96 protein-coding genes, 2 tRNA genes and 1 other RNA gene (1 of these 99 cut by a window edge) are annotated in these 96,050 nt (G+C 42.9%); 69 read left to right on the top strand and 30 right to left on the bottom strand.

The window, feature by feature from the left end; translation table 11 throughout:
• Positions 1-861: 861 nt before the first annotated feature.
• The 4 genes from MJ761_RS04110 to MJ761_RS04095 form a co-directional block, all read right to left on the bottom strand.
• Entirely contained in the window at positions 862-1,203 is a 342-nt protein-coding gene (locus MJ761_RS04110; protein ID WP_093090138.1) for a hypothetical protein, read from the bottom strand.
• 147 nt (positions 1,204-1,350) lie between these two features.
• Entirely contained in the window at positions 1,351-1,692 is a 342-nt protein-coding gene (locus MJ761_RS04105; RefSeq protein ID WP_093090140.1) for a hypothetical protein, read from the bottom strand.
• 97 nt (positions 1,693-1,789) lie between these two features.
• A complete protein-coding gene (locus MJ761_RS04100) occupies positions 1,790-2,128 on the bottom strand; it encodes a hypothetical protein (protein ID WP_093090142.1) in 339 nt (112 codons plus the stop codon).
• 213 nt (positions 2,129-2,341) lie between these two features.
• Positions 2,342-2,491 carry a hypothetical protein gene (locus MJ761_RS04095; protein ID WP_218060178.1) on the bottom strand — a complete coding sequence of 50 codons (150 nt, stop codon included), beginning with the start codon at positions 2,489-2,491 and terminating at the stop codon, positions 2,342-2,344.
• 233 nt (positions 2,492-2,724) lie between these two features.
• Here MJ761_RS04095 and MJ761_RS04090 point away from each other — a divergent pair, with 233 nt between their 5' ends.
• The 8 genes from MJ761_RS04090 (at position 2,725) to narI (ending at position 14,832) form a co-directional block, all read left to right on the top strand.
• Positions 2,725-4,656 (top strand): histidine kinase, encoded by a 1,932-nt coding sequence (locus MJ761_RS04090; RefSeq protein WP_176715008.1) that lies wholly within the window; start codon positions 2,725-2,727, stop codon positions 4,654-4,656.
• 18 nt (positions 4,657-4,674) lie between these two features.
• Entirely contained in the window at positions 4,675-5,328 is a 654-nt protein-coding gene (locus MJ761_RS04085) for a response regulator (RefSeq protein ID WP_093090806.1), read from the top strand.
• Positions 5,329-5,516: 188 nt separating this feature from the next.
• Entirely contained in the window at positions 5,517-6,740 is a 1,224-nt protein-coding gene (locus MJ761_RS04080) for an MFS transporter (protein WP_093090146.1), read from the top strand.
• A 12-nt stretch (positions 6,741-6,752) separates the two neighbouring features.
• Positions 6,753-8,123, top strand: a complete 1,371-nt coding sequence (locus MJ761_RS04075) for an MFS transporter (RefSeq protein ID WP_093090148.1) — start codon at positions 6,753-6,755, stop codon at positions 8,121-8,123.
• A 98-nt stretch (positions 8,124-8,221) separates the two neighbouring features.
• A complete protein-coding gene (locus MJ761_RS04070; RefSeq protein ID WP_093090150.1) occupies positions 8,222-11,917 on the top strand; it encodes a nitrate reductase subunit alpha in 3,696 nt (1,231 codons plus the stop codon).
• A gap of 15 nt (positions 11,918-11,932) precedes the next feature.
• Complete coding sequence (narH, locus tag MJ761_RS04065; RefSeq protein ID WP_093090152.1) at positions 11,933-13,483, top strand: nitrate reductase subunit beta; 1,551 nt, start codon at positions 11,933-11,935, stop codon at positions 13,481-13,483.
• 10 nt (positions 13,484-13,493) lie between these two features.
• The gene (gene narJ, locus MJ761_RS04060) at positions 13,494-14,129 is read left to right on the top strand and encodes a nitrate reductase molybdenum cofactor assembly chaperone (protein ID WP_093090154.1); all 636 of its coding nucleotides are present in this window, start codon (positions 13,494-13,496) and stop codon (positions 14,127-14,129) included.
• A 13-nt stretch (positions 14,130-14,142) separates the two neighbouring features.
• Positions 14,143-14,832, top strand: a complete 690-nt coding sequence (gene narI / locus MJ761_RS04055; protein WP_093090156.1) for a respiratory nitrate reductase subunit gamma — start codon at positions 14,143-14,145, stop codon at positions 14,830-14,832.
• A 257-nt stretch (positions 14,833-15,089) separates the two neighbouring features.
• On the opposite strand, the gene MJ761_RS04050 is transcribed toward narI, so the two are convergent.
• Entirely contained in the window at positions 15,090-15,707 is a 618-nt protein-coding gene (locus MJ761_RS04050) for a LexA family protein (RefSeq protein ID WP_176715009.1), read from the bottom strand.
• Between the two features lie 388 nt (positions 15,708-16,095).
• Here MJ761_RS04050 and MJ761_RS04045 point away from each other — a divergent pair, with 388 nt between their 5' ends.
• Complete coding sequence (locus MJ761_RS04045; protein WP_093090160.1) at positions 16,096-16,524, top strand: hypothetical protein; 429 nt, start codon at positions 16,096-16,098, stop codon at positions 16,522-16,524.
• A gap of 671 nt (positions 16,525-17,195) precedes the next feature.
• Here the strand turns inward: MJ761_RS04045 and MJ761_RS04040 are convergent.
• Positions 17,196-17,786 carry a helix-turn-helix domain-containing protein gene (locus tag MJ761_RS04040; protein ID WP_093090162.1) on the bottom strand — a complete coding sequence of 197 codons (591 nt, stop codon included), beginning with the start codon at positions 17,784-17,786 and terminating at the stop codon, positions 17,196-17,198.
• A gap of 364 nt (positions 17,787-18,150) precedes the next feature.
• Here MJ761_RS04040 and MJ761_RS04035 point away from each other — a divergent pair, with 364 nt between their 5' ends.
• The 4 genes from MJ761_RS04035 to MJ761_RS04020 all read left to right on the top strand — a co-directional run bounded on the left by MJ761_RS04035 (position 18,151) and on the right by MJ761_RS04020 (position 20,701).
• A complete protein-coding gene (locus MJ761_RS04035; RefSeq protein ID WP_093090164.1) occupies positions 18,151-19,056 on the top strand; it encodes a phage antirepressor N-terminal domain-containing protein in 906 nt (301 codons plus the stop codon).
• Between the two features lie 327 nt (positions 19,057-19,383).
• Positions 19,384-19,872: a hypothetical protein gene (locus tag MJ761_RS04030; RefSeq protein WP_093090166.1), complete on the top strand. Its 489-nt coding sequence runs from the start codon at positions 19,384-19,386 to the stop codon at positions 19,870-19,872.
• Between the two features lie 3 nt (positions 19,873-19,875).
• Positions 19,876-20,217, top strand: coding sequence for a hypothetical protein (locus MJ761_RS04025; RefSeq protein WP_093090167.1), 342 nt, complete (start codon positions 19,876-19,878; stop codon positions 20,215-20,217).
• A gap of 52 nt (positions 20,218-20,269) precedes the next feature.
• On the top strand, positions 20,270-20,701 hold the full coding sequence (locus MJ761_RS04020; RefSeq protein ID WP_093090169.1) for a M15 family metallopeptidase: 432 nt from the start codon (positions 20,270-20,272) through the stop codon (positions 20,699-20,701).
• Between the two features lie 675 nt (positions 20,702-21,376).
• On the opposite strand, the gene ssrA is transcribed toward MJ761_RS04020, so the two are convergent.
• Positions 21,377-21,737: a transfer-messenger RNA gene (gene ssrA, locus MJ761_RS04015) on the bottom strand.
• A gap of 217 nt (positions 21,738-21,954) precedes the next feature.
• Between ssrA and MJ761_RS04010 the strand changes: the two genes are divergently transcribed.
• The 17 genes from MJ761_RS04010 to MJ761_RS03930 all read left to right on the top strand — a co-directional run bounded on the left by MJ761_RS04010 (position 21,955) and on the right by MJ761_RS03930 (position 34,728).
• Entirely contained in the window at positions 21,955-22,452 is a 498-nt protein-coding gene (locus MJ761_RS04010; RefSeq protein WP_093090171.1) for a DUF1841 family protein, read from the top strand.
• Positions 22,453-22,569: 117 nt separating this feature from the next.
• Positions 22,570-23,019: a DUF441 domain-containing protein gene (locus tag MJ761_RS04005; RefSeq protein WP_037491105.1), complete on the top strand. Its 450-nt coding sequence runs from the start codon at positions 22,570-22,572 to the stop codon at positions 23,017-23,019.
• Positions 23,020-23,088: 69 nt separating this feature from the next.
• Positions 23,089-23,179 (top strand) — tRNA-Ser (locus MJ761_RS04000).
• Positions 23,180-23,479: 300 nt separating this feature from the next.
• A complete protein-coding gene (locus tag MJ761_RS03995) occupies positions 23,480-23,986 on the top strand; it encodes a Gp37 family protein (RefSeq protein ID WP_093090173.1) in 507 nt (168 codons plus the stop codon).
• Positions 23,987-23,994: 8 nt separating this feature from the next.
• Positions 23,995-25,398, top strand: a complete 1,404-nt coding sequence (locus MJ761_RS03990; RefSeq protein WP_093090176.1) for a phage tail sheath family protein — start codon at positions 23,995-23,997, stop codon at positions 25,396-25,398.
• A 9-nt stretch (positions 25,399-25,407) separates the two neighbouring features.
• Complete coding sequence (locus tag MJ761_RS03985; protein ID WP_093090178.1) at positions 25,408-25,923, top strand: phage major tail tube protein; 516 nt, start codon at positions 25,408-25,410, stop codon at positions 25,921-25,923.
• Positions 25,924-26,050: 127 nt separating this feature from the next.
• Positions 26,051-26,335, top strand: coding sequence for a phage tail assembly protein (locus tag MJ761_RS03980; protein ID WP_176715010.1), 285 nt, complete (start codon positions 26,051-26,053; stop codon positions 26,333-26,335).
• Positions 26,325-26,483 (top strand): GpE family phage tail protein, encoded by a 159-nt coding sequence (locus tag MJ761_RS03975; RefSeq protein ID WP_239349862.1) that lies wholly within the window; start codon positions 26,325-26,327, stop codon positions 26,481-26,483. The genes MJ761_RS03980 and MJ761_RS03975 overlap by 11 nt, the downstream gene beginning before the upstream one ends.
• 164 nt (positions 26,484-26,647) lie before the next feature.
• The gene (locus MJ761_RS03970; protein WP_218060179.1) at positions 26,648-29,173 is read left to right on the top strand and encodes a phage tail tape measure protein; all 2,526 of its coding nucleotides are present in this window, start codon (positions 26,648-26,650) and stop codon (positions 29,171-29,173) included.
• A complete protein-coding gene (locus tag MJ761_RS03965) occupies positions 29,173-30,069 on the top strand; it encodes a phage tail protein (RefSeq protein ID WP_093090188.1) in 897 nt (298 codons plus the stop codon). Before MJ761_RS03970 ends, MJ761_RS03965 begins: the two co-directional genes overlap by 1 nt.
• A 2-nt stretch (positions 30,070-30,071) precedes the next feature.
• On the top strand, positions 30,072-30,293 hold the full coding sequence (locus MJ761_RS03960; RefSeq protein ID WP_093090190.1) for a tail protein X: 222 nt from the start codon (positions 30,072-30,074) through the stop codon (positions 30,291-30,293).
• Positions 30,281-31,381, top strand: a complete 1,101-nt coding sequence (locus MJ761_RS03955) for a phage late control D family protein (RefSeq protein WP_093090193.1) — start codon at positions 30,281-30,283, stop codon at positions 31,379-31,381. Before MJ761_RS03960 ends, MJ761_RS03955 begins: the two co-directional genes overlap by 13 nt.
• Positions 31,365-31,994 carry a phage baseplate assembly protein V gene (locus tag MJ761_RS03950; protein WP_093090196.1) on the top strand — a complete coding sequence of 210 codons (630 nt, stop codon included), beginning with the start codon at positions 31,365-31,367 and terminating at the stop codon, positions 31,992-31,994. The genes MJ761_RS03955 and MJ761_RS03950 overlap by 17 nt, the downstream gene beginning before the upstream one ends.
• A 79-nt stretch (positions 31,995-32,073) precedes the next feature.
• A complete protein-coding gene (locus MJ761_RS03945; RefSeq protein WP_093090199.1) occupies positions 32,074-32,445 on the top strand; it encodes a GPW/gp25 family protein in 372 nt (123 codons plus the stop codon).
• Positions 32,442-33,587 (top strand): baseplate assembly protein, encoded by a 1,146-nt coding sequence (locus MJ761_RS03940; protein ID WP_093090201.1) that lies wholly within the window; start codon positions 32,442-32,444, stop codon positions 33,585-33,587. The genes MJ761_RS03945 and MJ761_RS03940 overlap by 4 nt, the downstream gene beginning before the upstream one ends.
• A complete protein-coding gene (locus tag MJ761_RS03935) occupies positions 33,580-34,158 on the top strand; it encodes a phage tail protein (RefSeq protein ID WP_093090203.1) in 579 nt (192 codons plus the stop codon). The genes MJ761_RS03940 and MJ761_RS03935 overlap by 8 nt, the downstream gene beginning before the upstream one ends.
• Before the next feature lie 195 nt (positions 34,159-34,353).
• Complete coding sequence (locus MJ761_RS03930) at positions 34,354-34,728, top strand: hypothetical protein (protein WP_093090205.1); 375 nt, start codon at positions 34,354-34,356, stop codon at positions 34,726-34,728.
• A 44-nt stretch (positions 34,729-34,772) separates the two neighbouring features.
• Here MJ761_RS03930 and MJ761_RS03925 read toward each other — a convergent pair whose 3' ends face one another.
• Positions 34,773-35,123, bottom strand: coding sequence for a hypothetical protein (locus MJ761_RS03925; protein WP_141683389.1), 351 nt, complete (start codon positions 35,121-35,123; stop codon positions 34,773-34,775).
• 162 nt (positions 35,124-35,285) lie between these two features.
• On the opposite strand from MJ761_RS03925, the gene MJ761_RS03920 reads away from it, so the two are divergent.
• The 17 genes from MJ761_RS03920 to MJ761_RS03840 all read left to right on the top strand — a co-directional run bounded on the left by MJ761_RS03920 (position 35,286) and on the right by MJ761_RS03840 (position 49,602).
• A complete protein-coding gene (locus MJ761_RS03920) occupies positions 35,286-36,143 on the top strand; it encodes a phage tail protein (RefSeq protein WP_093090208.1) in 858 nt (285 codons plus the stop codon).
• A 9-nt stretch (positions 36,144-36,152) separates the two neighbouring features.
• Positions 36,153-36,794: a hypothetical protein gene (locus MJ761_RS03915; RefSeq protein WP_093090209.1), complete on the top strand. Its 642-nt coding sequence runs from the start codon at positions 36,153-36,155 to the stop codon at positions 36,792-36,794.
• A gap of 328 nt (positions 36,795-37,122) precedes the next feature.
• A complete protein-coding gene (locus tag MJ761_RS03910; RefSeq protein ID WP_176715011.1) occupies positions 37,123-37,695 on the top strand; it encodes a phage protein Gp37 in 573 nt (190 codons plus the stop codon).
• Between the two features lie 31 nt (positions 37,696-37,726).
• Positions 37,727-37,915, top strand: a complete 189-nt coding sequence (locus tag MJ761_RS03905) for a DUF2635 domain-containing protein (protein ID WP_141683390.1) — start codon at positions 37,727-37,729, stop codon at positions 37,913-37,915.
• On the top strand, positions 37,915-39,345 hold the full coding sequence (locus MJ761_RS03900) for a phage tail sheath subtilisin-like domain-containing protein (RefSeq protein WP_176715027.1): 1,431 nt from the start codon (positions 37,915-37,917) through the stop codon (positions 39,343-39,345). Before MJ761_RS03905 ends, MJ761_RS03900 begins: the two co-directional genes overlap by 1 nt.
• Before the next feature lie 58 nt (positions 39,346-39,403).
• Positions 39,404-39,790 carry a phage tail protein gene (locus tag MJ761_RS03895; RefSeq protein WP_093090215.1) on the top strand — a complete coding sequence of 129 codons (387 nt, stop codon included), beginning with the start codon at positions 39,404-39,406 and terminating at the stop codon, positions 39,788-39,790.
• Positions 39,790-40,167, top strand: a complete 378-nt coding sequence (locus tag MJ761_RS03890) for a hypothetical protein (RefSeq protein WP_093090217.1) — start codon at positions 39,790-39,792, stop codon at positions 40,165-40,167. The genes MJ761_RS03895 and MJ761_RS03890 overlap by 1 nt, the downstream gene beginning before the upstream one ends.
• A 44-nt stretch (positions 40,168-40,211) precedes the next feature.
• Complete coding sequence (locus MJ761_RS03885) at positions 40,212-40,394, top strand: hypothetical protein (protein WP_093090219.1); 183 nt, start codon at positions 40,212-40,214, stop codon at positions 40,392-40,394.
• Between the two features lie 120 nt (positions 40,395-40,514).
• Positions 40,515-43,037: a phage tail tape measure protein gene (locus MJ761_RS03880; protein ID WP_141683391.1), complete on the top strand. Its 2,523-nt coding sequence runs from the start codon at positions 40,515-40,517 to the stop codon at positions 43,035-43,037.
• Positions 43,037-44,362, top strand: coding sequence for a DNA circularization protein (locus MJ761_RS03875; protein WP_093090223.1), 1,326 nt, complete (start codon positions 43,037-43,039; stop codon positions 44,360-44,362). The genes MJ761_RS03880 and MJ761_RS03875 overlap by 1 nt, the downstream gene beginning before the upstream one ends.
• The gene (locus MJ761_RS03870; protein ID WP_093090225.1) at positions 44,352-45,491 is read left to right on the top strand and encodes a phage baseplate assembly protein; all 1,140 of its coding nucleotides are present in this window, start codon (positions 44,352-44,354) and stop codon (positions 45,489-45,491) included. The genes MJ761_RS03875 and MJ761_RS03870 overlap by 11 nt, the downstream gene beginning before the upstream one ends.
• A 48-nt stretch (positions 45,492-45,539) precedes the next feature.
• Positions 45,540-46,220, top strand: a complete 681-nt coding sequence (locus MJ761_RS03865; RefSeq protein ID WP_093090227.1) for a phage baseplate assembly protein V — start codon at positions 45,540-45,542, stop codon at positions 46,218-46,220.
• A 77-nt stretch (positions 46,221-46,297) separates the two neighbouring features.
• Positions 46,298-46,648 carry a phage GP46 family protein gene (locus MJ761_RS03860; protein ID WP_093090228.1) on the top strand — a complete coding sequence of 117 codons (351 nt, stop codon included), beginning with the start codon at positions 46,298-46,300 and terminating at the stop codon, positions 46,646-46,648.
• A gap of 24 nt (positions 46,649-46,672) precedes the next feature.
• On the top strand, positions 46,673-47,725 hold the full coding sequence (locus tag MJ761_RS03855) for a baseplate J/gp47 family protein (RefSeq protein ID WP_093090230.1): 1,053 nt from the start codon (positions 46,673-46,675) through the stop codon (positions 47,723-47,725).
• The gene (locus tag MJ761_RS03850) at positions 47,722-48,288 is read left to right on the top strand and encodes a YmfQ family protein (protein ID WP_093090232.1); all 567 of its coding nucleotides are present in this window, start codon (positions 47,722-47,724) and stop codon (positions 48,286-48,288) included. Before MJ761_RS03855 ends, MJ761_RS03850 begins: the two co-directional genes overlap by 4 nt.
• Positions 48,289-48,290: 2 nt before the next feature.
• The gene (locus MJ761_RS03845) at positions 48,291-49,157 is read left to right on the top strand and encodes a hypothetical protein (RefSeq protein WP_093090234.1); all 867 of its coding nucleotides are present in this window, start codon (positions 48,291-48,293) and stop codon (positions 49,155-49,157) included.
• A 1-nt stretch (position 49,158) separates the two neighbouring features.
• Positions 49,159-49,602 (top strand): hypothetical protein, encoded by a 444-nt coding sequence (locus MJ761_RS03840; RefSeq protein ID WP_093090236.1) that lies wholly within the window; start codon positions 49,159-49,161, stop codon positions 49,600-49,602.
• 538 nt (positions 49,603-50,140) lie between these two features.
• Here the strand turns inward: MJ761_RS03840 and MJ761_RS03835 are convergent.
• Together MJ761_RS03835 and tsaE are read right to left on the bottom strand one after the other, a co-directional pair.
• Positions 50,141-51,460 (bottom strand): N-acetylmuramoyl-L-alanine amidase, encoded by a 1,320-nt coding sequence (locus tag MJ761_RS03835; protein ID WP_093090238.1) that lies wholly within the window; start codon positions 51,458-51,460, stop codon positions 50,141-50,143.
• 3 nt (positions 51,461-51,463) lie between these two features.
• Positions 51,464-51,934: a tRNA (adenosine(37)-N6)-threonylcarbamoyltransferase complex ATPase subunit type 1 TsaE gene (gene tsaE / locus MJ761_RS03830; protein ID WP_093090240.1), complete on the bottom strand. Its 471-nt coding sequence runs from the start codon at positions 51,932-51,934 to the stop codon at positions 51,464-51,466.
• 234 nt (positions 51,935-52,168) lie between these two features.
• Here tsaE and murI point away from each other — a divergent pair, with 234 nt between their 5' ends.
• The 6 genes from murI (at position 52,169) to upp (ending at position 56,644) form a co-directional block, all read left to right on the top strand.
• A complete protein-coding gene (murI, locus tag MJ761_RS03825) occupies positions 52,169-52,978 on the top strand; it encodes a glutamate racemase (RefSeq protein WP_093090244.1) in 810 nt (269 codons plus the stop codon).
• Positions 52,979-53,008: 30 nt separating this feature from the next.
• Positions 53,009-53,641: a phosphoribosylglycinamide formyltransferase gene (purN, locus tag MJ761_RS03820; RefSeq protein ID WP_093090246.1), complete on the top strand. Its 633-nt coding sequence runs from the start codon at positions 53,009-53,011 to the stop codon at positions 53,639-53,641.
• A 17-nt stretch (positions 53,642-53,658) separates the two neighbouring features.
• Positions 53,659-54,336, top strand: coding sequence for a hypothetical protein (locus tag MJ761_RS03815; protein ID WP_093090248.1), 678 nt, complete (start codon positions 53,659-53,661; stop codon positions 54,334-54,336).
• A 9-nt stretch (positions 54,337-54,345) separates the two neighbouring features.
• Positions 54,346-55,608 carry an RsmB/NOP family class I SAM-dependent RNA methyltransferase gene (locus MJ761_RS03810; protein WP_093090808.1) on the top strand — a complete coding sequence of 421 codons (1,263 nt, stop codon included), beginning with the start codon at positions 54,346-54,348 and terminating at the stop codon, positions 55,606-55,608.
• An 18-nt stretch (positions 55,609-55,626) separates the two neighbouring features.
• Positions 55,627-55,938, top strand: coding sequence for a Grx4 family monothiol glutaredoxin (gene grxD, locus MJ761_RS03805; RefSeq protein WP_093090251.1), 312 nt, complete (start codon positions 55,627-55,629; stop codon positions 55,936-55,938).
• Positions 55,939-56,011: 73 nt separating this feature from the next.
• A complete protein-coding gene (gene upp, locus MJ761_RS03800) occupies positions 56,012-56,644 on the top strand; it encodes a uracil phosphoribosyltransferase (protein ID WP_093090253.1) in 633 nt (210 codons plus the stop codon).
• 299 nt (positions 56,645-56,943) lie between these two features.
• On the opposite strand, the gene MJ761_RS03795 is transcribed toward upp, so the two are convergent.
• From MJ761_RS03795 to arsC, 6 genes are all read right to left on the bottom strand, one after another.
• Positions 56,944-58,335: an ATP-binding protein gene (locus MJ761_RS03795; RefSeq protein WP_093090255.1), complete on the bottom strand. Its 1,392-nt coding sequence runs from the start codon at positions 58,333-58,335 to the stop codon at positions 56,944-56,946.
• Positions 58,311-58,973: a response regulator gene (locus tag MJ761_RS03790; RefSeq protein ID WP_093090257.1), complete on the bottom strand. Its 663-nt coding sequence runs from the start codon at positions 58,971-58,973 to the stop codon at positions 58,311-58,313. Before MJ761_RS03790 ends, MJ761_RS03795 begins: the two co-directional genes overlap by 25 nt.
• Before the next feature lie 131 nt (positions 58,974-59,104).
• Positions 59,105-59,374 carry a hypothetical protein gene (locus MJ761_RS03785; RefSeq protein ID WP_037407623.1) on the bottom strand — a complete coding sequence of 90 codons (270 nt, stop codon included), beginning with the start codon at positions 59,372-59,374 and terminating at the stop codon, positions 59,105-59,107.
• A gap of 492 nt (positions 59,375-59,866) precedes the next feature.
• Entirely contained in the window at positions 59,867-61,156 is a 1,290-nt protein-coding gene (hemL, locus tag MJ761_RS03780; protein ID WP_093090259.1) for a glutamate-1-semialdehyde 2,1-aminomutase, read from the bottom strand.
• Between the two features lie 274 nt (positions 61,157-61,430).
• Positions 61,431-62,087: a YdcF family protein gene (locus tag MJ761_RS03775; protein ID WP_093090261.1), complete on the bottom strand. Its 657-nt coding sequence runs from the start codon at positions 62,085-62,087 to the stop codon at positions 61,431-61,433.
• Positions 62,088-62,444 (bottom strand): arsenate reductase (glutaredoxin), encoded by a 357-nt coding sequence (gene arsC / locus MJ761_RS03770; RefSeq protein ID WP_093090263.1) that lies wholly within the window; start codon positions 62,442-62,444, stop codon positions 62,088-62,090. It abuts the gene before it with no gap.
• 269 nt (positions 62,445-62,713) lie between these two features.
• On the opposite strand from arsC, the gene MJ761_RS03765 reads away from it, so the two are divergent.
• Complete coding sequence (locus MJ761_RS03765; protein WP_093090265.1) at positions 62,714-63,232, top strand: TlpA disulfide reductase family protein; 519 nt, start codon at positions 62,714-62,716, stop codon at positions 63,230-63,232.
• 1,438 nt (positions 63,233-64,670) lie between these two features.
• A complete protein-coding gene (locus tag MJ761_RS03760; protein WP_176715012.1) occupies positions 64,671-66,068 on the top strand; it encodes an FAD-binding oxidoreductase in 1,398 nt (465 codons plus the stop codon).
• A 140-nt stretch (positions 66,069-66,208) separates the two neighbouring features.
• Here the strand turns inward: MJ761_RS03760 and serC are convergent, their stop codons facing one another.
• Complete coding sequence (gene serC / locus MJ761_RS03755) at positions 66,209-67,312, bottom strand: phosphoserine transaminase (RefSeq protein WP_093090269.1); 1,104 nt, start codon at positions 67,310-67,312, stop codon at positions 66,209-66,211.
• Positions 67,313-67,616: 304 nt separating this feature from the next.
• Complete coding sequence (locus MJ761_RS03750; protein WP_093090271.1) at positions 67,617-68,432, bottom strand: competence/damage-inducible protein A; 816 nt, start codon at positions 68,430-68,432, stop codon at positions 67,617-67,619.
• Between the two features lie 132 nt (positions 68,433-68,564).
• Here MJ761_RS03750 and MJ761_RS03745 point away from each other — a divergent pair, with 132 nt between their 5' ends.
• Complete coding sequence (locus MJ761_RS03745) at positions 68,565-69,383, top strand: META domain-containing protein (RefSeq protein WP_093090273.1); 819 nt, start codon at positions 68,565-68,567, stop codon at positions 69,381-69,383.
• A gap of 103 nt (positions 69,384-69,486) precedes the next feature.
• Here the strand turns inward: MJ761_RS03745 and MJ761_RS03740 are convergent, their stop codons facing one another.
• The 5 genes from MJ761_RS03740 to trhA all read right to left on the bottom strand — a co-directional run bounded on the left by MJ761_RS03740 (position 69,487) and on the right by trhA (position 72,523).
• Positions 69,487-69,915: a hypothetical protein gene (locus tag MJ761_RS03740; protein ID WP_093090276.1), complete on the bottom strand. Its 429-nt coding sequence runs from the start codon at positions 69,913-69,915 to the stop codon at positions 69,487-69,489.
• A 197-nt stretch (positions 69,916-70,112) separates the two neighbouring features.
• On the bottom strand, positions 70,113-70,508 hold the full coding sequence (locus tag MJ761_RS03735; protein ID WP_093090278.1) for a type IV pilin protein: 396 nt from the start codon (positions 70,506-70,508) through the stop codon (positions 70,113-70,115).
• 45 nt (positions 70,509-70,553) lie between these two features.
• Positions 70,554-70,889, bottom strand: coding sequence for a DUF2288 domain-containing protein (locus MJ761_RS03725; RefSeq protein ID WP_093090280.1), 336 nt, complete (start codon positions 70,887-70,889; stop codon positions 70,554-70,556).
• Between the two features lie 80 nt (positions 70,890-70,969).
• Positions 70,970-71,842 (bottom strand): MetQ/NlpA family ABC transporter substrate-binding protein, encoded by an 873-nt coding sequence (locus tag MJ761_RS03720; protein WP_093090282.1) that lies wholly within the window; start codon positions 71,840-71,842, stop codon positions 70,970-70,972.
• Positions 71,843-71,899: 57 nt separating this feature from the next.
• The gene (gene trhA / locus MJ761_RS03715) at positions 71,900-72,523 is read right to left on the bottom strand and encodes a PAQR family membrane homeostasis protein TrhA (RefSeq protein WP_093090284.1); all 624 of its coding nucleotides are present in this window, start codon (positions 72,521-72,523) and stop codon (positions 71,900-71,902) included.
• 181 nt (positions 72,524-72,704) lie between these two features.
• Between trhA and glyQ the strand changes: the two genes are divergently transcribed.
• The 6 genes from glyQ to MJ761_RS03685 all read left to right on the top strand — a co-directional run bounded on the left by glyQ (position 72,705) and on the right by MJ761_RS03685 (position 78,488).
• Positions 72,705-73,622, top strand: a complete 918-nt coding sequence (gene glyQ / locus MJ761_RS03710; protein WP_093090810.1) for a glycine--tRNA ligase subunit alpha — start codon at positions 72,705-72,707, stop codon at positions 73,620-73,622.
• Between the two features lie 22 nt (positions 73,623-73,644).
• Positions 73,645-75,708 carry a glycine--tRNA ligase subunit beta gene (glyS, locus tag MJ761_RS03705; protein WP_093090286.1) on the top strand — a complete coding sequence of 688 codons (2,064 nt, stop codon included), beginning with the start codon at positions 73,645-73,647 and terminating at the stop codon, positions 75,706-75,708.
• Positions 75,709-75,752: 44 nt separating this feature from the next.
• Positions 75,753-76,202: a DUF7832 domain-containing protein gene (locus MJ761_RS03700; RefSeq protein WP_239364079.1), complete on the top strand. Its 450-nt coding sequence runs from the start codon at positions 75,753-75,755 to the stop codon at positions 76,200-76,202.
• 8 nt (positions 76,203-76,210) lie between these two features.
• Positions 76,211-76,786, top strand: coding sequence for a D-glycero-beta-D-manno-heptose 1,7-bisphosphate 7-phosphatase (gene gmhB / locus MJ761_RS03695; protein ID WP_037407802.1), 576 nt, complete (start codon positions 76,211-76,213; stop codon positions 76,784-76,786).
• A gap of 5 nt (positions 76,787-76,791) precedes the next feature.
• Positions 76,792-77,553 carry a lysophospholipid acyltransferase family protein gene (locus tag MJ761_RS03690; RefSeq protein ID WP_093090288.1) on the top strand — a complete coding sequence of 254 codons (762 nt, stop codon included), beginning with the start codon at positions 76,792-76,794 and terminating at the stop codon, positions 77,551-77,553.
• A 236-nt stretch (positions 77,554-77,789) separates the two neighbouring features.
• Positions 77,790-78,488 (top strand): M48 family metallopeptidase, encoded by a 699-nt coding sequence (locus tag MJ761_RS03685; RefSeq protein WP_093090290.1) that lies wholly within the window; start codon positions 77,790-77,792, stop codon positions 78,486-78,488.
• A 113-nt stretch (positions 78,489-78,601) separates the two neighbouring features.
• On the opposite strand, the gene mfd is transcribed toward MJ761_RS03685, so the two are convergent.
• From mfd to typA, 3 genes are all read right to left on the bottom strand, one after another.
• Positions 78,602-82,012 carry a transcription-repair coupling factor gene (gene mfd, locus MJ761_RS03680; RefSeq protein WP_093090293.1) on the bottom strand — a complete coding sequence of 1,137 codons (3,411 nt, stop codon included), beginning with the start codon at positions 82,010-82,012 and terminating at the stop codon, positions 78,602-78,604.
• Positions 82,013-82,201: 189 nt separating this feature from the next.
• On the bottom strand, positions 82,202-82,696 hold the full coding sequence (locus tag MJ761_RS03675) for a DUF456 domain-containing protein (RefSeq protein ID WP_037407588.1): 495 nt from the start codon (positions 82,694-82,696) through the stop codon (positions 82,202-82,204).
• Between the two features lie 299 nt (positions 82,697-82,995).
• Positions 82,996-84,810, bottom strand: coding sequence for a translational GTPase TypA (gene typA / locus MJ761_RS03670; protein WP_037407586.1), 1,815 nt, complete (start codon positions 84,808-84,810; stop codon positions 82,996-82,998).
• A gap of 236 nt (positions 84,811-85,046) precedes the next feature.
• On the opposite strand from typA, the gene MJ761_RS03665 reads away from it, so the two are divergent.
• Both MJ761_RS03665 and MJ761_RS03660 read left to right on the top strand, forming a co-directional pair.
• A complete protein-coding gene (locus MJ761_RS03665) occupies positions 85,047-85,316 on the top strand; it encodes a DUF1289 domain-containing protein (protein WP_093090295.1) in 270 nt (89 codons plus the stop codon).
• Between the two features lie 51 nt (positions 85,317-85,367).
• On the top strand, positions 85,368-86,252 hold the full coding sequence (locus MJ761_RS03660; RefSeq protein ID WP_093090297.1) for a hypothetical protein: 885 nt from the start codon (positions 85,368-85,370) through the stop codon (positions 86,250-86,252).
• A 45-nt stretch (positions 86,253-86,297) separates the two neighbouring features.
• Here MJ761_RS03660 and prfA read toward each other — a convergent pair whose 3' ends face one another.
• Together prfA and hemA are read right to left on the bottom strand one after the other, a co-directional pair.
• Positions 86,298-87,380: a peptide chain release factor 1 gene (prfA, locus tag MJ761_RS03655; protein ID WP_093090299.1), complete on the bottom strand. Its 1,083-nt coding sequence runs from the start codon at positions 87,378-87,380 to the stop codon at positions 86,298-86,300.
• 83 nt (positions 87,381-87,463) lie between these two features.
• Positions 87,464-88,726: a glutamyl-tRNA reductase gene (hemA, locus tag MJ761_RS03650; protein ID WP_093090301.1), complete on the bottom strand. Its 1,263-nt coding sequence runs from the start codon at positions 88,724-88,726 to the stop codon at positions 87,464-87,466.
• Positions 88,727-88,916: 190 nt separating this feature from the next.
• On the opposite strand from hemA, the gene pdxH reads away from it, so the two are divergent.
• Complete coding sequence (gene pdxH, locus MJ761_RS03645) at positions 88,917-89,549, top strand: pyridoxamine 5'-phosphate oxidase (RefSeq protein ID WP_093090814.1); 633 nt, start codon at positions 88,917-88,919, stop codon at positions 89,547-89,549.
• Positions 89,550-89,583: 34 nt separating this feature from the next.
• Here pdxH and MJ761_RS03640 read toward each other — a convergent pair whose 3' ends face one another.
• Together MJ761_RS03640 and mutM are read right to left on the bottom strand one after the other, a co-directional pair.
• On the bottom strand, positions 89,584-90,396 hold the full coding sequence (locus MJ761_RS03640; RefSeq protein ID WP_093090304.1) for a 1-acyl-sn-glycerol-3-phosphate acyltransferase: 813 nt from the start codon (positions 90,394-90,396) through the stop codon (positions 89,584-89,586).
• A gap of 13 nt (positions 90,397-90,409) precedes the next feature.
• Positions 90,410-91,231, bottom strand: a complete 822-nt coding sequence (gene mutM / locus MJ761_RS03635) for a bifunctional DNA-formamidopyrimidine glycosylase/DNA-(apurinic or apyrimidinic site) lyase (RefSeq protein WP_093090306.1) — start codon at positions 91,229-91,231, stop codon at positions 90,410-90,412.
• Positions 91,232-91,509: 278 nt separating this feature from the next.
• Here mutM and MJ761_RS03630 point away from each other — a divergent pair, with 278 nt between their 5' ends.
• The 4 genes from MJ761_RS03630 to MJ761_RS03615 form a co-directional block, all read left to right on the top strand.
• Positions 91,510-94,347, top strand: a complete 2,838-nt coding sequence (locus MJ761_RS03630) for a tetratricopeptide repeat protein (RefSeq protein ID WP_093090309.1) — start codon at positions 91,510-91,512, stop codon at positions 94,345-94,347.
• Positions 94,348-94,541: 194 nt separating this feature from the next.
• Positions 94,542-95,180 (top strand): lipoprotein insertase outer membrane protein LolB, encoded by a 639-nt coding sequence (lolB, locus tag MJ761_RS03625; RefSeq protein ID WP_093090312.1) that lies wholly within the window; start codon positions 94,542-94,544, stop codon positions 95,178-95,180.
• Between the two features lie 6 nt (positions 95,181-95,186).
• The gene (gene ispE, locus MJ761_RS03620) at positions 95,187-96,038 is read left to right on the top strand and encodes a 4-(cytidine 5'-diphospho)-2-C-methyl-D-erythritol kinase (protein WP_093090314.1); all 852 of its coding nucleotides are present in this window, start codon (positions 95,187-95,189) and stop codon (positions 96,036-96,038) included.
• Between the two features lie 10 nt (positions 96,039-96,048).
• Positions 96,049-96,050, top strand: a tRNA-Gln gene (locus tag MJ761_RS03615) (it continues 74 nt past the right edge of the window).

Genomic DNA, 96,050 nt, shown 5'->3' with positions numbered 1-96,050 from the left:
CTGATAAAGTTTAACCATTTGTGCTTTGAAATCAGCACTAAAAGAGCGTCGTGCGCGTTTTTGTTGATTCATCATTTTTTCCTTTTTAGAGTTAAGTTTACCTTACCCCCTAAAAAAGTTGTATGAATTAGTGTAGCCTATCCAGATGTACAGCTCACTGTAATGAAATGTATTGATGCTTCACAGAGTAATGAAATCGCAGCGATCAGAAAGCGTTATCTTCAGAAAAAATAATCATCATTTTCTTCTGTGGTACTGGATGTACTCTAATAATACATCTCTGTACGGCAAACCGAAATAGTACCAATATAGTGTAATTTTCAACCTTTCCGGTATCTTTGTTTAAGTAGTCTGATGCTATAACGCTATTTACCTCCGTTTAAAAAGTTAGCACGCTGGGGGTGATTATCCTAATTTATACCAATCTTTAGGGCGTAAGGTAAACTTAACTCTAAAAAGAGCAATAAGAGTCAAGAAAGACAAGTAAGACGAATATTAAGTGCTGATTTCAAATGATAAATGTTTAAGCTTAAGCTTTATCAGCAAGATAAGTTGTGTGGTTAATTGGTGCAAGAATATGATTTAGCATTGCAAAGCAACTAAGCAGATATTAGAGTTTTTTCTTGTTATATTGCCCGGATAATGAAGAATTTCAAAGTATACGGTTAAATGTTATTGGGTACATCAGATGGCAAGCAATAGTGCTGCAATAGCCAATCAATTATAGCATCAATATAGTTGAATGATACCTTAGATAATCCAATTGTCGGAAGCTTCCTATAACTTGCAATCAGATATAATAAGCTGATTTTCTACATAGGCGATTAAAGTTCAGCAATTACAAAAAGACGAATTTTTCTTTTAATTGCTGATATCAGTTTTGGAGATTAAATAGCTACTTACGCTACTCATGGGGCACTCCTCATATGATGAGTTATTTTTTGTAATTACTTCGTAAGTATTTCCTTTTTTGTCATAAAAGCCAAAATGATAAATTTGTGTATATAAACCTTTTTTCTTTTTCTCTGAGGCTAATAATGTTATTTTACTTTTAGGTTCATCTATATCTGCCATATCAACTATATTGGCATTTTTCATCCACATTGCGGCCATTGTCATTGGCCATGAGTGGCAGTCTGGTGCCTTTGCGTATGATAGAATAGAAAAGAATTCCAGTAATATTGTTAGGAGAAATTTTTTCATTTTATATTGCCATGCTTTTAATAAGGAAATCGTAAAAATTTTATTTAAATAGCTATTAAGATTATTTATTGGAATATTCTTGCTATGAAGCTTCCTAAAATACTTTTAAAAACTTATTCAACTCTATCAATATCGGTATCTATATTTTTAGTACAGGATACGACTATTGGATATTAAATAGCTATTGACACTACTCATCGAACATTCTTCATGTGAAGCTTCATTTTGAGTAATTACCTCATAAGTATTTCCTTGTTTATCAAAAAACACAAAATGATAAATTTGGGTATATAAATCTTTTTTCTTTTTTTCTGAAGCTAATAAAGTTATTTTTGTTCTAGATTCATCTAAATTATAGATATCAGTAATGTTGGCATTTTTTAACCAACCTTTGGTTATATTCATAGGCCAATTGTGGCAGTCTGGTGCTTTTGCAAAAGATAGAGTAGGGAATATGGCTAATATTATTATTAAAGGAAGATTTTTCATTTCACTATGCTCACCTCTTTAATCAAAGAAATCGAAAGCAACAAGTTTATGTTGCCGTCCAATAGATATCTTTCCTGAAAAAATCATGTCAAATTTATTAATGGATATGGCTTTTAGATATTAAATAGCTATCTACATCACTCATTGAGCACTCGTCATCTGAAGCTTCATTCTTTGTAATTACTTCGTATGAATTTCCTTTTCTATCAAAAAAAACAAAATGATAAATTTGTGTATATAATCCCTTTTTCTTTTTTCCTAAGGCTAATAATGTTATTTTAGTTTTTGATTCATCTAAACTCGGGATATCAACAATTTCAGCATTTTGCATCCAAGCTTCGGTCATATTCATAGGCCAAGAATGACAACCAGTTGCTTTTGCATGAGAAAGAGTAGGGAGCATCCCTAAAAATATTAGTGTTAATATTTTTTTCATTCTATTACCTCAATTTCTCTATCATTGCTTTCCCACATTTGTTGTCTATATAAGTTTTAGAATAATAAATCCACTAGAAGCTGTACCGGGTTTTTTTCTACTATCACCATGAATTAAAAAACCAGCTCTACCAAACATTTATTATTAGGAGTAGGTTACAATCTTATTGAATATTTACCTGTAGTAGGATGTGATTGAATTAATTCAATCATTCTATAATTTACCTTTGGGGATTAAACCGATATTTGGTATATTTTCCATCTTAGGAGTATTTTTTCCAATACCTTTACCTGCATATCCTTCAGCTATAAACTTTCCATTATGTTTTAATATACCCGTTCTTTGGCTATATACCAAAGTCATAAAATTACTCCCTTACTTAAAGTTAGAAATCTTACTTTTGAGCTTTTGAAGCTGGGCTACTTAATGATTCTTGACACTGAATTAAATATATTTTTGTTACTTTGAATCCAACATTAATATATCAGTTTTCTTAATGCATTTAAAACAAAATTTAGCTAAAAATTTAAAAAATTTATCAATACTGCATTCTAACTTTTCAGTTATATTGCTGTCAATAAATGAGAGTAGCTGTTATGAAGAATTTGTGGCAAAAATTTGACCGGTCATTTTTACGTGGGCAAAAGCTTTCTAAAGTGTTGGTGGTCATGATTACGATCTGGCTGTTTCTGGCTACCAGTCTGGTAGGGTTGTCGCTGAATACATCATGGCGTCTGGAGGAGCAGGGGATGGCGATTAATGAAGCCGGTAGCTTGCGCAAGCGGGTGTTTTATATGGTGCTGGTGACGAAAACTCCGGGTGTGGAGCAACAGTTTGTGCATGAACAGCATCAGTTTAAAGCAATTCTTGATCATTTGCGGCAGCTGCATGAAACAGGTTTTATTAATGGCTGGCGTCATCGGCAGTTACTGACGCAGGTGGGAAAGGTTGAGGCTCAGTTGCAGGATTTTTTCAGTGATCGTGAGGCATATTTGCAGGGCAGGTTGGACGATGCGGCATTTCTGGCTCAGGCGCAGAAGTTTACAGCGGTAATTGATCAGCTGGTGCTGCTGATTGAGCAGGATAATACGCATAATATTCAGTTATTGCGCTGGTTGCAGGCGTTGTTACTTGTGATGGCGGTGGTCTCGGCAATAGTGTCACTGATACTGTTACATCATTTGGTGATTGTGCCGTTGCTGCGTCTGAATCAAGGGATCAGTCAGATTGGGAAAGGTTATTTTGATACGCGTCTGCAACTTGGTACAGCCAATGAGTTCGGGCAGGTGGCACGGGGATTTAATCTGATGGCGGCAAAGTTATATGAGGTATATGACACGCTGGAAAATCGGGTGGCTGAGCAGACTCAGGCTGTGGTGAAACGCAATCGTGAGCTGGCGGTGCTGTATGCGATGACGTCTCTGTTTCAGGAGCAGCATGATCTGGCGGTACTGGTGCAGGTGTTCATGCATAAGATGAAAGCTTTTAGTGGTGCAGATGCGTGTGTGGTGCAGTTGAAAAATCGTCATTCGCAGATGCTGGAGGTAGCTGGTTCGGATGGGCTGACGGAGGAGCAGGTAGATAGGTTTCGTGATTACCGCTGTGATGGTGGACACTGTGCGCAGTTGCTGCAATCCGGTCAGGTGGTTACGAATCAGCAGTTGCTGATTCATGCTGCAAATAATGGATGTTGCCAGATGCGGCAGACTTTGCCGTTTTGCTTAACGTTTGCGGTGAAGTCGGTAGAAGATGAAATCGGTATGCTACATTTGTTTGCACAAATGCCTTTTACGCTGAGTGAGGAAAATCAGCGCCTGATTTCGACGGTATGCAGCCAGTTTGGGATTGCGATTGAGAGTATGCGTCTGAATGAGCTGGATAAGCAAATGGCTATTCTGGAGGAGCGCAATTTGATGGCGCAGGGTTTGCATGACAGTATTGCTCAGTCGTTGTCATTTTTGAATATGCAGGTGCAGGTTCTGGAAAAGGCACTCTCGGAGGAGAAAAACCAGCAGGCAGCTAAGACGCTGGATTTTATCCATGAGGGTATTCAGCAATGCTATGATGATGTGCGTGAGTTGCTGTCTAATTTCAGGGTACGGCTGGTGTCGGAAGGATTAATCAGTTCGCTGCAAGGGGTGATGAAGCGCTTTGAGCAGCAGACTGATATTGTGACAGACTGGTCGGTAGAAGGAGATGTGTATGAGGTGGAATCAGATGTGCAGTTGCAAGTGGTGTTTATTGTGCAGGAGGCTTTGTCGAATGTGCGTAAACATGCGCAGGCTGATACGGTACGGGTGCGGCTGGCATACATGGCGGATCGTTTGAATCTGTGGATTGAGGATAATGGTGTGGGTTTCGCTGAAGATGCGTTGGCGCAGAAGGAGCAACAGGGTCATGTGGGTATTCATATTATGAAAGAGCGTGCCGGCAAGATCAACGGGCAATTGAGGATTTTCGTACGAACAGAAGGTGGGGCATGTGTGGAGCTGATGGTGCCACGCCAGTATATTCATACGCAGGAATAATTATATTGGGAGTTTATGATGATAGATGAGAAGAAGTACCGGATTCTAATAGTAGATGATCATACGCTGTTTCGTCGTGGCTTGCGTGCGCTGATTGACAGCTGCGAGCGGTTTGAGGTGGTGGGTGAAGCCACAGACGGACTGGAGGGGGTAAAGATGCAGCAGCAGTTGCAGCCAGACGCGGTATTACTGGATCTGGATATGCCGGTGATGCGCGGGCTGGAAGCTTTACCGCAGATGATGAATCATAATCCGCAGCAGGTGGTGCTGATGCTGACTGTATCGGAGGATGGTGGTGATCTGGTGGAATGTATGCGACTGGGTGCGCGTGGCTATCTGCTGAAAAATATTGATACTGAGTTTTTGCTGGACAGTATTGAGAAAGCGATTAATGGGGATAGTGTGTTGTCGCCGGAGATGACTAGTAAGCTGGTTACGCAGTTGCGTCAGCAGGAACATGTGGCTGATGAAATAAAAGAACCTTTAACACCACGGGAACGGGAAATTCTGCGGTGGCTAGCGCGTGGCAATAGTAATAAGCTGATAGCTCGTAATTTGGAAGTGACAGAGAGTACGGTGAAAGTTCATGTGCAGAATATTTTGCGCAAGTTGAATGTGATTAGTCGGGTGCAGGCTGCTGTTTATGCTGTTGAACATGGTATGGATAAGTAGCTTTGGAATAAGTACTGTTTGAGAGTAATTGAATTTTTGAAATTGAAAATGGTCTATTGATTTTGTCAATAGACCATTTTGATTATGTTGTCTAGTTATTTAGAACTACTGTTTCTGCATCTGATGACTAATGGGATATAGGCGGGCGATTCCGTACACTACACTAAATTATATTTTGGAGGGGCAGGATGGATTCTGGTGTCAGGAAGTCTGTAACGGTGCTTACGTCCAGTACGATTGCATTTGTGACTTGTTTCATGATCTGGATGGTGTTTGCGGTGCTGGGAATACCTATTAAGGAGCAGCTGCATCTGAATGAAACGGAGTTTGGTTTGCTGACGGCAATGCCAGTATTGTCGGGTTCTCTAATTCGGGTACCGCTTGGTATCTGGGCTGACCGGTTTGGCGGTCGTATAGTGTTTTTCCTGCTGATGTTGGTGTGTGTGCCAGCTGTATGGCTGCTGGAATATGCGCATACTTACAGCCAGTTTTTGTGGATTGCATTGTGGCTGGGCTTGGTAGGCGGTTCGTTTTCAGTGGGTACGCCGTATGTCGCCAAATGGTTCCGCAAAGAGCGGCAGGGGCTGGCAATGGGAATCTTTGGTGCCGGTAATGCAGGTGCAGCACTGAATAAATTTCTGGCTCCGGTTCTGATTGCAGCTTACGGTTGGCAGGCTGTACCGCGGGTGTATGCAGTAATTCTGCTGGTGATTGCGGTGCTGTTCTGGTTTTTCAGCTATCCGGAGCCTAAGGCAGCTAATGTTAAACAGCCAAGCTTGAAAGCGCAGCTGCTGCTGATGAAAAATCCGCAGGTGTTGAAATACAGTCAATTGTATTCGGTGGTGTTTGGTGGCTATGTAGGTATTTCGCTATGGATGGTGAGCTATTACGTTAATGAATATCAGTTTGCATTAAAGCAGGCAGCCTTACTGGCGGCATGTTTTTCGTTGCCTGGAGGTGTACTGCGTGCTTTTGGTGGCTGGCTGTCTGATAAATACGGTGCTTATAAAGTGACTTGGGCGGTGATGTGGGTATGTTGGGTAGCATTTTTTCTATTGTCCTATCCGCAGACGCAGATGTCTATTCGCACGGTAAGTGGCCATCTGGATATGCATATTGGTTTAAATGCGATTGTATTTACAGTGCTGCTGTTTGTAGTAGGGGTGGCACTGGCAATTGGTAAGGCTTCAGTATTTAAGTTTATTTCCGATGAGTTTCCGGAGGACATGGGCACGGTATCGGGTGTGGTCGGTCTGGCCGGCGGTCTGGGTGGTTTTCTGTTGCCGATTATGTTTGGGGTATTGGTGGACTGGACAGGAATACGTTCCAGCTCGTTTATGCTGATGTTTGGTACGGTATGTATCAGTTTAATATGGATGCATTTTTCATTAAAAAGTCAGAAGCATCAATAATGTGAGGTTTGTATGGGTAAAGTTTTGAAAGACTGGCGGCCGGAGGATAAGCAGTTCTGGCAGGCTGGCGGTCATGCGGTGGCACGCAGGAATTTGTGGATTTCGGTTCCTGCTCTGCTGCTGGCATTTGCTATCTGGCAGGTGTGGAGTGTGACGGTAGTGAAGTTGCCGTTAGTTGGCTTTAAATACAGTAGTAATGAGCTGTTTTGGCTAGCGGCATTACCAGCACTGTCTGGAGCAACTCTGCGAATTTTCTATTCATTTGTGATTCCAATTTTTGGTGGTCGCAAGTGGACGACAATTTCTACGGCCAGTTTGCTGATTCCAGCGCTAGGATTGGGTTTTGCGGTACAGAATCCAAATACTGCTTATAGTACGATGTTTGTGCTGGCACTGTTGTGCGGCTTTGGTGGCGCGAATTTCAGTTCGTCTATGTCGAATATCAGTCTGTTTTTCCCGAAAGCCGAAAAAGGGCAGGCGATGGGAGTTAATGCTGGTTTGGGTAATCTGGGCGTTTCAGCAGTGCAGATTGCGGTGCCACTGGCAATTACTACCTGTTTATTTGGTGCGCTTGGCGGTGAAGCACAGACAATTACTACACCACAAGGCAGTACGCAGGTATGGCTGCAAAATGCTGGCTTTATCTGGGTGCCGTTTATTGTGCTGAGCACGCTGGCTGCGTGGTTTGGTATGGATGATATTGGCAGCCTGCATTCTTCACTGAAAGAGCAGTCAGTTATTTTTAAACGTATGCATAACTGGATTTTGTGCTGGTTGTATGTGGGTACGTTTGGTTCATTTATTGGTTTTTCTGCTGCTTTTCCTTTGCTGATTACGCGTTCTTTCCCGCATATTGATGCAATCAAGCTGGCATTTCTGGGGCCATTTGTAGGTGCTGTGCTGCGTGTGGTGGGTGGCTGGCTGTCTGATCGTATGTCGGCTGCGAAGTTAACGGAAATTAGCTATGTAATGATGATTGTTGGGGTGATCGGTGTATTGGTGTTCCAACCAATGGGCGGTAATGCTGGCAATTTTGTAGGCTTCTTCTGTAGTTTTATATTGCTGTTTGCGTTCAGTGGTATTGGTAATGGTTCGACTTATGCGCAGGCTCCGAGAATTTTCTCGCTCTATCATCGTGAACTGCATCAGGGTGATGCTAAGTCTGCTGAAATGCATGCAACCAAAGAATCCGCTACGGTGCTTGGCTTTATGGGTGCAATTGGTGCTTATGGTGGTTTTCTGATTCCAAAAAGTTTTGGTTCTTCAATTGAGGCGACCGGCAGTGCATCAATAGCGTTGTATGGTTTTATTATTTTCTATGTGAGCTGTTTGCTGATTAATTACTGGTTCTATGTACGTAAACAATCAGTAACTTGTTGCTAGCTTGCTGTGACTACGCCATTGTCACTGATGATGGCGCTAAAGAAATATAAATTAATAAGAAACTGTTTGAGGCTGCGGCCTCTATGGAGCACAAATTCATGAGCCATTTTTTAGACAGACTGAATTTTTTACGTAAAACCAAAGAAACCTTTTCTGCCGGTCATGGTGCGGTGGTGGCAGAAGGGCGTGAATGGGAAGATGCTTACCGGCAGCGTTGGCAGCATGACAAGATAGTACGTTCTACTCACGGTGTAAATTGTACCGGTTCGTGCAGCTGGCGTGTTTTTGTGAAAAACGGGCTGATTACGTGGGAAATGCAGCAAACTGATTATCCGCGTACTCGGGCTGATTTACCCAATCATGAGCCACGCGGTTGTCCACGCGGAGCCTCTTATAGCTGGTATGTTTATTCGGCTCAGCGGGTGAAATATCCGATGATTCGTGCATCTTTGCTGCGTATGTGGCGTGAAAAGCGCCAGAGTATGGGGGCAATTGAGGCATGGCAAAGTATCACTCAGAATCCGGAATCCGCCAAGAAATATAAGTCTCAGCGTGGTCTGGGTGGTTTTGTCCGTCTGGACTGGAACGAGGCTTATGAAATTATTGCTGCTGCCAATGCATTTACGATTAAAGAGTTTGGCCCTGATCGGGTGATGGGCTTCTCACCGATTCCGGCAATGTCGATGGTGAGTTATGCCGCTGGTTCGCGCTATCTGAGTTTGATTGGTGGTGTACCGCTGTCGTTTTATGATTGGTATTGTGATTTGCCGCCGTCTAGTCCACAAACTTGGGGTGAACAGACCGATGTGGCAGAATCTGCTGATTGGTATAACGCCAATTATCTGATGGTATGGGGTTCGAACGTACCGATGACGCGTACGCCTGATGCGCACTTTTATACTGAAGTACGCTATAAGGGGACAAAAACCGTAGCGGTGTCTTCCGATTATGGCGAAATGGTGAAATTCAGTGATATCTGGATGGCTCCGAAGCAAGGTACGGATGCGGCGCTGGCAATGGCGATGGGGCATGTGATTCTGAAAGAATTCCATCTGCAAAATCCATCGGCTTATTTTGTTGATTATTGTCGCCGTTTAACTGATATGCCTAATCTGGTGGTACTGAATCAGGATAATGGCCGTTTGTTGCCCGGTTATTTCCTGCGAGCCAGTCAGATTGCCGGTGAGCTGGATGAGAGCAATCATCCGGAATGGAAAACGCTGGTTATTGATGAAAATACTGGCGATATTGTGGCTCCGAAAGGCTCGATTGGTTTCCGCTGGGGAGAGCAGGGCAAATGGAATCTGCGTGCGGAAAAATCTGATAGTACAGAAATCAAAGCACTGATTTCACTGGAAAAGAATCACGATGCGATTATGGGCGTGTCTTTTGACTACTTTGGTGGTGAAGATGCGGCTGAAGTGCTGGTGAAAAACATTCCAGTTAAGCAGATAACCAATGCTGCTGGTGAACAGATGCTGGTGACAACAGTATTTGATTTGATGTGCGCCAATTATGGTATCGACCGCGGTTTTGGTGGTGATGGCGTTACTGATGATTATATGGCCGATGTGCCGTATACCCCGTTGTGGCAGCAGAAACATACGGGTGTGAAACCGGAACTGGTGATTCAGGTTGCACGCGAGTTTGCACAGAATGCGCATGAAACTCACGGTCGCAGTATGGTAATTGTGGGTGCCGGTCTAAATCACTGGTATCACATGGATATGGCTTACCGCGGCATTATCAATATGCTGATGATGTGTGGCTGTATCGGTCAGAGTGGTGGTGGCTGGTGTCACTATGTGGGACAGGAAAAACTGCGTCCGCAAACCGGCTGGGCACCACTGGCATTTGCAGCCGACTGGAACCGGCCATCACGGCAGATGAATGGTACATCATTTTTCTATGCGCACACCAGTCAGTGGCGACATGAAAAACTGAGTATGGCAGAAGTGATTGCGCCGACTCATGCTGGCCAGATGGCTAATATGAGCCAGTTGGACTTTAATGTTAAAGCTGAACGTATGGGCTGGTTACCGTCAGCACCACAGCTGGCACGCAATCCGTTGGATGTAACACGTGAAGCAGAGGCGCAAGGTAAAGATCCGATTGCTTTTGCTGTAGAGCAGATGAAGTCTGGCGTACTGGATATGGCGTGTAATGATCCGGACAATCCGCAGAATTTCCCGCGCAATCTGTTTGTATGGCGTTCAAATATTCTTGGTTCTTCCGGCAAGGGGCATGAGTATTTCCTTAAATATCTGCTGGGTACCCAAAATGCGTTGATGAGTGATGAAACCAACGCCATTAAGCCAATTGACGTAAAAGTACGTCCGGCTGCAGAAGGTAAGCTGGATTTGCTTACTGTGTTGGATTTCCGTATGTCCACGACCTGTTTGTATGCTGATATTGTGTTGCCAACAGCTACGTGGTATGAAAAAGATGATTTGAATACTTCGGATATGCATCCGTTTATTCATCCTTTGAGCGAAGCTGTGAAGCCATTATGGGAAAGCAGAACTGACTGGGATATCTACCGTGGTCTGGCCAAAGCTTTTTCGGAAACCGCTAAAGAGTATCTGGGTGTACGCAAGGATTTGGTTTTAACGCCATTGATGCACGATAGTCCGGAAGAACTGGCACAACCGTTTGACCCGAAAGACTGGAAACTGGGTGAGTGTGAACCTGTACCGGGTAAAACTATGCCCAAAATGACGGTAGTGGAACGTGACTATGGCGCAATTTACGATAAATTTACTTCTGTTGGTCCATTATTGGAAAAAATCGGCAATGGGGGTAAAGGCATTAGTTGGCAGACAGCTGCGGAAGTGGATTTGTTGCGCAAGCTTAACAACACTCAGCATGAGGGCGTAGCTAAAGGGCAGCCAAAATTGCACAGTGCCATTGATGCAGCAGAAATGATTCTGACGCTGGCACCGGAAACTAATGGCCATGTAGCAGTTAAAGCATGGGAGGCTTTATCCAAAAATACGGGTATCGACCATACTCATCTGGCGATTGCGCGCGAGGATGATGCTATCCGCTTCCGCGATGTGCAGGCGCAGCCACGTAAGATTATTTCTTCGCCTACATGGTCTGGTCTGGAAAGTGAAAAAGTAAGCTACAACGCTGGTTATACTAACGTGCATGAATTGATTCCGTGGCGTACGCTTACCGGCCGTCAGCAGTTTTATCAGGATCATCAATGGATGCGCCTGTTTGGTGAAGGATTGGTTTCCTATCGTCCAGCAGTTGATCTGAAAACAACGCTGAATGTGAAAGGCCATCACAGTAATGGCAATCCAGAAATTGTGCTCAATTTCATTACTCCGCACCAGAAATGGGGCATTCACAGTACCTATTCTGACAATCTGCGAATGCTAACTTTGTCTCGCGGTGGTCCGCATGTCTGGGTATCTGAAATTGATGCTAAACGTGCAGGTTTGCAGGACAACGACTGGGTAGAAGTATTCAATGTGAATGGTACTTTAACCGCTCGTGTGGTAGTGAGCCAGCGCGTACCGGAAACCATGATTCTGATGTATCACGCACAGGAAAAAATCGTTAATGTGCCTGGTTCGGAACTGTCTGGTAAACGTGGTGGTATTCATAATTCCGTTACTAAAGTAGTGATGAAGCCAACTCATATGATTGGTGGCTATGCGCAACTTTCATGGGGTTTTAACTATTACGGTACGGTAGGTACTAACCGAGACGAGCTGGTAGTGGTACGCAAAATGAACAAGGTGGACTGGCTGGATCAACCAGCTAAAACGCCGGTGGCAGAATAAGTAAGGAACACAAACATGAGAATACGTGCACAAATTGGAATGGTGTTGAATCTGGACAAGTGTATTGGCTGCCATACCTGTTCTGTTACCTGTAAAAATGTCTGGACCAGCCGCGATGGGGTGGAATATGCCTGGTTTAATAATGTGGAAACCAAGCCGGGTATAGGCTATCCGAAAAACTGGGAAGATCAAGAACAGTATAAGGGTGGCTGGGTACGCGAACGTTCTGGCAAGCTAAAACTGAAACAGGGTAATAGATTAAAAATACTGGCTAATATCTTTGCTAATCCGAATATGCCAGCTATTGATCAATATTACGAACCATTCACCTATGATTATGAACATCTGCAAAAAGCGCCATTGATGCAGACGCCGCCCACGGCGCGACCGGTTTCGGTATTAACTGGGCAGAAAATGGACAAAATCGAATGGGGACCAAACTGGGAAGATGATCTGGGTGGTGAGTTTGCGAAACGTTCGAAAGATAAGCTTTTCGATGGGATTCAAAAGGACATTTATGCCGCTTTTGAAAACACCTTTATGATGTATCTGCCACGTTTGTGTGAGCATTGTTTGAATCCGGCCTGCGTGGCAAGCTGTCCTTCCGGTTCGATTTATAAGCGTGAAGAAGATGGCATTGTGCTGATAGATCAGGACAAATGTCGTGGCTGGCGTATGTGTGTATCCGGTTGTCCGTATAAGAAGATATATTACAACTGGGTATCTGGCAAAGCAGAAAAATGTATTTTCTGTTATCCGCGCATTGAAGGCGGGCAGCCAACCATCTGCTCAGAAACCTGTGTTGGTCGAATCCGCTATCTTGGTGTACTGCTCTATGATGCTGATCGTATCAGTGAGAGCGCAGCAGTAGAAAATCCGCAGGATTTATATGAGCAGCAACTGAATATTTTCCTTGACCCGAATGACCCAGAAATTGCTAAAGAAGCACTGGCACAGGGTATTCCGGCCGACTGGATACAGGCTGCGCAAAATTCACCGGTTTACAAAATGGCGGTTGAATGGAAAGTAGCGTTTCCGCTACATCCTGAATACCGTACCTTGCCGATGGTATGGTATATCCCGCCCTTATCACCCATTCAATCAGCAGTTGAATCCGGTGTAATCGGACAAAATGGTTTGATTCCGGAAATCAAGGATATGCGTATTCCGCTTGAATATCTGGCTAATCTGTTGACTGCCGGTAAGACTGAACCGATTGTGAATGCGCTACAAACCATGATTGATATGCGTAAATACATGCGCAGTAAATCTATTTATTCAGATGAGCAGGCTTTACAGGAATTATCTGGCCATCGACTCAGTGCCACACAGATTGAAGAAATGTATCAAATTATGGCCATTGCCAATTATGAAGATCGTTTTGTCATTCCAAGTGCGCATAAAGAACTGGTGAGCAATACCTTCGAAGAAAAAGCCAGCTGCGGCTTCTCCTTTGGCGATGGCTGCCACAATGGCCATAGTAAAGAAAGTCTGTTTGGTACCCGCAAAGCTGCGCCGATTGTTTTTCATGGTCTGCGCAAGAAAAATGACCGCCAGTCAATTTAAGAGGATAGAAATGTATAAGATTTTATCCATTTTACTTAGCTATCCGCGGCAGGAATGGCTGAAGCATACTGAAGAGTTGTCTGATGCTGTTAATAGGCTCGCGACAGCTGAGCAGACTGCTGCTTTAAAACCATTCTTTGCTCATTTGCGTGCCCACGATGAAATCAGTCTGCAAGAAGTGTATGTCGATACCTTCGATCGCAGTCGCAGCCATGCTCTTCACCTGTTTGAACATCTGCATGGCGAAGATCGAGCCCGCGGACAGGCAATGGTGGATCTGCTAACTGAATATCAGTCACGCGGATTAGAGCCGGAAAATAACGAACTGCCGGATTATCTGCCCTTGTTTCTGGAGTTTTTGTCCAGTATTGATACGCAGGAGGCTGAGAATCTGCTAGCTGATGCTGTGCATGTAATCGGCTATATTGCAGAAAATCTGCATAAAAGCCAGTCTGTTTATGCACCGGTAATGGATGCCGTGGTGGCTTTGTCACCTGTGGCTCCAAAGCCGTTACAGGCAGCGCCGGTGCGTAATATGGATGAAGCACTGGAAAAATTTGGCCCTACCACAGAAGGACTGGAACCTCTATTAAACCAGCCATCCGTGCAGGAAGTGCAATTTTTCCGCAATAAAAAACTCAGTTAAGCCGGGAGACAGCATGTATTATCTCAATCAATTTATTTTCGGCATTTATCCGTATATTGCCGCCAGTATTTTTTTTCTGGGCAGCCTGATTCGTTTTGATACCAACCAGTATTCATGGAAATCCGAATCCAGCCAGCTGCTGTATCCGCGCTTATTGCGCATTGGTAACATTTTGTTTCACCTTGGAGTACTAGGACTGTTTTTCGGTCATCTGGTCGGATTGCTGACCCCGGTGATCGTCTGGGATACTCTTGGAATCAGCCATGAAACCAAACAACTTACAGCCATGATTGCCGGCGGTATTATGGGTACTTTGGCTTTGATTGGCCTGTTAATGCTTATATATCGCCGTTTCAGCTGTACGCGCTTGCTGGCTAATAGCACCTGGCGTGATAAGCTGGTTTTAATCTGGCTGCTGATAACACTTTGTCTGGGTTTAGGCACAATTCATGTATCCGCTCATCATCTGGATGGTGAAGAGATGATTAGCCTGATGCAGTGGGCGCAGCACATTGTTACTTTTAGAAGTGGTGCAGCAAATATCATTGCTCATGTTGACCCGATATTCAAATTACACCTGTTTATGGGGATGAGTGTATTTGTAATCTTTCCATTTACCCGTCTGGTGCATATTTGGAGTGGTTTTGGTGCTTTAGTATATCTGAAACGCAAAGCACAATTGGTTAGAAGCAGACGTTATTAATATACACTGCAAATGACCGCAAAGGCAGTACTGGTATCCAGTACTGCCTTTTAAAATATTCATAATCTTTATAAAGCAATCAAGTAACTAAACAAATATTATTTAATCACTATTGATTTTATACAACCTTATCAAGCATAATTAGGCTAATTTCATAGCATAATGATGCTAATACCTGCCAGATGGTTACTAAATCTAATCGGCGTTGTAATTTCTTTATATCGGTTCATCACTCAAATAAAACCGGATATTGCAGATTAAATATATATTTTAAATTTTTCTACCACCACACCGCATATCTGAAAGTGTTCGGACATTTTTATAATCGGATAGCGGTTATTCAACGGTTTTAAATAGTGGTAGCTGCCATCATTAATGTACTGCTTGAACATGGCCTCAGCGTTATTTTCACGTACTACAACAAAACAGCCATGCACTACAGGTTGTTGGGGTTCAACAATAATTCTGTCACCTGCCGTAAATTCAGGTTCCATACTATCGCCTTTAACTTCCAGTGCAAATGTCTGTACTCCTGGCTTCCGTAGAGTCGGTACCCAGATATTACTGATTGCAGCTAAAGTATCATTGTCTGACTGTTTTACTGCATCTATCCACGATAGCAAAGGCACCTTGTAGCCATTGAACAAAATTTCACTAGTTTCAAATGAACCAATACCAAAATGTTCTGGCGTTACCACGTCAGCGAAATATGAGACCAGCTTGTCAATATGTGCTTTATCTACACGACCAGTCTGAATCCAACTGGTTACAGACGGTGGTTTAATTGAGAAAGCACGAGCAACATCAGCTTTGCGTACGCCTTTGAGCTCAATTGCAGATTTGATTGCTTCACCTAATTTTTTGCCCGTATACATAATCTTCCTTAGTTTTTGCCTAATCATATTTAGTGTATATCTAATTAGGCAATGAATTGCATTATATTAGTTATTGGCTTATTATTACGCTTATTTCGATTAATGAACATAATTTTTAGTTAATTAATACCTATTTTATAAGGCAAATTGTAATAGATATAAAGCTGTAATATGATAACTGTTAAAAGATTTATTCAGAATAAATCATAGAAATCAAAGAATAGAGAAATTTATGAACTTATTAAATTTTTGTTAAATGGAAATCTGATTTCATTATGTGTCTAAGGCAGTAATGAACCGGAGATAAATCCACATTAGGTCAAATACTGCATTATGTGTTAAGTATAACTTAATTATTTTTAGTACATCACTTAGTTAAGGTGTATTTATGACAAATTATAAAATAGAAGTTGATCTGGCAGAAACTGTATTGCGTGCATATGAATACTGTATGAGAGATACCATTAAAAAAGGGCATTGTCGCAGTATTGAATGGAAATATCAGGCTACAAAGCCAGCCAGTAATACTCAACAGCCACTTTATCCGAGCTATCAGCCAGAGGTATATGATATGGTAAAAATCACACTGGGAAACCTGTTTCACAAAAATCGTGAAGCATTTTCTACATTATCAAGCAAATATTGCAAAATCAGTCCATTATATAAACGTCAGAATCAGAATACCGTTAAACGCAACCAGCGCAGGCGCTATTCCAGTAAAGACTGGAATCAGGCTATTGAACAAAGTCTGTGGCTTTTCTGGCAAGAAATGAAACTTCAGCCTCAGTTTGAAAAATATTTTCGTTATACCTCTTGACACATTATCTACACACTTTATAATGTGTAAAACATTATAGGTATGCTTAACCTTAAACAGCTGATAGATAAAGTTCCCGAAAGGGAGCTTTTTTGCGTCTTGGGTATTTTGAGCATGTTAATACTACCAATCATTTATACGTCTGAAGTAATTAACTATTTTTTTAACCGGTTTCTATTAAAGAAACCGGTTTTTTATTAGATTTCCACTCAACATTAAAACACCCAATAAGTGGGTTGTTAAATTAACTTTATTTTACACAAATTTAATGATATGATGTGTTTTGTAAGCAGGTGATTTGGTTCTGACCTGATTACAGGTTAATAATGAGGTAGGAGAACTTTCAACTGGCAATAGCATGAGACATGTAATCTATTTTTAATTGAAAATTTGAGATTAAGGTTTTTAAAGCATATATGTTTATTCATACATTGAATAGTGAAATTCACAAACAAACTTCAGTAGTAAATATCGTCGGAGGTTGGTTTAAATTTAGTTGCTTACCTGATTTAGGCATAAATTATCATAAAGGTATTATGAAATGTAGCGTGATTAATGATTGTTTATGATTGAATTCAAAGTAGGAATAAACTGGATACCTGATTCAGTATCCAGCTAATCATGGGCAATAAAGTAAAGACTGCTAAAATTATTGATTGGCATTAATGTACTTATAAAAATCCCGTTTTGTAAACGATTCGACCTATAAGCTCAATATCACTTATGGCTACTATTTCATCTGGATATTCGTAATTGTTATAGCTTTTTAATCGTATTTGCTGATTTGGTAAATTTTGCAGAATTTTGATTCTAAACAGTTCTCCTTGGTTGAATGCGTAGATTTTGCCATCAATCAGACTTTTCTGGGAAATATCAATGATGAATTTATCACCATCGTTTAATAGATTTTGCATGGAATTGCCACTCATGGTGGCACAAATTAGATTATCTATTTGCAAATTATGTAGCTTTAAATCTGTTTTAGAAATTGATAATTGTGTAGTTACTAGCGAGGTATTCTGATTAAACAGAGGAGGAATATTAATAAAAGCATCACCATTGCCATAGATATTGGATATGGAATCAGTTTGTTTAAAATTAAGTATTTTCATAATTTTATTAACTGTCTCTAATCTGGGGGTTACTTTGCCCAGCTCATATCTGGATATTAGGGATGGGGTGATACTGGTTTTCTGGGCTAGTTCTTTTTGAGAAAGTCCGGCTGCCAGTCTGGCTGCTTTGAGTTGATATGCGAATTTCATGATAAAAAAATATGATGTTAAGAAATAAAATTTAATACCTAAATGAAAAGAAAAAGGTCATAAATAGCCATAAAATACTTGTAATTATCTTTTATAAATTTTAATATAGCCAAATATGGCTATAGTGGATAACCACGTAGGAGTATATTACCTGAAATGATATAGGGTCAAAACTATCACTTATTTAACTGAAAGTATTTGTAAATAAACTCAACTTAAATTAACGATTAATTGATATAAGGTCAAAATAAAATTTGTAAATATATTTAACAATTTTAGTATCTGAAATGGTAATACCTCAAAGGCTGCCACCTTTGAGGTATTAGGTAAACAAAAATCCCAAGGTTAAAATTAGGAGTTTTGAATGAATAATAGTATCACATTTGTTTCTTTTTTAGGGAGTAGCCTCGCTACAGTTAAAGTTAAAAATACAATTTACGTATGCATGAAATCAGTTGTTAACGGTATTGGTCTGGACTGGTCAACTCAGCACCGCAAATTAAGGGGGTGCTATCAAAAATATGGATGTGGATTTTTGTCTATTCCAGTTAAAAACGGCACTAAAAAAATTTTGGTGATTCCTTTAAAGAAACTGACTAATTGGCTACAGAGTATCAATCCAAAAAAAGTCAAAGATAGCCTGAAAGAGCTGGTACTAGCTTATCAGAATGAATGTGCTGAGACTATTCAGGCTCACTGGCACAAGCCACGAACTATCAAAAAACCACATTGTGGTGCAGAAATTGCTGATAAAAAAGATTGTCCGAGTTTACTACCTAACCAGATTTCTATTATCAAGGCTTTACATAGACAGCTTGTTTTAGCTGTTGCTAAAGAAAAACAGGCTGAGCTGGCGATGACCTTATGGCAGGCTGTGCAAACACGCTTTGGTGTAAGTTATGAGAAAGTACCTTCATCTAAATTTGTAGATGTTATTTGTTTGTTAAGCCGCGTTGCAGTTAAAAAAGCCAGCATAAGCAGCTCGGAATCAGATAAAACGTGCAATGATGAGCTTAATGTTCCGTCTACCGCGCTGGTTAATCTGTATGAATCATTCGCTTGTTCCCAGAAGATGCGCCTGATGTATGAGCATTTATTTCCAGCTTTTCGTATTCTCGGTAGCAAATATGAAGCACAAATTCATGAATTTGCATATGAAATGGATCAGATATTTAATAAATGTCATAAGGCCTTTTTACCATTGTTTGAAAAAATGCCTGAATCTGAAGCCAAGGATTCGGCACGTACTTATCTGGCTAAGTTGATGTAAAGATCTGATTAACTCGGAAAATGGTTTTTTGAGTTCTAGCCATACTGTGAACGCATCTAAAATCAGGATGCTTGAGGGTATGGCTATTATGTTTCTGCAATTTAACTATGAATATACTAGAATTATTTATATATTAAATATAAAAGATTATGTTAATTGATAATGATTATTTAGTAAAAAAATAATTATTATCCAGACAAGAAATGAAAGGAAAATTCAGATAACAAGTTTGAAAAAGTGTACTAAAAATGAATATTCTAATATTTATAAATATTAAAACTGGTTTTTAGCCAGTTTTTTTGTTTTTGAGGGTTAAATGGTTGATTTATGAAAAATGTGGAATTGGTATTAAAGTTACTTCATTCACTTCTGGATTTAAGATTTTTGCCGGATAAATTGCAAAAATGGTTATTTTATACAGGTACACGTGTGATTACCGTTACAAGTGCACTGATTATGATAGGTTTTGCCGGCGTATTTTTATTGGGTGGCAGTGAGGTTTTTAATCTGAAACTATATAAAGGTTTTCTGTTATTACATCCGTATACTTTGGCGGTATTATTGATTGGGGTAGCATTGTTACAGTTAATTATAGCGATATTTAAATCAAATCGTTGTAGCGTACTTTCTGGCTATTTACTGATTTTATCTGCGCTGATATGGGCTGTAATATCCGCTACGTTCTGGGCATCATATCCACCTTTGACAACAGGCATGACTACTTATCCTGTGTTAACCGTGGTGTGTGCACTGGCGGGACGTAATCTGATCAACTATACAAAACGGGTTGAAGATTTGAAACATAAAGGACGATAAAGTATGGAGTTAGTAAAAGATGCTTTTTCGGTCTGTATTTTATTTGCGCTAATGGGTGGGCTGGCTGGTTCTTTACTGGTTACCGATTACAAACGCTATGGCTGGTTTATGACGATTTTGTTTGTCATATTGGGAATGATATTGGCTGCTGCAGTAACTGATTATTTTTTCCCGCAAAACCGTCCATGGCTTTTTGCTGGTGTCGGCGTATTTGCAGGCATGTCAACAACGTCATTTCTGGATGCGTTCAAGGCTGCTGCACCAACACTGGCACAGCGCATAATTAATATTGTAAGTAAAAAAGCAGAGCGGTTTGTTGATAGTAATGATTCAACAAAGGAATAATTATAAGTAAGTATCTTGCAGCCTGAGGGCTGCTTTTTTTTGGATAATAAAAATGTATAAATTGAGTAATCGATCATTGCAACGTTTATATGGGGTAGATGCTGGTCTGGTTAGTGTAGTGAAACGGGCAATTGAGCTGACTAATCAGGATTTTATGGTCACTGAAGGTGTGCGCACGCGTGAGCAGTGTTGTATTAATTATGGCAAAGGGCGCACAGCACAGCAATGTAGCGTGAAAGGAGTGCCTGTCAAATATGCACAGCCAAGCTTGAGTAAGGTAACATGGTTAAATAATCCATTTGCAAGTAAACATGTTACTGGTAAGGCGATAGATTTGATTCCTTATCCGGTTGATTGGAATGATTTAAAAAAATTCCACATGATTGCCGCAGCCATGAAACAAGCTGCTACTGAATTGGGTGTGAGAGTTAAGTGGGGTGGTGACTGGAAAAAAAGTAAGGATTACCCGCATTTTGAGATATAACAGGCCGGTTTGGGGTATATCTGTATACTGTTTGTATCGGTTGATATGTAAGTCTGTTAAATTTTCCGTTGCATAAATTTGTTATGGATCTGAATTTAGATATATCAGAATGATTTGCTTGATCCATCAGTAAAACTAAATTTTTACACAGGTTGATTTTGATAGAGTGAGAGGCTCAGTATGGAAAATATTCTGTCTGATACGTGATTCATTTAAGCAGATAATTTACCAATATGATAGTTGATTTACCAGATGATTCTGTAATTAGCTTTCCCTATTTATTTTTTATGCGAATATGTTGTATTTTGGTTTGTAAAGACTGATTTGCTATGATGTGTATCTGTTAAGTGAGCTGATAATAAGATTTTGAGTATGATAATATATTTAATATAGTATTAATTGATACTAATATAAATAATTTATTTTAATTTCAAAATGTTATAATTTGTTTATTGACTTAAGCTAAGAAATAAATTATGATTAGTTCAATTAATAGGTATGCTTCACCTTAAACAGCTGATTAAAAAGTTCCCTAATTGGGAGCTTTTTTGCGTTCTGGAAAAGATAAGTTGTTTATCGTGTCTTTTACTTTGCCGTATACGCAGACCAAATCGCTAGAGCAGTAAAGCGGTTAATGAATTTAGATATCGTGTCTAAAACAATAGACTGGATATATGGTGGAGGCGGGGGGAATCGAACCCCCGTCCGAAAGTCCTCTACAGAGCGATCTACATACTTAGTCTTGCCAACTTCGAATCTTATTCACAAACCGCCGACAGACAGGCTGTTTGTAAACCAGTTGCCATAAATCTTGTTCAATGCCAGACAACACGGCATTGAACCAGCCAATGTAAATGTCGTTGCGGTGAGTTACCTCACACGGCCCATTGGCCAACCGTTGCAACGTTTAGCCTTAAGCGGCTAAAGCGTAAGATTCGTCGTTTGCGACTATATAAATTCAGTGTTTTACGGGAATCTGAGACCCCGGTATGCACGCATCTGCTTTGCAACCCCCGTCGAAACCAAGGTCGCCCCCAGATGGTCTGCCAATTATACTTTATTTTTGGTGTATATGCATAGTTATATAAAAATGATTAAATCTTACTCTGGCAATTTGTTGATATATGAATTTGTCATTACGGATAAAGCAGATTCATGCTGATTTTATACTATCTGATTAGCTGATGGGATGTTATCGGTGTTGGCAGTATTGATTTATAATTTGCATTATTTTGTTTGGAATGAATGCTGTTATGTACGATGTCAATACGGATGATGTGCGCCTTTTTTTTGCGGATGTATGGCGTAAGCGTCAACAGCCACAGTTGCTGGATGCGTTGCAGCAGAAGGCTTTGCGGATTATTGCTGCGCATACTGAATATGCGCCCTATCTGGAAAATGTTGAACAGTTTCTCACTCGAACATGGCGGCCGGAAGAGGGAGAAACAAATCCTTTTTTGCATTTGTCGCTGCATTTATCGGTACAGGAACAGGTTGCGATTGATCAGCCGTTTGGGATTGCAGCTATTCATCAGCGCTTGTGTGAGCGATATGCGGGTGACTGGGTGAAAGCAGAACACGATATGATTGAGGCGCTGGCAGAAACGATCTGGCAGGTGCAACGCTATGGACAGGGACTGGATGTGAATGCTTATATGACGCGTTTGCGCAGTCTGGTGGGGTTGGGGCAGGAAGATGAGGCGCGTTTAAATCCTCATGAAGTGGGACAGGCTTCAAGCAAAGATGTTTGAGTTTGCTCATGCTTTGATTATGGTTTATTGTTTGACACCTTTGTGTCGGTCAGCTGTGATGTTGACTGGATACGCATGTGGGAACTATTTTCAATAATCTTTAAGCAGGGGATAGATATGTCTTTCTGGGCAAGTAATGCAAATGCTTTGTTGCTGTTGCTGTTTGTGGCTTTGGGTATTGTGGGAAATAATCCTTCAGTAACCATTTCGGCGTTAATTATTTTGCTGGTACAGCAAACGCCGTTACTTAAATATGCGCCGGTACTGGAAAAGTATGGGCTGCAACTGGGTATTATGCTGCTGATGATAGGTGTGCTGGCACCGTTGATTACGGGCAAGGTGCAGCCGGCACAGATTGCTGCGCTGGTAACTAGCTGGAAAACTATTGCTGCTGTGGTAGTGGGTACAGTTGTTGCCTGGCTTGGTGGACGTGGGGTGCAATTGATGCAGGTCAATCCGACAATTGTAACTGGTTTGATGATTGGTACCATTATCGGGGTGGCTTTTTTACGCGGTGTGCCGGTGGGGCCACTGATTGCGGCAGGATTGCTATCGCTGATTTTATAAGTGCTCTGTTGCTGAAGCTCTTGCCAGAAAGTTACGCTCTCGTTATAATGCGCGCAATTCCATTCTCACGGAGAGGTGGATGAGTGGTTGAAGTCGCACGCCTGGAAAGCGTGTATACGTGAATAGCGTATCGAGGGTTCGAATCCCTTCCTCTCCGCCAGATTGATTATTTAAAGCTGCCTAAAGCAGCTTTTTTTGTGAATGTTACATTTAATGCTTTTGGCATTAAATGTTTTGTATTTACTCCAGACTACTTTTTATTGATATTCTGGTATTTGGGTTGGCCGTATTGGTTTTATGTTTGGTTTGTCAGAGTCGATATTCTGATTTATTTGATTATTTTATTTATTTTTGCTGGCAGGCTTAAGTTGTAGTTAATTTTAGCCGCTAAAAATTTTGCCCTCACAATTTTGGTTGTGAGGGTTTTTTTGTGCCTGCGGTATTGTATGAGGAGTGGAGGATGAGTTTAACCCGTTCGGTTCTAGACAATGTGCTGGCGCATATTCAGCAGGCTCTGCCGGATTATTCAGTGCAGCTGATGCCAAATAATTTTAAGAATTATCAGTTTGTTCATCCGTTGGGTGCAGTGCTGATTGGTTATCAGCGCAGTAAATTCAGCAACCCATGTACTACTGACCTGATTACGCAGGAGCGGCGTTTGCAGTTACGGTTTACTGTTTTTACACGTGCTCTGGGTGGCGAACAGGGTGCGCTGGATTTACTTGATTCTTTACGCTTGGCTCTGGTGGGCTTTCAGCCTGACCATTGCCAGCAAATCCGGTTGTTGAGTGAGCGCTTTCTGGGGGAGGCCGATGGAGTTTGGCGCTATCGGTTATGCGCTCGCACTGAGACGCTTCAGGTGGAACGGCGTCCGGTGGTTAATCAGCAAAATCTGGTCAAATCGATACCAACTCGTGGTGAGATTAAGGCCAAAGCTATTTCACAATCTGTAACTTCGAAGGAGTAAAAATCATCATGGCAGCAGCTTATTTGCATGGTGTTGAAACAATCCGTATTGATGGCGGCAGTAGTCCGGTCTATACCGTGGACGGGGCGATTACGGCGATTGTCGGTACGGGTATGTCTGGTGCAGTAAATGAATTGACGGTGTGTCAGACAGTTAAGGATTTTAGTCAGTTTGGTTCGGTAACGGGAGCTGGTTTTACTTTGCCTGATGCGGCTAATATCTGGACGCGTTATCAGTCTGGTGTGGCCTATGTGGTCAATGTGCTGGATCCGGCCAAACATAAAACGGTTGTTGATTCTGAAGCTCTGGTTATCGACAGTGATACGTTGATGGCAAAAACAGCGCATCCGGCGATACAGGCTGGTTTTACGGTACAGGCAGGTAATCAGACTTTGTCTGAAGGCACTGATTACACGCTGAATCAGGAAACAGGTGAGTTTTCTTTTGCGCAGCCGCGTGCGGAAGTGTCGATTTCCTATACTTATCTTGATCCAAGCAAGGTAACGGTAGCGGATATTATCGGTGGCTATGAAGCGGCAACCGGTAAGCGCAAAGGCATGGAACTGCTTACTGAAGGTTTTACCCGTCTGGGTGCGGATGCGAAGATTGTGATCGTGCCGCAATATGATGCAGATGCGGCTGTTGCCGCAGCGATGGTAACGCTGGCTGATAAGCTGGAAGCAATTGCCTACATTGCGGCTCCGAAAGGCACTACACTGGCGCAGGCAATTCAGGGACGCGGTTCGCTTGGAAATATTAATTTCCAGACTTCTTCAGATCGCGCGCAGTTATTTTATCCATATGTTACTGGTTCCAGCGGCGAACTGGAAAGTTTGGCTACGCATGCTGCCGGTTTGCGTATGAAAACTGATGTGAATCAGGGCTACTGGTTCAGTATTTCCAACCGTGAGCTTTTGGGCGTAACCGGTATGGAAGTGTCGCTGACAGCACGGATTGATGACCCGCAGGCGGAAACCAATCGCTTGAATGAGAAGGGGATTACTACGGTATTTAACAGCTATGGTACGGGCTTTCGCTTATGGGGTAACCGTCTGGCCTGTTTTCCGACAGTAACGCACATTAAGAATTTTGAAACCGCTCAGCGTACTGGTGACTTGATTGATGAGTCAATTCGACGTGCGCAGTTGCAGTATATTGATTTGCCTATTGATGATGCGTTGATTGACAGTCTGCTAGGTACGGTACGTACTTATTTGGGTACGCTTAAGAGTATTGTTGGTTTTAGTGTGAGTCTGGATTATGACTATGATCTGGCTGATGCTTTCAGTAAAGGGCAGGTACCAATCAAGTATGACTATACACCTAAACTGCCAGCAGAACGTATCACTAATACTAGTGTGATGACCCGTACTTATCTGGCTAATTTGATTAGTAATCAGTCTGCCGCTTAGGAATCAGTTATGACAGAATTTAATGCAATTTATAATGCCAATGTTTATGTTAATGGTAATAGTCAGTTAGGCCGTGCCAGTCAGTTTAAATTACCGGATATTTCTGTTGGACAGACAGAAACTAAGGGTTTGGGGCTGGTAGGTTCGGTAAAGCTGCCCAGCGGTATTGAGGCGCTGGAAGGGGAAATTACTTGGAACAGTTTTTATCCGGATGTGTTCACTAAGGTTTATAACCCGTTTAAGGCGTGCCAGTTGATGGTACGTGCCAATGTACAGGCATTTAATGCCTCAGGTCTGGCCGCGGAAGTACCGATGGTGGTGATGGTGATGGCTACGTTCAGCAAGAATCCTTTAGGGACTTATAAACCAAAAGAAAAAGCTGAGTTTGCCAGTACTTTTCAGGCTACGGAAATTCATCAGACGGTTTCCGGCCGTGAAGTTTTGTATTACAACGCGTTTACTAATCAGTATCGGGTAAATGGTGTGGACATGCTGGCGCAGATGCGCGCAAATATCGGTATGTAGTTATTTGCAATTGGTGATGATGTTGTTAAATGCTCACTCTGTTGATCAGGGTGGGCGTTTTTTATGGTTGAAATGCTTTTTTTACGCTGAATGATTTCGGCATTTATTGATGATTCAAGGAATAGATATGGCACAAACTGAAGCGCAACAGCTGCAAGAACAATTAGGTACGGGTAAGGTTATTAAGCTGGCAGAACCGCTGCAAACGCCGAATGGTGTGGTAACGGAACTAACGCTGCGCCGGGTACGGGTTAAGGATTTTAAACGTGCTGCTGAGCAGTATCCGGATAATGCGGTATTGCAGGAAGCTCATTGTTTGGCTATGGCTTCAGGCCTGCAAAGTGAAGATTTTGATGAGCTGTCGTGGGAGGACTACACGCTGGTGCGTCAGTTTTGTCTGGGTGCTCACTGATTGGGATGGTTTTTATCAGGCTGCTGCGGATTTAGCGTGGTGGTTTGGTTTTTCTCCGGCAGATATTGATGAGATGTCTCTGGATGAAATTTTACAATGGCAGCAACAGGCTAACCGACAGATTAAGGCTAAATACAGTAAGTTGTAAGCGGTTGCTGCCCGTTGTGACAGTACCGTTAATTCAGTATTGGTTTGCAGCAGACGCTGTGAACTGGTGATGGGTTAACGGTTATGGTTTATATGAATAATAAATAATAAGTGGGTGAATTCCAGTATCTCTTGAGTTATTGGATGAAATACATTGGTGCCGTTATGGATAGTGGATTTGTTTCTGATTTTGGTGAGGTACAACGTTCTGTTAAGGCCTTTGGTTCTGCTATTGATGTGGCAACCAGAAAAATAGAGGAGATGGGGCGGTCTGTACAGGGTTTACTTGTGAAAATCCAATCTCTGGATAATTTGTCTGCAGCAACTGCGAAAGCAATTAGTGCTCAGAATAGGTTATCTGAGGCAGTAGACAGGCATAACAAAATTCTGGGGCAGCGCAAGAAAATTGGTGAGGAATTAGCGAAAACCAAAAGTACCCTTAAAACTTGGATGAAGCCGGTTGAGAAATCGGTGAAAATTCATATGGAACGGGAAACGGCGGAAACTGGGCTGAAACAGGCTATGATGCAGAAAGATGGCAGCATGGGCAGGTTTAATCAGATTAATGCCCACGCTATGCAACTGGGTCTTGAGCAGCAGGGTAATACAAATGATTATACTCGCCTTGCTACTAATATGAAGCTGGCCAATATGTCTGATGATGCGGTATTGCAGGGGGGGATGAGGACAATTGCCAGTTTTAATGTGTTATTTGGCAAGAAAATTGAGGATATTTCGGTAGCCAAGGGGTTGATGCAGACTTATAAGCTGAAAGATACGGAATTGTCCGCTGGTCTGGATGCTGTGCAGAAGGTTGCGCATTCTGTGGGTTTGAGTCTGGAAGATATTGAAAAATCTCAGGCTGCTATGGCTTCACCTTTACAAAGGTTGCATCTGACCGGTTTACAGAATCAGCAGAAAATATATGCTCTGGAGGGGATGGCAATACACGGCGGTGTCGGTAAGTCTGCGGCGGCTGACGGTATGGGGGAATTTCTGGACAGGCTGGCACAGGGGCCAAAAGCCATGCAGCAGGCTACTGCTGCAATGAGTATTGAAATGCGCCAGATGATGCAAAAATCTGGTGTGGTGTTTAATTTATTTGATAAAGACGGCTCACTTAAAGATATGCATGTGGTTGTAGGTGAGCTGGAAGCGAATTTTAATAAAGTTAAGGCTAAATATGGTGACCGTGCTGCATTGAATATGATGGATGCGGTATTCGGTAAGCAAGGTGGACAGATTGCCACTGCCGCAGCTCAGGGAGGAGGTGCCGGTTTTGTCACTATGCAAACCCGAATGGGTAATCAGCCTTCGCTGGATCAGCGAGCTCAGCTTCAGGTTAATACACTTGCTGTCAGTATGGATAATTTACACGATGCAGTGATTGAGGTAGGCAATGCTTTTGGTGCCACGCTGGCACCTGATATTAATACTTTTGCTCAGGTAGCCAAAGATGTGCTGCTCAATACGGTATTGCCTTTTATTCAGAAGCATCCCACGCTGATTAAATCTGTGGTGGCTTTCGGTGTAAGTTTGACTGGGTTACGGATGACGCTGCTGTTGGTTCGTTATGCTATTACCATGGTTACTGGTCCGCTGGCGCTATTGCGTACTATTTTTGCCCGTTTTCAGCTTGCGCGTGACCTGAAGCAGGGTGGTTCGGTATTTCAGCGTTTACGTTCTGCTATTACCTCTGTGGGAAAATCTGCCGGTTCATTGCGCCAGAAGCTGTTGTCTTTTGGCAGCAGGCTGGCTGGTGTGGGCAAGAATTTTAAGGTGTTCAATAAGGGGCGCTCTGCACTGGGTTTATTGCAAAAGGCATTTTCCACTATAGGGCGTACTGCCATTGCGCCAATTAAGAAAATTGTGCAGTCATTTGGCCTGATTACCAAGGTAGTAAAACCTTTGTTTAGGGTTTTTTCCAGTCTGGGCAGGGGTTTCAGTGCATTGGGTAAAGGCCGTATTGTGTTGAATCTGCTACGTCAGGGAATTATAGCTGTAGGACGGGCTTTTCTGATGACGCCTATAGGGCTGGTTGCACTGGCAATTGGTGCAGCTGCTTTTCTGATTTATAAGTACTGGAAACCAATTAAAAGTTTTTTTATTGGTTTATGGGATACCGTTAAAACTAAATTTGAAGCAGGAATGAAATTTTTTAAGGATTTACCTGCAAAATTCAGTGAGTTTGGACGCAATATTATTGATAGTCTGGTTAAAAGTTTTACTGAGGGTATCAGTAGGGCAGTTAATGCAGTAGGTGAGTTCGCCAGTAAGATTATTAATAAGGCTAAATCTGTATTGGGGATTAATTCACCTAGCCGTGTATTTAAAAGCATAGGCGGTTCGCTGATGGAAGGTATGCATCTGGGGCTTGATCTCGGGGCAGATAAACCGGTTACAGCAATCGGTCTGGTTGCTGAGCGCTTACAGCAGAAATTCAAAAGTCGTTCTGGTACGTTGACTGCTCAGCTTAATGAAAAAATGCAGCTAAATGCAGCAGAATTTGCCCAGAATCGCTATCCGGCAGGACATGATTCCAGTGCAGTAACCATTAATTTTAATCCGACTATTCAGGTTAACGGCAACGCAGACCGTTCGGTGATTCAGCAGGCTTTGGCATTGAGTCAGCGCGAATTTGAACAGATGTACCGGCGCATGATGCAGGCAAAAGAGTTAAGGAGTTACTGATGTATGCAATGCTAGGAGATATTCGCTTTGAAGTGTTGGATAGTTTCAACAGTTATGAAGAAACGCATGGTGCTGTTTTTGCTAAACATGATGTATTGGCCGGTCGTCCGCGCCTACAGGCTACCGGCAATGATTTGACTACCATCCGTTTTGGTATGTTGCTGCACTGGAAGCTGAGTAATCCGGATAGTGCCTATACTGCATTGATTCAGGCCAAGGAAGCACAGCAGGCTCTGGCGCTGGTGTTTGGCTCGGGTCGTTTTGTTGGCTGGTTTGTGATTCAGCAGTTGAGTAGTACTACTTTGATTCAGGATGCACAGGGACGTACTGCCGCGCGTGAAATCAGTGTTGAGCTGCTTGAGTTTGTAGGTGATCCGAATAATCCGTTACCAACGCCGGGCATCATGAAGGGTCAGAATCCGCTGCTTTCTTTTATGCCGGATTCGATTAAAGGGGTTGTTAACAAGGTTGCGGCGGCGGTACAGACAGGGGTACGTATTTATCATGCCGTAGAAGAAAATGTTACTGAGATTCAGAACCTGATCACGCGTGCGCGTACTGTGCAACATGATACTTCTGGCTGGCTGGGTATGATTGCCGATGCGCTGTCTGTTGGCGGACAAACGCTAAGTAAGCTGAATACTTTGCCCGAGGTTGGTGCATGGTTTGGTGATCTGTCCGGTGCGGCAGATTTTCTGTCATATACCGGTCAGGCTGCGCATCAGCTGACAGAATGTGTGAATTTGATACAAAGTGGCTATGACAGTGGTGAGTGGGGAGACTGGCTGGATAATAGTGAAAAACTGTTATCCATGGTAGAGGACAGTATTAGCAATGCAACTACCGGTGCTCAGTCGTTAACGGCATGGCTGGCTGCCAGAAAGGATGAGGCCTGATTATGGTTGATTCAGTTTTGCAATACCAGACCTGTGAAGGGGATCGCTGGGATTTGATTGCACAGAAATATTATGGTGATGCCACGATGCTTGACCGGCTGATTGCTGCTAATCCGCATTTACCACTGGCTGAACAGTTTGCTGCCAATCTGACGGTACTGATCCCCGTCATACAATCGGATACTCATACAGCGCAGGAGGATATGCCACCATGGATGCGTTGAGCCTACTGACAGGGGTGTCCAGTTTGGGGCGAACTCATCCAGTTACGATGCCGGATTTCACTATAGGTTATGAAAAGAAAGATATTACTCTGGCCATCAAGCCTTATTTGCTCAGTATTAATTATACGGATTATCTGGGCGAGCAGTCGGATGAACTGTCGGTATCGATTGAGGATACCGATGGCAAATGGCTACGAAGCTGGTATCCGGATCAGGGCGATATGCTGTCGTTTATGCTGGGAGATCAGTTTACCGGTATGGTAAATCTGGGCAATTTTGAGATTGCTGATATTGATTATGCGTTCAAACCTAATGTGATCACTTTGAAAGCCCTTTCCACGGGAATTACCCGTGCCAGCCGCACTTTACAGCCAAGAGCATATGAGAAAACAACTCTGGAAAAAGTTGTGCAGCAGGTGGCGGCAAGATTGCAGCTGGTGCTGAAAAATTCGATTGCCAATTTGGAGATTGAACGTATTACTCAGTATCAGGAAAGTGATGTGGAATTTCTGGCACGGTTGGCAAAGCAGTTTGGCTATACTTTTAAGATTGTTGACCAGACTTTAGCCTTTATTGCCAATACGGAATTAACGGCACAGGAACCTGTACTGGTATTGCTGCCGGAAGATGTGGAGTCTGCATGTTTTCGTGATCAGCTTAAAGGTGTTCCAGACGAGGTAATGGCTTGTGGTTATGATACTAAAGCCAAACAGGTACGTACGGTCAAGCGAAAGGGGCAGCCATTGCGGGCACAAAGTAAGCTGAGCGCAAGTGGTGATATGTTGAAAATTGTGGCCAATAAAGGGGAATCACAACAGCAGCTCACTGCACGTGCAGATGCTGCACTTACTGATGCGCGCCAGTGTCAGGTAACGGGTAGTCTGGAGTTGTTTGGCAATGTGAAGCTGGTGGCTGGCCAGATTATCCGCTTGAGCGGTTATGGCAAAATGTCGGGAAATTATCAGATTAAGCAGGCAGGCCACAACTTAAGCCGTAGTTCTGGTTATACCACGTCTCTGGAAATTAACATGATTGAATACATTGCTGATGATGCAGATACGGGGGAAAAATATGCAGAAACTGTATGAATTTGGGGCAACTTTACAGTTTGGTCTTGTGGAAGCCATTGATGCCGGCAGGCATATGCTTAAAGTGAATATTCCGGCACTGGAGAATATGCATACAGACTGGTTGCCGATGCTCACTGCTGCCGCTGGCGGGAATTGTTTTTATTCTTTGCCAGATGTGGGTGAACTGGTAGCGTGTATTCTGGATGCCCGCGGTGAGAGTGGGGTGGTACTGGGTGCTTTGTATAATCAGAGTGATACCGCACCGGCACAGAGCAATGATATGTGGGTGAAACAGTTTAGTAATGGTACGGTAATCAGTCATGATCGTAAAAGTGGCGAGGTTTGTGTTCAGACCAGCGGTACCGTGGTGGTTGAAGCAGATACGGTATTGGTTAAAGCCAGTGATATTACGCTGGATGCTCCATCTACTACAGCTACAGGCAGTTTACTGGTACAGGGAAAGTTAACCTATCAAGGTGGTATGGCTGGTTCTGGCGGAGGCAGTGCTGCCGCATCGATTGCTGGCACGATTAAGGTTAAAGGTGGCGATGTGGTGGCAGATGGTAAAAGTCTTAAGAGTCATACTCATCCTGACCTGACTTCGGGTGGTCATACTGGTACACCAGACTGATGTTCTGCTAACAGCTTATTCAAACCTATTTTTATCCCTGTCATTGATGGCAGGGATTTTTTATTACTGGAAAAGCGTTATGACAATTACACCGCGCACTCGCCACTGGCAGTTAGCACCACTGGAATGTGGCTGCGATATTGTGACTGGCATTGATGATATAAATCAATGTATTTTGAATATTCTGATGACACGTAAGGGAAGCGATGTAACCCGCCCGACTTTTGGTTCCAGCCATCTGGATTATCTGGATATGCCCGAAGATGTATTTATTCCCGGGGTGACGCGAGAGGTGATTCTGGCCATTCAAACATGGGAAAAGCGTGTGGTAGTGGAAAGAGTTGGCTTTGCGGGTCATGCACCTAATTTAACGATAACAGTCTACTGGCGTATAGCTGAGGAGGTAGCTGGTGAAATTTATCAAACAGATATTGGATTGGTACGTAAATGACAGATTTAACTAAGCTCGCGCGGGCGGATGTAAAAATAGTTGAAGATGATCTGGCAACCATTCTGGCCGATACGATAACAGATTATCAAAATCGTACTGGCAAGGTATTACAGCCGGCGCATATTGAGCGTTTGCTGATTAATACCTATGCCTATCGTGAGGCACTCACCCGGCAGCAGGTCAATGAAGCTTACCGGCAGCAGCATGTGCGCTTCGCTACTGGGCTGATGCTGGATTTATGCGGAGATGATGTTCATACCCCGCGTTTGCAGGCACAGCCGGCACAAACAACGTTGCGTTTTCAGGCCAAACTGGCCGGCAAAGAACAGGTGGTGATTCCAAAAGGAACCAGAGTCACTGTAGATTCACTGATATTTGCCACTGTTGAAGCAGGTTTGCTTACTGCTACCAATAGCAGCATTGAGCTGGTTGCTGTCTGTCAGTCAACTGGGGTGGTGGGAAATGGCTGGTCAGCTGGGCAGATTAATACTTTAGCAGACCATCTGTCTGATATTGCTGAGGTCAAAGTTAGCAATATCACCACTTCAAGTGGTGGTGTGGATGTTGAAAGTGATGATGCCTATCGGATACGCATTCTACTGGCACCAGAATCGTTTTCAGTGGCCGGTCCGGTTGGTGCTTATGAGTATTTTACCCGTCAGGTCAGTCAGGACATTATTGATGTTTATGTGACTAACGATACGGATAAAGAGGGCAAGCCCTTAGGTGGTGTAGTGGCAGTAACCATACTTACTAAAACCGGGCTGCCTTCAATGGAGCTGATTCATCAGGTACAGACAGCACTATCGAATGAGCGTGTACGCCCGTTATGTGATCAGGTAGTTGTACGTGCACCAAAAATTTTCAATTATCAGGTTGCGGCAACATTAACTTTGTTTGTTGGTGCTGATGCTCAGGCGGTACTGGCTGCGGCTAAAGCTGCATGGCAGCAATATCAAAGCAGTCGGGAGCAGCGGTTAGGGGTAGATGTAGTACCACTGGTAATTCAGTCTTTATTGAAGGTTGATGGTGTCTATAACGTGTCGACGCCAGGACTTGAACTGACTACGGTTGCAGCCGGTACATGGGCGCACTGCACTAACTTAGACCTCACCATAGCAGAGGAGGCTGTGGATGGCTAAGCTGACTTATGCCACAGTAATTGAGCGAGACCAGCGCATGCAGGCATTGGCTGCTCTGGGCTTGCGTCTGGAACTGATCAGTACGCCACAGCTGATGCCACGGCTGGTAAATTTAGTGCTAGCAGATCATCTTGAGCTGCAGGCTGAAAGCCACTGTATTCTTGGTGTAAATGGTTACTGGTTGGCAGAAAGCGATCAGGCCAAACGCAAACTGATAAAAGGGGCATACGAACTGCATCGCAGCAAGGGCACGCCTTGGTCACTCAGAGAAATTGTTCGCCGTCTCGGCTTTGGTGAAATCACCATTATTGAAGGACTCAATCATCAACAGCACAACGGTAATATTCTGCGCTCCGGTTTATATGTGCATGGACATAATACTTACTGGGCACATTACCGTATTTTGCTGAATAGACCGATTACCAATCAACAGGCCGCTTTATTGCGGCATACGCTGGCTGCTTTTGCGCCGGCGCGCTGCGTGCTGGCTAGTCTGGACTATACCGCCGTACCGCTGCAACACAATGGACTGGCACAGCGCGATGGCTCGTTTAACAAAGGAACTGCTTAATGGCAAGTTTAAAAGAAACTTTGTTCTGTGACAAAGGCGTTTATCAATGGGAAAGCAGTACAGTGTTTTGCAATGACTTCTACTTCGGTAGGCAGCTTAAAAACCAATAGTACACACAAATCCTGTACGTTAAATTCTTTTTTGAAAACAATGTTTTTCGCTCAATTCTACAAGACAATGAAAAGGAGTTAAATTATGATTAATAATCAATTGAAATCCGAATATGTCATGATAATTAATACGCTGTGGAGTGGTTCGATGCAGTGTAACAGTATCGAGAATATAAGCGATGATGTAATTCGCCTGATGGATGAGGTGCTCACCAAAATCCGAGATGGTTCTACAGCTATGATCGGCGTTCATGCAGTTTTTGAGATTTTTTATAGTAAAATTTATAGTTCATGGGCTGAGCTTATAAAAGTCGCATTAGATACGGCTGATGCACATGCCTCAGACTGGATTGGCGTTCTGCGTGGCAATAGACAGTACAGTGCTGTAGTTAATAGTGCAGCCGTAGGTTATAAGTCTCCTGTACAAATTGCGCTTTATGAAGCAGCAGGATTTATGTGATAAATTTGAGCACTCAATAAAGATTAGATTGAGTGCTTTTAAATTTATTCATATTTACGGTTATACATTATTTCCATTTTTTTAATATGCTCGTTAAGACCATCAGGACCCGAAGCTAATGCCTGCAATTTTTCATCAACAGCACGTCTGGCAAACTCGCAAATTCCTGCTTGTTTTTGGGTTTCAATTTTTCGAGCTAACTTCAGCATACGTAAGCGTTCCTCTTTTTCCTGCTGCACATAGGAAGAGGGAATATTACTGTTAGCTTCAAGCTTAACAATTAATTCATCCCAGCGCTTAAATACATCCTGACAGTTTTGTGGAAGACCACTTGTACTGCTTCCACAAGCAGATAAAGACATACAGCAACATAAAATAAATAGAACTTGTTTCATATTTTACTATCTTTCTTTGTTGTTGATAGTGAAAGCATATCATCAAATCCAGCTAGGTGCTATTGCAGCACAATGAAGTGGTGGAGTGTGATGACTCATTTACTAAAGGAACTGCTTAATGGCAGATTTAAAAGAAACTTTGTTTAACAAAGGAATGATTTAATGGCAAATTTAAAAGAAACTTCGTTCTGGGAAGAGGGCATTTATCAATGGGAAACATCCGATCCGGTATTGGGGGGTGAAAATGGTATCGATAATGTACCCACTCGCCAGCTGGCCAACCGAACTAAATGGTTAAAGGACAATAAACTGGATAAATCAGCTACGGCTGCAAATGCGGAGCTGGCTAAAAGAGCAAACACTGCTGATAGACTAAGCGATGCCAGAAAAGTGGGTGGTGTAGAATTCGATGGTTCGGCAGATATTGATTTACCTGGAGTGAACAAGCGCGGGAATCAGGATACGTCCGGCAATGCTGAAACAGCATCGAGATTGAAAACAGTACGTACAATCAATGGTGTGCCATTTGATGGTAGTACGGATATTAACGCTACTCCTGCTGGTGCAGTACAGTATTTTGCCATGACTTCTGCTCCGGTCGGCTGGTTAAAAGCCAATGGTGCAGCTGTATCCCGTACACTATATGCCAATCTATTTGCAAGCATTGGCACTAGATTTGGTGCAGGAGATGGTAAAACCACATTTAATTTACCAGATTTAAGAGGTTATTTTCTTAGGGCTTGGGATGACGGAAAAAATATAGATTCTGGAAGAATATTTGGTAGTGAACAAGGAGATGCGATTAGAAATATTAAAGGTTATTGTAGTGGTGGGCAAGTGTATTTTGATAGCTTTAGTGGTCCATTTTTTGATAATGGTACGCGGGATGCAGTGGACGCTAGGGCGGATGGTAAAATAAATATGACGGATGACTTTGGTTTTGATGCCAGTAGGGTTGTACCTACGGCAAACGAAAATCGTCCACGCAATATTGCATTATTAGCCTGTATTAAAATTTAAGGATTAAAAATGAAAAAATACGCTCCCTCTATCCCTGTATGCCAACTAGATGAAAACAACTACTTTGTTGGTATGACTACAGCAGATTTGGATCCTCTGGAAAATAACGGCCATTATCTGATTCCCAGACTGTGTATTCAGGCTGAAGAACCGGTGTCTAAAAAAGGCTTTATTGCACAGTGGGCTGGCGATAACTGGCAGTATATCGAAGACCATCGAGGCGAAACGGTATACAGCAAGGAAACAGGCGAAGTAGTAACAATCGATGAACCGGGCGTATTACCTGCTACTGTGACCACCATGCCTTGCCCTGATATTTATCATCAATGGTCAGAGAAAGCGAATAGCTGGGTAGAAAAAGCTGATGCTGCACAGTTACGCTTACAGAATAAACGCAGTACTACCGGTACTTTGTCTCGCATGCAAATGCTTTCTCAGCTGGAAATCAGCTTGGGTACAAAGAAAGACGCCTTGATTGAAGCTGTTGAAAAGGCCATGACAGGTATAGAATCAATCAAAATTCGTAATTACATTCTGGAAACGCAAGCTTTTTCATTGGCAAATGAATTATGGTGGAATTTTCTGACCGGCATTTTACAAATTCAACCAGATCATGTATTTGAAATATGGGAAGAAGCACGCACAATTTAATATTTAAATAATAAATCATCATTTACAGGCAAGCACCTATTGCTTGCCTTAGTGTATTAAAGTCTCAGGAAGGCAGGTTCCTGTTATTGAGAATCTGTTATTACAGTGCAGTTTACATCCGAATTTAAGTATTTAAATAGATATCTGGGCAGCCAGAGAAATTTATTTTTCGTTAAAGTGAAATTGTATAACTACGTAACTTATTATAAGCAATTACTCAGATTAGTCTGTATTAAAACAATATAAATCAGGGTAAAACAAAAATAAATTACATTTATACAAATTATATTAAATAAATAATTTAAAGAAAGGAGTAAATAAATTAGCTGTGCTAAACAAAATCCAAAGTGAAATCATCACACGCCTGAAACAAGGGCTGGGCTCGATGGTTAATGAGGTTAGTTTGTATTTCGGTGGGCTGGAAAATAAAGAGGTCTTAACCAAAATAAGAAAAAAACCGGCTATTTTATTAACCTTTAATCAGGCACAGGTAAAAGCCAAAGGTTCTGAACGGCTACGATTCGAACTGAGTGCCGGACTCTATGTGGTTTGTATATGTAATCGTCTTACAGATGTGCCGTCTAATCCAAATGCGGATATAAATAATCTGGTTTATGCGGTTTTACGTCTGCTTGCTGGTCAGAGGTTACATGAAGAATTAAACAGTTTTGGTTTACAGCCTAAGACAGTACGTCCTCTGTTTATCTCTCCACCAGATAATTTAGATATAGTCGTGGTTGAATTTGAAGCCGCGTGTGATATTTATGGGCTTGAAAGTGATCATTATCCAGAATACACCACTGATGTAGATAATCCAGATTATTTATTCAGTCTGTTTAAAGGCAAGCAATCTGAAGTGCCAGCACAATTTGATTCTTTGAGTATTGAATATAAAAAATAAAATATACAAGACTGATTCGTAACCATCGAATATGAAAGAGAAAATGCTAGTTCAAGTAGCAGATGGTTTACGCGTGCCAAAGGAAAATCGCGCTAATTCTTATATAACTAATAACACGGTTAAGGTTCCAGACAGTCTTTATTACCACTGTTCGGTAACTGATGGTGACTTAACCATGGTCGCAGAAAATTTAAATAATGAAACAGGAGTAAAGGAATGATTGATAATATTCAGTTTGATACTGTGCGCAATGATATTCGTGTACCAGGCCGGTATATTGAATTCAATACGCGTACTGCCGTAAGAGGCTTGCCAGCTAATCCCCAAAAAATGTTGCTGATTGCACCTATGTTGCCTGAGGGTAAGCAGCCAGCACTGACACCAGTACAATTATTCAGTGATGCTGATGCCGCTACTTTGTTTGGGCATGGTTCTTGGGCTTATCATTGTGTCAAACAGGCATTTGTGAATAATCCCTATCTGGATTTAACCATAATTGGTGTTAATGATGTAGGACAAAGTACTGCTGCCACCGCAAGTGTATCTGTAGTCTTTGCAAATTCGCTTAATAATTCTGGTATTCTAACCATAACTATTGGTGGAATTGACTGCCAAATTACAGTAAGCAGTAATGATGATACTTTAAATATTATCGATAGAATGGTTGATATTATCAATAGCGCAAATACGCTGGCAGTAGCTGAGGCTGATGGTTATACAATCAAACTCACAGCCAGAAATTCTGGATCGATTGGTAATGAAATTGCCTTATTGGCATCTTTTAGTGCAGAAAATGTTAGTCTGGCCGACGTTTCTCTGGATATCAAGCCATTTCAAGGTGGTTATGGGGATCAGGATATCGGTCCTGCTCTTGAGCAGGTAGCTGGCAAACATTACCATATTATCTGTAATGCTTTTACCGATAGTTTAAATGCCAGAAAATTGTCTGATCATATTGATCTGGTATCTAATGCAATTGAAAAACGTGGTTGTATCGGTGTAATGGGCTGGCGCGGTACGCTCAGTACAGGCACTGCCTTTGCTAAAGATATCAATAGTGGCCGCATTACCATAGCCTGGTATAAAAATGCTATGGAAGGCAATGCCATTATTGCAGCAGGCTATGCGGCAGTAATTGCTGGTGAAACTGACCCGGCTCGTCCACTCAATACACTGGAAATCAAAGGGCTGAGAAAAACAACTGATGCCAATTGGCCGTTGTTTGCTGAGTTTAATAGTGCGCTATATAACGGGCTAACGCCTTTGCAGATTGTAAACAATCGTGTGCAGATTATGCGTGCTGTATCTACCTATGTGAAAAATGCTACGGGTACAGATGATCCGGCTTTACTGGATATCACAACAATTCGCACACTTGACTATGTACGCGATGCTGTTAATCAGCGCATTGCCCTGCGTTTTCCGCGTGAGAAGCTCTCAGAACGTACTCCGCTAAAAGTACGCTCAGAAATTCTGGATGTATTGTATCAGTGTGAAAATGCTGAGATTCTTGAAGCAGTTCTGGAAAATAAAGACAAACTGATTGTACAGCGAAATCCAAATGATCCAAACCGCTTGGATGCGGTTATTCCTGCTGATGTAGTCAACGGATTGCATGTGTTGGCTGCGCGTGTGGATCTGTATTTATAAATTAATCATATAAGGTGTTAGTTTAAGGTTAACACCTTGTCTATTGAAAGGAAAAAATATGGCAAATAAAACAGGCGCTAAATATGCCGGTGCGGTAATAATGGAAGTAAATGGTCGTGAGGTTGAAATCATCAGCTTCAAACCGGAAGTAACTACCGGACGTAAGGTGGTTAAAACCATGAATAAATCCGGCAAGGTACGTGGTTATGCAGATGGCGTAACCGAATATACGATGAGTGTGAGTGCAGCCATTCCACTGGATGAAAGTGGCATTGACTGGGACAATATTACTAATGCAAAAATTACTATTTATCCCCGTAATGCCGATGAAGCACGCATCAGCTATATAGGTTGCACCAGCACTAAATGCTCGGAAGAATACAGTGTAGAAAATGAAGCACGTCGTGATATTGAAATGTTTGCACTGGATAAAGTGGTAGAATAATGTTAAAAGAGACTGGAAAACTGGTTTATGGTCTGGCGTACAATGGCCAGATGTATTTTGATTATACTGTTAAGCCATTGACTTTGGCAGATGAACTCAAAGCACTGGAAGTACTGGAAGAAACTGGTTTGATTGAAGAGGTATCAGGGGCTAAAAAAGCCATTTTAACCACACTGGCTTATTGGGCACAACAATTAGAAGTTTCTGGTATTGATGCCGAAAACCTGAGTGTTGAATTTCTGTTGCACAACCTTGCCTCAGAAGATTATCAGTCAATTTTAACCAGTATGGAAGCTCTACGTTCAAAATCGATTGCCGCTGGCCAGTCAGACCCAGCGGCATCAGAGGAAGCGGACAGCACCGTAATTATGCAATAGCACATAAAAATTATCGACAGGCGTGTATTCTGCTGGCTAAATCGATGATCACGCCAGCTATGGTTAGCACAATGTGCCATGCTGAAGTATCTGTCTGGATTGAGACTGTTCTGGAGAGTATGGGCATAAAAAATGATGATGAGAATGTTATTATTTCTTTACGCCAAAGAAAGCCAAAACCATTCCAGCCGGTTAAAGATAGTTTGGTAGCTAATCAGCCTGACTGATAAAAGCCCTGCTCTACAGCAGGGCTTTTTGCATGGGGGCTGCTAGGGCATATTCATTGCTTGCAATTATTTTTAATCAGTCAGAATAAATATAATCAACAATTAGACGAGAGTATTGACATGTCTTCAAATCAGGAGTCGCTAGCAAAACAGGAGGCCTCTATTACCAGAATGACTGAGGAGGTAAAAAAATTAGAACAGCAAATCAAGCGTACAGCTGCCGTTGCAGTCAGGGAAAGTGAGAAAGCCGGTAAATCCCAAATCCGAATTATTCAGCAGATTCAGCGAGAGCAACAGCGTGCCGCGGATATGCGATTACGGAAGGAAATACGGTCTGAGCGGGAAATACAACGGGAAATTGGTAAGAGCAAGAATGCATATAAGAATTTTACTGCTACTGCTACTGCGGCTCAAAAACAGATTCAGCATGCAACCAAGGCTTCTCGTAACAGTATTCGTGAGTTAAATAAGGAATTAGAAAAAAGTTCTAAAATACAAAAAAATTTTGCTGAACAACAAAAAAATTCATCTAAATGGGGCGTAGCCAAAACTGTTGGCAGTGAACTTATCAGGGGCGGAAAGGCGGCTTACGGCGCAGTTAAACCCGCAATAGATGATGAAAAAAAATTACGTTCAGGTGTGATTCAAGCGGCTGCAAAGGCATTTGGTACAGATAAGAGTAAATCTGCGGATTGGATTAAAACTCAGGGTGTTAAAGAAATTCAGGGTTTGGTTCAGGGGTTAGTTGCTAAAAATGGCGGTACATCACAGGCTGCTCTGAATCTGTTTACTGATATGTTACAGCAGAACATGACTCTGGATCAGGTGAAGGCAACAATTCCTTATGCTCATCGCACCATGGTCGGATCCTCTGCCAATGCTGGTGAATATGACCATGAAAATACAGCCAGATTGTACAAATCATTGGCAGACTATGGTCTGCAGGCTAAAGATTATAATTCGGTTTCTGATCATATTATTGGATCAAGCAGTCAGGGTAAATTTACTATTGCCCAATTGCAGGGTGAATTACCGGATTTACTGTCTTCTGCCAAAAAGGCGGGGCTAACGGATACTGGAGGTATCGATTATTTAATTTCAGCCTTACAGACCACATCAAAAAATTCAGAATCCAATGATGAGGCAAGTAAAAGCATTAAAGCTTTTCTGGAAACATTGGCTAATCCGGAATTGGGCAGTAATCTGCGTAAAATTAAAGATCCTAATGCTTCTGGCAAATATCTTGATTGGGATAAAATCAGGGAACAGGGCAATAAGCAGGGATTAAATGATGCTCAATCTCTGATTAAAGTTTGTAGTGATATTCTGGCCAAAGATAAGAGTTACCAGAACTTAAAGCAAAAAGCTGATGCAGGCGATGTACAGGCACAGCAACAGATGGAGGCTCGTCAGGATAAGCTGTTATCTTTTATTCCTGTAGATGCTAGAGATGCTATTAATGCTAATTTGAATAATAATCTGCTGCTGCCACAAATAAACGCGTTGCAGAAAGATGCTGGTGGTTTGGCTGCCAAACAGTTGGCCGTATTATCCTCGGATCCGGAGCGGCAGCAGGAAAAAAATCGTGCTTTGACTACTTTGGGCAGAAGTGATGTAGTAGAACCATTAGTTAATTTTCAAACGAAGTTGACCGAGTTATCAGCGGAATTTCCTGCTCTTACGCTTGCTGTAACCGCTTTGGCCGCAGCTGCTGGCAGTGCTGCAACTGCACTGAAGGTATTGGGGGCTTTGTCTGGTCAAGGAGGTGATATTGATTCAGCAGGTGATTTTGATAGAGAAAGAAGAAAATCACGCAGAAGCAACGGTAAAAAAACGTCAGTCGGTGGTAAAACTGGCATAAAAAGTAGAAAAATTCCAGCTAGAGTGTCTGGTAAAATGTTAGGACGGGGTAATTCGGCATTGGCTGTCCTTGGTGGTGCCTATAATGTATATGCAATTCAGAATGATGACAGTTTAACCTATGAAGAAAAGAAGACGGCTCAGATAAAAAATGCAACCAGTACCGCTGGTGGTCTGGCAGGTGCCTGGGCAGGAGGTCAGGTTGGCGCTGCAATCGGAACATTAATATTACCTGGTATAGGTACTGCGCTGGGCGGGCTGGTTGGCGGTTTACTTGGCGGAATCGGCGGCAGCTTTATGGGCGATAAGGTAGGCGATGCTGTTACGCAAAATAAGGATACTGAGGAAATAACAGCTACAACTGATGTAGAGGGGAACCAGCCAATCACATCAGATTTTCGCAATGCCTACGGACTCAATCCTGCATTATATGGGCAATCAATGTTTGCCTGTGAAAGGGATGAGCTGATAACGGGTGCGAATATGACACCGTCTGCTGTAATGATGCTTTCATACAGAAATGCTCTGGCTGATTTACCTGCTATAGAAAGCCAGTCTGGTGCTGGGCAGTCTATGCTTGTGCAGCAAAGTGCTGAATTTCAAAATGCTTTTCAGTCTATTGTACAGGAGTTGGGTATACGTTTAGACAAAATAGCTACTATTCTGTCGAACCAGCAGCAGGTTATTCAGAATAATCTTACGGTAACGCTTGATGGCAGAGTGATTAGTAATCTGGTTTCACGCAATCAAATGGAAATGTATAACCGTGGAGGTGCACAATAATGACTATGTGGAAGAATAATCTGCAAAAGGCCAGTTATAAAAATGTTGCCTTTGATGTCATTTCTATTAGTGATAAAAATGAGAAAGCGCTAGTTAGGCATGGTCGTCCGTTTGCAAATGGAACTGATATTGAGGATTTGGGTACGCAGGGACGGCAATGTCAGATTGCTGCTGTCTATTTTGGTGCTGGATTTGATACAAAGTTATCACAGTTATTGGCGGTGCTGGAGGAACCAGGTGCTGGCACATTAGTTCATCCGGTTTTAGGTCTATTACAAAATATGATTGCTGCAAGCTGGTCGTTTCGTACTGAAGCTGATTCAGTTAATTATGTTGCACTGGATATAACCTTTTTTGAGGCGAAAGAGTCTGCCCCGATATTTTTATTTGAAAATCAATGGTTAGCTAAATTAGAGCAGATACACAATACTCTTGAAAAGTATACACAGCAATTACTGGGTTATTCTGAAACGCTGTTAAGTGTTCGGGAGGGTATTTCATCTTTATGGGGCAGTACAAATGGTGTATTTGCTGCATTATGTGGTGTAGCTGGCAGTGTTCGCCGCTTTTTCGATCTTGATCCCATAAAATATTTGACCAGTAAAGCTTTTTCTTCTGCATCTTACAATCAGGACGTCAGTAAGCTGATTCATTCTGTGGCCACAATGGTGACAACAGGCCTGACGAATGATGCACAGTTTGCTACTGGTAGTTTAAGTAGCAGACAGACTTTTGATTCTATCAGTAACCGTGTAGATAGTTTGAATAATTTGCCTGATTATGTTTTGCATAGTCAGGATATTCAGGAATCTGAAGAAGCCATTAATCATGTGCAAAAGATTGCGGGTATTCAGATGCAACCCATTGCCCAGATTCTGCAAATTATAAGTATTGGTGCTTTGATTCAGAATACAGTGACTATAATTGAGGTGAATAGTGACATAGTTACGGCAAATGAATTGTTGTATATCAATAATAATCTGCGTCTGCGTATTCAGAAATTAATAGATATTTTACGTGAAACTTATGATTATGCTGATAATGTTAAAAGCATAAATGCTGCCAATATATATACGCAAACGACGATAATGGTTCAGTTGCTGGCTAATATCGCTGCACAATTTAATAATTATATTCTGGCTGTCATTAATCAGAAACCGCCAATACGAACCAGAAAAGCAGATATTAGCGGCACTATTCACCAACTGGCATATTTGCTTTATCAGGATATTAAACGGGCGAATGAATTAATGCGTCTGAATCCTCATTTATGCCATCCATCATTTATTCAGCGTAATGAGTGGATTAATTATTATGTTAAATGAGACTGAAGTATTACCGTATCCTTATGCTAATGAAGTGGTGGTACGTATAGGCGGAAAAGAGCATAAAGACTGGCTTAGCTATGATATTGACAGTGATTTTTTGATTCCTGCTGATGCTTTCAGTTTTGAAACTAATGTTTCCCGAAATCAGGGTGTTTTGGCTGATTATAGCTCTTTACAATGTGAGGTTTTAATTAATAATCAGTTGGTTATGACGGGGATTGTTGGGCACCAGAATGAAATGGTTGATAAAAATAACCATAGTATCAGTTTTAATGGTCGTGACCTTGCCGGTTTGCTGGTAGATTGCAGTGTGAAGCAAATTAATGTTAAAGGAATGAATGTTTTAGCCGCGGCTCAGAAGATAGTTGAACCATGGCCACAAATTAAAAAGGTGATATTAAAGGCGGAAAAAAATCCAGTTCTGGACAAAGTAGACATTGAACCTGGGGAAACTGCATGGCAGGCATTGAGCAAAGTTGCCTATAAGGCAGGCCTGCATGTGTGGCTGGAGCCAGATGGTACGTTGGTAATTGGCGGTGCTGATTATGCCAGCCCGCCTGTGGCAACTCTTTGTCATAGTAAGTATGATCGCAGACGTAATATTCAAAGTATTCATATCGAATATAGTACTGAGAATCGTTACTCGGAAGTTACCTTTCTTGGCCAGAGCCACACCCGTTATGCCAATTCATCAAAGCATGATTTGAAATGGGTATATAAAGACGAAACAATGCTTTTGTACAAACCGAAAACAGTCGTAATCGGTGATGCAGAAAATCTGGAACAATTGAAGGTGCAGGCAAAAAAAATGCTTTCGGACTGGCGTCTGGAAGGTTTCACTTTAACCATTACGGTTGCAGATCATAAAACTCAGGATGGTGTCTTATGGCAACCTGGTCAACGAGTGCATGTCATTGATGAAGATCAGCAAATTGATGCCATTTTTTTTCTGATGGGACGCCGGTTCTTACTGAGTCGAAGTGGTGGCACGCTGACTGAACTGCGCTTGAAGGAGGATGGAATATGGACGCCGGATGCTTATGTTAAAAAATCGGCAGCAGCACGATCCCGCAAAGGTAAACGGAAAGGTGTGACTAACCGGCAGAATAAACAGGCAAAAATTTAACAAGGTATATATTTAATTACAATATATTTTAATTAATTGGAGAGTCAGATGAGTTATGTTGCGAAGTTGGTAAATAAAACCAGAACGACAATTAATAATACTACCAGCTCAGTCCGGCAGGCTTTCCGTGGCAGGTTGACACGGGTAAACGCCTCTCAGCCGATTCAATCTGCTCAGATAGCCGCTCTGGCCGATGAATTTCTACAGGATGTTGAGCAGATACAGCAATTTGGTTTCACCAGCAATCCGCCCGTAGGTTCGGAAGCTATTGTTTTGCCATTAAGTGGTCAGACTAGTCATGGAATTATTATTGCCACTGAACACGGTGAATATCGTATTAAAGCACTGGCAGCCGGTGAAGTAGCTGTTTATAACCAATCTGGTGCTTCGATTACCTTAAAAAATGGCAAACTGATTGAAATTGATTGTGAAACTTTAAATATAAAAGCACCGTCAGGAGTAAAAATCGAGGCTGCAGCTGGTATTAATATCGATGCTCAGTCTGGCGTAAATATCAGTGCTCAAAATGTTAATTGTTCACAGGAAATCACAGCTGCAGGCCAAATTAATGGTAATGGCGGCATGAATATTAAAGGCGGGCAGGGGGCGATATTTTCAGGCAATATTGTTCAGACTAATGGCAGCTATACCACTGTTGGCGATGTTAAAGCCAAAGGCATCAGTCTGGCAGACCATGATCACAGTGTCAGCGTAGGCAAGCCTGTTTGATAGCTGTTGAAGTACTTCAGTTTCAGATAAATATTGTTATTTTTATAAACTACAGAAATAACACAACGGGATAGTTTATGGACAGAGAAATTGATACCAGAACAGGTGATTATACCGGACAAATCATAAATCATTTACAAAACGCAGTTTATTTGCGTCTGATAACACCGCTGGGTAGCTATTGGGCGGATAAAAAGCTGGGTTCACTGTTGTATACGCTTGAGCGGGAAAAAGATTTGCAATCAGTTAGTTTGCTAGCCAAACAGTATGCGCAACAAGCGTTACAGCCAATTATTGATGATGGGCGTGCGGCAGATATTTCTGTTGCCACCATGCAAGCACATAATGGCATGCTGAATCTGAATATACAGGTAACGCAATTAACTGGAGAAAAATTTATATTTGAATGTCCGGTTAAAGTAATTTAAAAAATAATTAAATGGATTTTGAAAATGCATAATATTCCAACATTTGAGGAAATACGTCAGGCTATTTTGCGTGATATGGTTTCATTAAATCCCGAAGCTGATATTTCTTCAGATAGTGATAATTTTATCCGGGCGAGCAGTCTGGCCAGTTGTGCCACAGGACAATATGCCCATCAGGCATGGATATTAAGACAATTTTTTCCAGATACTGCAGATACAGAATTTTTAGAAAGGCATTGTAATCTGCGTGGCATACGCCGCAAGAATGCTACTTCAGCCAATGGAACAGCCATTGCGCATGGTATTGAAGGATCATTAATAAAAGCAAAACTACAAATTAAATGTGGTGAGTATTTATATGCGGTTCAGCAAGAGGCTGTAATCGGTAAGGAGGGTACTGCTGTTTTATCCATACAGGCGGATGAAGCTGGTTCTGCATCAAATCAGCATAATAAAGCAGCACAATTTATGGCTGCACCGATAGGCGTATCCAGTGATGTCGAAATCGTACATACAACCGGTGGCACTGATGTTGAAAGCGATACTTCGTTATTGAACCGTTTGCTGGATTTATTGCGTCGCCCACCTGCCGGAGGCAATAAATATGATTATCGGGCTTGGGCATTGAGTGTGGACGGTGTTACCAGCGCATATGTATACCCATTACGCCGTGGGCTTGGAACGGTAGATATTGTTATTACCAGCAATAATAATTTACCCAGTGATGAGATAGTCAGCAAAGTACAGGCTTACATTGATTCAGTGCGTCCGGTAACTGCTAAAAACAGCTTTGTTATTAAACCAGATGTCACCAGAGTTGATATTAAAGTAAAGGTGCGTTTGTCCGATGGGAACCTTGAAAGGGCGACAGCGGACATCAGACAGGCCTTGCAGGAGCATTTCAGTGCCTTAAAGCCTGGTGATAGCGTGATTGCATCTCAATTGGAAGCCGTAATCAGTGACGTATCTGGCGTTATTGACCGCAAAATGATTCAGCCGGCAGCTAATCTGACGGCTGAGATAAAAGAGAAAATTGAATGGTTTATGCTGGGTACGGTGGATGTGAGTATGCTATGAGTTATGTTAATACCTTATTGGGATTATTACCAGCCGTTGCATACAACCGCACGGCACCGGCAGTAAGAAATGCCGCCATAATTGATGGCAACTGTCTGGATGAAATACAGAATGCAGCCCGTCGTAAACTGGGCGTTATTGACCCACGCGCTTCGGGAAATTATATCGCCCGCTGGGAGGAGCTACTCAATCTGGATAGCTCCGGTAAAAATGGCCAGCAAAGAATACTGGCAGTGATCACTAAAATTAATGAAACCGGTGGCTTGAGTATTCCTTATTTTATGCAGATGGCTGCCTCAATTGGCTACGACATCACCATAACAGAACCACAGCCATTCCGCGCTGGTGTTAACCGCGCAGGTGATAGGTTAGCGCGTGAAGATATTATGTGGGTGTGGTGGGTAAACATCAGGAATGCTGATAGTCGCGCAACCCGCTTTCGTTCCGGAATGTCAACAGCCGGCGACAGATTGACAGCATATGGTGATGTAATTATTGAAAGTGTATTAAAAGAGCTGAAACCAGCATTTACTGATATACGATTTACTTATAAGGACAAATAAAAATGTATCCAATTGATACGCAAGATGGACTGTTCCATGATGGTAACGGTATAAATGAACTGGGCACTGTATTGCCAGCCAGCTGGCTGAATCAGGTACAGGCTGAATTAATTGCCATTCTGGCCGCAGCTGGCATCAAGCCGGAAAAGGCCACACAGAATCAGGTAATAACAGCAATCAAAATGTTAATAGCATCAAGTACGCCAGCAGCCGCAACTGCCGATGTTGCCGGCGTAACCAAGATAATTGATACGCTGAATTCTAATGACAAACTTTCAGCATTATCTGCACGACAGGGTAAAGCACTGAATGACAGCAAGTTGGATAAGGGTGGTAATGCGGTTACTGCATCTAAATTATACAAGCCATGCAAAATTGGTGGGATGAGTTTTGATGGGACTAGCGATATCGATTTACCAGGGGTGAACAGACCTGGGAATCAGAATACAACAGGCAATGCGAATTCTGCAAATTATGCAAACGTATTAAGACATTCTCGTCAATTTGTTTTAAACGGCGATGTAACAGGTAATTGCTGGTTTAACGGAGATGGGAATGCAGTTATTCATGTACGTCAAGTTCATTCATTAGGCTTCAATCAGGATTGGGTGAATGTAACACCATGGCGGGCATATGGCACTGTCTACACCAATCAGACAGCTTCACCTATTGCAGTGGCCATTAGTTTTTATCAAACAAACGAAAGAAGAGCTGAGCTTGCTGTTAATGGTGTACTGTTGGGTGAAGTCAATACAAGTAATCAAGACTCACAGCGTAAAGCTTTATATGGCATCATACCGCCCGGTCATGGGTATTATCTAAATGGCAATATGGATATTAGAGCGTGGTCAGAACTAAGAAGAGGTTAAGATGAAATATTATTTTAATAACAAAGATGGTCGAGTATATGCATTTGATACGGTTGAGCTGGCCAATGAATGGATTAAGCAATCATCAGGTGGGCAAGAAGCATTCAGGGTAATGACAGATGATGAAATAGACCGGCATCTTCATCCTGAAAATTATATGACGGATACAGAAAAGCTAGCATTGAGGCGTAAAGATGCTGCTTACCTAGAGCGCCATCAATTTTTAACAATGACAGAGCTTTCACTGGAAAAAAATAAAGATGCATTGATCGAAGCTGTTACAGTAAATTTTAAAGGTAAATCATTAGTCAAGCTACGCAATTACATACTCGAAAGCCCATCATTCAGTTTAGATTTTGAAGAGTTATGGCTGCTTTTAACTACTATCTTAAAAATTGAGCATGACAAATTGTTCCGCATGTGGGAAGAAGCGCGGGAATATTAGCAGTAGTTTGAGTGTAAAAAAAAGCGCCAGTAATTTTACTGGCGCGGTATCGCGGTATAAAGGAATGAACCAAATGGGACATAATTTTTGATAAAGGAAATAAGTCTAGCAGCCTTTTGTTAGTCTTAATTTCTGAGTAGCAATTAATCTTTATATTTTTATCTGCGAATTACCGATTGCAGGCTGAGATACATTCTGCAATCGGTATTCAATATTTCTGTCTTGAGTTCAATGTTAGATTATTTTCAATCTACTTCAATTATTAAGCTGTAATTTGTGTTGCAGCTTAAATCAATAATATTTAATTTCTCGGAGCACCAAAGTGCGATAAATTAAATTATCATTTAATAAAAACGCCATTTTGTACTGTAATAAAAATACTAACGATTTTCAGTCAGTCCTGTTATTGAATATCGAAAAGGAAGTTTAATAGTTATCGCAAAATTGATTTTCTGGCTGTAAAAGTGTCATTTCATTTGCCATTTATACCAGAACTGCTGTATTGATTAATGGATAAGGAATAAATGATTCATTGCTATCAACGACGTGCAAGTACTGCCGTCGATAAATAATCTTTAATACCGCTGGCAATGGAAGTGGCCATTTTCTGGCGGAAATCACTACTTGATAATAATCGTTCTTCAATCGGATTGGAAATAAAAGCGGTTTCAACCAGTATGGATGGGACATCCGGTGCTTTCAGAACGGCGAAATTAGCCTGATCGACACTGCCTTTATGCAGATTATTAATTTTACTTAATTGATTTAAAACATCTCTGCCTAGTTTCAGGCTATCGTTAATGGTTGCTGTCTGGGTAAGGTCAAACAGAGTGTTGTTGACATTTTTATCGGTAGAGTAACTTACGCCGCCAATTGAATCGGCCGCGTTCTGGGTCTGTGCCAGATATTTGGCTGCTGCACTGGTGGCACCTTTGGGATTAAGGGCATATACGCCTGTACCTTTGGCCGATGGATTGGTAAATGCATCAGCATGGATGGAAACGAATACATCGGCTCTGAGTTTACGTGCTTTGGCTACCCGAACGCCAAGCGGTATAAATATATCTTCGTTCCGAGTCATGTAAGTTTTGTAGCCATAGGAGTCCAGTATTTTTTTTACTTCACGTCCAATAGCCAGTACTACATCTTTTTCATGCAGGCCGGATGGACCTGTGGCACCGGGGTCTTCACCGCCATGTCCCGGATCAATCATGATAACTGGCTGGCGGCTGAGTTTATTTGGCATACCTGATATCGGTGGCCGGTTAGTGACAGGTGGTTTGTTTTCAGGTGTTTTTTGTACAGGAGGCGTGGATGCGGTGGCCTGTGGGCGGGTGGTGCCGTCGCTGTTGACTTTGCCGTGGCTATAGTCTTGTAAGAGTGCCATTAATGGGTCGTTTTTTTCCTCTTCCATGGCTACTGTGGCGGTGGGGTATAAGTCCACTACCAGACGGTTTTTGAAATTGGCTACCGGAGCAAGTGAAAATACCTGCGGATTAACGGTAGTTTTTAAATCCATCACGATACGTATGGTTTCAGGATTGAATTGCCCGATGCGGATACTGGCAATATACGGATCCATTGGGATGACTTTGCTGCTCAGTTGGCGCAAAGCTTGATTGGTGACTGAGCCTTGAATGTCAATAACTAATCTGTCGGGATTTTTTAGCTGAAAATATTTAAACTGAATTGGTGTTGTGGATTCTAAAGTCATTCTGGTATAGGCTGTGGCCGGCCAGATACGCGAAGCCACGATGTCTGCGCCAGCATTGGCGGCGCGCGCAAACGGGGTAAGGCTGATTAATAGTGTGCCGGTAGAAGCAATTAATAATTTTCGGCGGCTGATATGGTTAGGCATGGTTTATTCTGTAATCTTATCTAGTATGTGTGTGCCATTGGCTGTAGTGGCACTGATCTGGATTGTGCGGCTACTGCCATGAAAAGTGATATTCAGTATTATGTCAGCCGGCGGCGCTAGGTCTCCACCCAGTTGCGGCCATTCAATCAGGATAATGCTATCTGAGTTGATGAGTTCATCCAGTCCTGCATCCAGCCATTCTTCAGGGCTTTGAAAGCGGTATAAGTCAAAATGATGTAGCTGAAATCCGTTAAAAGGATAGGTTTCAACTATATTGTATGTGGGACTTTTAACTGCACCATGATAGCCTAGGGCATTTAGTAAGCCACGGGTAAAGGTTGTTTTCCCCGCGCCTAAATCACCTACTAACCAGATGATTAAAGGCGGGCTGATATACTGGGCAAAAAGAGCACCCAGATTCAGGGTATCATTTTCGCTGGCCAGAACTAGTTCACGGATTTGAGATGCAGACATGGTATGTTTAATTAACAAAACGGGTTTATTATGCGATAAAGTTTGTAAGAGTGAAAGTAGTAAAGTTGTGCCGGCAGGCCAATTGATCTGGCAAAAGCCGCTTTTAAGCCTGTACGGCCGGATTTGTACTATGAGTATAATTTTGGGTCAATGTTATAATTGCGATGATGACTGGCCTGTTATTGATTCGGTGCGCGGTGTGCTGAATTGTCATGGCTACAGATGAAGAGACAAATGACTGCAATACAACAACGCCCAATAGGTGTATTTGATTCCGGAGTTGGTGGCCTGACTGTAGTAAGGGCTTTGATGGAACGGCTGCCTAATGAAAATATTATTTATTTTGGAGATACGGCACGGGTTCCGTATGGGGTGAAGTCCAGACATACGATTGAGGTTTATACTGAGCAGATTGTGTCGTTTCTGCTGGAACATGATGTTAAGGCTCTGGTTGTGGCCTGTAATACCATAGCAGCGGTGGCACGGGATAAGATACGGCAGCTGGCAGGCGGTATGCCGGTATTAGATGTGATTTCTGCTGGAGCTAAGGCTGCACTGGAAACAACACGAAATAATCACATTGGTGTGATTGCTACCAGTACTACGGTCAATAGCAATGCTTATGCGCGGGCGATTCACAAACAGAATGCACAAACCCGCGTATTTTCACAAGCCTGTCCATTGCTGGTGCCGCTGGTAGAAGAAGGCTGGCTGGATCATGAGGTGACACGATTAACAGCTAGAGAATATTTAAAGCCTATTCTGGCGGAAGATGTGGATACTCTGGTCTTGGGCTGTACTCATTACCCGTTACTCAAATCTTTAATTCGGCAGGAAGCACCACAATTGAAACTTGTTGATTCGGCTATTACGACGGCAGAAGTAACGGCACTGGCATTGAAACAGCAGCAGCTTGTTAATCCGGATCATTCGGGGGCGCAATATCGTTTCTATGTGAGTGATATTCCTCTGCGCTTTCAGACAATCGGGGAGCGGTTTCTGGGACGTAGTCTTGAGCAGTTGGAAATGGTGTCTTTGGGCTAGGCTTTTGTTGACTGATGGAAGATAAGCAGTATGAAAAGAATTGTGATTCTGATTTCAGGGCGTGGCAGTAATATGCAGGCTGTGGTGCAGGCAAATATTGCGCAGGCAGAAGTGGTGGCGGTAATCAGTAATCGGGCTGATGCAGCCGGTTTACAATGGGCGGCACAGCGTGGTCTGGCAACTGAGGCAATCTGCCATCAGGATTACGTTGGTCGTGAAGCGTTTGATGCTGCTCTTATGGCGCGAATTGATGCCTATCAGCCGGATCTGGTGTTGCTTGCAGGTTTTATGCGTATTTTAACCCCTGAATTCTGCGAACATTATGCCGGCAGGCTGATTAATATTCATCCGTCTTTATTGCCGGCATTCCCCGGACTGCATACGCATCAGCGGGCACTGGACAGTGGCTGTAGGGTGGCTGGATGTACTATTCATTTTGTGACGGCTCAATTGGATTGCGGCCCGATTATTGCTCAGGGGGTTGTACCTGTTGTGAATGGTGATACAGCCGATACTCTGGCACAACGGGTTTTGTGCGTTGAGCATGAATTATTGCCTCAGGTAGTGGCTGATTTTGTTGCTGGCAATCTGGTTGTAGAGGGTAATCGAGTAAATAATCTGTCTTTAGTCAATGAGAATGGTTCGGTCTGTCTGAAAAATTAGTATGCTATGAGAGAAGTATGAAAATAAAATTTTCGCCGGGTGTGTTGCTGACATGGATAAGTTTACTGTTATTACCGGTAGTAGTACGGGCAGCCGATTTGCCACAACAGGCACAATTACAGTTTGTAGACAGTTATGGTTTGCCGGTAAGTATGGATTTTGTACAGAAAGGTAACCAGTACCGGATTAATACTCAAATTAATGTGATTTTTTACCAAATGCAGTTTGTTTCTGCGGGCACGGTAAACGGTTCTGGTCTGAATCCGCTTTCCTATGTGGATAGCCGCTTTGGTAAGCCTTATGCACAGGCGCACTTTACTGAGCAGGGGGTTGATTATGGCAAGATTTCTGAGGCTGGTAAGCATATGGTGGTAAACGGGCCGGTATACGATATGTTTGCACTGGGCTGGCAATTGGGCTTTAATCACGGAAATTTGCCCGCAAATACCTATTTGACTAATGGTAAAAAAGTTTATCCGCTGGATACGGTTCGTAGCCTCGGCAATACTCAGCTGGTGATTAATGGCCAGCAAATCGATATCAGCCAGTACAGTATCAGTCGTGGTGATTATGTGGTGGAATATGCTTTTGCACCGCAGTTTGGGAATGTTCCGGTACGGATTAGCTATATGGATAATGGTAAGGTTTATACCTTGCAGCTGAAAGGCGGCCAGATTGATGGGAAGGCTATTTAAGTAATTATGATAAATGCACAACAACTTGATTTGACAGCTGCTGCTCTGGCTCAGGTGTTAACGTTCAGACAGCCGGCAGATGTTGTGTTGTCGGCTTTCTTCCGGCGCCAGCGCAAGCTGGGTGTGCGTGACCGGCAGGAAATTGCAGAAACCGTATTTGCGACCATTCGTCACTTGCAGAAAATCCAGAAGATGTTGCAAAGACCGCATAACAAACCGCGTCGTGCAGCTTTGGCGGCACTGGTTTTAGGACGCGGTTTAAGTATTCATGCTGTAGAAAGTCTGTGTGATGCTGAAGAGAAGCAGTGGCTGGTTGAATTAAAGGAGCATAAATCTGATTTTGCTGCTACGCTGGCAACTGCTGCCGAGCTGCCTGAATGGATGACTGACTGTTTGCAGCAGCAGGGCTGGGATGAGAATCAGATTATTGCTTTTGGTCGCAGTGTGATGCAGGCAGCACCGCTGGATGTGCGGGTCAATACTTTGAAAGGTAAGCGTGATAAGATTCTGGCTGTGTTGCAGGCAGAAGGCTTGCGCGCAGAAGCTACTCCTTATTCACCTTGGGGAATCCGGTTGTATGATAAGCCGGCATTAAACCGACATCCGCTGTTTCTGGACGGTGTGCTGGAAGTACAAGATGAGGGCAGTCAGTTGCTGGCACTGTTAACAGGTGTAAAACGCGGGCAGATTGCTGTTGACTTCTGTGCGGGTGCAGGCGGTAAAACGCTGGCAATGGGCGCGATGATGGCTGGCTGTGGACGCCTGTATGCGTTGGATGTGGCGGAAAAACGTCTGGCTAATCTGAAGCCGCGGATGGTACGTGCAGGTTTGACTAATATTCATCCGCAGCGCATAGATAATGAGCACGATGCCCGTATTGCTCGTTTAAAAGGTAAAGCGGATTGTGTGCTGGTAGATGCGCCTTGTTCCGGGCTAGGTACTTTGCGCCGCAATCCTGATTTAAAATATCGCCAGAGTGGTGACAATGTTGAGGCATTGCAGCAGCAACAGCGGTCGATTTTGCAGGCAGCTTCTGCGTTGGTACGCTCGGGTGGCAGACTGATATATGCCACATGTAGTATTCTGGAGGCTGAAAATCAGCAGCAATTAAATGATTTTCTGGCCGCCAACACAGGCTGGCATATTGAACCGGTACATACTTTGCTAAAGAGTCATGCTTTGCCAGCTATGCAGGGTGATTATTTGCAGTTGAATACCAGTGAACATCATACAGACGGCTTTTTTGCTGCTGTGCTAACACGCATTAAGTAAATGAAATAAGGAATGTACATGAGTACTCAGGAAAGAATTAAAGCGCTTGTAACCGATCATCCGGTTGTATTGTTCATGAAAGGGACAAAACAGTTTCCACAGTGTGGTTTTTCATCTCGTGCTGTGCAGATTTTACAGGCAGCTGGCTTGAAAGATTTTTATACTGTTAATGTGCTTGAAGATGATGATATCCGTCAGGGTATCAAGGAATATGCAAACTGGCCAACCATTCCGCAGTTGTATGTAAAAGGTGAATTTGTCGGCGGTTCTGATATTATGCTGGAAATGTATGAAGCAGGTGAATTGCAGACTTTGCTGGCTTCTGTTTGACTAAATTTTATTCGGGACGTTTCCCGGTGGCTGTTTGGATTTAGGTGTTAAAGGAATTTTTTTGGAACAGGCGATGAATATTAATGTGATTGACCATCCGTTGGTGAAGCACAAACTGTCATTGATGCGGGAAGAGGATTGCAGTACTTATCGTTTCCGCACGTTGACAAAAGAGCTGGCGCGCTTAATGGCTTATGAGGCTAGTCGTGATTTTGATGTTGAGATTGTCAAAATGCAGGGCTGGTGTGGTGAGATTGATGCATTCCAGATTAAGGGCAAGACTGTTACTGTTGTGCCTATTCTGCGTGCCGGGCTTGGTATGTTGGATGGGGTGCTGGATTTAATTCCTACAGCTAAAATCAGCGTGGTAGGTTTACAGCGTGATGAAGAGACGCTGGAACCGGTACCTTATTTTGAAAAATTTGTCAGTCAGATGGATAAGCGTCCGGCGCTGATTATTGATCCTATGCTGGCAACCGGCGGTTCAATGATTGCCACCATTGACCTGCTTAAGAAAAAAGGCTGCAAAGATATTAAGGCACTGGTATTGGTTGCGGCTCCGGAAGGCGTCAAAGCTGTTAATGAAGCTCATCCCGATGTGACTATATATGCTGCAGCTTTAGATGACCATCTGGACGATAATGGTTATATTATCCCCGGGCTGGGTGATGCCGGTGACAAAATTTTCGGTACTAAACACTGGTAAGCTACAGACAGGTCTTTAAATTAATCTGTTGGTGAGCTGTAAGAAATATACCAATTTTAAAAACAGAATGCTCTGGGTGAGCGTTCTGTTTTTTTTATTTATCTTAAATGCGATCAATCAGGCATGTGTTATGTTGTGAACAAATCTTGTCTCAAATCTGATTGCCATTAGCGTTGTATATAACGACTTTGTATATTGTTTTGGCCACTTAATATTTATTTCTAAAGTGATGGTTATTATTGATACTATCGGCTTTTAATGTCTGTACACGTACATCAGCGGCAATGTGCTGGCTAAGTTTATTGATTATTAATACTGAATGTTAAACCAACGGCTAGTCCCGGCTGGTGCTCATTATTTTGCAGGCTCGAATCGGTGAGCTGAATGGTGATATGCCATTGTTCGCACAGGGTTTTAACGATGGCCAGTCCCAATCCGCTACCGCATTCGTTATTACCTAGAATGCGGTAAAACGGTTCGAATACGAGCTTTCGCTCAGCTTCCGAAATACCATGGCCATTGTCTTCTATCCATAGTGCTAACTGGTTATCTGTGGGTTGCTTGGTCTGAATACAGATCTGTCCGTGAGCGGGGGTGTATTTGATGGCATTGGCCAGAATATTCTTGAGAATGGTTTGTAAGTCATTACTGCTGATAGGCAGGTTGATATCTTCGTTAATGTCAACACTCAGAATTTGCTGTTTCTGTTCTGCCAGAGGTAATAATTCTGCAATCAGGTCGCGTAACAGCGGCATCAAGGCGGTACTGACATTATTTGGCATAAGGTGCTGCTGGAGCTGATGTTGCGCTCTGGCCATCGATAACAACTGGGTAAGCAGTTGCTTGGTGCGAGCTATACCGGCTTTGATTTGTCCGATAAGTTTGCGTTGCTCCTGAATGCTTAAATCTGGTTCGTCAAATCGGGCTATCTGTATGGTTAGTGCAGTGATAGGCGTACGTAATTCGTGTGCTGCATGACTGATAAATTTTTTGTCATGCTCTATGGCAGCCTGTAACTGGCTGAAAAGGCGGTTTAGTGCGGTGATAAAAGGACGGATTTCAGTGGGTACGTGTCTGGTATCCAGTGGAGATAGATCGTTGGCACTGCGGGCAGTTAATTCTGTACTCATTTCCTGTGTTGCCCGGAACAAACGGCGAATCCAGATGGCGGTAAACAGCCATAAGATGGGCATGAGGATAAGAAATGGCCAGACCACACTCAGCGCGCTATCTTTGGCGATATGATTACGGTAGGCTGTGCGTTGGGCTACAATTATGCGTTCGCGTTCACGGGTGAGAATGTAGACGCGCCAATGACGGGCTACGGTTGTAAAATTGTGAAAGCCATCATGTAATTGTTGCAAGTTCTTTACTGCGTTGTCATCACCCATCAGTATATTGAGATAGGGCGAGTCAAGAGTTTGTGCCAGTATGCGTGGTTTGGGCAGTGTTCTGGCGCTTTCGGGAAAGTTGAGGTCTTCCTGTGTATCTCTGCGCAGTATGGCACTGCGCGGGTCAAGTAAATGCGCAATCTGCTCTAATTGGGCATCCTGTAAATCCTGAGTTTCCCGAAAAGCAGTCTGGTAGGCAAGAATGTCGCCAATAATGGCGATAAAGGTTACCACAATGGTTAATACCAGTAATAAACGCCACTGTAGCGATGAGACTATCCGCGTCGATCCACTAGCCATCCCAGTCCTCGAACATTTTTAATGACGTTACTGCCGAGCTTTTTGCGAATTCCATGAATTACCACTTCAACGGCGTTGCTTTCCACTTCTTCATTCCAGCCATAAATTTTTTCTTCTAATTCCTGCCGTGACAATATGGTGCCCGGCTGTAGCAATAAACTGTAAAGCAGAGCATATTCCCGGGCGGACAGGCGGGTAACTAAACCATTGGCGCTCACTTCTCTGGTAGCCGGATTCAATGTGATAATACCATTGCTCAGTACTGGGCAGGCATGTCCGCTACGCCGGCGCAATAAAGCCCGAATACGAGCCAGTAATTCAGATGGTGCAAATGGTTTGATTACGTAGTCGTCGGCGCCACTGTCCAGACCATTAATGCGTTCTTCCACAGTATCTCGGGCAGTAATCAGGATAACAGGTAAATCACTGTTTTTGGCACGCAGGTGACGTAGTACACTCAGGCCGTCCTGTTTGGGTACGCCGATATCCAGCAGGGCGATATCGTAGATATCTGGCTGTAATGCACTTTCTGCTGCCAGACCGTCTGAAACACAATCGACAGCAAAACCGGCAACATGCAGCATATCGCTTAATGCCTCTGCAATCATTTTGTCGTCTTCAAGAAGTAGAATTCGCATGGGTTAACATTTTCCACATAGACTACCAATGAGCAGCCTGTCAGTAATCAGGCTGAGAGTTATCTATGATAACAAAAACCGCTTCAGGATTCCTGAAACGGTTTTTATTCAAACGTTAACCAGCTGGCTGATTAATTGGTTTCAGTAGTGGTAGTGGTTTGTTTGGTAGTGGTGCTGCTGGCAGCTGCTTTGTTAGCATGAGCTTTTTTAGCATGTACTTTTCTTACCTGTTTAACCTGAGTTTTCTTAGCAGCTGGTTTAACAACTTTAGCAGCAGGTTTAACAGAGGTGGTAGCAGTAGTAGTGTTGGTTGTAGTTGTTGCGGCAACAGGAGCGGCAAAAGAAGCAGCAGCAGTTAAACCGAAAATAGCGCTTACAACAGCAGTAGTGATTTTTTTCATGACAGATCTCCATTAAAAATTGGTTTAAGACAATAACCTTCTTGGTTCTTGTTAATGCACAGTATGGCGTTGAATACTTAGGCCAGACTTAGTAAATTATTTTTTATTGTTAAATAGTTGTAATTATATGTTAATAAAAAATTTATACGGTTAGGCTTCAATTAATTTTTATTGTTATCTTTTAGGATTTTGCTAGTAGCGGACTTTATGCTACTAAGTAAAAGATACTAAAAACACGGATACTAATTGGACAAAATAAAGACAAGCGCGCTACATAGCAAATATGTTGTAGATTACAATTTTTAAAAAGACAGGCAATAAAACATGGCTTTATCGTTTATAAATTCAACAATATAAAAAAATTTATTTGATATGCCTGAGCAGCAAAGGGTTAATTTGGATACAGGCCAAGTGGTAAAAGTAGGTTTGCTGAGCGGATAATAAAACCGGCGTATGCCTCAGATGGCGTATTCGCCGGTAATAATTTTAATGTCAGATGGTGCGTGCAATTTCGGTAAATGCTTCTGTAGCCAAACCAAGAGTATCGGCAATGATTTCGCTGTTATGTGCGGCAGAAACAAAACAGGCTTCATATGCAGATGGTGCAAATGCTACGCCACGTGAGAGCATGGCATGGAAAAACGCTTTAAACAATATTAGATTGCTGTTCTGCATATCTGTAAAACAATTTGGCAGATCTGGGGTAAAGTAAAAGCCAAACATGCCACCGATACTGCGACTACAGAATGGAATATTAGCCTGACGGGCGATGGCAGTCAGGCCATTACTGAGTTCTTGAGTATGTGTGTTGAGATTGGTGTAGAAGTCGGGGCGCTGTATGATTTCCAGTGTTTTCATTCCGGCAGCTACGCATACTGGATTGCCGGATAATGTACCAGCCTGATAAACTGCGCCTAATGGTGAAATACAAGCCATAATATCTGCGCGGCCACCGAAAGCAGCTACGGGCATGCCACCGCCAATGACTTTGCCAATTGTGGTCAAATCTGGCTTAATGCCATGAATAGACTGTGCACCGCCTAATGCAACGCGGAAACCGGTCATCACTTCATCGTAAATCAGAACACTGCCATGCTTTTCAGTCAGGGCACGCAAAGCCTGAACAAATTCTGTTGTAGCCGGAATCATGTTCATATTGCCAGCAATTGGTTCAACAATCACGCAGGCAATACTGTCGCCTTTGCTGGCAAAAGTCTGTTGCAAAGCCTCAACATCGTTATAAGGTAAAACCAGTGTATGACGGCTGAAATCTTCAGGTACACCGGCGGAACTGGGATGGCCAAAGGTTAGCAAGCCGGAACCGGCTTTAACTAGCAGGCTATCGGAATGACCATGATAACAGCCTTCGAATTTGATGATATTGTCGCGTCCGGTAAAACCTCTGGCCAGACGAATTGCGCTCATTGTGGCTTCAGTACCGGAGCTGACCAGACGGATTTGCTCTATGCTTGGCATAATATGGCGAATTTCTTCAGCTATGCGGATTTCATTTTCTGTAGGAGCACCGAAGGACAGGCCATTTTCGGTGGCATGGCAGACTGCTTCAACTACTTCTGGATGTGCATGCCCGACAATAGCCGGTCCCCATGAACCAACATAATCGATATAGCGGTTACAGTTTTCATCCCATACATACGCACCCTGTGCCTTGTTAATGAAGCGAGGAGTGCCACCTACGCTGCCAAAAGCGCGTACTGGAGAATTCACTCCGCCCGGAATGATGGTTTTTGCTTGTTCGAAAAGTTGCTGGTTTCGATCCATGATTTGATCCTATGCTATCGCGAATGATTGGATTTAAAAGTTTAATCATACTATCGATTGCCCGATAGGGTTAATGGTCTTGAGATTTTTTTAGCCGGAAAAATGAATATCGAAGGTCATTAGCAGACTATGCCTACCGTTATTTTTATAATATGTCATAAAAATAATAGTGAATAGATTCAGTATTGTGAAAGCTGCTATAACAGGCTTGAGTGTTTGGATGCTGTCGATAAGAATAATCAAATGCTATTAGCTGGTAAATTGGCAATAATTACTAAAATTTGCTGCGTAGCATATGAATAAATTGAGGGAAAAGCGCAAGATGTTTTATCCATTGATATACCATAAGGGTATAGCTTTCTTGTGCCAGAAAACGCAATTTGGACTGGGTGGCGCTATAACGGGTGGTAGGGGTAGGAGAAACCTGAGCATTCAAACCCAAATCATGTGCCATCAAGCTAGCGCGAGCCAGATGGTAGGGATCGCTGACAATGATAAAACTATCTAAATCATTATCATCGGCAACAGCTTTCGCATTAACTAAATTCTGCCAAGTATCGCGCGAATGGTTTTCATAAATAATATCATTGGCATCAACGCCATTGCGAATTGCATAACGCCGCCCGACTGCTGCTTCAGTCATAAAACCACTTTTGGGGCTGCCACCAGTGAACAGGATTTTTTTTACAATGCCTGTACGGTAAAGATGGATGGCATGATTGATGCGTTCACGAAAAACCGGAGAAGGGCGTTTATCCCATGCAGCTGCGCCAAGTACGATCGCAGCATCAGCCTCGCAAAGTACGCGCGGATGGCTGTACTGATAAACCGTAGCAACACTAATGATATAATTGGTGCCGACAAACAGACTGCCAGCAATAATAACGCTTCGCAAACAGCGCCAGAAACCAAGATGGGTATCAGCGGTCATTTACTTTTCAAGTAGTGCTTCAATATTGGTTAAAGGGCGACCTATCGCGGCGTGTTCGCCAATTACAGCTATTGGTCGTTCAATCAGTATCGGATGTGCTGCCATGGCAGCTATCAATGTATCTTCATCAGCTTCACACAAATTCAGTTGTGTAAATAGATTATCCTTGCTGCGCATCATTTCCCGTGCTGAACTAATTGCCAGTTTTTGTTTCAGTACGCGTATTTGCGACTCAGTTAATGGCTCCGTTAAGTAAGGAATGACTTTGGTATTAACATTGCGTACCTGAAGTAAAGACAATGCAGCTCGTGATTTGGAGCAGTTTGGATTGTGATAGAGTATGACGGTATTGGCCATGATTATCTCTGAACTTCTTTCTAAAGAAATGAAAAATCTGAATTGGAAGTGTGGACGAAACTTCAAATTTTGACAAGTATTATTAATTATTCTAAATGTTAAGCGGATTTTATATTTGATGATTGTTAATTATTTGATTTCAGTTACATATTTAAGCAGTTTGATACAGAAAAGATAGGGAAACGGCACCACGTATGACTGGCGCCCAGAAATTATATATCAAATGTTTTATAATTAAGGCTATTAGAATGTAATATTCGGGTAAGGAAATGTTTCAGTCTGCTGAGCTTTTAAAAAAAATATATTTATTTAGTTTGTTGTTTTTCGGTTGCATTCGCTTACAGGCAGCAGAGTTACAGAGCTGGCCTCAAGGTAAAGCTACAGTTTTACCAACGAATAATCCGATACTTGTTATCAATGTCTGGGCAACATGGTGTGCACCTTGCCGCAAAGAAATGCCCATGTTGTCGCGCTGGTATCAGCAGCAACTGCGTTCTGGTAAAGGAACGGTTGCTGTGGTGGGGGTAGCGCTGGATAGTGAAGCTAATTTACAACGCTTTACCCGTCAGGTATCTGTACGCTATCCACTGTTTCGGTATACCGGTACGGATAGCCGTGCCTGGATGAGGCGGTTAGGCAATGAGATTGGTGGTATACCATATACACAGGTGCAGGCATCTAAGTGCGGGTTTCGGCAATCGTTACTAGGTACACTTACCGAGGCTAAACTTAATCAGGCAATTGCAGCTGCGAAGCGACGATGTGCTGAACGTAAAGTGCGCTTATAAATTCTCTTGCAGATTTGGGTTATAAACGGTTGTTTGTTTAGCTGCTGAATCGATTAGCTTGGAAAAGTTTTTTTGTTATTCCTAACACTAAAACGTAATGATCATATTATTCAGATCTTTGGGTGTTTTAACTATTATTTTGAAATATTCTAAATTGTTTCAAATTTTATGAACTAGTCAATTATTCAGATAGACATCTGAAGTAGCTTTCTTCATCACAATTATTTGTAGAGTCAGCTTGATAGAAATATTCATAATAGATTGAACATGAATTTCGGTTGGTGAGTTTATAAACCGGTTATTGTGGAAACGATAAATATTTTGTATGGTCGTTATTTTATGGCTAGTATCTGAGCCTAGATATTCAATGCAATTTTTTGATTGCTAGCAGTACGTGTTTGTGGATTGAAAGTAATATCAGCACCGGACAATGGCAAGTTTATAAATTTATTCTTTTTGTTATCATATATATAATAAGCATATGTATTGTTTGAAAATAGCCAATCGGGTGATCCGCTTTTAAGTCTAGAAAAATCTTCTATATCATCAAAATTATAATCACCAGCGGAAATACTATTAAATAATTAAGTAAATTACCAGATAAGTTCATTTCTGAATTCAGCTTTATTGTCAAAAAGCTTGAGTTCTTTTATTTTATTTAAATGCTGATGATGTTTGTTATTTGTTCTGTCATTAGTCAAATAAGCTGTAAGGACTTTGTTGTTTATTTTTCATCATCTGAATCCAGCTTTATATTATTAGTTTTTAAATAATTGCACGAACCTGTTTTAGAGCAGTTGCTTTCACGGAAAAACCACTCGTTTTCTCTGTTAAAAAAGATCAAGTGCAACAGGTGGTGTATTATCACCGGATAGATAAAACGTTGCTATATTGAGATCTAAAGTATCATCTATATAAAGTTGTATTTTTTTATTATTAAATATTCCTTGATAAATATGAATGTTTGCTAATGAATAAAATGATATAGATATAAATATTAACAGCTGCAAGAATTTCATAATTATTGGTTTTATGTAAGTAATATATCTATTGAGCAATGGTATGCGCGATAATTCAATGCGAGCCACTTGAGTGCATTTATCATATTACAATATAAATCGTTTTTCTTCTGGTTGCACATTTAAGCGCTTTTCTATGTGGTACGGATTGTTGAAGATAGCTAATATTCGCAACCAGTGTTGCCAGACATGGCTTGCAGTTTACTGCTATCCTGCTGATTACCCACCTTTACTATTTAAATAGTGGTCTGGATTAGGCGGTAATCCGTTTATTGAGTCAAACGAAAGTAATCAAGGTTTTTGGATTGAATAAGGTATTTGATGCTCGTTAAATATTAATAATGTATATCTTTTATTGATTTGTTTGTACCAATAAAATTGCTAATTGCTGTTGGTTATAACAAATATATAACATGATAATGAAAAAAATAAATTTTTTGTTCTGCTGTCTGTGCCTGTTGCTATCGATAGAAACACAGGCGGTGATTGTCAATGATGTGACAGGTATGACGCCGGTACAGGTAGCTGCTGTTGTGCAACCGGAATCTACCCAACAGGTCGCCGAACTAATTAAACAAACTTCTGGTTCAATCAGTATCGCTGGAGGTAAGTACAGTATGGGTGGGCAAACAGCTATACAGGGTGCGCTCCAGATTGATACGCAAAAACTTAATCATGTGATTGCTTTTAATCCTGAACAAAAGCTTCTAACCATTGAAGCCGGTGCAAGCTGGCGTCAAGTACAAGAATTGATTGATCCTTATGGCTTATCAGTAAAAATCATGCAAAGCTATGCTGATTTCAGTATTGGTGGTTCATTAAGCGTTAATGTGCATGGCCGCTATTTTGGTGAAGGACCAATTATTCTGTCTGTGGAAGAGTTTAAAATTGTGCTTGCTGATGGCTCAGTAGTAGTAGCTAGTCCGAAAGAAAATCAGGATATATTTTATGGTGCTATTGGCGGTTATGGAGGCTTGGGTGTGATTACAGAAGTGATTTTGTGTCTTGCTGATAATGTTAAAGTTAAACGTGTTAATGAGGTTATGCCAATTTCAGAATACTACCGGTACTTTTCTCAGCATATTCGTTCGGATAAGACCGCAATATTTCACAATGCAATAATATACCCCCCTGATTTCAAAAAAGTCCGTTCGATTACATTTGAACAGACACAAGAACCAGTGACTATTGCCAGCAGATTACGACCGCTGGTTAAACCCACTCTCTGGCAAAAACAAAAACCGAAAATTATAGCTTCATCTGCTTTCGGCAAACAGTTGCGCAAATTGCATGATTATGTCAATTATGCCCGCCGACCAGTGATGTGGCGTAATTATGAAGCCAGTTTTAATGTAGCCAACTTAAAACCTATTGCTTATAAAAATAAAAGTTTTGTTCTGGAAGAGTTTTTTATACCGGTAGAGCGGTTTGATAATTTTTATCCGGAATTGATTGCTATTTTGAAAAAACATCGGGTTAATGTTATGAATATTTCTGTTCGTCATGCGAATCGGGACAGTGGTTCACTGCTGGCTTGGGCGAGAACTGAGGTATTTGCTTTTGTTATTTATTATCAGCAGTCTACTGATGAGCGCAGTAAAGAGCAAGTGGGAGTCTGGACTCGAGAATTAATCGATGCAGTACTAGCAAACGGTGGCAGTTATTTCTTGCCTTATCAATTACATGCAACTTCTGAGCAATTTCAGCAGGCATATCCGCAAGCAGCACAGTTTTTTAAGCTTAAGGCACGAATAGACCCGGAGAATAAATTCAGTAATATGTTGCTGGAGCGATATCGACCTGAAACAGTACAGTAGTTAAGGCCGAAATTTCATCTTATATTGAAAAAATAATTTGTTAATGGCTTTGTCGTAGACAATACGATTTTTTTTAAGGCTGAACAGAAAACCGGTATAACAGATTGCTGCTATACCGGTAGAAAGGCAAATCAGATAAATCAGCCGTAACGGCGTTGAAATTCACGCATGAAATTTACCAGTGCTTCGACACCCTGAATAGGCATGGCATTGTAAATGCTAGCACGCATTCCACCAATCGATTTATAGCCTTGGAGTGCACATAATCCATGAGCATTAGCCTGCTGCACAAACATTTTGTCCAGTTCTTTTTCTGGGGTATGGAAAATGACATTCATATGTGAACGGGCTTGCTGTTTCACATGATTGATATAAAAGCCATTGCTGCTATCTATAGCAGAATACAGGGTTTCTGCTTTCATGGTATTGAGTGCCTGCATCTGTTCCACTCCGCCATGAGCCTGTAGCCAGCGGAAAACCAGACCGGAAATATAAATCGGATAGGTAGCGGGAGTGTTATACATTCCTTGACGGCTGATATGACTTTGATAATTCCATACATCAGGTATTCGGTCGGAGCAGCGTTCCAGTAAATCTTCGCGAATTATAACGATGGTTGCTCCGGAGGGGCCGATATTTTTCTGAGCACCGGCATAGATAACACCAAAATCGGCAACATTAATCGGCCGTGAAAGAATTTCACTCGACATATCACATACTATCGGTGGCATTCCGTCCGGTTTAGGAATATTGCGGTATTGCAGACCATGTACAGTTTCATTAATGCAATAGTGGACAAAGGCTGAATTTGGGTCAACGTCCCAGTTTTCGGGAGCGGGCACGTCGGTGTAGTTATATAAATCACCACCATGTGCTGCTAAATGTATCTGCGCATTGGAAAGTTTGCCCATCTGGCTGTGTGCAATCCGACTCCAGTTGCCGGAAACCACTGAATCAACTCGTTTAAAGCCATTGGCCAGATTCATGACTACCATGTTAAATTGAGCGCTTGCTCCGCCCTGCATAAACAATATTTTATAATTGTCCGGAATATGCAGCAGCTGACGCAAATCCTGTTCGGCATGGTACAGAATACTGATGAAAGCATCTGAGCGGTGGCTCATGGTCATGACTGAGCTACCGATACCGTTATAATCCAGCATTTCAGCCTGAGCTGTTTGTAATACGGCCTCTGGCAATATTGCAGGACCGGCAGAAAAATTGTATTTGTTCAGTGTTATCATGAATAAATTTATACCTGTTGCTAAGGTGCGCGGTTAATGGAATCGGTATGCTATCGGCCGGTTATATACTGGTATCCCTCTAACCGCAAAATCAGATACTGCTTTAAGGTGCTGAAATTCTAGTTGTTTGCCAAATGAAACGCAAATAAAAAACCATTTTGCATGTAAAGAGGTAAAAGTATGGTTTTTTCAGCCTGTCAGCGCGATAGACATAGTTTTAAACCCTTTTTTTTAGCATTTGAACAGGTAATTTTTCTATAAATTACAGGATTTATCCCGATGCAGAGTCTATGTGTTGTCTACTTTAGCCTTCACTGCTTTTATTCAGTAAGATAATATTTGTGGCTCCAAGCTGTTTTAGTTTCTGTACTGCGTCTTCCCAGACTTCTGGTAGCATAGCGCAGTCTTTACCCCAGGCTTTCAAACCAAATTCCAGCCGGTATTGATGTATTTGTTCATTAGCTGGTAAATCCTCACGGATGGTGGGTAAGCTGAAAGTTTTGATACCCGGCCAGTATTGTTCAATCTGTTCCATCAGTGGCACAATTCGCGATTCAGGTATGCCGTCAACTAATGCGGCTTTAGTCTCCAGTTTATGCTGAAAAAAGTTCTGCCGGTAATATTGGTCTAATACCCACTGAGCCATTGGATGTGCCATTTTGGGGAAGCCGGGTAAAAAGTAATGTTCTTGAATTGAAAAACCGGCGATGTTGTTAAATGGATTCGGAATCAGTGCTGCTCCTAGAGGAAAATCGGCCATTTTTGCCCGTTGTAAATGAGCAGGACTGTCTAGTTTGTCGCCATGTTCTGCTGAGATAACTTCAATCGTTTTCAAGGCTTCGAGGTGAGGTACTAATGGGAGGTTTAAAGCATCAGCACACGCCTGACGAGTGTGATCGTCTGGTGTGGCTCCTATCCCGCCAGTGACAAAAACAGGTATTTTTTCTTTAAATGACTGCACTAACTGCCGGCTGATGATCGCGCGGTCATCAGGTAAATACTGTGCCCAGGCCATGTATAGACCATGCTGCTGAAGTAATTGTCTGAAAAAAACAAAATGACTGTCCTGACGCGAACCATTTACAATTTCATCGCCGACAATGATGATGCCGATTTGCATACTGATTCTCCTAAATTTGCGGTGGTTGTTGCATAATAGCTAATCTTCCATTTATATAAAACATGATAGTTGTTTTATGCGTAGATTTATTTTAATGTGCAAGTGTTGCGTCGTTAAAGCAAGGATATAATTATGAGTATTAAAAAAATGGTGGTAACTGCCCTGATTGCCGGTGGTCTTGCTGCCTGTGCACATACATCTAACCATAAAGTTAATATGCGTACTGCCAGTGTGCAGCAATTAGGTGCTTATGACTGGCAGCTGGTAGAAGCTGCTGACCGGCATGGCCGGCCATTAGCCAATTTTAAGTCGAATTCAGCCTTAAAGCTGAGTTTTACTGGCCAGCAACTGAATGTTTCCGGTGGTTGTAATAATATTGGTTCTGCTTACCAGTTAAGCGGACAGGATATGCAGATTCGGGCACCAATGAGTACTATGAAAGCCTGTGCTCCTGATGTAATGGCACAGGATACTGCACTGATTGCTTTTATGAATGGCCAGCAATTGCATGCCGGATTGCTTAATACAGAAAATGCCCAGAATGCACAGCCACAGTTGTGGATAGAAAACCGGCGCGGTGAACATCTGCTCTGGCGTGGTGTGCCTACTGCTACTGCTCAGTATGGTCAACCTACGGTGGTATTCTGGGAAATAAATCCGAAAACACAGACCTGTCAGACGGATAATGGCGCAGTTCAATGCCTTAAAGTTCGTGAAGTTTCTTACAATGATCAGGGTGTGAAGGTTAAAACCGGTGTATGGCGTAATTTCTCCGGTACGATTGACGGCTGGCAGTTCAATCCGGCAGAAAGTCAGGTATTACGTTTGAACGTGTATGAGGTAAAACCGGCTGGTGCTACAGATGATACCACTGCCACTGAGTATGTTTATAAATTAGATCAGATAATTGAACGCTCAGATGTGAATTCGTCCAAACATAAGCATAAATAAAATTTACCTGATAAGGACTTAAATAAAAAGGCAATGATGTTTTCATTGCCTTTTTATTTAATCAGCTATTTATTGATAAATGTCATGCTGAGTTTCTGGGAATTTAATGATACAGATACAGTTCTGGCTGGCCATCTGCATTATTCAGTATTAGTGTCTGTTTGCCTTTATGCTGGTTAAATTTGCCACTACGGCTGATAGATTTACTCAGACCATCTCTGCTAACCTGATTCTGATATGTAAAATTTTGATTCGGGTCAAGACGGAAAGATGTAGTTTCACTGTATTGATGACAATCTGGCAGTTTACAGCTGTTAAACCGCCCAATCTGATTATTATCCTGAAAAAACGAAGCAGTTAATTTGTCGATTTCTTTTTCAATTTGTTGTTGCTGATTGTACAGCCGAACAATGATTCTTTCGGCATCATCAAACCCATCATTGTCTGCCGAATGCTGATTGCTGGCCGCCATTGCGGAATTGGTCAGTGTTAATGTAGTTGATATTAACAAGATAAATTTCAGCATATCCATATGTCTGCTCTTTATTTTCTGGTGAGAAATTTAATTGCTTTCTTGAAACAACACGTTTGAATATAGCTTTTTTCATAAGGCTGCACCAACTGTTATAACTTGAAGAGTAGTTGCAAATTCATCAAGGTAAATGCTTTGCTGAAATGATGCACTTTCTTCTAGCTATATGTTCTCAGGTAGAATGCATGTGTGCAGATTTAATAGGGATTGCATTCTGTTTGCTGATTATCATCGCATAAAAACATACCCTCTATACTGTCATAAACAACCAGTCTAGTTGCACCACTATTGGCTGCTGTAGGTGTGGCCACCAGACGATAGCTGCTGGAATTGTAGGTACCAGAGAGGGTAAAATATGTTGTACTTTTACTTTGCTCAAGCATCTGATCCGTATAACCATTAAATGTTTTGTTTTTAGCGTAAAATCGCTCCAGCTTGCTGCCGTTTTGTACTAGATCAGCACGAGCACCTTGCTCCCGAGCTTTAATGATAAAGTGATTGTAGGTTGGATAGGCAATGGCGGCTAATATGGCAATAATGGTGACGGTAATCATCATATCTATGAGCGTAAAGCCCTGATTGTGACGTGGCATAATGTTCTCTTTCAATTATAAATGCTTGTGTTAAGTGCTTTTGGCTTATTTGCTTCTGACAATAGCATTGTCTGGCTGGATCAGCACATATGGCCTTACCACAACTGCCCACATTGGCTGGTTACAATCAAAATATTGCTGTGCCATGATATCGCTGACTTTGCTAATTTTACCTTCATGTATCAAAAGTGCAATGGTGGTACTGTCGTCTGCGGCTATCATATGGGCAATATTGACTAAATCTAGTTCTGGTGCAACGTAAATACAACTACCACGAGCAAAATAAGGTTGGAGTTCATACCAATTGATACGTGCAGTTTCCAGATTGATTTTCTGCTTTAATGGCAGCTCATCACCGGAGATAAAATTATTCGGCTTCATGCTTATCTCAGCTTGGGTAAAAGCATTACGTTATTAATGCTCTAAATAACGAAATGCTGGTTCACGGCAGATACAGTTGCTTATCGTGCTGGTGTAGATGCGGATTGAGTGTCCTGTACGCCCCAGGATTCAGGATATTTGTAACCAGCAAAACGTTTGAACGCATACTGCTTGAATGCATCTGAATTGTAAGCAGCAGTTATGTCTTTTACCCACTGGCTGTCTTTATCGACAGCCCGGATTGCCGCCCAGTTAACGTAGGTGTAGCCGGGTTCGAGGAACAATGCTGATGTGAATTTTAAGCCTGAGCTGGTGGCAAAGTTGCCATTTATCACTGCGAAATCCACATCATGACGGGAGCGGGGTAATTGAGCAGCTTCCAGTTGTACCAGTTTAATGTTTTTGTTATTGCCGGCAATATCGGCCAGTGAGGCTTTAAGTGGATTAATGTTGGCTTTCAGGGTAATCCAGCCAAGTTTGTCCAACATAACCAGCGCACGAGCCAGATTGGAGGGGTCATTGGGAACAGAAACGCTGGAGCCGCTTTTTACTGCATCCAGTTGGTTCAGCTTACCGGCATATATACCCAAAGGGCCTGTAGGAACCTGAAAGGCTGGTATGATGTCCAGATGGCGCGACTGAGCAAAATCATCCAGATATGGCTTATGCTGAAAAATGTTGATGTCTATGGATTTATCCGCCAAGGCAAGATTGGGGCGAACATAATCGGTAAATTCCAATAGTTGTACTTTATAGCCTTGTTTTTCTAATTCAGGCTTTACTTGATCGCGCACCATGTCGGCAAAATCGCCCACGGTAGTGCCAATAATAATTTCTTTTTTCGTCTGCGCCGATGAAGCGGCAGATTGCGTGGTTTTTTCGCCACTACAGGCTGCCAGAATAAGCAGGCACAGACTAACAAGCAAGGTTTTCAAGTATATCTTCACTTTCATTCTTTCTATTAATGCTAAATGATTCAGGTAGACAATCAGCTTTTGTATATTGATATTTCAGATATAGGCGTAAACGCAGATAAATTGCGCCAGACTGCCAAGTATAACAAACAGATGCCAGATACCATGACCATGGCGGATTTTTTCATCATTAATGAACCAGTAGATGCCGATACTGTATGCCAGCCCACCGCTAGTCAGCCAGAATAGACCTAGTGAAGACATGCGCTGTGTTAACGGATAAATGGCTATGATGATCAGCCAGCCCATAATCAGATAAAGAATCAGTGACAGGATGCGCGTTTCACTTTTGCGTCCAATAGTCACTTCCTGAATAATACCAAATATTGCCAGTCCCCACGATATGCCAAGTAATGACCAGCCCCAGCCGCCGTTCAATGTGGTAAGGGTAAAAGGTGTATAGCTGCCAGCAATCAGCAGATAAATGGCGCAGTGATCGAATTTTTGCAGCACGACCTTGGCTCGGTGCGAATGAGTGGAGTGATACAGGGTGGATATGCCATAAAGAAGTATCAGGCTGGCACCATAAATGGCAGAACTGACAATGCGGTAAATATCTCCATAATGTACCGATTTAATTAGGAGAAATCCTGTGCCAACGATGGCGAGGATAAAACCGATAAGGTGAGAATATGCGTTGAAGCGTTCGCCATGATACATGTTTGAGAAAGTAGATTTGATCAATGAAAAGGCTATCGTTTCACTGCTAGCCGGAAGTTGCAAGGATTTTTTTGATTTATTATTAGTGTGTGAACTTATTCAGAAATGTGATGGCGTCTGTTCAACTGCTGGCAAGCACAGTAAAATAGGTAATTTTGCATATCATCAGAAAATTCCTTTCATGCTGACTTTCCAAGAAATTATTTTTACTCTACAAAATTACTGGGCCCGTCATGGCTGTGTGGTGTTGCAGCCTCTGGATATGGAAGTGGGAGCAGGTACCAGCCATCCGGCCACCTGTCTGCGCGCACTGGGGCCTGAACCCTGGTTTGCAGCTTATGTGCAGCCGTCGCGCCGTCCCAAGGATGGTCGCTATGGTGAAAATCCGAATCGTCTGCAACATTATTATCAGTTTCAGGTGGCATTAAAGCCGTCACCGGATAATATTCAGGAGTTATATCTGGCCTCTTTGGAGGAACTGGGTATTGATCCGCGTCAGCATGATATCCGCTTTGTTGAAGATGATTGGGAAAATCCAACTCTGGGTGCTTGGGGGCTGGGCTGGGAAGTATGGCTCAATGGCATGGAAGTAACTCAGTTTACCTATTTTCAGCAGGTAGGTGGCATGGACTGCTCACCAGTTCTGGGTGAAATTACTTATGGTATTGAACGTCTGGCCATGTATTTACAGGGTGTTGAAAACGTCTATGATCTGGTTTGGGCCAAAACTCAGGACGGACAGACTGTGACTTACGGTGATGTATATCATCAGAATGAGGTTGAGCAGTCTACTTATAATTTTGAGTTCAGTAATGCTGAATGGTTACTGGCGCAGTTTAATCATTATGAGGCAGAAGCCAAACGTCTGCTGGCTGTGGAGGATGTGAGTCTGGCTCTGCCTGCTTATGAGCTGGTACTTAAGGCTGGGCATACGTTTAATCTGCTGGATGCACGCGGTGCCATTTCTGTGACTGAACGTGCCACTTATATTGGTCGTGTGCGTGCTTTAAGCCGAGCGGTTGCCCATAAATATGTGGAAAGCCGAGAAAAACTTGGTTTCCCGTTATTGAAAAAGAATACAAACGGCCACACAGCCTGAACAAAATGAAAGTAATACTTGCATGAATGCTCCTTTATTAATTGAATTGCGTACTGAAGAATTGCCGCCAAAAGCCTTGAATAATCTGGGTGAAAGTCTGGCTGCTGGTATTGTTGAAGGTTTGGAGAAAGCTCAGCTGATCAGTGGTGTGGCTGATTATGAGGTATTTGCGTCGCCCAGACGTTTAGGTGTGCTGATACAGAATGTTAAACCGGTACAGGCAGATCAGCACATAGTAAAAAAAGGCCCGAGTGTGGCAGCGGGCATGAAAGATGGTGAACCTACTAAAGCCTTGCAGGGATTTGCCCGCAGTAATCAGATAGAAATTAGTCAGCTTAGTCAGATTGATGATGGCAAACAGATGGTGTTTGCCTATGAGTATACTCAGACTGGCCAGCCCTTGAGTGCATTATTAAGCGATATTCTGAATCTGGCGATTAAAAAACTGCCTATTCCTAAGGTGATGCACTGGGGGAGCAGTACGGATACATTTGTTCGGCCAGTGCATGGATTGGTTATGCTGCATGGTGCTGAGACGGTTGCGGGTAGTGTATTGGGATTAAGCAGCCAGAACTGGACATTAGGTCACCGTTTCCTGAGTGAGGGCAGAATTGTATTCAGCCATGCAGCAGACTATGCACAGCAGTTAATGGAGCAGGGTAAAGTTATTGCCAGTTTTGCTGAGCGTCGTGCCCGCATTAAACAGGGACTGAATGAGGCTGAAGAGGAGTTGCATGCGCAAGTGGCCTATGCTGAAGGTTTGCTGGATGAGGTAACGGCACTGGTTGAGTGGCCGGTAGTGTTACAGGCCGGTTTTGCTGAGCGTTTCCTACAAGTACCACAGGAATGTCTGATTTTAACCATGCAGCAGAATCAGAAGTATTTTCCGCTGTTAAATAGCGAAGGCAAGCTGATTAACCGTTTTTTGCTGGTATCCAATTTACAGACAGAAAATCCGGTTCATATTATTCAGGGTAATGAACGTGTATTACGCGCACGTCTGGCAGATGCTGAATTCTTTTATCGTCAGGATCAGAAAACCTCTCTGGCTAGTCGCTTATCCCGTTTACAAGATGTTGTTTATCATAATAAGCTGGGTAGTCAGGCGGAAAGAGTACAGCGCATTATCCTGCTGGCTAAGGTAATTGCCCCGTTGCTGGGTGCTGATGTTGATAAGGCAGCCAGAACGGCCGAACTGGCTAAGGCGGATTTGCTTACTGATATGGTTGGTGAATTTCCTGAATTACAGGGTACGATGGGCAAATACTATGCCCTGCATGATGGTGAAGATGCAGACGTGGCTGTGGCCATTGAACAACATTACTGGCCGCGTTTTGCCAATGATGCCTTACCGGATAATTTACTCGGAACGGTAGTAGCACTTGCAGACAAACTGGAAACTTTAGTGGGTATCTGGGGTATCGGGCTTATTCCTACCGGAGATAAAGACCCGTATGCACTGCGCCGTAGTGCGTTGGGTATTTTGCGAATGCTGATGCAGCATAATCTGTCACTAGCTCCATTATTACGGGCTGCATTTGATACTTTTCCTGTTGGTAAACTGGCTGCCAATACAATTGATGAAGTAGCCGAATTTATGCAGGCACGTTTGGCCATTCTGTTACAAAATAGCTATGCGCAAGATGTAGTAGCCGCTGTGCTGGCTGGTAAGATTGATAATCTGGGTGAGGTGGAAGCGAGGCTGGCAGCTGTAACTCAGTTTAAGCAACTGGCTGAGGCTACTGCATTAATAGCCGCGAACAAGCGTGTGCACAATTTGCTCAAAAAAGTCGATTTTTCTGCATTACCTGCTATTGAGATGGCACTTTTACAACAACAGGACGAGCAGAATCTGTATCAGGCAACTGAGCAGGTAGCAGTAAAAATTCAGGCTGCCATGAAGCAGCAGAATTTTGTTCAGGCACTGGCCCAGCTAACCGGTATCAAGGAAAAAGTAGATACATTCTTTACTAATGTGATGGTAATGGATGAGAATGAAGCGATTAAAAATAATCGCTTGGCCTTATTAGTGTTTCTGTCACAGCAGATGAATGCGGTAGCCGACATTGCTTTGCTTAATGAGTAAGATATGTTTTATAGCCCGTTCTTATGGTGAATGAGAGCCAAATTATGATATTCGATAATGTAATTTTTCATACAGAGGAAGATTATCCGCCAGCATTGAGCTTGGCGAATGCGGCCACGCATATGGGCTATTACTGGTCATGGATTGTGCGCCGAGGTTTATATAATCCGCAATGGGATGAAGCGGCAGAAGAAGACATGTCTGCGTTAAAGGCACAGGTAATGAGCGGCGCAGAATTTGTTCTGAATAATATGGCGGGCTGTCTGGAAGACAATGATTTCAATGATGAAGGACGCCGCTTTTCGCTTTATTACTATGAGGATGAAGAGGAAGGCTATGGCCGCTTTATGGAAGACTATGTACAAACGCTGGATACACCGGTTCTGGAAAGTTTTTATCATGTGGAAATAAATGATGAAAATCAGGCTCTGCTTGACAGTGTTTTTGATAGCGCTCTGATTAAGTGGCGTCAAAGTCTGAAGCCTACTCAGTAAGGATGATTATGGCATTGAGTGGAAAAAGAAAATTAATTATTCTAGATCGTGATGGTGTACTGAATGTAATGCAGCCGCAGCCAATCAGCGATCCAGACCAATGGCATCCTTTACCCGGTAGTATGGATGCTGTTGCTTTTTTAACTCAAAGTGGGTACACCGTAGTTATAGCTGAGAATATGTCCGGAATCGGGAGTGGTCAGGTAAGTATGCAGCAGCTTAATGAAGTACATGGCAAAATGCATACTTATATTCAAAAAGCTGGCGGTCGCTTAAGCGGAATCTGGTTTTGCCCGCATACCCGTAATGCCAAATGCAATTGTCGCAAACCCCAGCCGGGTATGTTGTTGGATATTATCGACCGTTTGCATATAAAGGCTGAGGATACATGGCTGGTAGGGGATGGCATTCGCGATATGCAAGCAATAGCAGCCATTGGTGGGCATCCGGTACTTGTTTTAACAGGGAAGGGCAAAGAAACGCTGAAATTGGAAGAATTACCAGATGATACGCAGGTATATGACGATTTGCTGGACTTTGCTAAATTTTGTCGTGCACAGGCTGAAAAGGCAGCCGAGGAATAATATACATGTTGCTGTTACGTAATTTGATCTACTGGTTTGTTCTATGTGTATTTTCGCTGTTATGGCTGGAGGTGGTGCTTATTTCTATGCTCATTCCGAAAGGTGTGACATGGACAACTACTGCATGGGCAAAAGTGCTATTCTGGATGTTGGAACACGTTATTGGTCTGAAATATGAGGTAATCGGGCGGGAAAATATCCCGCATGAACCGGCTATCGTTTGCTGTAAACATCAATCTGGCTGGGAAACGCTGGCAATGCTTTCCTTTTTTCCGGATCTGGCCTTTGTTGCTAAACGTGAGCTTTTTCGTATCCCGATATTTGGCTGGGCATTAAAATGGCGTGGCACAATAGGGATTGATCGCAAGAATCCTAAAGCGGCGAATGCTCAGATTATCAGTCAGGGAAAAATATGCCATCAAAAAGGTATGTGGATTTGTATTTTTCCGGAAGGTACACGGATTAAACCCGGATACCGCGGGTATTATAAAAAGGGTGCGGCTCGTATGGCTCAGCAGCTGCATATGCATCTGGTGCCTGTGGCCTTGAATAGTGGTGAATTCTGGCCGAAAGACTCTTTTTTTAAATATCCGGGTAAAGTAACTGTAGTGATTGGCACGCCTATTCTTTATGATGCTGCTCAGACCCCAGAAGAGTTAATTAAACTTTGTGAACAGTGGATAGAAAATCAGCAGATTATAATTCAAGGTGTTGGTCCGTTCGCACCGCAAAATCCGCAAACACCTACACCACTGGTGCAGCATTAACGGTCTGTTTTTCAGGTGGTTATGAATTTATTTGTACAGCCAGTAATGGATAGCATTCAGGGTGGAGTACTGGTATTTCAATTGGTAAAGATATAATGTTGACAATGTTGGCGGCTGATTCGGATGTGGTGATGCTGTTATGTCCAAAAATATCAGCGCGTTTTAGTATTGGCCTATAAAAAATAATAGTTTGTATTACGATTATTGTTTCATGATGTTTTGACAGATTAGTTGTTATGTCAGTGTTTATTCATACAACTGCGGATGGCTGTGCTATCAGGCTGAAGCTGAGGCGTACTGCGCGGAAAAATATTATTGTGCGTTCAGCTGCGCGCGGTTTGCTTGATATCAATGTACCGCCATTTGTATCAAAGAAATCATTGTATCATTGGTTAAATACTAATGAGCTTTCTATTAAGCAGTTATGGCAACAGGCGTTACAAATATCAACAGCCTTACCTGCATACATCTGGTTTCGTGGTCAGACTTATTCTTATACGCAGGTGGCTGTGCTTACTCATGTGCAATGGGATGCGCAGCAAGGATTTTTATTGCCACTGGCGAATGTGCAATTACCGCAGATAGCTTTAAGTACATGGTTAAAGCAGCGCGCTCAAACTGAATTATTATCACGCTTGCAATATTGGGCGCAGATAATGCAATTACAGCCAGTGGCAATGGCTTTAAGTCAGGCGCGTACTTTTTGGGGAGTGTGTCGCAGTCGTACTGGTATCCGCTTAAACTGGCGCTTGATTGGTGCGCCAGCTTTTGTCGTGGATTATGTTTGCATTCATGAGCTGTGTCATTTATGTCATGCTAACCATGGTAAAGCATTTTGGGCGATGGTGGCTGAATATACTACCGAAACAGCTAATGCACGTTTATGGTTGAAGAAGTATGGTACTGAGCTGTTTGCGTTGGATAATATGAGTTGAAATATGTTTATGACTAATACTTATCAAGTTGCAGGCACAATTAGATGATGGTAGTCAGCGTTAATTCAGCTCAGGCTGAATTAACGCTTAGTTTAGGATGATTGTATTCTGGCTTAGCCTGCATCAACAGCAAGCTGCTTCATGATGTTTTTGATTATCTGTACGCGTTGCATGACATCTTCAATGGCAATATTAACTCTGAGTTTGTCGGCACCAACAAGACGGTAGTTTTTGTCACTTTGCATAATTGCCACAATGGTTGCTGGATTGATGCGATGATGCTTACCAAAAGTAAATGTAATGGCCTCACTGCTGGCGTCGATCGTATCAATGCCCAGACTAGCTGCCTCAATGCGCAGATGATGGCTGGCTATCAGGGTGGAAACAGCAGGCTCTGGTAGGCCGAAGCGATCAATCAGTTCTTCGTGTATCTGGTCTATTTCGGCTATCGTTTCACAGCTGGCCAGACGTTTATAAAGCACAAGACGGGCATGGATATCGGGGCAATAATTTTCTGGCAGTAAAGCTGGGCTATGCAGTTTGATGTCACTGGTGATGCCTAATGGTGCATCTAGATCAGGTTCGCGGCCTTTTTTCAGGTTACGTACAGCCTGTTTGAGCATTTCTGTATATAGAGTGAAACCGACCTGAATCATTTCACCAGACTGTCCTTCGCCCAGAATTTCGCCTGCACCACGGATTTCCAGATCCTGCATCGCCAGAGTAAAACCTGCACCCAAATCATCTGCTATTTCTATGGCTTCCAGACGTTTCTGCGCGTCTTTGGTCATCGCTTCCGGTACCAATAAATAAGCATAAGCCTGATGATGAGAGCGGCCTACGCGACCACGCAGTTGGTGTAGCTGAGCAAGACCAAATTTATCTGCTCTTTCAATGATAATGGTATTGGCATTAGGTATATCAATTCCTGTTTCGATAATGGTTGAACACAGTAAGATGTTATAACGCTGCTGGAGAAAATCACGCATTACCTGTTCAAGCTCGCGTTCTCGTAGCTGGCCGTGGGCAATACCGATGCGCGCTTCGGGCAATAAGGTACTGAGCTTTTCATGTGTGTTGGCTATGGTATCAACTTCATTATGCAGAAAAAATACCTGACCGCCACGTTTCAGCTCACGCATTACAGCCTCGCGTATTAAACCATCGCTAAACTGGCGCACAAAAGTTTTCACTGCCAGACGACGGCTGGGGGCGGTAGTAATCAGTGAAAAGTCACGCAAACCTTCCAGTGCCATGCTTAAGGTGCGCGGAATCGGTGTGGCTGTCAGGGTAAGCACGTCGACATTTGCGCGTAATCGTTTCAACTGTTCTTTCTGCCGTACTCCGAAACGGTGTTCTTCATCTATGATAACCAGTCCCAGATTTTTGAAATGAACATCTGGCTGTACCAGTTTGTGCGTACCAATCACGATGTCTACTGTACCGTCAGCCAGACCGGATAGTGTAGCCTGTGTCTGTTTACTAGTATTAAAACGAGAGAGTTGAGCTACTTTAATGGGAAAATCAGCAAAGCGATCGGCAAAATTTTGTGCATGTTGCTCCACAAGTAGTGTTGTCGGAGCCAGAACTACTACTTGTTTACCGGCCATGGCGGCAACAAAGGCTGCCCGTAAGGCCACTTCAGTTTTTCCAAATCCTACATCGCCGCAAATCAGCCGATCCATGGGCTTTTCTGCACATAAATCTTTAATTGTTGCAGCAATCGCAGCCGCCTGATCTTCGGTTTCTTCGTAGCCAAAGCCTTGAGCAAAGGCCTGATAATCCATTTCATTTAAACTAAAGCGGTGTCCCTGCTGAGCTTCCCGCTGAGCATACAGATTTAATAGTTCTGCCGCGGTATCACGGGCTTTTTCAGCCGCTTTATGGCGCGCTTTATCCCACGCGCCATGGCCAAGTTTGTGCAGGCTGACATTTTCATGGGCACTGCCTGCATAACGTGAAATCAATTGTAGCTGGTTAACGGGTACGTATAATTGTGAACCTTCTGCGTACTCCAGCAGCATCATTTCACTGGCGCCTTCGCCTAAATCCAGTGTAACCAGACCCAGATAACGGCCAATACCATGCTGTTCGTGAACAACAGGGTCGCCAATTTTGATTTCGGCTAAATCACGCAGCATGCCGTCGGAAATGGCACTGTGTTTGCGCCGTGTACGGCGGCCGCGTACAACATATTGGTATAAATCGGCTTCAGTAATGATGGCTAATTGTTGTTCTGGCAGCAGACAACCATAACTTAATGGTGCGACAGTAAGGCACAATTTGGTGCTGCCATTAAGAAAATCCTGCCAGCCGTTTACTACATTAGGTTGCAAGTTGTGCTCGCGCATGAAGTTCAGCATGGTTTCACGCCGCCCGAGGCTTTCGGCACAAATCAGTACCCGACCAGTGTATTGTTTCAAAAAATTTTTAAGTGCATGTAAGGGGTCGTCTGCTTGACGGTCTACTGCGACACCGGGCAGGGTATAAATATTTTCTGCGCTTAATTGCGGAATCAGACGTGCATAAGTTTTAATGTGTGCACCAAACTGGTCTTCGCTTAAATACAGATAATTGGGCGCTAAAGGCGGATAGGCCGGATCGCCCTGTGCCAGAGTATAACGCTGTTTGACATCCTGCCAGATGCGGGCAGCTTCATTATAAATATCCCCTAGACAGACCAGAATGGCATCTTCATGTATATAGTCGAAAATGCTGACACATTCTTCTTCAAAGAACAATGGCAGGTAATATTCAACACCTGCTCCAAAGTGACCTTCAGATACAGCAGCATATACTGTTGCCTTGCGGGCATCACTACTGATTTCTTCACGAAAGCGACTACGAAAAATTTTCTGTGCATCGCTATCGGTAGGAAATTCGTGCGCAGGAAGCAGGCGGATTTCATCTACACTGCTTAATGTGCGCTGACTGTCGGCATCGAAAGTTTTAATGGTGTCAATTTCGTTATCAAATAAATCCAGACGAAAAGGTATTTCGCTGCCCATCGGAAAAATATCCAAAATACCGCCACGGGTGGCAAATTCGCCTGTTGCGACAACATGGGTGACATGATTATAGCCAGCTTCAATCAGGCTATGCTTAAGTGCCTCTATATCCAATTGCTGACCGGTTTTCAGCCAGAAAGTGCGACCAAGCAAAAAAGAAGGTGGTGCAATTTTTTGCATTGCTGTGGCCAGCGGAAGAAGTAAAACATCAACTAATCCGTTTTTTAATTGCCATAAGGTACTGAGGCGTTCGGATACCAGTTCCTGATGGGGAGAAAAGTGCTCGTATGGTAGCGTTTCCCAGTCGGGAAAGAATACTATCCGTGCTGACGGGTCGAAAAATTGCCAAGCTGACTGAATGCGAATTGCCTGTTCGGCATCGGCAGTAAGAATAATTTTCAGTTTTTTTTCAGGTAAATGTTTGCTTAACAGCAATGGCAAACTACCAGCGTTTAAATCTGGCCAGAACGCAGTTTGATTGGCTTGAGGCAGTACAAAAGGGGCAACGGAGGGCATAATTTCAGTTTTATACGTAATAATTAATTTGATTGCCAATATTTATGGACAGACTATGATAAGGCAAGGGTGTACTGGCAGGCAATTAAATCCAATTGCTGGTAAATAGAAGCAAGATATCTGATAAATGGCTACAGTATTTGTTTAAATATTGTAGCCATAACCTGTTTTTCCGGAGAACTGATTGAATTAAAAATTAATAAAATGATACAAATACATTACGGCAATGGTTATGAGCATGGCGAATGCACAGCCTATTTTAGCTACAACACCCAGAACCAGACCAATAACAGTAGCTAGTCCCACTTTGCCGGCTGCCATCAGATTACGTCTGGCAATAAACTCCCCGGCAGCTGCACCCAGTAAGGGGCCAAGTATCATACCGGGTACGGCAAAAAACATGCCAATAATAGCACCGATAAATGCACCCCAGATGGCTCTTTTACTCGCACCGCAATGCTTAGCGCCAAGCATACCTGCCATATAATCCATGGTGCAGCCCAGTATGGTTAAAATACCCAGACTAATCAATGTTCCTGCACCCATTATCTGGTAATCGCTGCTTAATGCCAGTAACCAAGCTCCGCCGAACATTAAGGGCAGGCCGGGCAAAGCGGGCATGACTGTGCCTAATAGGCCAATAAGCAATAAAACAATAGCCAGTATTACCAATACTGCGGTCATGCGACTTAGTCCTTACAAGAATAAAATAACGAATACTGAGATGGGGAAGCTATTTTTACAAACAAGAGTAAGTTTTGTTGGAAAAATAAAAATTATGTAATCTAAGCGTTAGAAATTGAGGGTTGCTGTCTGAAATGGTATTTCTGATTTTGCTATTAAAATAATGTCTGAACTAAATAATGATATAGGTGATGATAAGATGATTTGATGGGAAGAAAAGTATTGTTTGCTAATGTATTTATGCGGATTTAAAAACAGGCAGCTCGTCAAAGCTGCCTGTTCTGCATAAATAACTGAATTTAATCCAGCTTTTTAAAGTGTTTGCGTCGTTCCTGTTCACTCAGGTAACGTTTACGCAGGCGGATGGTTTGTGGGGTGATTTCTACCAGTTCATCATCATCAATGAATTCGACTGCAGCTTCCAAAGACATCAGTACGGGCGGTGTCAGACGTACTGCTTCGTCTGTACCAGAGGCACGTACATTGGTCAGTTTTTTGCCCTTCAGCGGGTTAACTACCAGATCGTTATCACGGCTGTGAATGCCGATAATCATACCTTCGTAGATTTTTTCGCCTGGGTTGATGAACATACGGCCACGGTCTTCCAGATTCCATAAAGCATAGGCCACGGCATCCCCTTGTTCCTGCGATACCAGTACACCGTTGCGACGGCCGGGTATTTCGGCTTTTACCGGCGCATAATTATCAAATACGTGGCTCATCAGACCTTGGCCGCGAGTCATGGTCATAAACTCACCCTGAAAACCAATCAGGCCGCGAGCAGGAATGCGGTATTCCAGACGAGTGCGTCCTTTGCCATCACTTTCCATATTGGTAAGCTCACCACGGCGACGACCCAGTTCTTCCATTACCGCACCCTGTGTATTGTCTTCTACATCCACAGTCAGATTTTCGTAGGGTTCACATTTTACGCCGTCAATTTCGCGGAAAACCACGCGAGGTTTACCAACTGCCAGTTCATAACCTTCACGACGCATATTTTCAATCAGAATAGTCAGATGAAGTTCACCACGGCCGGAAACGCGGAAAACATCAGCATCAGCAGTGTCTTCCACCTTCAATGCCACGTTGGTAAGTAATTCTTTCTGTAAACGCTCACGAATCTGACGACTGGTGACGAATTTACCTTCGGTACCAGCCAGCGGGCTGGTATTGACCATGAAGTCCATGGTAAGCGTAGGTTCATCCACGCTGAGCATGGGTAAGCCCTGAGGCTGTTCGCGGTCGGCAATAGTCACACCGATACCAATATCTTCCAGACCGGAAATGGTGACAATGTCACCCGCTTCGGCTTCCTGTAGAGGAATGCGTTCCAAGCCCTTAAAACCAAGCAACTGGTTAATCCGTCCCTGACCAATCTGCTGGTCTTCATTCATGATAGCTACTACCTGACCGGGTTTAAGACGTCCGTTCAGAATGCGGCCAATACCCAGACGGCCAGTGTAGTTATCATAATCAAGCTGGGAAATCTGCAATTGCAGTGGTTTATCTGCATCGCCTGATGGCTCAGGGGTATATTTCAGTATGGTATCAAACAGCGGGCGCATGTCGCTGGATTCATCCTCTTCATTGAGCTTGGCAAAGCCGGATAAGCCAGAAGCGTATACAATGGGGAAATCTAGCTGTTCATCGGTAGCGCCCAGTTTGTCAAACAATTCGAAAGTCTGATCGATAACCCAGCTTGGACGGGCACTGGGTTTATCAATTTTGTTGATAACCACGATAGGTTTTAGTCCCAGTGCCAGCGCTTTTTTGGTCACAAAGCGAGTTTGTGGCATGGGGCCTTCCTGTGCGTCTACCAGCAATAATACACAGTCTACCATGCCCAGTACGCGTTCTACTTCGCCGCCAAAGTCGGCATGTCCCGGTGTGTCAACGATATTAATGTGATAGCCTTCGTATTCGATGGCGGTATTTTTGGCCAGAATGGTAATGCCACGCTCTTTTTCCAGATCGTTGCTATCCATTACCCGCTCGTCTACCTGCTGATTGGCGCGGAAAGTACCGGATTGACGCAATAACTGGTCTACCAGTGTGGTTTTGCCATGGTCGACGTGTGCGATAATGGCAATATTACGAATTTTTTTACTCATGGGGGTGTGTAACCTAGTTGTATTAGCTATTTAGATGGTAAATTAACCTTGAATTATAACATTTACTCTGCTTTTCGTGGAATTTTTAGCAAAATCAGGTTGTCTGCTTGTATTAAAATGGCTAAATTATGCCGGAGTATGCACCAAAATTATTGTTTGCCTTATCCAGCCATAATGATTAGGTGCAGGTGCTGGCTGCTATTGCTGCCCTGTAGTGGAACACAGGAATCTGTGCGATGGAACAGTTAGAATTCTTTGTCATTCCCAGCCCTTGCCGTGGAGTGTGTGAAAGTAATCATAAGGGCTATTGCAAAGGTTGTTTGCGTAGCCGCAATGAACGTCTGTATTGGTTGCGCTTGTCTGATATGCAAAAGCAGAATGTACTGCGTTTATGTGTCATGCGCCGGCGCAAGCTGGAGCAGTTATTGTTGCAGGCTCAGCAGGCAGGTAATGAAAATGACAAGCTGATGGAACAATTATGGATACAGGCGGATTTTGATTTTTAAATTTCTGCATACATGGCTGATTTTGGTCTGAATCTATTTTAGGGGGAGAAAATGTATTTTCTGATTATTAGTATTTTATGTAGTGTTTCAGTATCCGTATTATTGAAGCTTGCGCGCAGAAACGGAGTGGATATTGCGCAGGCAGTAGCAGTCAATTATCCGGTGGCTGCATTATGCAGCTGGTTTTTTCTACATCCGGATTTTTCTAACTGGCATAAATACGCCAGTCACTGGATTATTTTTCTGGCATTGGGGATTGGTTTACCACTGGGCTTTATTGTACTGGGGCGGGCTATTGAGCTGGCAGGAATGGTTAAAACCGATGCGGCACAGCGCCTGTCGCTGTTTTTGCCCATTGTAGCTGCATTCGTTTTTTTTGGTGAAAGCCTGAGTACTAACAAGATTATTGGAATTGCGCTGGCTTTGATGGCTCTGCTGACACTACTTTACCGGCATAGTCCTGCCAAAAGTAAGGAGCAGGGTGGTTTTTTTCAAACCGCAGGCTATTTGTTTGGTGTATGGCTTTGTTATGGTACAACAGACATACTGTTTAAACAAATGGCCAAAAGTGGCACAGCCTTTGCCCCAACTTTACAGGTAGCATTTATTCTGGCAGCTATTTTAATTACAGGCTATCTTTGTGTGCGCAAAACGGTCTGGAATGCGGCCAGTATCCTCGCCGGTTTATTATTGGGTTGTCTGAACTTCGCTAATATTCTTTTTTACATCCGTGCCCATCAGCAGTTTCAGCATGATCCTTCACTGGTATTTGCCGGCATGAACCTAGGAGTGATTACGTTGGCTACCATTATTGGTGCTTTTGTATTTAAGGAAAAAATTAATGGTTTGAATGCTGCTGGAATTGTGCTTGCCATTGCATCAATCTGGTTTTTGTTCTATGGCAGCAGCCTCAATACATGGCTGCCGGGTATATAAACCAAAAAGCTGTTCTGGTATCCAGAACAGCTTTTTGTGGCTGCTTTAGCTGGCATTACTCAGTAGTGCCAGTTGTTGAGCCTGATGTTCGGCGATTAGTCCCTGTGTCAGTTCACTTAAATCGCCATCCATAATAAAGTCCAGCTTGTGCAAGGTGAGGTTAATGCGGTGGTCGGTTACCCGGCCTTGCGGATAGTTATAAGTACGAATGCGTTCACTGCGGTCGCCACTGCCAATCAGGCTTTTGCGTTCTGCCGCTTCCTTGGCATGGGCTGCATGTTTCTGCTGCTCATACAGACGGGAAGCGAGCACACGCATCGCCTGTGCTTTATTAGCATGCTGCGAGCGCCCATCCTGACATTCCACCACCATTCCGGTAGGCAGATGGGTAATACGCACCGCTGAATCGGTTTTATTAATATGCTGACCGCCGGCACCGGAAGCACGGAAAGTATCAATACGTAGATCATTAGCATTTAATTGTACTTCGGCTACCTCATCAGCTTCGGGCATAATGGCAACGGTACAGGCTGAAGTATGAATTCTACCCTGACTTTCAGTAGTAGGCACACGTTGCACCCGATGCCCGCCAGATTCAAATTTAAGCTGGCTATAAACATTCATACCGGCAATGCGTGCAATAACTTCTTTATAGCCACCCAGATCGCTTTCACTGGCAGACACAATCTCTACCTGCCAGCCCATACGTTCGGCAAAGCGGGTATACATGCGCAGTAAATCACCGGCAAACAAAGCTGCTTCATCGCCACCAGTACCCGCACGGATTTCAATAAAAATATTTTTATCGTCATCTTCATCTTTTGGTAGCAGCAACTTCTGCAATTCACTATCCAGTTGAGTAATCAGGTCTCGTGCGTTGCTGATTTCCTCTGTTGCAAATTCTTTTAATTCAGGGTCTGCAAGCATTTCCTCAGCAGCGGCCAAATCGGTTTCTGCCTGCGTATACTGGCGATAGGTTTCTACTACCGGCGTAAGCTCAGCATGTTCGCGGGTCAGGCGACGATACTCGTCAATGTTATTGGTGACGTCAGGGGAAGCCAGCAAAGCCGTTACTTCCTCCAGACGCTCAGTCAGATGCTGTAACTTTTCTATCAATGAAGGTTTCATCTGGTGTTCCGTATTCAAATAAGTTATTAGTCAATCAAAACTGCGTTGGCTGGTGTAGTAGAAGTGCGATATGGCATAACCGGCTAATGCTGCCGATTGTCGCTGTGCAGGTGATAAATCAGGCTGATGGCTTCAGCCAGCTCAGGGTGCTGCTGGCTATCCTTATTCAATGCTCTAGTGGGTGCATGCAAGAGACTATTGGTCAGCTCGTGGCTTAAACGTTGCAATACTTCTTCGATAGATGTGCCTTTACGAAGCCTGCGCAGAGCTTTGTCTACAGCCTTGCTCCGCTGCTCTTCTCCTTGGCTGCGTAATGCACAGATTAAGGGAACACTTCTACGGGTTTGTTGCCAAGCAATAAATTCTGCAACCTTATTAGCAACCATCTTTTCAGCAGTGGCAGCAGCCTGCTGTCGGGCAGCCTGCCCATGCTGTACAATATTGACCATATCGTCAACACTATACAGATAAGCATCATTAAGTTCGCCAACTTCGGCTTCAATATCGCGTGGCACAGCCAGATCAAGCAGAAACATAGGCATGCCGCGTCGCTGTTTAAGTGCCCGTTCTACCAGACCCTTGCCGATTACCGGAAACGGACTGGCTGTAGAAGAAACTACTACATCATATTCAGCCAGAATTTCAGGCAGAGCAGTTAAAATGCGCGCATCTGCTCCGACATTCAACTTGCTGCATAATTCCTGCGCCCGCGCCAGCGTACGATTGAGTACTGTCAGCCGCCGTGGATGTTCGGCGGCAAAATAGGTAGCTACAAGCTCAATCATTTCACCAGCACCTACCATCAGAACATTCAATGCAGAAATATCCGGAAAAATCTGGGCGGCCATTTTTACAGCGGCAGCAGCCATAGACACCGAATTTTCACCAACTGCACTTTCATTGCGAATTTCTTTTGCTGCGGCAAAGGTTTTTTCAAATAAAGCGTTCAGATGCTGATGCAGCGTATGCTGGCTACGCGCTATGCGCACGGCTTCTTTCAATTGACCCAGAATCTGTGGCTCACCCAAAACCATTGAGTCCAGACCACATGCTACCCGAAAGGCATGTTGTACAGCTTCTTTGTCATGGAACTGATATAAATAGGGCGCAAATTCAGCCAGTGGTAATTGATGGTAGCTGGATAGCCACTGTACGACTGTAGCTGCGTCACCAATACAATAGATTTCTGTACGGTTACAGGTAGACAAAATCATCGCTTCCGCAATTTTAATCTCACTGCCAAGCGCAGATAAAGCCTCTGCCAGCATGAAAGCCGGAAATGCCAAACGTTCACGCACAGAAATAGGAGCAGTCTGGTGATTGAGCCCGATAACGGTTAAGGACATGTTACCTGAAGTAATTTGCGTTTGCCCGCTATCGCGGGTAGGATGATTGCCAGTCAGACTTTACATTTAATTAAACATAAAGCTGTTAAATTGAGCGATTATACGCTATTGGTGCCGAAAAAGCAGCTGATCAAGTCTGATGACCATATAAATATATTTTTTGCATGTATCAATAAACACTATGAATAATCTGGATTTACACAATATTCGTCAGGATTACAGCAAACAGTCACTCAACGAGGCAGATTGCAGTGCCGACCCACTGGAACAATTCCAAAAGTGGCTAACGGCTGCTATGCATGCCAAAGTGAATGAACCCACTGCCATGAATATTGCCACAGTTGACCAGCGTGGCCATCCTAATGCGCGCATTGTACTCTTAAAAGAAGTGACAGCGCAGGGATTCGTGTTCTTTACCAATTATCTTAGTCGTAAAGGCCGTGCATTAAGCCAGAATCATTATGCAGCACTGACATTTTTCTGGCCGGAACTGGAACGGCAGGTACGAGTTGAAGGAATAGTGCAGCCATTACCCCCAGCAGATTCCGATGCGTATTTTCAATCCCGGCCATACAGCAGCCGCATTGGTGCATGGGCAAGTGAACAAAGTGCAGTTATCAGCAGTAAAACCGAACTGATGGCGCGAGCAGCCAAACTGAGTGCAAAATATCTGCTCAATGTACCGAGACCACCTCATTGGGGAGGTTATATCGTTCAGCCTGAGCTGGTCGAATTCTGGCAGGGACGGCCAAGCCGTTTACATGACCGTATACAGTATATACAGCAAAATAACTCATGGATTAAACAGCGTTTGTCCCCGTAGGTAATTTATTACTGAATAAAATATCAGATCATCATTATTGAGAAGATATATTTTCTGTCGAAGCCATGCACTCTATTGGGCTATCGCTAAGTATTTTCGCTTGAATAAAGTCTTCGGCCTGATCTTTCAGGCAGAAACGATCAGAATTTTTATTATCCGCAGTATTCAGTAATGCGGAGAAATCCACCTTTACCCTGATTTCCGGCATAGAAACAATATTCCACAGACTGCGCAGCAAAGTGGTTTTACCAACAAAAGCTACTTTCGGCGTGCGCTGTCCGTGCATATCATAATAACGTATTGCTACTGCCATTACCGGCCTGTCAGCATCAATGGCTGCTTGAAACAAAGCAGCTTTAAACGGTAGTGTCGTTAGCCCTTCAGATGTATAAGCTTCAGGGAAAAACAGAACGTTTTTATTTGCCTGCAATGCCTGTACTATAGCCTTAATAACCGGATTAATGTCTTGCCGTGATAACCGGTTAATATAAACGGTACCACCATTGGTAACCAGCTTACCCAATACCGGCCAGGACTTGATACTTTGTTTAGCAATAAAGCCGCCGGGTATATAGGCCATCAAGACAAAAATATCCAGCCAGGTAACATGATTGGCAACAGTCAGCCATGGCATACTGGCAGTGTCTGGCATTGCCTGTTCAGACTTTACTTCAATGTGCAAAATGTGCAATAAATCGTGTGCAATTGAAACTAATTCATTATTCTGTTCAGTTGCATTTAAATTCTTGAAACGCTTTACGCGCCTGATAGTTTGTCTCAGCCATAAGGCCAGTTTGAAAATACGCGCACAGCGGGTAAACAAAGAAGTATATTCTGATTTTGTCATTGTTATTTAATCATTATCGCTGGCATTGAGGACAGTAAAAACTGCTGCGCTGCCCCAAAACCATTTTCTCAATCGGATGTCCACATTGCGGGCACAATTCTCCAGCTCGCCCGTATACAACATGTTGTAGCTGAAAATAGCCACTTTTGCCAGCACTATTCACAAAATCGCGCAGAGTGCTGCCTCCGGCAGTAATCGCTTCCTGTAATATCTGTTTAATTGCGTCCGTCAGAGCAATAATCTGCCTTTTATCCAACTGCATAGAAGTAGTAGCTGGGTGAATGCCAGTGCGGAACAATGCCTCATTGGCATAAATATTACCGACACCAACAACAGTCTTATTATCCATGATTGCTAACTTAATCGCACGCTTCTGTTTAGCTAGTTTTCGCCCTAAATAGTCAGCATTAAAGTCAGCACTTAGCGGCTCCGGACCCAGATTAACCAGTAAAGGATGGTGTTCAATCGCCCCAGAAAACCACAGAACAGCGCCAAAGCGTCTAGGATCATGAAAACGCAGTAAAGTACCATTAGTAAAAACAATATCCAGATGATCATGTTTTTGTACAGGTGGCGCGCTCAAATCAGTAAAGACCCGCAAACTGCCAGACATGCCTAAATGAATAATTAATGTACCTGAAGCCAGCTCTATTAACAGATATTTAGCCCGTCGTTTGACTGATAAAATCTTTTCACCTTCAAGCTGGGAACCCAGATTACTCATTACCGGCCAGCGTAAACGTGGTTGACGTACCTCTACTTGTGAAATCGTCTGATTCACAATAAAAGGAGCAATTCCACGCCGAGTGGTTTCTACTTCAGGCAGTTCAGGCATAGTTTAGTGATAAAATCCAGAATAAAATTGATACAATAACATCGTGAAAATAAATTTGAAAGCATAAATTATATAGGCTTTAGCTACATAAAACTGGCATAAATCATGCGCAGCTCAAAAATGTCTGTGTTAAAGTAGCAAGCTATTTTACCTTAATAGTTTAATCCCAAAATAGGTAGCAGACATGCCTGAGATAGTTGGCAGAACAGGCAAAAAATTGTTATTTGTTTTATAAGTCAGTGCATACGATAACTGATCAGCATACATGGAGAAGTTTAATGCCTCATCGGATTCATCGCATTACCCCGATCATTTTGAGTTTACTTGCTGCAAGTATGGCCAATGCAAACAGCACGCAGAAGCAGCAGACATCTGTTCCCCTGATTCAAACCAGAATTGAGCGGGTAAAACAAATTACCGCTCCAGATGATGCCGCATCTGCACAACGGCGTCTGGCCATTGCCGGGCGTGCCAATGATATTTTTACTCTGTTTGCCAGTGAGCTTACCTATTCACAGGGTAAAACCGATAGTGCACTGGCTGCTGACATGCGCATGCTTGAACATACGCAGGAGCCAGAGGTAGCCGAGCGGGCTATGGAAATGGCACTGAATGCCAATAAAATTACAGAGGCGCAAACCATTGCAGATCGCTGGCAGCAAATCGAACCAACAGAAACGCCAGCCAGACAGCGTCTGATGTGGGAACTGGCCATAGCCAAAAATGATATAGCACAAGTGTTGAAAAACACAGATGCAGTTCTATCTCATGTCAACGATTACCAGCTGCGCCGGCTGTTCTTAAAACTGGCACAACTGCGGTTAAACAATCTGAATGCCACTGATGAACTGAATGCTCCGATTCACAAAACAGCGATTTTACATCCAGAAATGGCAGAAGCATTAATTGCCGATGCTATCTATGGCGTAACTGGCGCCCATGAAGAGCAGACTATTAAAGCATTGCAAGCATTACTTCGTCTGGATACAGACATCTTTCCTGCCACTCAGCTCACCCTGAATCTCATTAATCTCAAACAGCCACAATATCTGCTGAACTTCTATCAGCAGACCGGCGTCGATACCATGCCAGCTAAATGGCAAAGCCTTTATATAGAATTACTGATTAAAAATAACAAATTGCAGGAGGCATATCAAACATTACACCCATTACTGGCTAAAAGTAAAAATGCAGACCTGTATTTGCAGGCCGCTTTTCTGGCCGTTAGCCAGAAAGCAGACACAGCTACAATTGCTTCCTATGCAGAGAAAATCGCCGAGCTAGGTAATCGCAATCAGCGCAGTAAAGCTGCAATAATGGTAGCCATGCGCTATTACGATGAGCATAACCTGCCTGCTTCCCGTTCATGGGCAGCAAAAGCAGATGATCCGCAGTTTGTCTTTGATCAGGCACTCATGATGTGCTCACTTGAAGCCGAAGAAAAACACTGGACAGCAGCGCAAAAATGGCTCAACAAAGCTCAGTCTAGCAGCAAACAGGGCACATTTTTCAGCGCCAGAGATTTATTGCGTTTGCAAACATTTATAAACGGTTCCTCTCTTACAAACCGCCAGTATGAACAATACCTGAACAGAATGCTGGCAAAAGCCGAGCAGGGCGATGCCAACGCGCAGAAGCAGGATATTCCGCCATTACTACTGCTGCGAGGACTATTGTATGCGGATAAACTTAACGAACCGTCAAAAGCAGTGGCAGATATGCGCCGCTTTGTCCAGATGCGGCCTGATCAGGTAGAGGGTCTGAATGCGTTAGGTTATACCTTACTGAGTATGCCTAAAGAAAACTGGTCAGAAGCGCAGAAATTACTGGAACAGGCTTATTCACTAAACAGCCAGTCTCCGGCCGTTAATGATAGTCTGGGTTGGGCATACTTTCTCAATGGGAACGCAGACAAAGCCTTGCCTTTACTTCAATATGCTTATCAGCATCAGCCCGAGAGTGAAGTAGCAGCCCATCTGGGTGAAGTTTACTGGCAGCTAGGTCGCCAAAACGAGGCTCGTCAAATCTGGGCTCAGGGCTGGGTTAACAAAAAAAGCGATCATAAAGTTCTGAACCAAATTCTGAACAAGCATAGAATCAAGCCTGCCAGCTTACCTCTGACAGCAGCAAAAACAAACAAAGCTCAGGCGGATGCAGACTTTTATCTGCGGCAGGCCAGCACATTAGATGTTAATGATGCAAACACACCAGCACTTGTCGATAACGTCAATAAGGCAGTTCAGGTGGGTAATGCTAGCCAGCGCAGCGAAGCAGCATTGGTAGCAGCATATTATTTTTATCTCAATAAAAATAAGACTGCCACACGTGAATGGTTAAACAAAGTTACAGATGACAAATTTGCTACCGATAAAGCCTATCTGATGGGCATAATGGAAATAGAGCAAAACAATATAGCAGCAGCCCAGCAATGGTTACAGCGTATAAATCAAAGCAAACAGCCACCGGAAATTTTCGATGATTCTAGTATACTTGCACTTTCAAGTTACATTGATCGAAAAATACTCACACCAAGAGCCTACGTACGAAAGCTGACACAGCAACTGAAAGAAGCACAGCAGCTTGTCAACACCACACATAACAGCAAAACAGTGGAATTGATTCTCTATATGCGTGGTCTTGCTTATGCAGAAGAGCTGGATCAGCCGAAAAAAGCAGTAAACGATTTTCGTACCTATACAAAATTGAAACCTGAAGATGCAGACGGATTCAATGCACTGGGTTATTCCATGCTGAGTATGTCAAAACGCTACTGGACAGAGGCATTAACTATTCTGCAACATGCGCATCAGCTGGACAAAAAATCAGCAACGATTCAGGATAGTCTGGGCTGGGCTTATTACCTTAATGGCGATCCCAAAAAAGCCTTACCGCTCCTGCGCTCAGCATATCAGGCATTGCCGGAAAGCACGGTTGCGGCACATCTGGGTGAAGTATTGTGGCAAGAGGGGGAACAGGAGCAGGCACGGCAAATCTGGGCTCAAGGGCTGGCTAATAAAAATTCAGACCAGAAAGTCTTACAGCAGACTTTGAAAAAATTTGCAATCAGTCCGGCAAGCTTACCTGCACCTCCTGATCAAACTCAGACCAGTGAGTAGGAGAGCCCTTACAGGCCTAATTTAATCTGCCAGCCTGATTATCCAGCAATATCGCCAAAATAGCTGCCGTACACATATCGTGTAAACGGCGGCTATTAATTTAAATATAATAGAAATTTAACCACTCAAAGTACATACAGTTGCTGACCATATCGTTACAATAAACCCCATCATGATTATCGGAGTGGAAAATAATGTATTCATTTTTGCATAAACAACGCCAATACATAACAGCATCCATCCTTAGCTTAGCTTTAAGTGCCTGCAATAGTCTGATGTCTGAAAAAATAACAGCAGCTTCAGACTGGCAGGCTGGTTATGAAAACACCGTTTCCAGTTTTGACAGTTCCGGCCGGTTGGCTATCAAAGATCAAGGCAAAGGTACCTATGCCAACTTTAGCTGGCAGAATTTAGGCACAGTACAAACCATAGAAGTCAAAACGCCTTTGGGAAACAGCGTAGGGGTTTTGTGTCGTGATAACACAGGAGTGATTGCAGAAAATAGCAAAGGGCAGATTATCACCGCTAGCAGCATAGAAGAATTAAGTCAGCGTATGCTTGGTTTTGTACTACCATTTGATCATCTGAATCAGTGGGTACAAGGTTACTGGATTGCTGACGAACCTTACCAGTTACTGCCAGATGGTAAGCTGAAACAGTCAGGCTGGATAATTCAGCGCCAGCTGCAAAATAACAGAGATAATCCACGAATTGTTCAATTAAATAATGCGCGCTTTGATATCAAACTGGTGTTTGATGAATACACAGACGCGCCCAGTCAGACATCATCGCAATGTGAATTGCGTCAAAGACTTCCTGAATTTAGTAATTAGCACAACATGAATAATTTACAGCCAGCTGCTGATGCTCATCACTTTCTAGCACCAGCCAAACTTAACCTTGATTTGCGCATCGTCGGCCGGCGTGCTGATGGCTACCATTTACTTGAAAGCATTTTTACCCTGATTACACTGTATGACCAAATCTGGTTCAAAATAAACCGTACTGGCAGCATAAAACTGCATACACCAGTTGCCGGTATCGCACCAGAAGAGGATTTATGCGTGCGTGCAGCACAGCTACTGCGTAGTCATACCGGTACTCGGCTGGGAGTGGATATCTGGCTGGACAAACAGATTCCCATCGGTGGTGGGCTGGGTGGTGGCAGTGCCGATGCAGCAGTAGTTCTAATGGCACTCAACCGCCTGTGGCAGCTTGAACTGAATAAGACCCAACTATTACAGCTCGGAGTGCAATTAGGTGCAGATGTACCCTTTTTCATTTTTGGACAAAGTGCATTTGCTCGCGGTATTGGTGAAGATTTAAGCCCGATAATCTTGCCGAAACAATGGTATGTGATTATCAAGCCTCCTGTGCACGTCAGCACACCGAAAATATTTGCACATAAAGACTTGACACGTGATTCCAAGCCAAGGATAATGCCAGACTTTCAAGCAGAACAGCACTGGCGCAATGATATGCAGAGTGTTGTTTTAGCTGAGTATCCAGCAGTAAAAGTAGCATTTGATGTTTTGGCTGAATACGGTTCACCAATGATGAGTGGTTCTGGTGCATGTGTATTTTTGTCCTTCGATTCTGAAAATGCAGCACAAGCTGTTTACAATAAAGTTTCTTACGCGCATCAGGCGTATTGTGTTGCCTCGCTAGCGAAGCATCCGTTTTATCAATGATGTGTGTTGTTG

Source organism: Snodgrassella communis, assembly GCF_914768045.1.
GTDB classification, from domain to species: Bacteria; Pseudomonadota; Gammaproteobacteria; order Burkholderiales; family Neisseriaceae; genus Snodgrassella; species Snodgrassella communis.
This window is presented reverse-complemented; position numbering and strand designations above follow the sequence as displayed.

Excerpts from the sequence above, each read along its gene's own strand:
- MJ761_RS04100 (WP_093090142.1), bottom strand. The coding sequence starts at position 2,128 with ATGAAAAAAATATTAACACTAATATTTTTAGGGATGCTCCCTACTCTT.
- mfd (WP_093090293.1), bottom strand. The coding sequence starts at position 82,012 with ATGCCCTCCGTTGCCCCTTTTGTACTGCCTCAAGCCAATCAAACTGCG.
- MJ761_RS03720 (WP_093090282.1), bottom strand. The coding sequence starts at position 71,842 with ATGAAAGTGAAGATATACTTGAAAACCTTGCTTGTTAGTCTGTGCCTG.
- MJ761_RS03765 (WP_093090265.1), top strand. The coding sequence starts at position 62,714 with ATGTTTCAGTCTGCTGAGCTTTTAAAAAAAATATATTTATTTAGTTTG.
- MJ761_RS03785 (WP_037407623.1), bottom strand. The coding sequence starts at position 59,374 with ATGAAAAAAATCACTACTGCTGTTGTAAGCGCTATTTTCGGTTTAACT.
- hemA (WP_093090301.1), bottom strand. The coding sequence starts at position 88,726 with ATGTCCTTAACCGTTATCGGGCTCAATCACCAGACTGCTCCTATTTCT.
- arsC (WP_093090263.1), bottom strand. The coding sequence starts at position 62,444 with ATGGCCAATACCGTCATACTCTATCACAATCCAAACTGCTCCAAATCA.
- MJ761_RS03735 (WP_093090278.1), bottom strand. The coding sequence starts at position 70,508 with ATGCCACGTCACAATCAGGGCTTTACGCTCATAGATATGATGATTACC.
- MJ761_RS03675 (WP_037407588.1), bottom strand. The coding sequence starts at position 82,696 with ATGACCGCAGTATTGGTAATACTGGCTATTGTTTTATTGCTTATTGGC.
- MJ761_RS03875 (WP_093090223.1), top strand. The coding sequence starts at position 43,037 with ATGACTATGTGGAAGAATAATCTGCAAAAGGCCAGTTATAAAAATGTT.
- glyS (WP_093090286.1), top strand. The coding sequence starts at position 73,645 with ATGAATGCTCCTTTATTAATTGAATTGCGTACTGAAGAATTGCCGCCA.
- MJ761_RS03895 (WP_093090215.1), top strand. The coding sequence starts at position 39,404 with ATGGCAAATAAAACAGGCGCTAAATATGCCGGTGCGGTAATAATGGAA.
- MJ761_RS03930 (WP_093090205.1), top strand. The coding sequence starts at position 34,354 with ATGATTAATAATCAATTGAAATCCGAATATGTCATGATAATTAATACG.
- MJ761_RS04045 (WP_093090160.1), top strand. The coding sequence starts at position 16,096 with ATGACAAATTATAAAATAGAAGTTGATCTGGCAGAAACTGTATTGCGT.
- MJ761_RS03665 (WP_093090295.1), top strand. The coding sequence starts at position 85,047 with ATGGAACAGTTAGAATTCTTTGTCATTCCCAGCCCTTGCCGTGGAGTG.
- MJ761_RS03965 (WP_093090188.1), top strand. The coding sequence starts at position 29,173 with ATGTATGCAATGCTAGGAGATATTCGCTTTGAAGTGTTGGATAGTTTC.
- grxD (WP_093090251.1), top strand. The coding sequence starts at position 55,627 with ATGAGTACTCAGGAAAGAATTAAAGCGCTTGTAACCGATCATCCGGTT.
- MJ761_RS03955 (WP_093090193.1), top strand. The coding sequence starts at position 30,281 with ATGGATGCGTTGAGCCTACTGACAGGGGTGTCCAGTTTGGGGCGAACT.
- MJ761_RS03775 (WP_093090261.1), bottom strand. The coding sequence starts at position 62,087 with ATGACCGCTGATACCCATCTTGGTTTCTGGCGCTGTTTGCGAAGCGTT.
- MJ761_RS03915 (WP_093090209.1), top strand. The coding sequence starts at position 36,153 with ATGAAAAAATACGCTCCCTCTATCCCTGTATGCCAACTAGATGAAAAC.
- MJ761_RS04085 (WP_093090806.1), top strand. The coding sequence starts at position 4,675 with ATGATAGATGAGAAGAAGTACCGGATTCTAATAGTAGATGATCATACG.
- MJ761_RS04090 (WP_176715008.1), top strand. The coding sequence starts at position 2,725 with ATGAAGAATTTGTGGCAAAAATTTGACCGGTCATTTTTACGTGGGCAA.
- narI (WP_093090156.1), top strand. The coding sequence starts at position 14,143 with ATGTATTATCTCAATCAATTTATTTTCGGCATTTATCCGTATATTGCC.
- MJ761_RS03840 (WP_093090236.1), top strand. The coding sequence starts at position 49,159 with ATGAAATATTATTTTAATAACAAAGATGGTCGAGTATATGCATTTGAT.
- MJ761_RS04070 (WP_093090150.1), top strand. The coding sequence starts at position 8,222 with ATGAGCCATTTTTTAGACAGACTGAATTTTTTACGTAAAACCAAAGAA.
- MJ761_RS03870 (WP_093090225.1), top strand. The coding sequence starts at position 44,352 with ATGTTAAATGAGACTGAAGTATTACCGTATCCTTATGCTAATGAAGTG.
- hemL (WP_093090259.1), bottom strand. The coding sequence starts at position 61,156 with ATGGATCGAAACCAGCAACTTTTCGAACAAGCAAAAACCATCATTCCG.
- MJ761_RS03865 (WP_093090227.1), top strand. The coding sequence starts at position 45,540 with ATGAGTTATGTTGCGAAGTTGGTAAATAAAACCAGAACGACAATTAAT.
- MJ761_RS03640 (WP_093090304.1), bottom strand. The coding sequence starts at position 90,396 with ATGACAAAATCAGAATATACTTCTTTGTTTACCCGCTGTGCGCGTATT.
- MJ761_RS03845 (WP_093090234.1), top strand. The coding sequence starts at position 48,291 with ATGTATCCAATTGATACGCAAGATGGACTGTTCCATGATGGTAACGGT.
- mutM (WP_093090306.1), bottom strand. The coding sequence starts at position 91,231 with ATGCCTGAACTGCCTGAAGTAGAAACCACTCGGCGTGGAATTGCTCCT.
- MJ761_RS03945 (WP_093090199.1), top strand. The coding sequence starts at position 32,074 with ATGACAATTACACCGCGCACTCGCCACTGGCAGTTAGCACCACTGGAA.
- MJ761_RS04030 (WP_093090166.1), top strand. The coding sequence starts at position 19,384 with ATGAAAAATGTGGAATTGGTATTAAAGTTACTTCATTCACTTCTGGAT.
- MJ761_RS03860 (WP_093090228.1), top strand. The coding sequence starts at position 46,298 with ATGGACAGAGAAATTGATACCAGAACAGGTGATTATACCGGACAAATC.
- MJ761_RS03725 (WP_093090280.1), bottom strand. The coding sequence starts at position 70,889 with ATGAAGCCGAATAATTTTATCTCCGGTGATGAGCTGCCATTAAAGCAG.
- MJ761_RS03890 (WP_093090217.1), top strand. The coding sequence starts at position 39,790 with ATGTTAAAAGAGACTGGAAAACTGGTTTATGGTCTGGCGTACAATGGC.
- typA (WP_037407586.1), bottom strand. The coding sequence starts at position 84,810 with ATGAGTAAAAAAATTCGTAATATTGCCATTATCGCACACGTCGACCAT.
- glyQ (WP_093090810.1), top strand. The coding sequence starts at position 72,705 with ATGCTGACTTTCCAAGAAATTATTTTTACTCTACAAAATTACTGGGCC.
- MJ761_RS03700 (WP_239364079.1), top strand. The coding sequence starts at position 75,753 with ATGATATTCGATAATGTAATTTTTCATACAGAGGAAGATTATCCGCCA.
- MJ761_RS03855 (WP_093090230.1), top strand. The coding sequence starts at position 46,673 with ATGCATAATATTCCAACATTTGAGGAAATACGTCAGGCTATTTTGCGT.
- MJ761_RS03920 (WP_093090208.1), top strand. The coding sequence starts at position 35,286 with ATGGCAAATTTAAAAGAAACTTCGTTCTGGGAAGAGGGCATTTATCAA.
- MJ761_RS03690 (WP_093090288.1), top strand. The coding sequence starts at position 76,792 with ATGTTGCTGTTACGTAATTTGATCTACTGGTTTGTTCTATGTGTATTT.
- MJ761_RS03750 (WP_093090271.1), bottom strand. The coding sequence starts at position 68,432 with ATGCAAATCGGCATCATCATTGTCGGCGATGAAATTGTAAATGGTTCG.
- MJ761_RS04095 (WP_218060178.1), bottom strand. The coding sequence starts at position 2,491 with ATGACTTTGGTATATAGCCAAAGAACGGGTATATTAAAACATAATGGA.
- MJ761_RS03685 (WP_093090290.1), top strand. The coding sequence starts at position 77,790 with ATGTCAGTGTTTATTCATACAACTGCGGATGGCTGTGCTATCAGGCTG.
- MJ761_RS03835 (WP_093090238.1), bottom strand. The coding sequence starts at position 51,460 with ATGCCTAACCATATCAGCCGCCGAAAATTATTAATTGCTTCTACCGGC.
- MJ761_RS04050 (WP_176715009.1), bottom strand. The coding sequence starts at position 15,707 with ATGTATACGGGCAAAAAATTAGGTGAAGCAATCAAATCTGCAATTGAG.
- MJ761_RS04020 (WP_093090169.1), top strand. The coding sequence starts at position 20,270 with ATGTATAAATTGAGTAATCGATCATTGCAACGTTTATATGGGGTAGAT.
- MJ761_RS03985 (WP_093090178.1), top strand. The coding sequence starts at position 25,408 with ATGACAGAATTTAATGCAATTTATAATGCCAATGTTTATGTTAATGGT.
- MJ761_RS03925 (WP_141683389.1), bottom strand. The coding sequence starts at position 35,123 with ATGAAACAAGTTCTATTTATTTTATGTTGCTGTATGTCTTTATCTGCT.
- MJ761_RS04075 (WP_093090148.1), top strand. The coding sequence starts at position 6,753 with ATGGGTAAAGTTTTGAAAGACTGGCGGCCGGAGGATAAGCAGTTCTGG.
- MJ761_RS03980 (WP_176715010.1), top strand. The coding sequence starts at position 26,051 with ATGGCACAAACTGAAGCGCAACAGCTGCAAGAACAATTAGGTACGGGT.
- MJ761_RS03990 (WP_093090176.1), top strand. The coding sequence starts at position 23,995 with ATGGCAGCAGCTTATTTGCATGGTGTTGAAACAATCCGTATTGATGGC.
- ispE (WP_093090314.1), top strand. The coding sequence starts at position 95,187 with ATGAATAATTTACAGCCAGCTGCTGATGCTCATCACTTTCTAGCACCA.
- narH (WP_093090152.1), top strand. The coding sequence starts at position 11,933 with ATGAGAATACGTGCACAAATTGGAATGGTGTTGAATCTGGACAAGTGT.
- MJ761_RS03760 (WP_176715012.1), top strand. The coding sequence starts at position 64,671 with ATGAAAAAAATAAATTTTTTGTTCTGCTGTCTGTGCCTGTTGCTATCG.
- MJ761_RS03995 (WP_093090173.1), top strand. The coding sequence starts at position 23,480 with ATGAGTTTAACCCGTTCGGTTCTAGACAATGTGCTGGCGCATATTCAG.
- MJ761_RS03745 (WP_093090273.1), top strand. The coding sequence starts at position 68,565 with ATGAGTATTAAAAAAATGGTGGTAACTGCCCTGATTGCCGGTGGTCTT.
- MJ761_RS03740 (WP_093090276.1), bottom strand. The coding sequence starts at position 69,915 with ATGGATATGCTGAAATTTATCTTGTTAATATCAACTACATTAACACTG.
- MJ761_RS03880 (WP_141683391.1), top strand. The coding sequence starts at position 40,515 with ATGTCTTCAAATCAGGAGTCGCTAGCAAAACAGGAGGCCTCTATTACC.
- trhA (WP_093090284.1), bottom strand. The coding sequence starts at position 72,523 with ATGTATCATGGCGAACGCTTCAACGCATATTCTCACCTTATCGGTTTT.
- MJ761_RS04040 (WP_093090162.1), bottom strand. The coding sequence starts at position 17,786 with ATGAAATTCGCATATCAACTCAAAGCAGCCAGACTGGCAGCCGGACTT.
- gmhB (WP_037407802.1), top strand. The coding sequence starts at position 76,211 with ATGGCATTGAGTGGAAAAAGAAAATTAATTATTCTAGATCGTGATGGT.
- MJ761_RS03950 (WP_093090196.1), top strand. The coding sequence starts at position 31,365 with ATGCAGAAACTGTATGAATTTGGGGCAACTTTACAGTTTGGTCTTGTG.
- MJ761_RS03935 (WP_093090203.1), top strand. The coding sequence starts at position 33,580 with ATGGCTAAGCTGACTTATGCCACAGTAATTGAGCGAGACCAGCGCATG.
- MJ761_RS03660 (WP_093090297.1), top strand. The coding sequence starts at position 85,368 with ATGTATTTTCTGATTATTAGTATTTTATGTAGTGTTTCAGTATCCGTA.
- MJ761_RS03850 (WP_093090232.1), top strand. The coding sequence starts at position 47,722 with ATGAGTTATGTTAATACCTTATTGGGATTATTACCAGCCGTTGCATAC.
- MJ761_RS03815 (WP_093090248.1), top strand. The coding sequence starts at position 53,659 with ATGAAAATAAAATTTTCGCCGGGTGTGTTGCTGACATGGATAAGTTTA.
- murI (WP_093090244.1), top strand. The coding sequence starts at position 52,169 with ATGACTGCAATACAACAACGCCCAATAGGTGTATTTGATTCCGGAGTT.
- tsaE (WP_093090240.1), bottom strand. The coding sequence starts at position 51,934 with ATGTCTGCATCTCAAATCCGTGAACTAGTTCTGGCCAGCGAAAATGAT.
- purN (WP_093090246.1), top strand. The coding sequence starts at position 53,009 with ATGAAAAGAATTGTGATTCTGATTTCAGGGCGTGGCAGTAATATGCAG.
- MJ761_RS03905 (WP_141683390.1), top strand. The coding sequence starts at position 37,727 with ATGAAAGAGAAAATGCTAGTTCAAGTAGCAGATGGTTTACGCGTGCCA.
- serC (WP_093090269.1), bottom strand. The coding sequence starts at position 67,312 with ATGATAACACTGAACAAATACAATTTTTCTGCCGGTCCTGCAATATTG.
- prfA (WP_093090299.1), bottom strand. The coding sequence starts at position 87,380 with ATGAAACCTTCATTGATAGAAAAGTTACAGCATCTGACTGAGCGTCTG.
- MJ761_RS04035 (WP_093090164.1), top strand. The coding sequence starts at position 18,151 with ATGAATAATAGTATCACATTTGTTTCTTTTTTAGGGAGTAGCCTCGCT.
- MJ761_RS03790 (WP_093090257.1), bottom strand. The coding sequence starts at position 58,973 with ATGCGAATTCTACTTCTTGAAGACGACAAAATGATTGCAGAGGCATTA.
- MJ761_RS04105 (WP_093090140.1), bottom strand. The coding sequence starts at position 1,692 with ATGAAAAATCTTCCTTTAATAATAATATTAGCCATATTCCCTACTCTA.
- MJ761_RS03940 (WP_093090201.1), top strand. The coding sequence starts at position 32,442 with ATGACAGATTTAACTAAGCTCGCGCGGGCGGATGTAAAAATAGTTGAA.
- MJ761_RS04010 (WP_093090171.1), top strand. The coding sequence starts at position 21,955 with ATGTACGATGTCAATACGGATGATGTGCGCCTTTTTTTTGCGGATGTA.
- MJ761_RS03970 (WP_218060179.1), top strand. The coding sequence starts at position 26,648 with ATGGATAGTGGATTTGTTTCTGATTTTGGTGAGGTACAACGTTCTGTT.
- MJ761_RS04025 (WP_093090167.1), top strand. The coding sequence starts at position 19,876 with ATGGAGTTAGTAAAAGATGCTTTTTCGGTCTGTATTTTATTTGCGCTA.
- MJ761_RS04005 (WP_037491105.1), top strand. The coding sequence starts at position 22,570 with ATGTCTTTCTGGGCAAGTAATGCAAATGCTTTGTTGCTGTTGCTGTTT.
- lolB (WP_093090312.1), top strand. The coding sequence starts at position 94,542 with ATGTATTCATTTTTGCATAAACAACGCCAATACATAACAGCATCCATC.
- MJ761_RS04080 (WP_093090146.1), top strand. The coding sequence starts at position 5,517 with ATGGATTCTGGTGTCAGGAAGTCTGTAACGGTGCTTACGTCCAGTACG.
- narJ (WP_093090154.1), top strand. The coding sequence starts at position 13,494 with ATGTATAAGATTTTATCCATTTTACTTAGCTATCCGCGGCAGGAATGG.
- MJ761_RS03630 (WP_093090309.1), top strand. The coding sequence starts at position 91,510 with ATGCCTCATCGGATTCATCGCATTACCCCGATCATTTTGAGTTTACTT.
- upp (WP_093090253.1), top strand. The coding sequence starts at position 56,012 with ATGAATATTAATGTGATTGACCATCCGTTGGTGAAGCACAAACTGTCA.
- MJ761_RS04110 (WP_093090138.1), bottom strand. The coding sequence starts at position 1,203 with ATGAAAAAATTTCTCCTAACAATATTACTGGAATTCTTTTCTATTCTA.
- MJ761_RS03795 (WP_093090255.1), bottom strand. The coding sequence starts at position 58,335 with ATGGCTAGTGGATCGACGCGGATAGTCTCATCGCTACAGTGGCGTTTA.
- MJ761_RS03960 (WP_093090190.1), top strand. The coding sequence starts at position 30,072 with ATGGTTGATTCAGTTTTGCAATACCAGACCTGTGAAGGGGATCGCTGG.
- MJ761_RS03885 (WP_093090219.1), top strand. The coding sequence starts at position 40,212 with ATGATCACGCCAGCTATGGTTAGCACAATGTGCCATGCTGAAGTATCT.